Origin of the sequence: Paraburkholderia sp. Tr-20389, from assembly GCF_017104565.1 — a bacterium.
Lineage (GTDB): Bacteria > Pseudomonadota > Gammaproteobacteria > Burkholderiales > Burkholderiaceae > Paraburkholderia.
The window spans coordinates 57,672-173,014 of record NZ_JAAGPD010000003.1 but is presented as its reverse complement, the minus strand read 5'-3'; the positions used below and the strand labels follow the sequence as shown (position 1 = coordinate 173,014).

Sequence of the window (115,343 nt, the reverse complement as noted above, 5' to 3'; positions counted from 1 at the left end):
GCGAGTTCGCGTCCGACGTGCGCACCGTCGATGGTCAGCATCGGCAGACGGCCGAAGTTCGCGAGCACGAGCGCGCCGACCGTGAAATCCTTGCTCGCCACATTCGCGATGCGCGATGCCGAACCAATCCCGCCCTTCAGATCGAAGCACGACATGCCGCGCCCGGCGCCGACCGAGCCGCGTTCGAATTCAGAAGCTGCTGAATCGAAGGCTGCTTCATAGTGTTTGCCTTCCACCGCCAGCGCCTGAATATCGTTCAGATAGCCGTCATTGCATTCGAACACGAGCGGATTGACAGTCGACCATTCACGCCCGATCTGCGGATTGCTCGCGATCGCGGCACGAATCTGCGCTTGCGCAACCGCCGCAACGCCAAAAGTGTTGGTCAGCGCAATCGGCGTTTCGAGCACGCCGAGTTCTTCCACCTGCACGAGTCCGATGCTCTTGCCAAAACCGTTGATGACGCTCGCAGCGGCAGGCACTTTCCGGCGATACGGATCGTCGCGATGCGGCCGGATCACCGTGACGCCCGTCTGTACCGCGCCGCTATCGATCGTGCTATGCCCGACGGTCACACCGGGAACATCGGCGATCGTGCCCGAAGCGCCCGCAGACAATACGCCGATACGCGGCATCGAAAGTAGGCTCATGGGCGGTCCAGCTTCGGATCGAGTGCATCGCGCAGGCCGTCGCCGAGCAGGTTGAACGCAAGCACCGTCAGGAAGATCGCAAGACTCGGAAACAGCGCGATATGCGGCGCCGTCACCATGTCGGCGCGTGCTTCATTGAGCATCGCGCCCCACTCGGGCGTCGGCGGCTGCGCGCCGAGGCCGAGGAACGACAGGCTCGCGGCCGTGATGATCGACGTGCCGATGCGCATCGTCAGATACACGATCACCGACGAAATCGTGCCCGGCAGAATGTGCCGCATGATGATCGTCCAGTCCGACGCGCCGATGCTGCGCGCCGCTTCGATATACGTCAGCTGCTTGAGCATCAGCGTATTGCCGCGCACGAGCCGCGCGAACGCGGGAATGCTGAATACGGCGACGGCCGCGATCACGTTGATCATGCCATTGCCGAGAATCGCGACGATGCCGATCGCGAGCAGAATGCCGGGGAACGCGAACAGCACGTCGGCCACGCGCATCGTGATGCGATCCCACCAGCCTTCGTAGTAGCCCGCGAGCAGACCGAAGAACGTGCCGACGATCGCGCCGATCGCCACGGACACAAAGCCCGCAGCCAGCGAAATGCGCGTCCCGGCGACGATGCGGCTGAAGATATCGCGGCCCAGCGAATCGACCCCGAACCAGTGCGCGGCGGACGGCCCTGCGTTCAGCGCGTCGTAGTCGAAATAGTTTTCCGGGTCGAACGGAACGATATGCGGACCCGCAATCGATACGACGACGAGCAACAGCACGAACACGCCTGCCGCGAGGGCGACATGCTGCTTGCGGAATTTGCGCCAGAACTCGCTCCACGGCGTGCGGATCGCGCGTTCCTCGCGAGCGGGCGAGACGGCTTGGGTGTTGTCGGCGGTCGTGCTCATGCGGACCTCACTTGAAACGGATGGTCGGATTGATGACGGCATAGAGCACGTCGACGACCAGATTGATGACGATGAATTCCAGCGAGAACAGCAGCACTTCGGCCTGAATAACCGGGTAGTCGCGCATCGCGACGGCATCCACCAGCAGGCGTCCCATGCCCGGCCAGTTGAACACCACTTCGACGACGATCGAACCGCCGAGCAGAAAACCGAACTGCAAGCCCATCATCGTGACGACGGGAATCATCGCGTTGCGAAGGCAGTGTTTGATGACGACCCATTGTTCGGCGACGCCTTTCGCGCGCGCGGTGCGCACGAAGTCTTCGTTGAGCACCTCGACGAACGACGCGCGCGTGAAGCGCGCCATCACGGCGGCGACGGCAGCGCCGAGCGTGACGGACGGCAGCACATAGCTGCGCCACGAGCCGTCGCCGACGATGGGCAGCCAGCCGAGCTGCACGGAAAAGATCTCCATCAGCAGCATGCCGAACGCGAACGCGGGAAACGATATGCCCGACACGGCGAGCGTCATGCCGAGCCTGTCGGGCCATTTGTTGCGCCACACGGCCGACACGATGCCGATCGCCATTCCGAAGATCACGGCCCACACCATGCTGACGAGCGTGAGCATCAGCGTCGGCACGAAGCGCTCGCCGATCTCCGCGGAGACGGGGCGCTTGCTGCGCGTCGAGATGCCGAAGTCGCCATGCGCGATGCGCACGAAGAAGTTCACGAACTGCTGCGGCATCGGCTTGTCGAGCCCGAGATCGGCGCGCACCAGCGCGACGGTTGCATCGTCGGCTTCGGGGCCGGCGGCAAGGCGTGCGGGATCGCCGGGCAGCATGTGCACGAACAGGAACACGAGGCCGGCGACGATCAGGAGAGTCGGCAGCAGGCCCAGCAGACGTTTGACGAGAAAATTCAGCATGAGAGCGATCCGCTATCGAAAGGCATGTGCGGCATGGAGCGAAGACGCTGGCCCCGATCCATGTGCATCGGGACCAGCGTTGAGCGCGCGATTACTTCAGCGCGATTTCGTCGAAGTTGAACGAGCCGTCCGGGGCGACGTACGCGCCCGAGAGCCGCTTGCTGCGCGCGTACACGACCTTCTCCTTGACGAGGAAGAGCCACGGCGCGTCGGCCCAGATGCGCTTTTGCGCGTCGCCGTAGAGCGCGGCCTTCTGCGTGCGGTCGGTTGTTTCGAGCGCCTTCGTCAGATCGCTGTCGACGGTGTCGTTCTTGTAGTACGCGGTGTTCACGAGCTTCGGCGGGAACGACGCGGACGCGAGCAGCGGCGTGATGCCCCAATCCGCTTCGCCCGTCGACGACGACCAGCCGATGTAGTACATGCGCACGGGCGCCGTCGCGGGGTCTTGCGCGCTTTCCACCTTCGCGACGCGCTGGCCTGCTTCGAGCGCTTCGACGGTCGTCTTCACGCCGACTTGCGCGAGCTGCTGCTGCACGAACTGGATGGCTTTTTGTGCGGTCGAGTTGTTGTATGCCGACCAGAGCGTCGTCTCGAAGCCGTTCGGATAGCCCGCTTCCTTCAGCAGTTCACGCGCTTTCGCGGGGTCGTACGGCCAGGGGCCGAGCTTCGTCGCGTAATCGACGCCTTCGGGCAGCACGCCGTCGGCGGGCACCGCGTAACCCGAGAACGCGACCTTTGCGAGCGCTTCCTTGTTGATCGCGTAGTTCAGCGCTTCGCGCACCTTCGGATTGTCGAACGGCTTTTTCGTCGTGTTCAGGCTGACGTAGCGGTTGATGATCGACGGCGTTGCGACGATGTCGACCTTCGGGCTCGATTGCAGCGCAGCGGCCTGCTCGAACGGAATGCGGAACGCGAAGTCGGCTTCGCCCGTGCGCATCAGCGCAGCGCGCGTGTTGTTGTCGACGACCGGCTTCCAGTCGATCTCGTCGATCTTCGGATAGCCCTTCTTCCAGTAGCCATCGAACTTCTTCACGGTCAGATCGCCTGCCGGGTCCCACTTCACGAGTTCGAACGGACCGGTGCCGACGGGATGGAACGCGAGGTCCTTGCCGTATTTCTTCATTGCGGCGGGCGAAATCATCACCGCCGACGGATGCGCGAGCACGTTGACGAACGCCGAGAAGGGCGCCTTCAGCGTAACCTTCACCGTGTACGGATCGACCACTTCCGTCTTCTCGATGCGGTTGAACATGTTGTAGCGCTTCAGCTTGTTCGCGGGGTCCGTCACGCGGTCGAACGTCGCCTTCACGGCGGCGGCGTTGAAGTCGGTGCCGTCCTGGAACTTCACGCCCTGGCGCAGCTTGAACGTGTAGACGCGTGCATCGGGGCTTGCTTCGTAGCTCGTCGCGAGCACGTTGACGAGCTTCATGTCTTTATCGAAGCCGAACAGGCCCTGATAGAACGACTTCGACACGGCTTGCGAGAGCGTGTCGTTCGCGTCGTACGGATCGAGCGTCGTGAATGTCGAGTCGACGGCCATCACGGCCGTTTGCGCTGCATGGGCACCCGCCGACGCGAGCATCGCAAAGACCAGCGCGCCGCTCGTGACGAGCGAACGCAGGCGCAACGGTTGACACAAGAGAGGCATAGTCATCGTTTCAAAACTCCACTGAGCAAGAGAACTGCTTGTTGTCATGCCGCTGGTCTGCGCGGCTTCTGGTGTGTTGTCTGACTGCTGTTCGCTGAATGGTCCGCGCTCAATAAGCGCCGCCGATCCGGTGCGCGGCCACGAAATGATCTGGCCCGACGGCGACGAGCGGCGCGACGACGGGTTCGTCGTCCAGCGCGCGAATCGGGCTGGGCAGCTCGTCGGCGGCGAGCACGCGCTTCGCGTGACGGCGCGCGGGATCGGCGACAGGCACGGCCCCCATCAGCTTTTTCGTGTACGGATGCTGCGGCGATTCGAACACCGCGCGGCGTGGTCCGATTTCGACGATCTGGCCGAGATACATCACCGCGACGCGATGGCTGACGCGCTCGACGACGGCCATGTCGTGCGAAATGAACAGATACGCGACGCCGAGTTCGCGTTGCAGATCCAGCATCAGGTTGACGATCTGTGCCTGCACGGAGACATCGAGCGCCGACACCGACTCGTCTGCGATCACGACCTTCGGATTGAGCGCGAGCGCGCGCGCAATCGCGATGCGCTGACGCTGGCCGCCGGAGAATTCGTGCGGATAGCGGCGCGCGGCGTCGGCGGGCAGACCGACCTTGTCGAGCAGCCACGCGACGCGCTCCTGCGCTTCCTTGCCGCTCGCGACGTCATGCACGAGCAGCGGCTCCATGATCGAGAAGCCGACCGTCAGACGCGGATTGAGCGATGCGAACGGATCCTGGAAGATGAACTGGATATCGCGGCGCAACGCCTGCAAAGAAGGGCCGTTCAGCGAACTGATGTCCTTGCCGTCGAACTCGATGCTGCCGCTCTGGCTTTCGACGAGACGCAACAACGAGCGCCCCGTCGTCGATTTGCCGCAACCGGATTCACCGACGAGCGCGAGCGTTTCGCCCGCATGCAGATCGAAACTGACGCGTTCGACGGCGTGCACACGGCCCGTGAGTTTGCTGAACAGGCCGCTGCGCACGGGGAAGCGCGTGACGAGATCGCGCACGCGGAGAATGGGTTGTGCAGCGGCTTGCGTTTGTGTGGCAGGTGCCTCATGTGACGGCTGCTGCTGCTCGCCATCGAGCGCGAGCAACGAGAACTTCGCGGGTGCATCCGTGCCTTGCATCGAACCGAGCTTCGGCACGGCGGCGAGCAACGCTGTCGTATAAGGATGCTCAGGCGCGGCGAACACCTTCGCCGACTCGCCTTCTTCCACTTTGTCGCCGCGGTACATCACGAGCACACGGTCCGCGACTTCAGCAACGACGCCCATGTCGTGCGTGATGAAGATCACGCCCATATTCATCTCGTCCTGCAAACTGCGGATCAGTTGCAGGATTTGCGCCTGGATCGTGACGTCGAGCGCGGTAGTCGGTTCGTCGGCGATCAGCAGCGATGGCTTGCAGGACAGTGCCATCGCGATCATTACGCGCTGACGCATGCCGCCCGACAACTGATGCGGATAACGCGCGGCCACGCGGCGTGCTTCGGGAATGCGTACGAGATCGAGCAAACGCAGCGTTTCCGCATGCGCTTCGCCGCGGCTCTTGTTCTGATGCAGTGCGATCGCTTCGCCGATCTGGTCGCCCACCGTGAACACGGGATTGAGCGAGGTCATCGGCTCCTGAAAGATCATCGCGATGTCGGCGCCGCGAATAGAACGCATCGTGGCTTGCGATGCCTGCGCGAGATCCAGCACGCTGCCGTTGCGCCGGCGAAACGCGATGCTGCCGTTTGCGATGCGTCCGCCGCCATGTTCGACGAGGCGCATCAACGCGAGCGACGTGACCGACTTGCCCGACCCTGATTCGCCGACGATCGCGAGCGTTTCGCCGCGATCGACAGTGAGCGACAGGTCGCGCACCGCATTGAACGTGGTTTCGCCGCGACGGAACGCGACCGTCAGGCGATCGATGTCGACGACACGTTGGGGCGGCAGGTTATCGAGCGGGCGTGGCGTGTTCGGCGTGTTCGGCGTGTTCGGCACGGTGATTTCTCTCGGCGTCGGTTGCAGTGGATGGCGCGGTCGTGGCGAGCGTCAGCGATAGATCGCCGTGACGGGGACTTCGCCGACGCGCGCATAGCCGCGGTACATGCCTTCGGTGTTGAACGGCAACACGACGTTGCCGTGTGCGTCGACGGCGATCAGGCCGCCGCGTCCGTCGATGCGCGGCAAGCGGTTCATCACGACATCGTTCGCGGCTTCTTCGAGCGAGGCGCCGCGATAGGCCATCTGCGCAGCGACGTCGTAGGCGGCGACCATGCGCATGAACATTTCGCCGGAGCCGGTGGTGGATACCGCGCAGGTGGCGTTGTCGGCATAGCAGCCTGCGCCGATCAGCGGTGCGTCGCCGACGCGCCCGATCTGCTTGTTCGTGATGCCGCCCGTCGACGTTGCGGCCGCGACGTGGCCGTAAAGATCGACCGCGACCGCGCCAACCGTGCCGAACTTCTTGTTCGGATCGATAGGCTCGTGAGGCAATGCCTCTTCATTCGCGGACGCTTCTTGCTGAGCCGCGAGCGACGCGCCGTCATGATCGAGCATCGCGCGTTGCTGTTCCCGTGCAAGCTGCCACTGGCGATAACGTGCGTCCGTATGGAAGTACGATGGATCGACGAATTCGAGGCCCTGTTCCTGCGCGAACGCTTCGGCGCCTTCCGCCGTGAACATCACGTGCTCGCTGTATTCGAGAACGTGACGTGCCGCGACGATTGGATTGCGCACGCGCTTCACGCACGACACCGCGCCCGCTTCGAGTGTGCGGCCGTCCATGATCGACGCATCGAGTTCGTGCGTGCCCGCGGATGTGAACACGGCACCATGACCGGCGTTGAACAGCGGGCAGTCTTCGAGCAGCCGCACCGCTTGCGTGACGGCATCGAGCGCGCTGCCGCCGTCGGCGAGCACGCGCTGCGCGGCGACGAGCACGGCGCGCAATTCGGCGTGATAGCGGGCTTCTGCATCGGGGGCCATCGACGCGCGCACGATCGTGCCCGCGCCGCCGTGAATGGCGATTACCGCGTTGATGGTCATTGCTTCTTCTTCGCTTGATGAGGAGTGGGCCGCGTCGCGGTCTTCGATTGGGTCTGCAGCGACGCTGTGTCGGTGAGCCACGGCAACACGAATTCGGTCATATGGGCAGCGGCCTGGGCGGAGCGCTTCGCACGGAACGCGACGGCGTCGCACAGCGCTTCGATCACCGCGAGCACGGTCGCCTCCGATGTCGCGGCGAGACGGCGCTCCGCCCGAATAAAGAGCGAGCGGGTGGCCAGCGCGGCGAGCGGCGACGTCGGGCCGTCCGTCAGTGCGAGCACGTCCGCGCCGAGGCTGGCGGCGCGGCGCGCGAGTTCGATGGTGTCGTCGACGTAGCGCGGGAACGCGATGGCGATCACGAGATCGCCCTTGCCCGCGTTGAAGAGGCGGCGCGCCGCGTGCGTCGGGCCGCCGATCAGCGCGAGCGACTGCACGTTGTCGTGATACGGCAGCAGGTTGTGCTCCATCAGGCTCGCAAGAAACGCACTCGCGCCGCAACCGATGATGAACACGCGCCGCGCGGCGATGATCGCTTCGACGACGGCTTCGGCCGCGGTGCCGTCGATGGCGCCGCGTGTCGTGCTGAGATTGGTCGCCGCCTGTTCGAGTGACGCGCTGAACAGTTCGTCGCCGTTCGTCTGCGACTCCTGCGCGGAACGCAGGCGTTCGACGGGCGCGAGCGTCGCTTCGAAGCCGCGCACAAGCGCCTCGCGAAATGCGGGGTAGCCGTCGAAGCCGAGCGCGCGCGCGAAGCGGTTCGCCGTCGCGATGGATGCGCCGACGGCCGTCGCCAGTTCGTCGATGCGCATGGTCGCGGCGCGGAACTGGTTGGCCAGCACGAACTCGCCCATGCGCCGATGGACGGGCGTGAGGATCGGCATCGCGGCCGTGATGCGCGCGGCGATGGCGGGTTCGACGGCGGTGGGTTGCGGACGATTGCGGGACATCGGTGTCGGAATGGTCTGTTGACGGCGAGCCGGAATGAAAGTGAATTTACATGAAATTTATGTTGTGAAAATATTTTTTCTCCAAGACAAGGGTTTGTACGGTGAGGAGGAGGGATGAATGAGGAAGGCGTGCAAGCCGACGGCGGTGCGGCTTGCCGAACCTCCAGCACCGCTGAACCTTCGCGCTATCATCTCTATCTTCACGATGAAAACGACACAGCCGGACATGGCAAGAGACAACACGACAGGAGCGGGGCGCCGGACCGCCCCGCCGCAGGCAGTGCCCGCATCGGCCGACGAAGACAGCGCGCGCAGCACGGATATCGCCGATTCCGCCGAAGAAGAATCCGGCGGCGGCTCGACCTATCTCGTTCCCGGGCTCGAACGCGGCTTGCGCATTCTTTCCGAGTTTTCGGCGCGTGAATCCGTGCTCGGTGCGCCCGAACTGTCGAAGCGCATCGGCATTCCGCGCACGACGACCTTCCGTCTGCTGCAAACACTCGAAGCACTCGGCTTTCTCGAACGCGCGAATGGCGACCGTCATTTTCGGCTCGGCGTCGCTGTGCTGCGGCTCGGCTTCGAATATCTGAGTTCGCTCGAACTGACCGACTTCGGCACGCCGATCCTCGAACGCTTGCGAGACCAGTTAGGGTTGAGCACGCATCTGCTGATACGCGACGAACGCGATGTCGTGTTCGTTGCGAAGGCGCAGACGCACGATCCGATGTTCAGTTCGGTGAAGGTGCACGTCGGCACGCGGCTGCCCGCACACGCGACCGTGCACGGCCAGGTGCTGATGGGCGATCTCTCGCTGATGCAACTGCGTCAGCTTTATCCCGAGACGCAACTCGAACGCTTCACCGATCGCACGCCCGCGACGGTCGACGAACTCTATGAACGGATTCGCGAAACGGCCGCGCAAGGTTATGCCGTCAGCGAGGCATCGTTCGAGCGCGGCATTTCGGTGGTGAGTGCGCCGGTGCGGGACCAGACGGGAAAGATCGTCGCGGCGATGACCGTGACGGTGCCGCGTTCCGATATCGGCGACGACGAGCGCGGGCCGCTCGTCGCCAAGGTGTGCAGCGCGGCGCTGGATCTGTCGGCGCGTCTGAACTATCGGCCGCCGGCGGACGATCCGACGTTCGTGCAGTCGCGTCAGTAATCAGCCTGCACGCGCGCAAAATGAAAACAGGCGGCCTTCGAGCCGCCTGTTTCGCTTGATGCCTGAGTGAGCCTCGAGCGTTCGCCCGGAGCCTTAGAACGAGTGGTGAATGCCCGTCAGCACGATCGCCTGATTGCGCCCACTCGACACACCCGCCGTGAAGAACGCGGCATGCGCATCCTCGTTCGCGTGTTCGTAGAGCACGTTCACGTAGACCTGCGTGCGTTTCGACAATGCGTAAATGTCGCCGATTTCGAACTGCGTCCAGCGGCGGCCGGCAAGCGTCGTCGTCGCGGCGCCGCCCGCGAGGGTGTTGGCCGGCGTGAACTGGTAGTTCGCACCCGCATCCCAGCTCTGATACGTGTCCGAGAAGCCGTTCGATTCCAGCTTCACGCGCGTGTACAGGCCGTGCACGAGCAGCTTGCCGAACTGATACGACAGACCCGCGCCCATGTTCTCGACCTTGTCGGCGGAATATGTCGAGGCCGGGATGTTCTGGAACGTGTTGATGCCCGTCGTCGTGATCGACGGCGTGCGGTTGTGCTCGTTCGAGTACACCGCGGCCGCCTTGAACGGACCGTTCGCGTAGTTCACGCCGAAGCTCAGCGTCTTGCCCGTCGAGAAGTTCGTCGTGTTGCCGAGGCCCATCATCGCGCCGAACGTGAAGCCCGCATATGAGATCGACTTGTACTTCACCGAGTTGTCGAACGGCACGACGCCCGTGTCCGCCAGTTCGTCGATGTTGCCAGGGTGGAACGCAAACCAGCTCGCCGCGAGATACGCGGTGCTGAGCGGGCCGAGCATGTCGAAGTTGAACGGCGTCTGATGGCCTAGCGTGATCTGCCCGTACTGGTCGGAACTGATGCCGACATACGCCTGGCGGTTGAACAGCGTGCCCGCCTTCGCGAAGTTGCCGGTGTTCGTATAGAAGCCGTTTTCCAGTTGGAAGATCGCGTGCAGACCGCCGCCCAGATCTTCAATGCCGCGCAGGCCCCAGCGGTCCGGCTGCATGTTGCCCTGTTCTTCCATCCACTTCGAATGGCCGCCGACGTTGCTCACGTACGCGATGCCTGCATCCAGACTGCCATACAGCGTGACGCTGCTTTGCGCCCATGCCGTCGATGTCACCACAAGTCCTGCCACGCCGGCAGCGATGATGCGTTTCACCCTTGGTACTCCTGATCGTGTGGTCGATTGCCGGACACGCCGGTTGCTCTTCCCTTTGCCTGTCATTTCTGTGGATGGCCTTTAGTCGCCTGCTGTCGAAGCTATCCGCTCTTTGTTCCACCTATGGGCATATGTATCGCCTATGGAAAGTATAGAGAGTCAATTGAGCGAACAAAAAAATTTTTGCGACGGTGAAAACCCTCATTTATCAGATGACATTCGGTGCCGTACGCGCGCGCACTTTATGCGCAGCAAGCCTTGTTTTGGCCCGCTTTACGGGGCTCTTACGTTGCAGAAATGCATCTGTCGGTGTTTTCCCTGGAGGCGCCGAATTTTTATTTTGTCCTTCCGAACAGGCTCCTATAATGACCATACATAAACTGACGTTCCGTATATGGAACGGCAAACGGTCGGGACAGTTGGTCGGAGAAGGTGAGATATGAGTGAACAGTGGCTTTGCGCCGGACACGCCGGTGCGCTTTCGGAAGACTCGCCCGTCGAGTTCAAGCTCGGCGACGGCAAGGAGATCGGCATCTACAAGGTGGGCGATGAGCTCTACGCGCTCGAGAACGTCTGCCCGCATGCGTATGCGTTGCTGACGCAAGGCTTCATCGACGGCGACACGGTCGAATGTCCGCTGCACGAAGCCGTTTTCCATATCCCGACGGGGAAATGTATGAAAGAGCCGGGCGGCCGCGACCTGAAGACGTACGCCGTGCGCCTCGCGGGTGAAGAAATCCAGATCAAGGTGGAATGACATGAAAGAAGTCGTCGTGAACTTCAATCCCTTTCTGAAGCCGTGGCTCGCGCCGCAGCCGAACAACGTCGCGGGCAAGGGCGTGATCGAGAAGCCGGGCCAGACCGAAAACATGATCTGGCAGACCCGCAAGGCTGAGCCGACGCAGTACGAGAACGACTTCGGCGATGCGCTGGAGCAAGTGTTCGAAGCGGGTGCGATCGAACTGAACGAGGTGGTGGCGGGGCTGAACCGGAATGGCTTCCGCACGCCGGAAGGCGCGCAGTGGAGCGAAGAGCGTCTCGCCGCGGAACTGCGACTGCTCGCGGAATAAACGTCCCGCGAACCCACGACCCAAGCGAACACGGAGTTTCCCCATGACGTCCCTCAATACAACGAGTCCCGCAGCCGATCCCGTTCAGGCTTATCTCGAACGCGGCATCAAGAACTACTGGTATCCCGTCGCGCCCAGCTGGCAGGTGAGCAATGCGCCCATCGGCCTGACGCGCCTGAGCGAGCAGATCGTGCTGTGGCGCGATCAGGAAGGCAAAGTCCACGCGCTCGAAGATCGCTGCCCGCATCGCGGCGCGCGTCTGTCGCTCGGCTGGAATCTCGGCAATCGCGTTGCGTGCTGGTATCACGGCATCGAAGTCGACGGCTCGGGCACCGTGCAAAGCGTGCCGGCAGTATCGGCGTGTCCGCTCGAAGGCCAGAAGTGCGTGAAGTCGTATCCCGTGGAAGAACACGCGGGCGCGATCTTTCTGTGGTTCGGCGACGATGCTCACAAGGAGCCGACGCCGCTCGTGTTGCCCGATGAACTCGTTGGGCCCGAATACTCGCAGTTCCTGTGCGTGTCGAACTGGAAGTGCAACTATCAGTACGCGATCGACAACGTGATGGATCCGATGCACGGCGCGTATCTGCACGCGACGTCGCATTCGATGGCCGAAGGCGACAAGCAGGCTGACATGCGCGTGCGCAAAACCGAGACCGGCCTCGTGTTCGAAAAGATCGGTCAGCGCGACATCAATTTCGACTGGGTCGAACTCGGCGAAACGGGTTGCCTGTGGATGCGTCTCGCCATTCCGTACAAGAAGAAGTTCGGTCCCGGCGGCAGCTTCGGCATCATCGGCTTCGCGGTGCCCGTCGACAACGACAACTGCCAGGTCTACTTCTGGCGCACGCGCAAGGTCAGCGGCTGGCAGCGCGACGCATGGCGCTTCCTGTATCGCAACCGTCTGGAAGGCCTGCACTGGGCAGTGCTCGAGCAGGACCGCTATGTGCTCGAAAGCCTTGCGCCGAATGCGCGCGAACACGAATTCCTTTATCAGCACGACGTCGGCATGACGCGCGTGCGCCGCATGTTGCGTCAACGCGCGCAACAGCATTTCGCCGATCTCGAAGCGTTCAGCGCGAAGCAGGCGGAAGCAGGCGCGCAAGCATCGACGGGGCACGCTCATGCCTGAGGTCATGGTCTCCGGTTTGAGCGGACGGCGCGTCGTCGTAACGGGCGGCGCGCGCGGACTCGGTGCTGCATTCATCGAGGCGCTCGCCAACGCGCAGGCGCAAGTCGTATTCGGCGATGTGCTCGAAGACGAAGGCCGTGCGCTTGCAGACAAGCTCGGCGCGAACGTTCAGTTCGTTCCGCTCGATCTCGCGAGTCCCGACAGCATCGCTGCGTTCGTTGCGCAAGCCGCGCAAACGATGGGCGGCATCGACGCGCTGATCAACAACGCCGCGATCACGAATTCGGGCGGACGCTTCGCGCAAGAGCTGACCGCCGATACATGGGATGCCGTGATGAACGTCAACGTGCGCGGCACCTGGCTGATGTGCACGGCAGCGCTGCCGCATCTGCGCGACTCGCAGCGCGGCGCGATCGTCAACATCGCCTCCGATACGGCGATGTGGGGTGCGCCGAAGCTGCTCGCGTATGTGGCGAGCAAGGGCGCGGTGATTTCGATGACGCGCTCGCTGGCGCGCGAATTCGGCGCGCACGGCATCACGGTGAACGCCATCGCGCCGGGACTCACGGAAGTCGAAGCCACGGCCTACGTGCCTGCCGAACGCCACGAGTACTACCTGAAAGGCCGCGCATTGACGCGCGCGCAGGTACCCGACGACGTGACGGGCCCCGTGCTGTTCCTGCTAACGGATGCCGCCCGTTTCGTGACGGGCCAGTTGCTGCCCGTGAACGGCGGCTTCGTGATGAATTGACCTTGCTCATCGAGCAAACCACATGGAGAAAACAATGGCCGACGCCGATCTCGAACTCAAATCGTGGGCTCAACCCGCGGAAGCAAGCTTCGATCAATGGATGGACTCGCGTGTCGCACGCTTCGAAACGCGCCGCTATGACTGGGACGCACTGAAGTTCCAGGCCGACTACGACCCGAAGTATCGCCGCGCGCAGATGCGCTATGTCGGCACGGGCGGCACGGGCGTCGCGAAGGACATGAACACGGTGCCCGCAGGCGGCTTCACGTTCTCGACGATGGTGATTCCCGCCGGCAACATCGGCCCGAGCCACATCCATACCGACGTCGAAGAAATCTTCTTCGTGCTGCGCGGCAAGATGAAAGTGATCTGCGAACGTGACGGCGAAACGTGGGAAGCCGTGCTCGGCGAACGCGATCTGATCTCGGTGCCGCCTGGCGTGTATCGCACGGAAATCAACGTCGGTGAAGAAGACGCGCTGATGTGCGTGATGCTCGGTTCGCCGAAGCCGATCACGCCGACGTATCCGCCCGATTCGCCGCTCGCGAAGATCAAGCGCGATCTCGCGAAGTAACGCGGTTCGAATAGCCGATAGCCCTCATTCACGAAGTCACGCAAATGTCCGCATCAATGTCCGTCACCGAAGATCGAAACGCCACGCTGGAGACGCGCCTCTCGCACTTCCCGGCACGGCTGATCGAGACGGCGCCGCAACGCGCGATCGGTTATCGCGAAGCAGGTCAGGCCAACGCTGATGGCACGTTGCCGCTGGTACTGCTGCACGGCATCGGCTCGGGCGCCGCTTCGTGGGTGCAACAACTCGAAGCGCTCGGCACGACGCGCCGCGTGTTCGCGTGGGACGCGCCGGGCTATGGCGAATCGACCTGCGTCGCATCGCCGTCACCGCAAGCGGATGAATACGCAAGTGCGCTGAACGAATGGCTCGACGCGCTCGGCATCGAACGCTGCGTGCTGGTCGGGCATTCGCTGGGCGCGATCATCGCGGGTTCGTTCGCGGTGTTGCAGGGAAAGCGCGTTGCCGGTCTGTTGCTGCTGTCGCCTGCAGCGGGCTACGGCGCAGCGCCGGAGGACGTGCGCGCATCGAAACGCGACAGCCGCCTCGCGATGCTCGCCGAACTCGGCCCACAAGGACTCGCACAACAACGCAGCGCCAACATGTTGTCGCCGCATGCCGACGAAGCATCGCGCGACTGGGTGCGCTGGAACATGGCGCGCATCGTGCCGCAGGGCTACGCGCAGGCGACGCATCTGCTCGCCAATGCAGACCTCGCGAGCGATGTCGCGAAGTTCGACGGCCGCATCGCCGTTGCGGTCGGCGCAGAGGACACGATTACGCCGCCTGCTTCATGCGAGCGCATCGCGCAAGCTGCGCGCACGCGCCTGCAGATCATCCCGCGCGCGGGCCACGCGGGGTATATCGAAGCAGGCGATGCCTGCACCGCGCTCATCGACGCCTTCTGCCGCACGAGCGATGGCCAATGGAGTAAAGCATGACCCCCGAATTGACGGGCACTGCACCCGAAGCAGAAGAGGACCGCAGCGAGGCGAACTATCGCGTGCCTGGTCTCGAACGCGGCCTGCGCATCCTGACGGAATTTTCGCCGCGCGAACCGGTGCTCGGTGCGCCCGAACTGTCGAAGCGTCTCGGCATTCCGCGCACGACGGTGTTTCGTCTCTTGCAGACGCTCGAATCGCTCGGCTTTCTGGAGCGTGCGGATCGCGACCGCAACTATCGCCTGGGCGTCGCCGTGCTGCGCCTTGGTTTTGAATATCTGAGTTCGCTCGAACTCACCGATCTCGGCCTGCCGCTGATCGAAGCATTGCGTGATGCGACGGGCTTGACGACGCATATCGTGATCCGCGACGGACGGGACGTGGTGTTCGTCGCGAAAGCGCAAAGCCATGCGCCCGTGTTCAGTTCGGTGAAGGTGAATGTCGGGACGCGGCTGCCCGCGCATGCCACGACGCACGGCCATGTGCTGATGGGCGATCTGTCTTTGGACGAACTGCGTGCGCTGTATCCGGAGCAGAACTTGGAACGCTTCACGAAGCACACGCCCGAAACCGTCGAAGAACTGTATGAACGCGTGAAGGACGATGCAATGCGCGGCTTCGCGATCAGCGAATCGTCTTTCGAAAACGGCATTTCAGTGATTTCCGCGCCCGTGCGCAACGACACGGGCCGCATCGCCGCCGTCATCACGACGACCATTCCGCGTGGACACATCGATGCATCGCTGCTCGACAGCGGCCTGATCGACAAGGTGCGCAACGCGGCCGAGCAACTGTCGCTGCGGCTGAATTACCGGCCGTCGGCGGAAAGCAGATACATGAAGGCATTGGGGCTCTGATGATCCAGATCGATTTGACAGGACAGGTTGCAGTGGTGACGGGCGGTTCGTCCGGCATCGGCCTCGCGACCGCCGAACTTTTTCTGCGCGCGGGCGCATCGGTGGCGATCTGCGGACGCGACACCGATCGTCTCGCAAGCGCTGAAGCATCGTTGCGCAAGCAGTTTCCCGACGCGCAACTGCTCGCCGCGCGCTGCAACGTGCTCGACGCGGACGACGTCGCCGCGTTCGCGAACGACGTGCAGCAACGTTTCGGCCGCACCGACATGCTCGTGAACAACGCAGGCCAGGGCCGCGTGTCCACCTTCGCGGATACGACCGACGAAGCGTGGCGCGAAGAACTCGATCTGAAGTACTTCAGCGTGATCCGCCCGACGCGCGCGTTTCTGCCGATGCTCACGCAAGCCGCGCAGCAAGGCAACGGTTCGATCGTCTGCGTGAATTCGCTGCTCGCGTTGCAGCCCGAGCCGCACATGGTCGCGACCTCGTCGGCGCGCGCCGGCGTGCAGAACCTGATCAAGTCGCTGGCCGTCGAACTCGCGCCGCAACGCATTCGCGTGAACTCGATCCTGATCGGCATCGTCGAGTCGGGTCAATGGCGTCGCCGTTATCAGACGCAGGCGCAGCCCGGTCAAAGCTGGGAAGACTGGACCGGCGAACTCGCGCGTACGAAGAACATTCCGCTCGGCCGCTTCGGCCGTCCTGAAGAAGCCGCGCAAGCGCTCTTTTATCTCGCTACACCCCTGTCGTCGTACACGACGGGAAGCCATATCGATGTTTCCGGAGGCGTTGCACGTCATGTCTAACAAAACCACCGTCGGCGAACTGATCGCCGCTTTCCTCGAACAGTGCGGCGTCAAGACCGCATTCGGCGTGATCTCGATTCACAACATGCCGATCCTCGACGCCATCAACACGCGCGGCAACATTCGCTATGTCGGCGCACGCGGCGAAGCCGGCGCGCTGAACATGGCCGATGGTCTCGCGCGCGTGTCGGGCGGCCTCGGCGTCGCGTTCACGAGCACGGGCACGGCTGCCGGCAACGCAGCGGGCGCGATGGTCGAAGCGCTGACGGCAGGCACGGCACTCGTGCATATCACCGGCCAGATCGAAACGACGTATCTGGATCAGGACCTCGCGTACATCCACGAAGCACCGGATCAATTGACGATGCTCTCGTCGATCTCGAAGGCGGCGTACCGCGTGCGTTCCGTCGAGACCGCGCTCGCCACGGTGCGCGAAGCCGTGCGCGTCGCGCAGACGGCGCCGAGCGGTCCCGTCAGCGTCGAAATTCCGATCGACATTCAGGCTGCGGAAACCGAGTGGCCCGCCGACATGAGCGCGCCGCATATCAACACACTCACGCACGACACGAAGCGCGTCGAACAGCTCGCCGGCGAACTCGCGAAGGCGAAGCGTCCGTTGCTGTGGCTCGGTGGCGGCACGCGTCATGCGCGCGCGCAGGTCGAACGTCTGGTGAAGCTTGGCTTCGGCGTCGTGACGAGCGTGCAGGGCCGCGGCGTGCTGCCCGAAGATCATCCCGCGACGCTCGGCGCATTCAATGTGCAGCCGACCGTCGAGAAGTTCTACAAGACCTGCGATGCGCTGCTCGTGGTCGGCTCGCGTCTGCGCGGCAACGAGACGCTCAAGTACAAGCTCGCGCTGCCGCAGCCGCTGTTCCGTGTCGATGCCGACGCGCTCGCCGACAACCGCGGCTATCGCAACGACCTCTTCGTTCATGGCGATGCAGCCGCCGTGCTCGATCAGCTCGCGACGCTGCTCGAAGGCCGCATGAAGGTCGACCCGGCATTCGCAGGCGATCTCGCCGCCACGCGTGAAGTCGCCGTCGCGGAAACGGGCAAGGGTCTCGGACCGTACAAGCGCCTCGTCGACGTGTTGCAACACGCAGTGGGCCGCGACTACAACTGGGTGCGCGACGTGACGATCTCGAACAGCACGTGGGGCAACCGCATGCTGAAGATCTTCCAGCCGCGCGCGGGCGTGCATGCGCTCGGCGGCGGTATCGGCCAGGGTATCCAGATGGCGATCGGCGCAGCGCTCGCGGATGCGGCGGCGAAGACGGTTTGCCTGGTCGGCGACGGCGGCCTGATGGTCAACGTCGGCGAACTGGTGACGGCCGTGCAGGAAAACGCGAACGTGATGATCGTGCTGATGAACGACCAATGCTACGGCGTGATCCGCAACATTCAGGACGCGCACTACGGCGGCCGCCGCTGCTACGTGCAACTGCATCAACCGGACTTCGCGCAGTTCTGCGCGAGCTTCGGCCTCACGCACTATCGGATCTCGTCGCTCGATCAGGCCGATGAGATCGTTCGCGAAGGCATGTCGAAGACGGGTCCTGTGATGGTCGAAGTCGACATGCTGTCGGTGGGTCAGTTCGCAACGGCGTTTGCAGGCCCGCCGGTGCGCAAGCAGGAGCCGGAACATGCCTAACGCAGCGTATGCCGCGAACGGAGCCGCCATGAATCATGTGCCCATTGACATCGCGATGATCGGCTTCGGCGCGATCGGTCAAACCGTGTATCGTGCCGTCGCCGCCGACCCGCAAGTGCATGTGTCGCATGTGATCGTGCCCGAACATCAGGCCGATGCCGTGCGCGAGCAGGTCGGTCCGGATGTGGACGTCGTGTGGTCGGTCGATGCACTGAAGTCGCGTCCGCAGTTCGCGCTCGAATGCGCGGGACATGGTGCGCTCGTCAGTCACGTCGTGCCGCTGCTGAAGGCGGGTACGGATTGCGCGGTGGCGTCGATCGGCGCGCTGTCGGATCTCTCGTTGCTCGAAGCGCTGAACGCAGCCGCCGATGAAGGTCACGCAACCGTCACGCTGCTGTCGGGCGCGATCGGCGGTATCGATGCGCTCGCTGCCGCGAAGCTCGGCGGTCTCGACGAAGTGCAATACATCGGACGCAAGCCGCCTATGGGTTGGCTCGGCACGCCTGCGGAACAGGTCTGCGATCTGCAGACGCTGACGGAAGCGCGCGTGATCTTCGAAGGCAGCGCGCGCGAAGCAGCGCATCTCTATCCGAAGAACGCGAATGTTGCGGCGACGGTTGCGCTCGCGGGCCTCGGCCTCGATCAGACGACGGTGCGCCTGATCGCCGATCCCGCCGTGACGCGCAACGTGCATCGCATCGTCGCGCGCGGCGCATTCGGCGAGATGTCGCTCGAAATGAGCGGCAAGCCGCTGCCCGACAACCCGAAGACCTCTGCATTGACCGCGTTCAGCGCGATCCGTGCGTTGCGCAATCGCGCGGCCCGCTGCGTGATCTAAGGAAGTACGACATGCCTCATACCGACATCATTTCGTCTCTCGTGCCTACTGCCGATATCTTCGTCGGCGGCGAATGGAAGCGTGGCCGCGGCGCGCTGTACGCGAGCGTCTATCCCGCCGACGGCTCGGTGAACGCCGAGATCACGACGGCCGATGCCGACGACGCGCGCGAAGCCGTCGAAGCCGCCGACGCCGCGTGGCGCAAACCGAACTGGTCCGGTCTGAAGCCGCATCAGCGCGCGCTGATCCTGTACCGCATCGCCGATCTGATCATGGCGAAGCACGAAGTGCTCGCGCAACTGCAACGCCGCGACAACGGCAAGCCGATCGGCGAAACGCGCGTGCTCGTGGCGAGCGCGGCGAACACGTTCCGCTATTTCGCGGCTTGCCTCGAAACGCTCGACGAAGATGTCACGCCTTCGCGCGGCGACTATCTGACGATGAGCGTGCATGAGCCGATCGGCGTGATCGCGGCGATCACACCGTGGAATTCGCCGATCGCATCGGATGCGCAAAAGCTTGCGCCTGCATTGGCCGCCGGCAATGCCGTCGTGCTGAAGCCCGCCGAAGTGACACCGCTGGCGTCACTCGCGCTCGCTCGTATCTGTGAGGAAGCGGGCGTGCCGAAGGGCGTGTTGAGCGTGCTGCCCGGCAAGGGTTCGGTGATCGGCGATGTGCTGGTGCGTCACCCGCTCGTGAAGAAAGTGTCGTTCACGGGCGGCACGGACGTGGGGCGCGGCATCGCGCGCATCGCAGCGGACAAGCTGATGCCCGTGTCGCTCGAACTCGGCGGCAAGTCGCCGACGATGGTCTTCGAAGACGCCGATCTCGATCATGCCGTGAACGGCGTGCTGTACGGCATTTTCAGTTCGTCGGGCGAGGCGTGCATCGCCGGTTCGCGTCTGTTCGTGCAGCGGTCGATCTATCCCGAGTTCATGAAGCGGCTCGCGGAGAAGGCGCGCCAGTTGCGCGTCGGCGATCCCGCAAGCGAACAAACGCAGATGGGTCCGCTGATTACCGCGAAGCATCGCGAGTCGGTGGAGCGCTATGTGGCGCTCGGCCTCGAAGAGGGCGGACGGCTGCTGTGCGGCGGCGAGCGGCCCGTCGGCAACAACCGCGAGCAAGGCTTCTTCTATCAGCCGACGATCCTCGAAGGCCTGTCGAACAGTGCGCGCATCTGTCAGGAAGAAATTTTCGGACCGGTGCTGGTCGCGATGCCCTTCGACGATGAAGCGTCGCTGATCGCGGAAGCGAATGACAGCGTCTTCGGTCTCGCAGCGGGCATCTGGACGCGCGACTACAAGCGCGCCTGGCGCGTCGCGCGCGCGCTCGAAGCGGGCACGATCTGGATCAACACCTACAAGCTGTTCTCGATTTCGACGCCGTTCTCGGGCTGGAAGGAAAGCGGCATGGGCCGCGAGAAAGGCCGCCTCGGCATTCGTGAGTACATGCAGCAAAAGAGCCTCTACTGGGGCTTGAACGACGCCCCGCTCGCGTGGGCGAACTGAAAAGGCACGCAACATGAGCATTCTCGGCATTGAACAGATTACCTACGGCGTGACGGATCTTGAGACCTGTCGGCGCTTTTTCGCCGACTGGGGCATGAAGGAAACCGCGCACGACGAAACGCGCGCACGCTTCGAAACGCTGAACGGCTGCACGGTGCTCGCCGTGATGGCGAACGACGCGTCGTTGCCGCCCGCATTCGAAGAAGGCCCGACGCTGCGCGAAGTGACGTGGGGCGTCGCCTCGGTCGCCGATCTCGACACGTATCGCGAGAGCCTGAAGGGCGCGCAAGGCTATTACTCGAACGACGATGCCGTCGGCTGCATCGATCCCAACGGCATGGCGATCCGCGTTGAAGTGACACGCAAGCGTGCCGTCGACGTGCACGGCTCGCCGTCGAACGTGTGGGGGCAGACGCTGCGCGTCGATACGCCGAGTCCTGTCTATGAGCGCGCGGAACCCGTAGAAGTGGGTCACGTCGTGTTCTTCACGAACTGTCTCGCGGAGCAGGAAAAGTTCTATCACGATCGGCTCGGCTTCGAAACGTCGGACCGTTATCCGGCACGCGGCGCGTTCATGCGTTGCGCGCCGCACGGCGGCCATCACGACCTTTTCCTGTTGCAGCTGCCGACGGGCAAGCGCGGTTTGAATCACGTCGCGTTCACCGTGCGCGACATCCACGAAGTGTTCGGCGGCGGCATGCACATCAGCCGCCGCGGCTGGGACACGCAGCTCGGGCCGGGACGTCACCCTGTTTCGTCGGCGTACTTCTGGTACTTCCAGAATCCGGCGGGCGGATTGATCGAGTACTACGCGGACGAAGACCAGTTGACGCCCGAATGGCAGCCGCGCGAATTCGAACCGGGTCCGACCGTGTTCGCCGAATGGGCAATCGATGGTGGCATCGACGGCAATACGCGCCGTCAAAAGAATGCGAAGGCGCCGGAAGGCAAGTTCATGACGGAGCGCAAACATGACTGACGCTGCCAATTCAAACGTCGCGGTCCACACGGACGCGCCGCAAACCATCGTCGTGATCGGCGGCGGCCAGGCTGCGGGCTGGGTCGTGAAGACGCTGCGCAAGACGGGGTTCGAAGGCCGTCTGGTGATGATCGCGGATGAAATCCATCTGCCGTATGAACGGCCGCCGCTGTCGAAAGCGGTGTTGTCCGGCGATGCCGACATCGACACGGTGTGCCTGTTCGCCGCCGACGATTTCGCTTCGCTCGCCGTGGAAGCGTGGCAGCCGGACGTTGCTGTCGAGATCGATCGCGAACGACGCATCGTGCGCGCGCAGTCGGGCCGCGAAGTGCAGTACGACCGGCTCGTGATCGCAACGGGCGGCGCGCCGCGCAAGCTGCCTGAGTCGATCGTGAAGACGGATCACATCGCGTATCTGCGCACGCTCGATGAAGCATCGGCACTCGGCGAGCGTCTGCGTAAAAGCCAGCATGTGCTCGTGATCGGCGGCGGCTGGATCGGTCTTGAAGTCGCGGCGACGGCGCGCAAGCTCGGCGTCGCGGCGACGGTGGTGGAAGGCGCGCCGCGTTTGTGCGCGCGTTCGGTGCCGCCTGCCGTGTCGGACTTTTTGCTCGACCTGCATCGCTCGAATGGCGTGGATGTTCGTTTGAACGCTGCGCTCGCGTCGCTCGATACGAACCCGTCGGACGCCGCCAAAGTACGCGCGACGCTCGCGGACGGCACGGTTATCGACGCCGATTTCGCCGTCGCGGGCATCGGCCTCACGCCGCACACGTCGCTGGCGGAAGCGGCCGGCTTGCCGGTGAACGACGGCATCGTCGTCGATGAGCATGGCATGACGAGCGACCCGCGCATCTTCGCGTGCGGCGACGTCGCGAATCATCCGAGCGCGTGGTTGAAACGCCGTGTGCGGCTGGAGTCGTGGGCGAACGCGCAGAACCAGGCGATCGTCGTCGCGAAGGCCATGCTCGGCCAGTTCGAGCCGTATGCGGAGATTCCGTGGTTCTGGTCGGATCAGTACGACGTGAACCTGCAGATTCTCGGCGACATTCCCGCCGACGCGCAGCTCGTCGTGCGCGGCGACGTGAGCGCGCGGCGCGCGACGCTCTTCCATGTCGCGGAGGGCGGCGTGCGCGGTGTGATCGCGATCAACACGCCGCGCGACCTGAAGCTCGCGCGCAAATGGATGACTCAGGGACGGACAGTCGATGTCGCGGCTCTGGCCGATGCCGACAAGGCGCTTGCATAACTGATACGGGGCGGAGACAGCGGATGAGTACTATCGACAACACGTTTGAGGCACAGAGCAGCGCCGGTGTCTCCGGTCCTGCCACGCGCGGATCGATCATTGCGCGGCTCGAACGATTGCCCGCGAACGCGATGCTGGTGCGCGCGCGGATCCTGATCGGACTCGCGACGTTCTTCGATGGCTTCGATGTCATCGCGATCGCCGCGACGCTGCCGATCCTGATCGGCAAATGGCATCTGACGCCGTGGGACGTCGCGTTGCTGATCGGCGCGAGTTCGGCCGGCCAGTTGATCGGCGCGTTTCTGTTTCCTTGGTACGCGGAGCGTCATGGCCGCGTGAAAGCGATTGCGCTCAGTTCGGGCGTGATCGGCGTCACGAGTATTGCGTGCGGCTTCGCGCCGACGTTCGCGGTGTTTTTCGTGCTGCGTATCGTGCAGGGTATCGGGCTTGGCGGCGAGTTGCCCGTGGCCGCGACATACATCAACGAAATCTGCCGTGCGCATGGCCGTGGACGCTTCGTGCTGCTGTACGAAATCGTGTTCCCGGTCGGGCTGCTCGCATCGAATGCGCTCGGCGCGTGGATCGTGCCGCGTTTCGGCTGGGAAGCGATGTATTTCATCGGCGGCGTGCCGCTGATCCTGTTCTTCGTGCTGCGCAAGCTCGTACCGGAATCGCCGCGTTGGCTCGCCGAGCGAGGCCGCATGAGCGAAGCTGCCGATGCCGTTCAAGCTTTTGAGCGCACCGCGAAGGGCACGCTGCCGCCGATGGGCGATCCGGCGAGCTTCGAGTCGATGGCTGCGGGTCACCCGAAGCGCAAGATGAGCGATCTGTTCGGCAAGGCTTACTGGAAGCGCTCGGCGGCTGTCGCGATGCTCTGGATGACGTGCGGCGTAATCCAGTACGGTCTGTCGACGTGGCTGCCGACCATCTACCGCACGGTGTATCACGCGCCGTTGCAGCTCGCGCTGAATCTGGCCGTCGCTGCTTCCGTGCTGGGCGTGCTCGGTTCGCTGCTGTGCGCGATGCTCGTCGACAAGGTGGGCCGCAAGCCGATCATCAACTGGTCGTTCATGTTGTGCGCGTTGTCGCTGGCGCTGGCGGGCGTGTTCCATGATGCTTCCGTCTATGTCGTCGCGACTTGCTGCGCATTCGCGCTCGGCTGGCTCGCGTGCGGCTTCATCACGGCGTATGTGTACACGCCGGAGCTGTATCCGACGAGCATCCGCGCGTTCGGCTGCGGCGTCGGCGGCGCGTGGCTGAAGCTTGCGGCGATCTTCGCACCGACGCTCGTGTCGAAGACGATGATCGGTGGCAATCTCGATGTCGCGTTCTATCTGCTGGCGGTCGTGCCGTTCCTCGCGGCGCTGGTCGTGCAGTTTCTGGGGATCGAGACGAAGGGGAAAGTGCTGGAGCAGCTGGAGGCTTAAACCTTCTTTTCGCGTAGGTTGAGGTTGGGCCGCGATGTGCCGGTTGAGGTGCATCGTGGCCCAAGTTGTTTATGGGTGAGGGTTTTCGGGAGTGAGGATTGGAGTCGGCTTCAACGCACCTTATCCCTGACCTCCGTTTGTTGGATGACAGGAAACCCCCCCTATTTCAAGGCATTTATGTGAAGTCTTGAACGCTAACCGACTCGCGAATAAAAATTCTGGCTCGTGGGTGCTTCACAAAGGTGAGCGTTTCCGGGAGTTCGCTCGACAGGCAACCCGCAAGTTCGGTGCTTCGTTCCAGCTTGATTTACTATACCACTAAGTGATATAGTAAATCATGTCCACAACTTGACATCAGATGAAGAACAAGGCTCTGCGGGTGTTCAAAACGGCTTGGTTTGCCAGGAAAGCCAAGGCCGCTGGCATCACGGACGCCGAACTTTGCAAGGCGGCGAGAGAGTTGAATGAGGGGCAAGGCGACGATCTCGGCGGGAACGTGTGGAAAAGCGCCTCGACAAGAACACGAAGCGAGGCATTGTCGTGAACAAGGTCGGCGACTTCTAGGTGTTTGTCTATGTTTTTGCCAAAAACGACAGGGAGAACATCGACGAGCGCGAACTGCGCGGCTTCAAGAAACTTGCCCGTGACTACGGTACGGCGAAACCTGCTGATATCGACTGGATGTTGGAAGCGAAGGAATTAGTGGAGATTTGCAATGGCTAAGACACGCTACAAGAGCGATGCGTCGGAAGCTATTCATAGCGCTGCTTCCGGCTTGCATCGGGCGAAGGTCATCGACAAGAAGACGATGCGCGAATATGACGAGCTGTGCATCGAAGAGGTACCCGAGTTCAATGCAAAGGATATTGCGCGCATCCGTAAAGACGTCAACGTCAGCCAGAATGTGTTTGCGCTGTATCTCAATACGACGGTGTCGACGGTGCGGCAATGGGAGCAGGGCGACAAGAAGCCAAGCGGGATTGCCGCACGTCTGCTTCAGCTGATCCAGAAAAATGGTTTAGCGATCTTCGGATGAGGTGAGGTTGACCGTCGTGTGCGAATAGTTCTGCCCGCAATCGCGGGCAGAATGCTTATGACTGCGGCAACTCCCGCACATCCGCCGTCGCCACCGCGCCAAACGTCTCGCTCAGCACGTAATCGACCAGCTTCCCCGCCGACTCTTCCGGCGTCGACAGCTTCCCGTCCCGCTTCAACTCTTCGAACTTCTCGCGCATCGGAAACCGCTCCAGTTCCGTGCCGCGAATTTCCGCCTGCATGTTCGTATCGACGACACCCGGCGCGACGCTGCAGATGCGCAGCGCACGATTCTGATCGAGCGCGACCGAGCGCGCGTGATGATCGAGGGCAGCCTTCGTCGCGCAGTAGATGCTCCAGCCCGCATACGGATGGCGCGCGGCACCACTGGAGATATGCACGATGCGCCGGTCGCTCGCACCCGGGCTTGCCGTGGCGAACGCGCTCGCCAGCATCAGCGGCGCGGACACATTCAGCGTCACTGCTTGCGCGATGGCCGCAACGTCTTGCGCTTCGACGGGACCGATCGGCTGCACCGTACCCGCATTGTTGAACAGCAATGCGGTTTGCGCGCCCTCGAGGAAGTTGCGCAACGTGTCGCGTGCGACGAATTGCGTGAGTCGTTCCGCGTCGGACAGATCGACTTCGACCTGGTCGAAGTTAGCTTGACTGGAAAGTGCTTCATTACGCGAGCGCGAAATGCCCAGCACGGCGATGCCTTGCGCGAGCAGCCGTTCTACGAGCGCCGCGCCCAACCCGCGCGTATGACCCGTGACGATGGCGCGAACGGAAGTGGTAGCGTTCATGTCGATGTGCAATATGGCGTTGACGAGCCCATTATTTTCTCACGCACGGTCGACGCGTGCAGGCCCCTGCGCTCAAGCGTGCCGGAAGCGCTCGCGGTACTGGTTCGGTGTCGCGCCGATACGCTTGGTAAAGACGATGCGCATACGGTCGGCCGTGCCGAAGCCGCAATCGTAGGCAATTGCCTTGAGCGCCGCGCCGCTGCTTTCGAGCAGCTTGCGCGCCGCATCCATCCGCGCGCGTTCGACGAATTCATGCGGCGTCACGCCCGTCTCCTGCACGAAGATGCGCGCGAAGTTGCGCGCGCTCATGCCGGCGACGTCGGCGAGTTGCTTCACGGAGAAGTTCTCCCGGATGTTGGCCATTACGTGCGTCTGCACTTTCGCAACGGGCGAGGTGTCGTCGGCGGGCGCGGTCAGGTATGGACTGAATTGCGATTGTCCGCCTTGACGCTGCGAAAACACCACGAGGCGCTTCGCCACTTTCAACGCGGTCTGCGGGCCGTGGTCTTCGGTGACGAGCGCCAGTGCGAGATCGATGCCGGCCGTCACGCCCGCCGACGTCACGAGCCCCTCGTCGCGCAAATAGATACGGTCGAAATCGACGCGCGCTTTTGGGAATTGCGTCGCGAGTTGCTGCGCGTGCTGCCAATGCGTCGTGACATTGCGGTCGTCGAGCAGGCCCGCGTGGCCCAGCGCGAACGCGCCCGTGCAGATCGAGCCGTAACGCTTGCATCGCGATGCGACATTCGCCAGCCAGGCCGTGAGGCGCGTGTCGGGAACGACCTCCGGCAACGCGGGGCCGCCCGCGATCAACGCGAGATCGAAGGTGCTGCGCCTGTCGTCGAAGGTTTCGTCTGGAACGAACGTGATGCCGTTGGATGCGCGCAATGGCGCGTTTTCCGCAGCGAGCAGCGTCACTTCATAGCGGTCCTTGCTGTCGATGAACAGGTTCGCTTCGGCGAAAACATCGAAGGGACCGGCGACGTCCAGCGCCTGGACGCCCGGAAAGATCGCTATGGCAACGCTCGGCATTCAGTGACCTCGCAGACGACGCGTCAGGGAGACGGCAGCAGACGACGTATGGATGGCAGGTTTCGTCCGTGTGCGCAGGTTGAAGGCAGATGCCGAACAACCAATACTGAAGCGATCGACACCCCGTATCGACAGCCTCGAATCGCAGGAGGAACCCGGAATGGAACAGGATAGCAAATCCGCTTACAACGCCGATGCCAAGGTACACGACGCACATTGGGAGCATCGCGAGCACCTGATGGACGAGGCGCTGATGGACACTTTCCCGGCCAGCGACCCGATTCCGCAGATGTGTTTTGATTGAACGCGAGCGCTTGCGGCGAGGTCGCGGCACAATATGACGCAATCCAATGCATCGATTGTCCGTCATGGTCCTGAAGAACCTGCTCCGCCGCCTCGACCTCACGACCCTGCAACTCTTCATCGCCGTCTATGAGGAAGGCACGCTGACGCGCGCCGCGGAACGCGAGGCCATCGCGGTATCCGCGGCCAGCAAGCGGCTGCTCGAACTGGAGCAGGCCGTCGGCGCGACGCTCTTTCAGCGCAACGCGCGCGGCATGACGCTCACGCCGGCGGGCGAAACGCTGCTGCACCATGCACGCCGCGTGATGCGCGGCATCGAGAACATCGGTATCGAACTCGCGGGCCACGCGAGCGGCGTGCGCGGCTATGTGCGGATGATGGCGAACCTGTCCGCGATCGTCGAATTCCTGCCGGAAGATCTGCGTGCGTTTCTCGCCGTCAACGAGCGCGTGAAGATCGACCTCGAAGAGCGGCCGAGCGGCGGCGTGGTCGAAGCCGTGGCCGACAGTCTCGCCGACCTCGGCATCTGTTCGGGCGAAGCGGACGCACGCGGTCTCGAAGTCACGCACTACCGGCACGACGCATTGTGTGTCGTGATGCGCGACGATCATCCCCTCGCCGGGCGCGAAAGCGTCGCGTTCGAAGAGACGCTCGACAGCGATCACGTCGGTCTGCATTCAGCCAGTTCGATCAACGCGCGCACGCACATGGCCGCACGCCAGGCGGGCAAGGCGCTCAAGCTGCGCATCCACGTGCCGGGTTTCGACGCCGTGTGCCGGATGGTGCAGGCGGGCATGGGCGTCGGCGTGCTGCCCATCAACGTGTATCGCATCATGGGGCGGCCACTGGGCCTCGCCGCCGTTGCGCTCGAAGACGAATGGGCCGAGCGCGACCTCATCATCGTGACGCGCGATTCGGCGCGCCTTTCGCCCGTTGCGAGGCTGCTCTTCGATCATCTGCGCACCGTGGAAGCCTTGTCCGGCAAGGACTAGCGCCGAGCGTTCGCGTTTCGCGAACGGTCCTTGGCGAAATGCGGTTGGACGCTGCGGCGGCCGCGCTTCTAACCTTGTCTCCAACATGAATTCAGATTGGAGACAGCATCATGAGTGGTCCGTTGCAGGGTATTCGCGTCGTCGAAATCGGCACACTGATCGCAGCGCCGTTCGCCGCGCGTCTGCTCGCCGAATTCGGCGCCGAAGTCATCAAGATCGAAGCACCCGAAACGGGCGATCCGCTGCGCAAATGGCGCAAGCTGCATGAAGGCACGTCGCTCTGGTGGTATCTGCAATCCCGCAACAAGAAGTCGATCTGCGTGAATCTCAAGTCGCAGGAAGGTGCGGACGTCGTCAAGCGTCTGGCCGCCGATGCCGACATCGTCATCGAAAACCTGCGCCCTGGCGCGCTGGAAAAGCTCGGCCTCGGCTGGGACGTGCTGCACGCGATCAACTCCAAGCTCACGATGGTCCGCATTTCCGGCTACGGCCAGACGGGCCCGTATCGCGATCGTCCCGGTTTCGGCGCGATCGGCGAAGCGATGGGCGGCATCCGCTATACGACGGGCGATGTGGAAGGCGCGCCTGCGCGCGTCGGCGTGAGCCTCGGCGATTCGCTTGCGTCGCTGCATGGCGTGATCGGCGCATTGATGTCGGTGCTGCGCGTGAAGACGGGGCAGGGCGACGGACAGGTGGTGGACGTGTCGCTCGTCGAAAGCGTGTTCAACCTGATGGAAAGCCTCGTGCCCGAATACGATCTGCTCGGCCACGTGCGCGAGCGCAGCGGCGGCGCGCTGCCGGGCATTGCGCCGTCGAACACGTATCGCACGGAAGACGGCGGTTTCGTCGTGATCGCGGGCAATAGCGATCCGATCTTCAAGCGACTGATGCAGGTGATCGGCCGTCCCGATCTCGCCGACGATCCCGCGCTTGCACGCAACGATGGCCGCGTCGCGCAGAACGCGATGCTGGATGCCGCGATCACCGCATGGACTTCGCATCATTCGATCGACGATGTGCTCGCCGCGCTCGAAAGCGCAGAAGTGCCGTCGGGCCGCATCTATTCCGTCGCGGACATCGTCGCCGATCCGCACTATCAGGCGCGCGAGATGTTGCTGAAGGCCGACTTGCCGGGCGGCGCATCGGTGAAGATGCCGGGCATCGTGCCGAAACTCTCGGAGACGCCGGGCGAAGTGCGCTGGCAAGGTCCCGCGCTCGGCGAGCATACGTCGAGCGTGCTCGCCGATCTCGGCTATGAACCAGGCGACATCGAGCGGCTGCGCCGCGAAGGAGCCGTGCAATGAACTTCGAACAGCAACATTTCGACAGGCTGATCGTGCAGGAAGTCGCGCCGCGCGATGGCTTGCAGATCGAACCGACGTGGGTCGAAACCGCTGACAAGATCGCGTTGATCGATGAACTGTCGACGGCGGGCTTCACGCGCATCGAGGCGGGTTCGTTCGTGTCGCCGAAAGCGATTCCCGCGTTGCGCGACGGCGAAGCCGTGTTCACGCAGATACAGCGCCGCGCAGGCGTGATCTTCGTCGCGCTGGTGCCGAACGTGAAGGGCGCCGAGCGCGCGTTGAACGCACGCGCCGACGAACTGAACCTCGTGATGTCCGCGAGCCAGACGCACAACCGCGCGAACATGCGCATGAGCTGCGAAGCATCGCTCGATGCATTCGGCGATATCGTGCGGCTCGCACAGCATTTCCCGGTGTTGCTGAATGCGACGGTGGCGACCGCGTTCGGTTGTCCGTTCGAAGGCAAGATCGACGAAGACCGTGTCGTGTCGATCGTCGATGCGTACCGCGAGATGGGCATCAGCGGCATCACGCTCGCCGATACGACGGGCATGGCGAATCCGCGTCAGGTCGCGCGGCTCGTCAAACGCGTGCTGCAACGCGTGCCCGCCGACGCGCTCACGCTGCACTTTCACAACACGCGCGGCCTGGGCCTCGCCAACGTGCTCGCCGCGTACGAAGCAGGTGCGCGCCGCTTCGACGCGGCGCTCGGCGGGCTGGGCGGCTGTCCGTTCGCGCCGGGCGCGTCGGGCAACATCTGCACGGAAGACCTCGTCAACCTGTGCGACGAAATCGGCATTCCGACGGGCATCGATCTGCAGAAGCTCATCGCGCTGTCGCGCACATTGCCGGCGTTGCTCGGTCACGACGTGCCGGGACAACTGATGAAAGCGGGCCGCAATTGCGATGTGCACCCGGTGCCCGAATACGTACACAGCATCTGAACTTCAACCAGTTCGTAAAACAACACCACGACCAGACGGCAATATTCCGCTGGCAAAGGAGACACACAATGAGCACCCCAGGCGCAGTGGCGGCAGGCAGCCGTGACGACAAGCTATCGGCAACCGCCGACATCATCAAAAAGGTCACGTGGCGGCTGATGCCGCTCATCATGATCTGCTATCTGTTCGCGTTCTTCGACCGCATCAATATCAGCTTCGCGAAGTTCCAGTTGCAAACCGACCTCGGCTTTTCGGATACGGCATATGGTCTCGGCGCGAGTCTCTTCGTGATCGGCTATGTGCTGTTCGAAGTGCCCAGCAACATGCTGCTGTACAAGGTCGGCGCGCGTAAGTGGATCGCGCGGATCATGATTTCGTGGGGTCTCGCGACGGCTGCGATGGTGTTCGTGCAGAACGAATGGCAGTTCTACGGCCTGCGCTTTCTGATCGGTGCGATGGAAGCGGGTTTTGCGCCTGGCGTGCTCTACTACCTGACGCTGTGGTTTCCGGCGAGCTATCGCGGACGCATCACGTCGCTGCTGTTTCTTGCGTCGGCGTTCTCGGGTCTGGTCGGTGCGCCGCTCTCGGGCCTCGTGCTCGGTCAGATGGACGGCGTGTTCGGCATTCGCGGCTGGCATTGGCTGTTCATGCTCGGCGGTCTGCCGTGTATCGTGCTCGGCATTCTTGTGCTCAAGGTGTTGAAGGACCGCATCGAAGACGCGGGCTGGCTGTCGGCCTCGGAGAAGACGTATCTGTCGAGCCAGATCGCGCAACAGGCGCAGCCGACGACGCACGGGCACTCGCTGCTCGGCGCAATCCGCACGCCTGGCTTTCTGACGCTTGGCTTGATCTACTTCCTCATTCAGATCGCGTCGTATGGCCTCAACTTCTGGGCGCCGCATCTGATCCGCGCCGCAGGCACGCAAAATCCGACGATCATCGGTCTGCTGACGGCCGTGCCGTATATTTGCGGCGCGATTTGCATGGTCGTCGTGGGGCGCTTGTCGGACGCGACGGGCGAGCGTCGCAAGTTCGTGAGCGCGCTGCTCGTGATGGCCGCAATCGGCTTCTTCGCGGCGGGTTATTTCGACAAGCAGACGGTGATGCTCGTCGTTGCGCTGGCCGTACTGGGCGCAGGTGTGATCGCGTCGATTCCCGCGTTCTGGGCGCTGCCGCCGAAGCTCGTGACGGGCGCGGGTGCCGCGGGCGGTATCGCGCTGATCAACACGCTGGGACAGTTGGGCGGAATCGTGAGCCCGGTGATGGTGGGCCGTGTGCGCGACGTGACGGGCAGCACGACGCCGGCATTGTATGTGATCGGCGGGCTGAGCCTGATCTGCGCGTTGATCATTCTGTATGGCCTGCCGCAGTCGTTGCGGCAGAAGGATCATACGGGGCGCACTGGCGCGTGATGTGTCGGTTGCTTCAATAAAAAACGCACGGCATCGAGCCGTGCGTTTTTCTTTTCAAGCCCTGAATCAGGCCTTCAACTTCGCAGCCGCCGCATCTTCCCGCGATTGAATCTGCAGCACCGCATCGCGTTTGTCGAGCAGATGCTGACGCAAGATCGTGCTCAAACGCTTGCCGTCGCGCGCTTCCAGCGCCTTGAGCATTTCATCGTGGTCATGAATCGCGCTGTCCCACTTTGGGATCTGAAAGTTCGAGCGAAAGCGCAGCGCCTGCAATCTGCGGTTCACCGCGATGTACGTCTGACGCAGCGCCGAGTTGCGCGCGGCTTCGTTGATCTTGTCGTGAATCGCCTGATTGCGGCTGTAGTAACCGGCCAGATCGTTCTGCGTGCGGCACGCGAGCATTGCGTAATGCAGCGCCTTGATCTCGGTGAGTTCGGCGGCCGTGATGCGCTCCGCCGCGAGTTCGCCCGAGAACGCTTCGAGCCCGCTCATCAGTTCGAATGTTTCTCGCATCTCCGCTTCGGACATCTTCGACACCGACGCGCCGCGATTCGGCTCGATCTCGATCAATCCTTCCGCGGCGAGCACCTTCAGCGCCTCGCGCAACGGCGTACGCGAAATGCCGAGCGTTTCGCACAGTTCGCGTTCGTTCAGTTTCTTGCCCGGCTCCAGCACGCCTTCGACGATAAAGCGCCGGATGTGTTCGACCACCGTGTCGTGCAAACGCTGGCGTTCGACCTTCGGCATCAGGGGAGGCGGTGTCAGGCCTGCATCAATGTCCGAATTTTGCATACAAAAATCCTCAAGCACGATTTGCACCGATTTTAAATCAAGCCAGTCTTTCAGGCGTAGTGCGAGGGTAAACACCGCCTTGGGATTGTCATGATTATCTTGTTATAGTTTTTTGCATGCAAAATTCAATCGAGGAGATCGACCGATGCTGAAACTCGACTTTCATCCCGCAGGCCGCCACTTTTTGCAGATTCCGGGTCCGAGCCCGGTGCCCGACCGCATCTTGCGGGCGATGAGCTATCCGACCATCGACCATCGCGGCCCCGAGTTCGGCGCGCTGGGCCTGAAAGTGCTGGACGGCATCAAGAAGATCTTCAAGACGCAACAGCCGGTCGTGATCTATCCGGCGTCGGGTACGGGCGCATGGGAAGCCGCGCTGTCGAACACGCTGAGCCCCGGCGATCACGTGTTGATGTTCGAGACGGGCCACTTCGCGACGCTGTGGAAGAAGATGGCCGAGAGCCTCGGCCTGAAGCCGGAGTTTCTCGGTTTGCCCGGTATCGAAGGCTGGCGGCGCGGCGTGCAGCCGCAAATGATCGAAGCGCGTCTGCGCGAGGACACGCAGCATGCGATCAAGGCCGTGTGCGTGGTGCACAACGAGACGTCGACGGGCGTCACGTCGGATATCGCCGCGGTGCGCCGCGCGATCGACGCGGCGGGTCATCCGGCGCTGCTGCTCGTCGATACGATTTCGGGCCTCGCTTGCGCCGACTATCGTCACGACGAATGGGGTGTGGACGTCACGGTGTCCGGCTCGCAGAAGGGCTTGATGCTGCCGCCGGGCATCAGTTTCAACGCGGTGTCGCCGAAGGCGATCGAAGCGGGCAAGCATGCGAAGCTGCCGCGCGCGTTCTGGGACTGGACCGAAATCATCGAAATGAACAAGAGCGGCTACTGGCCGTACACGCCGAACACGAACCTGCTGTACGGGCTGTCGGAAGCGCTTGACATGATTCTCGGCGAAGGGCTCGACAACGTGTTCGCGCGTCACGACCGCCTTGCCGAAGCCTGCCGCCGCGCGGTGCGGGCGTGGGGTCTGGAGATTCAATGCGACGATCCGTCGGTTTATAGCCCCGTGCTGACGGGCGTCATGATGCCCGATGGCATCGATGCAGACGCCGTCCGCAAGGTCATCTACGAACGCTTCGACATGTCGCTCGGGACGGGTCTCGGCAAGATGAAAGGGCGCATGTTCCGCATCGGGCATCTCGGAGACTGTAACGACCTCACGCTGATGGCAACGCTGGCGGGCGTCGAAATGGGCCTGCAAATAGCGGGTGTTCCCGTTGCTGCAAGCGGCTTGCCCGCTGCGATGGCGTTTCTGATGTCGCAACCAAATACGCCGAAACTCAAGGCAGCCGCCTGAGCGCCGGTTATCCGACGACGAAGGAAGCGCAAACGGCGACACGTTGCTTCCTTCGCCCAGCATCACGAAAACGCAGTTCCCGAAGTTCAACGCGCCCGGCCAGCGCGACGCATCGCAACGAACAGAAAGACAAAGACGCAAGCGAACCACAGACGCGACCAATGCCAACGGCAGACCCTGCAGACGGCGGCTCGCGCGGCATGAAGGCCGAACACGCCGCGCGAACAAGCCGTCCACCAGCAACGGAGACAGACGATGAAGCGGTTTCGTGTGACCAGTGCGACCAGTATCGTTCTACTGATGCTATGCATCATGTACTTCATCACCTACCTTGACCGCGTCAACGTCAGCACGGCGGCAGCGGGCTTCGGCAAGGAGTTTCATCTTTCGCATACGGAAATCGGCCTCGTGTTCTCGGCCTTTGCATATCCGTATCTCGTGTTTCAGATCATTGGCGGCTGGGTGAGCGACCGGTTCGGCGCGAAGCGCACGCTGATCGCGTGCGGCGCGATCTGGGCCATCGCGACGCTGTTGACGGGCTTTGCAGGCGGCCTGGTTTCGCTGCTTCTTGCACGTGTGCTGCTCGGCTTCGGCGAAGGCGCGACGTTCCCTGCCGCGACGGCCGCGATGTCGCGCTGGGTCGCGAAAGAGAAGCGCGGCTTCGCGCAGGGCATCACGCACGCGGCGGCGCGCATCGGCAATGCGGTCGCGCCTGGCGTGATCGTACTCGTGATGACGACGTGGGGCTGGCGCGAATCGTTCTATATTTGCGGCGCCTTCAGTCTGCTGTGGGTCGTGGTGTGGGCGGTGACCTTCACCGAGTATCCGAAAGAGCATCGCCGCATCACGCAGGCCGAACTCGACGTGCTGCCCGCGCCGAAAGCCAAATCTGCGAACCTGCCTTGGAAAGCGCTCTTCAAGCGCATGGCGCCCGTGACCGTCGTGTACTTCTGCTATGGCTGGACGTTGTGGCTCTTCCTCAGCTGGATTCCGCAGTACTTTCTGCATAGCTATCACCTCGATCTAAAGAAGTCGGCGGTATTCGCTTCGGCTGTGTTCTTCGCGGGCGTGATCGGCGATACGCTGGGCGGCATCGTCACCGACAAGGTGTTCGAACGCACGGGCAATCTCCGGCGCGCTCGTAGCTGGATGGTGTCGATCTGCATGCTGCTCACGCTGGCGTCGCTGGTGCCGTTGTTACTTACGCACAACCTGTATGTATCGATGGTGTGTCTGTCGGCGGGCTTCTTCTTTGCCGAGATGACGATTGGCCCGATGTGGGCGATCCCGATGGACATCGCACCCGAATACTCGGGCACCGCGAGCGGCATGATGAACACGGGTTCGGCGCTCGCAGCGATCATTTCGCCCGTATTGTCCGGCTACCTGATCGATACGTTCGGCAGCTGGGAATTGCCGTTCGCGGGCAGCATGTTGCTGATGGCGATCGGCGTCGTGCTCGCGTTCCGCATGCAACCGGAAAGCCGTTTCGCGGTCGGCACGGAGCCGGCTGCACAACCCGCCACGCGCTTCAATGCGTGAACTCGCTAACGTTTGACCGACTATGCTCATCCGACAACTTGCCGACGCGCGCGCCGGTCATACGACGCTCGCGTCGCTCTCCCCCGAACTCGTTCCGGCCGACATGAGCGCCGCGTACGCGATTCAGCATGCGTTGCTGGCGACGCGCGGCGCGCGCATCGGCGGCTGGAAGATCGGCGCCAAATCCGCCGATGGCGCGATTCAGGGCGCGCCGCTGCCCGCGACCGATCTGCACGCAGATGGCGCGCATCTGCCGCGTGCGCACTACAAGCCGCTCGGCCTCGAACTGGAAATTGCGTTTCGTTTCGGGCGGAGTTTCGAACCTGCTGCGAACGCCTATCATGAAGTAGAAGTGCTCGATGCAATCGATTCAATGGCCGCGACCATCGAAATCGTCGCGAGCCGCTACGCGCAGTGGCCGAATGTGGACAAGCTTGCGCAACTCGCGGATTTGCAGAATCACGGCGCGTTGATCGTCGGCGAGTTCACGACGTACCGGCGCGATTTTCCATTCGTGGCGCCCGCACTGAGCTTTGCTTTCGAAGGACAGGACGTGGTAAAGGCAACGCCGTCGAATCCGTGTGGCGACCCGCGCCGTTTGCTGACGTGGCTCGTCAATCACTGCACGCAGCATCATCGCATTGCAGTGACGCCCGACATGATCGTCACGACGGGTTCCTATACGGGCATGTTCTTCCCGCAACATGCGGGCACCGCGCGCGGACATATCGAAGGGCTTGGGCCCGTCAGCGTCACGCTCGAATAGTCCTGCATTTCAAGCCATTTTGTGGATCGCAGCACATGTCGAACGCCACCCTGCTAGTCAAACCGATTCATCTCGTGCCGTCGGCGGCGCGCATGAGCACGCCGCTTGCGAACCGGCTGCGCAAGGAATTGCGCGGCGACGTTCTGTTCGACGCGGCAAGCCGCGGGCGCTATTCGACGGATGCGTCGATCTATCAGATCATGCCGATCGGCGTGGTCGTGCCGCGCGATCAGGATGATTTGCGCGTAGCGCTCGACGTCGCGCGCAGCGAGAACGTGCCGTTGCTCGCGCGCGGCGCGGGTTCGAGCCAGTGCGGGCAGACAGTCGGCGAAGCGCTCGTCATCGATACGAGCAAATGGCTCAATCAGGTCGTCGCGTTCGACAAGGACAGGTGCACGGTGACGGTCGAGCCGGGCATCGTGCTCGATCATCTGAACGCGTGGCTCAAACCGCATGGCCTGTGGTTTCCCGTGGATGTATCGACGGCGGCGCAATGCACGATCGGCGGGATGGCGGGCAACAACTCGTGCGGCTCGCGTTCGATCGAATACGGCAACATGGTTCACAACGTCGAGGCGATCGACGCGATTCTTGCGGACGGCACGCAGGCGCATTTCGCTTCGCTGCGCGATGCGCCGCAGGGCACGCGCTTGCAGCAGATCGTCGAAGCCGTGAAGGCGATTGCGTTGCGCGAGCGTGACGAGATCGTCGCGCAGGTACCGAAAGTGTTGCGACGCGTGGCGGGCTACAACATCGATCTGTTCGATTGTCAGAACCCGCGCGCCTATTCCGACGATGGTTTTGCGAACCTCGCGCATCTGCTCGTCGGTTCTGAAGGCACGCTCGCGTTCAGTCGGCAAGTGACGCTGAAGCTCGTGCCGCTGCCTGCGCACAAGATGCTGGGCGTCGTGAATTTTCCGACCTTCTGGCAGGCGATGGATCTGACGCAGCACATCGTCAAGCTCAAGCCCGTTGCCGTCGAACTGGTCGATCGTACGATGATCGATCTCGCGATGAGCAACCCGTCATTCCGGCCGGTGATCGAGAAGGCGCTGGTCGGCAGGCCCGAAGCGATTCTGCTCGTCGAATTCGCGGGCGAGAACCGCGACGAACAGCTTGCGTCGCTGAAGCGACTCACAGAGTTGATGGCCGATCTCGGCTTGCCGGATTCCGTCGTGCAGATGTCCGATGCCGGTGAGCAGAAGGCGCTGTGGGAAGTACGCAAGGCCGGTCTGAACATCATGATGAGCATGAAGGGCGATGGCAAGCCGGTGTCGTTCATCGAAGACTGCGCGGTGCCGCTCGAACATCTGGCGGAATACACGAGCCGGCTGACGGAAGTGTTTCATCGCAACGGCACGGAAGGCACGTGGTACGCGCATGCGAGCGTCGGCACGCTGCACGTGCGGCCCATTCTCGACATGCGCCGCGACGGCGCGCAGAAGATGCGTGCGATTGCGGAAGAAGCAGCGGTGCTCGTGCGTGAATACAAGGGCGCGTATTCAGGCGAACATGGCGACGGTTTGTGCCGTGGCGAATGGGTCGCGTGGCAGTATGGTCCGCGCATCAACCGTGCGTTCAGCGAGATCAAGGCGCTATTCGATCCTGACAACCGGATGAATCCGGACAAGATCGTGCGTCCGCCGAAGATGGACGATGCGCGCAATTTCCGCTTCGCGCCCGGTTACAAGGAACGTGCTTTGAAGCCGGCGCTCGACTGGTCGGTGTGGAATGTCCAACGCGATCCGATGACGGGTGTGGAGACCGCGCCGGGCACTGGCAATGATCTGGCAGGCGGCCTCGCGAAAGCCGTCGAGATGTGCAACAACAATGGCCACTGCCGCAAGTTCGATGCGGGCACGATGTGTCCGAGTTATCGCGTGACGAAGGACGAGCAGCACGTGACGCGTGGGCGTGCGAATACGTTGCGGCTGGCGTTGTCGGGGCAACTCGGCGATGAAGGTCTCGCGAGTCAGGACGTGAAGGACACGCTCGACTTGTGCGTTTCGTGCAAGGGCTGCAAGCGCGATTGCCCGACGGGCATCGACATGGCGAAGTTCAAGATCGAGGCGCGCGCCGCATGGGCGCAAAAGCATGGTTTGCGTTTGCGCGAAAAGATGATTGCGTTCATGCCGCGCTATGCGGCGATCGCGGGCAGTATGCCGGGGGTGTTCGCGTTTGCCGGCGGGTTGCCATGGTTCAAGCGCGCGATGGGTTTTGCGCCGCAGCGCTCGTTGCCTCGCTTCGTGAAGCCGTTTCTCGGCAGTGGCCATGTGAAGGCTTCTTCATCTGTGCCGGGTGCGGAGAGCGCTCAAAAGGAAGTGTTGCTCTTCGTCGATACGTTCAATAACAGCATTGAACCGGAGAACGCGCGGGCCGCGCAGAAGGTACTCGAAGCGGCGGGTTATACCGTGCACTTCAACACGCGAGCGGGCGAGCGTCCGCTGTGCTGTGGCAGAACCTTTCTTGCTGCTGGCCTGGTCGATGAGGCGAAGCGCGAAGCGCGCAGGATGCTCGATGCGTTCAGGCCGTTCATCGAGCGCGGTGTGGCCGTTGTCGGGTTGGAGCCTTCTTGTCTGTTGTCGTTGCGGGATGAGTTTTTGCAGTATGGCTTTGGTGAAGAGGCAGAGCGTTTGTCGAAGCTTGCGATGTTATTCGAGGAGTTTCTGGTTCGCGAGCATAAGGCGGGTCGACTTCGGCTCGAGTTGAAGCCGCTCGATGATGCGAACCAGGCGCTGGTGCATGGCCATTGCCATCAGAAGGCATTCGATGCGTTTTCGCCTGTGCAGACTGTGTTGAAGTGGATTCCTGAGTTGAAGGTGTCGACGGTCGAATCGTCGTGTTGCGGGATGGCCGGGAGTTTTGGGTATGAGGCCGAGCACTATGAGGCTTCAATGGCGATGGCCGAGTTGTCGTTGTTGCCCGCTGTTCGCGGGGTCGATGCCAACACCGTCGTGGTGGCGGATGGCACGAGTTGCCGGCATCAGATTCATGATGGGGCTGGGGTTCAGGCTGTGCATGTTGCCAGGGTGTTGGCAAGGGCCTTGAAATAGGGGTTGGTTTTTTGTCTGCGACGCTAGTCGTTGTGGTTGCCTTCTCGGCGCGGGCTACGCCTTTTTGGGTTTCGCTTTGCGGTTTTGCTTTCGGTGGCATCCGCGTTATGTTGTCTTGCTTCATGCGTTGCCCCTGTGCGGGGCGGCACTTACTTTCTTTGCCGCCGCAAAGAAAGTAAGCAAAGAAAGCGGGCTAACACCGCCAGCCCGTGTGTTCGCCCAGGAGCCCCAACGTCCCCGTCCTTCGCGCGACAACATGCTATTTTCCGCGCGTTGCCAGCGCTCCTGGATGCGCATCCCCCACTTCAAACTCCCGCGTCACTAACTGCCTTACCAGGCAGTCGACTGCCGCCCAGGTGGCAAACTGTGTGTAGGCCGTCGCGCTGGATATGCACCACTCCGGACTGAAAAACGGGATCGGTGTCGTAAGAGCGCGAACGAATGTGGCGCGACAAGCTACACACAGTTTGCCACCTGGGCGGCGCAGACGAGTCGCTGCCGCTGGCTGCCTGCGGGTGATTGGAGTGGGTGATGAGCCTGCTCAAGGCGCTGGCAACGGGCACAAAGCAAAGTGTTGCCGTGTGGAGTGCGGGACCCGTTGGGGGCCCGCAGGCAAGCATAAGAGCTAGCGGTGTTAGCGGCTTTCTTTTGCCTACTTTTCTTTGCCGCGGCAAAGAAAAGTAGGTGCCGCCCCGCACAGGGGCAACGCCTGAACACCGACATGAAATCGCGGATGCCAGAAAAGGCAAAAGCAAACGAAAAACGCCAAGCGTCAGCGCCCGATATCGCGCAGATATCCAGAAACTCTCTCGAGTCCTTGAACCAAAACATCGCGAGCATTCGCGTACCCCACGCGAACATAACCTTCGACATCGAGCGCGCTGCCAGGCGTAAACATAACCCCGGTCTTCTCGAGTAGAGAAACACAAAACTCCCGCGACGAGATATCGACATCAATACGCACAAGAGCGGTAGTCCCAGACTTCGGCTTCACATAAGAAAGCAAAGGCTCGCGAGCGACCCAGGCATCCACCACCGCAAGGTTGGTCCGCAAAATCTCATGATTCCGCTCAAGAATCGCAGCGCGATTTTCCAGCGCAATCGACGCCAGCAGATCATTCAACATCCCAACACTAATCGTGTTGTAATCGCGATGAATCTGCACACGATGAATCAGCTCCACAGGCGCGACGATCCACCCCAACCGCAAACCCGCCAGCGACCACGTCTTCGACATGCTGCCCGTGCTGATGCCCTTCTCGTACACATCCGCAATCGATGCCGTAAAGCCATCACCCTCCTGATCCGTGCCGCGATACACCTCGTCGCTCAACACGTAAGCGCCGCACGAACGCGCGATCCCCGCAATCTGTTCGAGAAACGCACGGTCCATCAATGAGCCCGTCGGATTGTTCGGGTTGTTGATCGCGATGACGCGCGTAGTCGGCTTCACCATGCGCTTCAGTTCGTCGAGATCAGGCAGAAACGCGTTCTCCTCGCGCAGACGCAAAATCTCGACGTTCGCGCCATAGCTCTCCGGAATCGAATAATGCTGCTGATAAGTAGGCAGCACCGAAATCACATGATCGCCCGGCTCGACGAGCGTTTCGTAGACCAGCGCGTTCGCGCTGATCGCACCGTGCGTAATCAGCACGTTCGGCACCGCCTGCTTCTCATACAGCGACGCGACATTGCTGCGCAGCCGCTCAGTGCCGTCAATCGCGCCATACGTCAGCTTCATCGGCAAAATCTCGCCGAGCAGCGCCTCTTCCTTGCCCGCGATCTTCAGCAGTTGGCCCAACGTCAGCGATTCCACACACGTTTCCGCAAGATTCAGCTGACAATGGTTCTCGTACTGATCCATCCAGCGTTCGACTCCGAATTCCCTGATTTGCATTTCTGTCCTCAAGTGAAAGCAGTGGCGTGAGCGCGGCTGATCAGACATTCGCGGCGCAGGTTGATTGCTGTCGAGTGTAGACGAATAGTCTCAAATAGACAAATTAGACGATCGACAAAAAGCGGGCGAACGCGCGCAAAGCGTCGACGCGTCGCGCGAATCGTCGAAACTGTAGGACAGGGTACGCCCCGAACGGAACGCGGCGTGAGGCGGGAAGAATCAGCCGGCGCGCAGCGCCTGGCGATAGACGGCAGGCGTGACGCCGACGCCCTGGCGGAAGCGATGGCTGAAGTGGCTCGCGTTTGCGTAGCCGCATTGCGTCGCGATATCGACGAGCGGCAATGCCGTCGTGCGCAGCAGCGTGCGTGCGCGTTCCAGCCGTTGCTGCGCGATCCACGCATGCGGCGGCAGACCGAATGACGTGCGGAACATCCGCGCCAGATGGAATTCCGACAGGTTCGCGACGGCGGCAAGCTCGCCGAGCGTCAACGGCTGCGTGAGATTCTGGTCGATGTAGTCACGCAGACGGCGGCGCGTCGCCACAGCAAGGCCGCCTTTGAGCACGGCATCCGTGCGGTTCACGCCTTGCGAGCGCAACAGCAGGCTCAGGATTTCATGCGACGTTTCGTTTGCCCGCAGTCGACCATCGGCGTCGTCCCATGCATGATTCGCGAGCGACTGGCAAAGCGCCGCGATGCGCTCATCCTCGAAATACGTGCGATCGGCGAGCGTCATCTCGCGCGGCTCGCGGTCGAGTTCGCGCACTGCGCGCTGCGTGAAGTGCTCGGGCAAGAAATACAGATGCATGAAGTGCATGTGGCCGCGCACCCACCAGCGCGATTCGTGGTCTCCTGGCAGCGCACACAGGCGGCTTGGCGCGCCATAGCGGCCCGGCAACTTCTGGCGCTCGGTGCGATAGCCACCGTCCAGATAGCACGACAGCGTGTGATGGCCGGGCTGCTCGTAGACCGTTTCGGCCTCTTTGGTTTCGCGCGTCCAGATCGCGACGGCGAGCTGATCGCCCAGCCACGCAAAACGATCGAGCGACGCATTGCACTCGCTCAGCGTCTGGCAAACCGAATGCAGGCCGAACGGCGGATCGGCTGGGTCGGTCGTGGCGATGGGCGGTGTGTTCACGTGAATGCGGCGAAACGGACAAGTGGCTCGGCAGGCGATGCGATGACACCGAGTATACGTGCAGCATGGCCGGCGCTTCCCGTGCCCTGCCAGAAGTGCGCAATTCTGGACAATCGAACGGACGTGCGCAGGCGCATAGTCGGATCGACCCGTATTGTGTGGTGCTCTGACGATGAATCTGTTTCTTTATGTTGTGACCGTGCTGATCTGGGGTACGACCTGGATCGCGATCAAGTGGCAGCTCGGCGTCGTGCCGGCGCCGGTTTCGATTGCGTGCCGTTTCTGGCTTGCGGCAATCGTGTTGTTCGCTTTGCTGAAGATCATGCGGCGCCCGGTGTGGCCGCCGCGCGCCGCGTGGCGCTTCCTCGCCGCGCAAGGGCTCGCGCTGTTTTGCGTGAACTTCCTGTGCTTCTACTACGCGGAAAGCGTCGTGCCGAGCGGCCTCGTGGCCGTCGTGTTCTCGACCGCGCCGCTTCTGAACTCGCTCAACGGCCGCCTTTTCATGGGCCGTCCGTTGCAGCCGACGGCCATCGTCGGCGCGGTGCTCGGTCTTGCAGGCATCGTGTGCCTGTCGCTGCAGCAGATGGCCGGCCACCTCGGCGATCACGCCGCGTGGCTCGGTCTTGCCGTCGCATTCGCGGGCACGATGTGCTTTTCGGCGGGCAATCTGCTGTCCAGCCGCATGCAGTCGATGGGTCTGCATCCCATCGTCACCAACGGCTGGGCGATGTTGATCGGCGCGAGCGTGCTGACGCTCGGCAGCCTGGCCGCGGGTCTGCCGTTCGCGCTGGACATGGACGCGCGCTATCTGGGCGCGCTCGTCTACCTTGCCGTGCCCGGCTCGGTGATCGGCTTCACCGCGTATCTGATGCTGGTGGGCCGCATCGGACCCGAGCGTGCCGCGTATTGCACAGTGCTGTTCCCGTTTGTCGCGCTGGCTGTATCGACGGTGTTCGAAGGCTACCGATGGTCGGTGCTCGCCGTCTTCGGACTCGTGCTGGTGGTCGCGGGCAACCTCGTCGCGTTCGGCGTGACGAAGCGGTTCCTGGTGCGGCGCGCACGCGCGGCTTGACGTGTCTAAGCTAATGCGAATTCAATTCAAATAAAAGCATAAAAAATAGCCAATCGAATTATTTAAAGAAGGCGGTTGTGTCACGGTTTGAGAAGATAATAACGACAATAACCTTATTTCATGCGAATTGAATTTTATTCGTATGGAATGGCAAATGCTGATCGATAAGCGCATTGCGTGAATTTCGCATGTGCTGTCTGCGCTTGCTAACGTTTTGCTTCTCGCAAGGACACGACCGTGAAAGTCTCGACCCGCATCGCTGTTGCGCTGATTGCGCTCGGCAGTCTGATTCCCATTGGCGCAGCTGCGCAATCGCAATTGACCTACACCACTTCGTGGATAGGCAATAATTTCGGATTCGGCGACGGCAAATGGATGCAGCAGGACATTCAGGCGATTAACGTCTCACCCGATGGAACGGTATTCACCAATTCGCCGTGGGATGAAAGCGGAAGCGAAATCGCCGCATATAAAAATGGCGACAAAATTGCCGTAGCGGGCGCGACGCATGGTTGGGGCGCAGCAGGCGGCGACGCGATTACTTCGAATCACACTTACGTCTACGCGGCGATGTCGATCGGCAATCAGAACAACGGGCTGGTCGGCGCGGATTATCCACCGGCCGGGCTGACGTGGTTCGGCATCACGCGCCGCCTGCTCTCGAATATCGCCGTGGGCGCGCCGTTCGACAGCGGCATCGGCAACAGCGCGAACACCACAAAGAACAGCTTCCTGCGCGTGAGCGCGATCGCGACGGGCACGGATGCGGGCCTTCGCGGGCTCGCCGCCACGGACACCGAACTGTATGCGTCGGACACCTATGGCAACCAGATCGTCGTGTTCGATGCGAACACGATGCGCCGTTTGCGTTCGTGGAGCGTAGCAGCGCCGGGACGCATCGCGATCGATGCCGACTCGTCCGTCTGGGTCATGAGCGGTTTCGGTACGGCGAGCATCAGCGTGCTGCACTATTCGTCGACGGGGGCGCCGCTACCGGGCACGCTCGCGTTGCCGGCCGGCACCGTGCCGACGGACATCGCCATTTCCCCTTCAGGACAGATTCTCGTCGCCGACAACGGCGCCAGGCAGCAAGTGCTCGTCTACGGCAAGACGGCCACGGGCGCGACCCAGCAGACGGGCTCGCTCGGCACGTTGTACGGCATCTTCCACGAGCCGAAGGGCACGCCTGGCGCGTGGCGCTTCAACGGCGTCACCGGTATCGGCTTCGATCAGGCGGGCAACTTCTACGTTGCGCAGAACGGTGAAGGGCCGCGCCCGCTCGCTTCCGCGACGGTCGGGCAGGGCGCCGTGCTGGAGAGCTACAAGTACCCGACGCGCAACCTGAACTGGCAGTTGCAAGGGCTCACGTTCGTCGACGGCGCGTCGTTCGATCCCGCGTCGCCGAACAGCGTCTACACCGGCTCGAAGCGCTTCACGATGGACTATGCGCAGCCGCCGGGGCACGAATGGAAATACGCAGGCTTCACGCTGGACCGTTTCGATTTCCCCGACGATCCCGCGTTCCACCAGCCGCGCGGCGTGCGCGGCGAGCCGATGGTGCGGCGGATCAACGGCCAGCCGTATCTCTTCACGCTCGATCCTGGCGCGCACTACCTGAACGTCTATCGTTTCGATGCCGCGCACGACGAAGTCGCGATTCCATCCGGGCTCTTCGCGCAGAATCCGCTACCGGGCACCTGGCCCGCCGGCCAGCCGACCTACGGCGAATGGATGTGGCGCGATACGAACGGCGACGGCCACGTCGACGCCAGCGAGATCACGGGTAATCCGTCGACGGGCAGCACCGTCGGCAACGGCTTCTGGTGGGTCGATACGCCGGGCAACGTGTGGCTCGCGACGCCCGCGAGCGGCATCCGCGAAATGCCGTTGCAGGGCTTCGACAGCGTCGGCAATCCCGTCTACACGTATGCAAGCTCGAAGATGTTTCCGATGCCCGCGCCGTTCAATCGCATCGCGCGTATCGTCTATATCGCCGAGACGGACACGATGTATGTGTCCGGCTACACGAGCAGCCTGCCGTGGGACGCGACGCACTGGAAAGAGGCGGGCCGCCTTCTCGTGCGCTACGACAACTGGAGTTCGGGCATGCCCACACCTGCCTACACGATCGATCTGCCGTGGAATGCGAGCAGCAATCCGCAGGTGACGCCCGTTGGTGTGGCCGTGGCGGGCGACTATGTGTTCGTCGCCGAGTTGTATACGCCGAAGGTCGATGTGTACGACGCGCGTTCGGGGCAGATGGTCGGCTATATGACGCCGGGTGCCGCGGTCGGCAACACGACGGGTTGGGTCGATGTGTATCTCGGCATCAGCGCGGTGCGGCGCGACAACGGCGAGTATGTGGTGCTGCTCGAAGACGATGCGCGCGCGAAAATCCTGATGTATCGCTGGACGCCCTGAGCGTAGCGTGAACTCATTCTGATCGTCGTCAGTCGAACCTGAAACACCACGTGCAATGCCGTCTGTGCGAATGGACGGCATCACGCGATCGGTATATATATAACGGCAGAACCCTTTGCCGACAGGCCAGAACAGGAGCGACGATTCATCATGACGCCCGATCCGGACAAGCAGGACACTGGCGCACAGCCGGACCTCGAACACCTCGACGCAGCCGTCTCGCATGTGAACGAGATGGTGTCGTCGGGCAACATTGCCGTCAGCGCGGCGCGCGGCATTCTGTATAGCCTCATCGAAACCCTCGGCGCGCTGGTCGGCGACCCGGACCTGCCGGAGCATGCGCGTTCCGGCTACGAAGGTCTGCTCGAAACGGCGCGCGAGTTGCGAGTGAAGCTCGACCGCTGAGCCTGCGTCGCGCGGCACGCAGACGTTCTTTTGACAGAATTCGGCACTGTCGCGCGACTGTGATACAAAGGGCGCTCGTTTCGACGCGCCCTTTTTCTTTTGATGCTTTCCACTTCCGATACCGCGCTGCTCGCGCTCGGCATCACGATCGTGCTGTTGACGCCCGGTCCGACGAACACGTTGCTGGCGGCCGCCGGCTTGCGGCAGGGCGCGCGCCGCTCGCTGCCGCTGATCGGCGCGGAGCTGGCCGGCTACTTCGTGTCGATCTCGGTCTGGGGCCGCTTCATCGTGCACGCTGCGCAGACGCTGCCGTGGCTGCCTTCCGTGCTGCGCATTGCGAGCGGTCTGTACATCGCGTATCTCGCCGTCGACATGTGGCGCGCCGCCGTCGCGTTGCCCGACTCGGCGCCGCGCACGAACGGTCCGCGCGCGCTGTTCGTCGCGACGCTGCTCAATCCGAAGGCGTTGCTGTTCGCGGGCACGATCTTCCCGTCGATAGCGTTCGAGACTGCTGGCTGCTACGCGTTCGCGATGTCGCTCTTCGCGTGCCTGCTCGTGCCTATCGCGTTTGCGTGGATCAGCTTCGGTGCCGCGCTCGGCAGCGGCAAACTGAGGTGGCTCGATCCCGTGAAGATCCAGCGCGCGGCGTCGATCGTGCTGGGGATGTTCTCGCTGTCGCTCGCGTGGACTGCGCTGCACTGATCATGTAGCGGGCGCGGTTAGTCGTCTTCGGCGGCGAGCGCCGCTGCGAGTCCGTCAGGCGCCGAAGTGATCTCCAGTTGCGGCGTGCCGTGCCAGTCGGCGCAGCGCTGCAGCGCGCGCCGCAAGTCTGCTGTGAGCCGCCCGCTCACGCGCACACCGGGCTCCAGATGCAGCGCCTTCAATTCGAACACGCCGCTCGTACGATGCGCCTTCGCATCCACACGCCCAATCAACTTGCCTCGATTCAGAATCGGCAGCACGTAGTAGCCGTATTTGCGCTTCGCAGCGGGTACGTAGCATTCGATCACGTAATCGAAATCGAACAGCGCGGCCGCGCGCTTGCGGTCCCAGACGACGGGATCGAATGGCGACAACAGCGTCGTGACCGTGGATGACAACTGCCCGTTGGAAGCCGCGTCGATCATCGACGTGAAGTCGCGGTGCACGAAGGTCGGCTGCTTCCATCCATCGACGCTCACGGGCGTCAGTTCGCCCGCGTCGGCTAGCTGGTGGAGCGCGTCGGCGTACGGGCGGCGTGGCATCCGGTAGTAATCCGCGACCCAGTCAGCGCGCACCACGCCCAGCGCGCGGCAGGTGCGCCGCAGCAGTTCGTTCGCGACGGCATCGGCGGGCTGCAGGTCGCGCGCATCGTTCCAGTGCGGCAGCACGCGTTCGGTCACGTCGTACACGCGCTGAAAATTGCGCCGCTCCGCGACCATCAGTTCGCCGATCGCGAACAGCACTTCGAGATGCCGCTTCTCCGGCTTCCAGTCCCACCAGCCACTGCCTTTGCCCGCTTCGCGAGCGAAGTCCGCCGAACGCACGGGCCCCGTCGCGCGGATTTGCGCGAGCAGCTTGTCGATCTCCGAACGGTACTGCGTGTGCCAGTCGGCGGCGTATTTCCAGCCCATGTCGCTCGGATCGAGCATCCGGTGACGCATCAGGCGGTAATCCTCGATGGGCAGAAAACACGCTTCATGCGACCAGTATTCGAAGAGCGCGCCTTCCGCGAGATGCTCGTCGAGCCATTGCGGCTGATACGCGCCGAGCCGGCTGAACAACACCAGATACGGACTGCGCGCGACGACATGAATCGTGTCGATCTGCAATTGCGCCATCTGCCGGATGGCGTCGAGCACATCGGCCTTGGTCGCCTTGCGGCGCGGGGGCGTGAGCAGGCCTTGAGCGGCCAGATGCAGGGTGCGGGCGGCAGAGAGGGGCAGTGTGATCACGCTGTGGATGTCGTGGCGATCCGGGCGTGTGTCGGAGCAACGCCGACGCACGCCCGGCAGGAAGGCATGACGTTGCCGTGATGCCCGACTTGTTCGCTACTGTAGCGTGAGCGGCGAAAACGCACTGCCGGATGCGCTCCGCCGTGTGGCTCGAATGATGTTACGAGCGGGCGTTACCAGCGGCCGTGATGGCGGCCTTCCCCGCGATACCGACCGTGATCGTGCCAGTGCGGCCGGCCCCAATATCCGCGCCGATAGCCGCCATATCCGCCGTAGCCACTGTAATACACGGGCGGCGGCGCATAGACCACGGGCGGCGGCGGTGCATACACGACAGGCGGCGGCGCATAGACGGGCGCGGGCGCGCCGAGATACACACCGACGCCGACCTGCGCCGACGCCGCTGTGGACATGCACGCAGCGGCAACGCCTAAAGCCGCAAAAACCATCGCACGTTTGTTCATGCTGTTCTCCTATCCCTTGCAGAGCGGGCTTGAGCGCTTGCGCTCCTGTCCCGTGTCAGTACCTGACCGGACGCTGACTTAATCTTACGAAGCAGAAAGGATCACAGGTGCAAGCAGACGGTCGCTTGTGTAACAACCGGTAAGCGGCTGCTGGATAGGAGGGAAACCGCAGGAGGACAAAAGCGAACGGCCCGCGCCACGAACGACGCGGGCCGTTGCATGAGACGGGAATCAGGCGCCGAGCGCGATCGTTTCGCCCGCGCGTTCGGCGAGCATCTGGTGAATTTGCGCGACGACTTGCGCGCCTTCGCCAACGGCGGCCGCCACGCGCTTCGTCGATCCCGCGCGTGCATCGCCGATTGCGTAGACGCCTTCGACGGAAGTCGTCAGATCGCAGGCTGAATCTTTGCCCGTCATGACGAAGCCCTTCGCGTCCAGCTCGACGCCGCACGAGCGCAGCCAGTCCGTATTCGGATCGGCGCCCGTGAACAGGAACAGATGGCGCGAATCGAAACAGTCGCGGCCATCGGCGCACGGGCGCTTCAGACCGATTTGCGCAAGCCCGCCTTCATCGCCTTCGAGCGAGCCGATCTCCGTGCCCGGATAGACGGTGACGTTGGGCAGCGACGAGATCCGGTCGATCAGATAGCGCGACATCGTCGACTCGAAGCCGCTACGGCGGATCAGTACGTGAATGTGCTTCGCGTGCGACGCCAGATAGACGATGCCCTGTCCCGCCGAATTGCCGCCGCCGACCAGCACGATTTCTTCGCGCTTGCACAGCTTGGCTTCGACGGGCGACGCCCAGTAGTAAATGCCGCGCCCGTCGAACCGGTCGAGTCCGTCGATCTCGGGACGCCGGTAGACCGCGCCGCTCGCGATCACAACCGCCTGCGCGCGGATGCTGCCCTGGCACGCGAGTTCGAGCCGGTACGGGCGCTCTTCGCAATGCAGATGCTTGACCCTCACGGGGATCGCGACGTGGGCGCCGAACTTCTGCGCCTGCACGAACGCGCGGCCCGCGAGCGCCTGGCCGGAAATGCCCGTCGGAAAGCCGAGGTAGTTCTCGATGCGCGAACTGGCGCCAGCTTGTCCGCCCGGCGCACGGCTATCGAGCACGATCACCGACAAACCTTCCGACGCCGCATACACGGCCGTCGCCAGCCCGGCCGGACCGGCGCCGACGATCGCCACGTCGTACACGTGCTCCGAGTCGAGATCGGGGATCAGGCCGAGACACGTGGCCAGCTCGGGGTCGCTCGGATGGCGCAGCACTGTGCCGTCCGGGCAGATCACGAGCGGCATGTCTTCCGGGCCCGCCGCGAACTGCTCGATCACGCGCAGCCCGTCTTCGTCGCGTTCGTCAAGCATGGTATGCGGATGGCCGTTGCGCGCGAGGAAGCCTTGCAGCGACACCAGCCGCCGGTCATTGCTCTTGCCGACGATGATCGGCCCGCCCGCGCCGCGCTCGATCAGCCCGACGCGCCGCAAAATCAGCGCGCGCATGATGCGCTCGCCCAGTTCCGCTTCCGCGACGATCAGCGCGCGCAGACGTTCCGGCGAAATCAGCAGGACTTCGCCGGGTTCGAGCGCCATCGCGTCGATCAGCGCCGGCTTGCCCGACAACTGCCCGACTTCAGCGAGGAACGAGCCCTTGTGATGCTCGTTGATGAGCAGTTCGCGCCCGAGCCCGTCGCGCTGATACACCTTCACCGCGCCCGACAGCACCACCATCATCCCCGCCCCGGTGCTGCCCGTGCGGAACAGCATTTCGCCCGTTTCGAAGTGACGGCGTTCGCCGAACTTGCACAGCCGCTTGATTTCTTCCGGCTGGAGTTCGGGGAACATCTGGTGGCGCCGTGTGGACAGCGTCGAGAACGGCGCCTCACTGGCGGCGGCGCGTTGCGCGTCTTCACCCTCTCGCGTTACACCCATCGAATTTGCTCCTTGCTGCGCCGCACGCCGGAACGGGTACGCGGCGCCTGTGAGTCATGAGTCAGACTGTCTTCGGCGTGATGCCGACGGCCACCGTCGGCTCCAGTTCCTCGGCGAGCGGCTCTAGCTGGCGGCCCGCGTCGCGCCACGCATCGAGGCCGCCGCGCAGCGGAATCACGTCGCGAAAGCCGGCTTCCGTCAATTGCTTTGCCATCCATGCCGCCGATACCTCGTTCGGGCACGAGCAATAGATCACGAGCTTCTGGTCGTGCGGATACTTTGCGACGATTTCCTCGAGCTGGCGTTCGTCCGCGAACACCGAGCCGGGAATCACAAACGGATCGAGCGCGCGCTTTTCCTGCGAGCGGATGTCGAACAGCACAGGCGAGCGTTTGTCGAGCATCAGGTTGTACAGCTCGTCGACGTCCATGCGTGCCGTTGCCAGCTTCTTGATCAGCTGACGGCGCCGATACCAGCGATATGTGCAATAGATGGCCAGCAGCACCGCGACCACCACGGCCGTCAGCTTGCCCAAGCGGCTCGCGCCGGCGAACAGCATGTCGATCTGCTGCGCGAACACGACGCCGAGCACGAGGCCGAGGCCCGACCAGAGGGTCGCGCCGATGCTGTCGTATGCGAGGAAGGTGCGATACGGCGTGCCCATCGCGCCCGCCATCGGAATGGAGACGATGGAGAGACCCGGCACGAACTTCGCCACGGCCAGCACGCGCACGCCCCAGCGGCCGAAAAAGCGCTCGGTCTTCTTCACGCAGGTATCGCGCGACAGCGACAGCTTGCACAGCGTTTTCAGCGTGTTGCCGCCGTAGATGCGCCCAGCCGCGAACCACGCGCTGTCGCCGATCAGCGTGGCGAACACCGCGAGCACGAGCACCGGCAGCACCTGGGTGCCGACGGAACCGGGGTGCATCGCGGCCATCGCGCCAAACAGCACGAGAGCCGGCATCGCGGGCACGGGCAGCCCGATCGATGCGGCGAGTACATTGACGAATACGATGGCAGGCCCGTACTGCTCGACGAGATCATGTAGCATCGGCTTACTTTCGCGGCTGTTGAGCCTCGAAGTCGACTGGAATTGACTAAAAGATTATGGACGCATTTTCAACGCGTGCAAGAGAGGTGCGTTTTGCGTGCGAGTATTGCCGAAATGCGGGAAAAGCGCTTGTCGCCTGCGTCTCCGGCAAGAGACTGCGGCACGCCCGGTGAATGTCGTGTGACGTTCGACGAGGCGTCAGAGATGGTGATGACTACGCCAAAAACAAGAGGCGCGGCACGGGATCGAACCTGCGCCGCGCGCTCTGCATGATGCGATTGATGAACGCTGTGAATTATTGACGGTGATTGTGCTGCTCGCCCGGCAGTTCGGCGCCATGCGCACGGATGGCTGCGATCAGTTCCGCAGGCGTGATTTCATAACGCACTTCACGGTGGATGCCCGGCTTGCGTTCATCGACTTCGATCAGAAGTATGCCTTTACCGTCTTCTGTCGATTCGAGGCGCAGCGTGCGCAGTTCGCGCCCCGTTGCGTCGTCGTGCTCGGTGAGCAGGGCCATTGCCCCGGAAGACCCGGTGGTGCGCATCGAAAATTCCCTCTTGCGTGATTGAACAACGTTGCCGAACAGGCATTGTAAGGGTAGCGCCGCGCGCCGTCTGTCGCGTGGCGCTCACACTCGTCGGATTATGCGGGCGAGCCGTGCGCAATGCATCGAAGGGGCGGGGCGCAGGACGGAAACATAAGGCCGGCGCGGCTTCCGGCGAGGCACCCCGGGTCTTTGCCAACGCGTCACGCGCCAGTCTGACACGCGATCGTGACGCTCCGTACACGCGCGTCGCGGGCATTCGCGGTCCGCGACTGCCTGCTGTCACGGCAATGACGCCTGCCTATGCTGGGGATGGATCAGAGCAAGAACCGGGAGGCAGCGCGACTGGCCGGTACGATAAAGTGGACGCATTCGGAAGTCCGCGCGGCACATTGCCGATGGTCTTCCCGACCATGCCGGAGGATTTCATGAAGCAATGCATGTCGATGCCAAGCCCGCTCGGCGACATTCTGCTGCGCGCCGAGGACGACGCGCTGACGGGCGTGTACTTCGTCGGGCAGAAGTATTTTCCGGCTGCCGACGGCGCGCTCGCCGAGCAAGGCGAGTCACGCGTGCTGCATCAGGCGCGTGCGCAACTCGACGAATATTTCGCGGGCGAGCGCACGACGTTCACGCTGCCGCTGCGGATGCTCGGCAGCGCATTCCAGCGCGACGTATGGGAGCAGCTCGTGCAGATTCCATACGGCGAGACGGCCAGCTACGGCGCCATCGCGCAGCGGCTCGGCTTGCCGCTGTCGGCATCGCGCGCGGTCGGCGCCGCCAACGGGCGTAATCCGATCTCGATCGTCGTGCCGTGCCACCGCGTGATATCGAGCGCGGGCGATCTGACCGGCTACGCGGGCGGGCTGCATCGGAAGGAGGCGTTACTGAAGATGGAGCGGCCGATGTCGAAAGCGCCGCAACAACTCGAGTTGCTGGCGTTCGGCTGAATGCGCGAGCGTGGCGAGCAAAAAAATAGCCCGTCCAGAAATGGGCGGGCTACTTAAACGCCGTTGTTACTCGGGTCAGCCGGCCCGCACACAATCCTGGGCGCTGACCGACGTATCTTTATTGGCCAATAGCGCGTTGTCGAGATGGGAGTAACGATGATCCATCAGACCAATGCGTCTTCCTCGACATCGCGGTGAACCGCGTGCGCGGGAACGGCAGGATTGCGCAGCGCCGCCGCCGTGCGCACTGCCTGTTTCTTCGCGCCTTGCGCGGGCGCGCCCGCCACGCTGAACAGACGCACCGCTTCGTCCAGCACGTCGGCCTGTGCGGCGAGACGTTGCGCCGTCGCCGCTGCCTGCTCGACCAGCGCGGCGTTCTGCTGCGTCGCGCTGTCCAGATGCGACACGGCCTGGTTGACCTGGCTGATGCCGTCGGCCTGTTCGTTGCTCGCGTTCGCCACTTCGACGATTAGCGACGACACGCGCGCCACGGCCTGATCGATCACGGCCATCTGCGCGGTGGTGCGCGCAACGAGTTCCGTGCCTTGCGATACCTCGTTCACGGTCGTATCGACCACCTGCTTGATTTCCTTCGCCGACGCCGCGCAGCGCTGCGCGAGCATGCGCACTTCGCTCGCGACGACGGCGAACGAGCGGCCCGCCTCGCCCGCACGCGCCGCTTCGACGGCGGCGTTGAGCGCGAGAATGTTGGTCTGGAACGCGATGCCGTCGATCACGCCCGTGATGTCGGCGATCCGCTTCGACGCCTCGGTGATGCCCGCCATCGTCTGCTCGACCTGCAGCGCGACCTTGCCGCCCGTCGCGGCCGCCGACTGCGCGTCCCGCACCAGATCGAGTGCGCGCCCGGCCGCGTCGGCGTTGGCCTGAACCGTGGTGGTCAGTTGCTCCATCGTCGCCGCCGTTTCTTCCAGCGATGCCGCCTGCATTTCCGTGCGGCGCGCGAGATCGATGTTGCCCGTGGAAATCTCGTGCGCGGCGTCGAGCATTCCGCCGATCTGCGCGCGCACATCGAACACGATCGCGGCGAGGTTCGCCTTCAGCTGGTTGAGCGCCTGCAGCACGTCGCCGAGATCGTCGTGACGCGCAATCGCCAGATCGGCGGTCAGGTCGCCCGCGGCCATCCGTGTGGCAAACGACGACATCGCGTCGACTGGCTGACCGAGGTGGCGCGACAGCAGTTGCGCGGCGGCGGCGCTGGTCGCGGCCGTCACGCCGAACGCGATCCAGAACGGCAGCGGCGGCGTGCCGCCCCAGGCCGCGAGACCCGCCGCCAGCAGCGCGACGGGCGCGACCATATAGCCGATCGTCGCGCGCATCGCGACGGGCAGACGCATCAGCGCGCCCAGTTTGCCCAACAGGCCCGTGCGCACGACGACGCCCTGCTGCAGCCGCACGCCGCGCGCTTCGCCGGCGCGCATCTTCGCGTACAGCGCGTCCGCGGCACGCACCTGCTCGCGGTCCGGCTTGACGCGCACGCTCAGGTAGCCGACGGGCGTGCCGTTCTCGACGACGGGCGTGACGCTCGCGCGCACCCAATAATGGTCGCCGTTCTTGCGGCGATTCTTGACGAACGCCGACCACGGCCGGCCGGCGCGAATCGTTGCCCACATGTCGGCGAAGGCTTCGGCGGGCATGTCGGGATGGCGGATCAGGTTGTGCGGCTTGCCGATCAGTTCGTCGCGCGAATAGCCGGACACGGCGACGAACGCGGGATTGCAATACTGGATCTTGCCTTTGAGATCGGTTGCGGAAACGAGCATCTGCGAGGACGGATAGTCGTACTCGTTCTGGGTGACAGGCTGATTGTTGCGCATGACGTTCCTTGGACTGCCGGATGCCTCCGCATCCGAATGGTTCTGTAAGCCTTAACGGCAGAGACCCCAGATGCTTTAGGGTTATCCTGGTATTTGACTCAGGTAACGCGTGCTCGCGCCGATAACACAGAGTTCGGCGCGCGGCGCCATCTTCTGCATGCAGACGCAATCAGCGCCAACTCAGCCTAAACTCGTTGGATAGCGGCTTCGCCTTCGCATCTTTTGCGGTCATACGCGCGTTTCGGCGAACGTCCGGCTTGCGAGCGGTTCACGATGCAGTCGGTCAACGGCGGTGACGACCCGCTTTCGACGCGACGCCCGATCTCATGAGGCGCGACAACATGCAAAACCTTCTCGATCGCACGCAGGAGTCGCTGGCTGAAGGATTTGCCACGCTCTTGCGTTATGCGCGACGGCAGCGGCGGCTCTATCTCGTGACGATCGTCGCGCTGCTCGCGATCCTCGTCGTGTCGGCCTCGCTGCTCTCGGCACTGGCGATCGGCAAGTACGTCGACTACATGCGCAGCATCCGCGCGCAGGACGCGGCGAACTTCTCGGTCGCCATCCACCGCGGTCAATCCTTTCTCAGGCGCGCGGAACTCACGGTCAGCTATTACGAAAGCACGGACGAGGTCCAGCGCGTGCCCATCGATGTCGAGCAGGCGGCGCGCGAAAGCGGCGTGGTGGCCGCGCCGGGAGCGGGTTTGACCACGCGCTATCAGGTGCTGATTTCCGAAGCGACGCGCGCGCGCTGGGGCGACAGTCTGAACGCGAATCTGTGGCGGCTCTCGTCGGCCGCCAACTCGACACTCGTGACCCGCGCGGCGTTCGACGTGACGTACCGCGCGGTAATCGTCGGGCTCACGGACGACTACGCGGTTCTCATGCCGGAGCTGTCGCCTTCCAGCGATCCGCATGCCCCGCCCGCTTCACCCGCGCTGGTCGGCACGTTGCGCGACACGCTGGAGCGCGACCTGCTCGCGCAGACGGGTTCGCGCGTGCCGCCGAAAGGCGGCTACGTGCTGGCGGGACCGTATCGCGATCCGCTGCTCGGCGCGGCGGCGATGGTCGCAATCTCTGCTTACTATGCGGGCGACACGCCCGTCGCGCTGATCGCGCTCATTCAGCCGCTCGAGCAGTTTTTCAGCGTGCCCGTGAGATCGCGGCACGAAGGCACGCTGCTGCTGGTCGGCAAGCGCGGCGTGATCTGGACGCAGCCGCCTCTCGACGCCGATACCGCGCACGACGTGATGCAGCGGGCCGCGAGCCTTAAGCCGGACACGCCCCGCTATTCGGCAGACGGCGTGCTGTTCTCCGTGCCCGTCAGCGATGCGTGGCCGTCGCTCGTCTGCCATCTGAGCTGGGGCGACATCATCGGTGCGCTGCGCTGGCAACTCGGCGCGATTGTCGGCGTCGCGCTGCTGGCGGCGCTCGGCGTGGTCCTCACGGCGAAGTTCTGGGGTTTCAAGCTGCTGCGCCGCTCGAACGAAGAGGCCGTGCGCGCGCTCGAAAGCGAGACGATCAACCACATCCTCGTCGCGGCGACGCCCGTCGGGCTGTGCATCGTGCGGCAGCACGACTTTCATATCCTCACGTCGAACCAGCTGGCGCGCGAGCTGTTGCATCTCGGCGACGCACCCGTCAGCCTGCCCGCGCATATCGCGGCCGCGTTCAAGGAGCGCAACGCGCATGAGGCGGGCGCGTCGAAGCTCGGCAAGTTCGCCGAGTTCATCGTGAGCGCGCTGCCCGTCGAACCCGCCGCCGCCGATCATCCCGACACGCAATACCTGCAGATCAGCTACGGCGCCGCGCGCTATCGCGGCGAGGACGTGCTGTTCTGCGCGCTGCTCGACGTCACCGTGCGGCATGCGCTCGGCCAGCAGATTCGCGCGGCGCAACGCGAAACGGAAGCGATGATGAATGCGCAGAACAGCTTCTTCGCGGCGATGAGCCACGAAATCCGCACGCCTTTGAACGCGCTGCTCGGCAATCTCGAACTGCTGTCGATGACGCCCGGACTCGACGCGCAGCAGCAGCGGCTGCGCGCCGTCGGCGCGGCAGCGGACGGGCTGCGGCACATCGTCAACGACATCCTCGATTTCTCGAAGATCGGTGCGGGCAAGATGAAGCTGCTGCCGGAGTCGTTCAGACCGATCGACGACCTGGAGAATCTCGCGCTGTCGTATGCGCCGCTCGCGTCAGGCAGGCCGTTGCGCTTCTACGCGCATCTGTCGCCGTCGCTTTACCGGGCGGTGCGCGGCGACCGCGCGCGGGTCGTGCAGATCGTCAACAACCTGCTGTCGAATGCCTTCAAGTTCACGTCGAGCGGCAAGATCACGTTGACGGCGCACATCGAACCCGATCTGCATGACCGCCCGGTGCTGACGTGCCGTGTGATCGATTCGGGCATCGGCATGGATTCGTCGCTCGTCACGCGGATTTTCAACCCGTTCGTGCAGGCGGAGTCGAGCACGTCGAGCCGCATCGGCGGGACGGGCCTCGGTCTCTCCATTTGCGCGCGGCTGTGCGAGCTGATGGGCGGCAAGATCGGCGTCGAAAGCGTGCCTGGGCTGGGCAGCGCGTTCACCGTGTCGATTCCGCTCGAACCGACTGCGCAGGCGCTGGCCGACGCTTCCGCCGCCTTGCCGCCGCGCCAGCGCGGCAGTGCGCTCGTGCTGTGTCAGGAAGCGGCTTCGGCGAAAGTGCTCGGCGAAATGCTCGAATACGTCGGCTGGACGGCGAGCAGCGCGACGTCGGTCGCGGCGGCGGAAGCGTGGCTGCGCGTGCACCGCCCCGGCTTCGTGATCGTGACGGGCGAATACGGCCTCGACACCGTCTCCGCGCTGCGCGCGATCCAGCCGGTGTCCGTCGTCTGGCTGACGCGCGGCGGGCAGCATCGGCCGACGCAGCGCGCCGAGGGCGTGTTCGAAGTGACCGAGTTCAGCCACGACGCGATCTTCGCGTGCATCGAGCAGTTGACGGGCGGCGCACCGTCAGTCGAGGCACCATCCGCCGCAACCGCGAGCGACGAACGCGCCACCGATCCTTCGCTGCAAGGCTTGCGGGTGCTCGTCGCGGAAGACAATCCGCTGAACCAGACGCTCATCATCGAGCAGTTGACCGCGCTCGGCTGCGAACCGACTCTGGCCGGCGATGGCCGCGAGGCGCTGTTGCTGCTGAAGCAGACCGAAGCCGATCTCGTGCTGACGGACATTCACATGCCGATCATGGACGGCTACGCGTTGATGGAGGCGCTGCGGCAATCGCATCCGCATCTGCCCGTGCTCGCGTTCAGCGCGGTCGCGGGTGTCGAGCAGATCGACGAATGGCGGCGGCGGGGCTTCGCTGCTTACGTGCCGAAGCCGGCGTCGCTGAAGCAGGTGGAAGCGGCGCTGCTGGCTTTGGGCCTGCGCGCGCGGCGCTCGACGGATGTGCCCGACACCGACACCGACGCCGCGCAGCCCGAATCGGCCGATGCATCCGCGCAGGAGCAGGAAGCCGATGAAGATGAAGTGCCGCTCGACGAACCGCAACGCGCGCCCGCCGCGCCCATGCGGCAGCCAGCCGATACGGCGCCCGCTCTCGACCCCGCCGACAAAGCCCGCTTCATGCAGATGCTGCGCGACTATCTGATGACGGACTTGCCGAGACTCGCGTCGATCGTCGACAGCAAGGACGTCAAAGCCTTGCGCGAATGGGCGCATAGCGCCGCTGGCGGTTTTCTCGTCGCGCAGGAAACGGCGTTCGCCGCGCAATGCCGCGAACTCCAGTATCTGTGCGACGGCCAACCCCAGTGGACGTCCACTCACGCCGCGCATGCCGCGGCGCTGCACGACCGTCTGCGCAGTGCGTTCGAGATCGACGTCGCGTCGATTCAATGAGCGCCCGCGTCGCATGAAAACAACGCCGGGCGCGGGCTATTGAGCGTACGCTTCCTTGGAGCAGACCGTCCCGCCGGCATCGCGCGCATTGCGCTGTGCGTATGGCGTTCAGGCGATTTTGTTTTCGGTTTACTTCCGTTTCGCGCGAGTCCAATAATGGGATTCGCTTGCATTTCGTAAGCTGGATTTGAAGCGTTGTGCGTGATATTTCACTCACTCCACTTGTGCGTGTGGCTGTTGTTCCTATAAAAAGTCGCGGTTCGAAATCGAATCGACTCAACTCAGGGAAGCCAAGCATGTCCGCGAACAAGATCAACAAGAAAGCCGCAGCGGTCGCCGTGAGCGCCGCACTTCTCTCGCTTGGCACGGGCGCCCACGCGCAAAGCAGCGTCACGATGTACGGCGAACTCGACACGGGCCTCGCGTATATCAGCAATGTCGGCGGACATTCGCAGTGGAAGGCGACGACCGGGCTCGTCGACGGCAGCTATTGGGGCTTGCAGGGTATCGAGGATCTGGGCGGCGGCTATCGCGCGATCTTCCGGCTTGAGCGCGGCTTCTCGGTCACGTCGGGCGAAATGTTCAACGATCACCCGTACTACGTCGGCATAGGCAACGATAAGGCGGGCACGCTGACGCTGGGCCATCAGTACGATCTCGTGCACGACTACTTCGCGCCCTTCACGCTGACGGGCGGCACGGGCGGCACCGCGTTCGCCCATCCGTTCGACAACGACAACGCGAACAACACTTATCTCGCCGCCAATTCGGTCAAGTACGCGAGCCCGTCGTTCGGCGGGCTGACGTTCGGCGGCATGTACGCGTTCTCCAACACGGCCGGGCAGTTTGCGAACAACCGTGCGTACAGCTTCGGCATGAGCTATCAGGCGGGCGCGCTGAACGCGGGCGCCGCGTATCTGCATGCGAACGGGCGGGGCAATTCGTCGGCGGGTGCGTACGAACCTGTCGTGCTGCCCACCAGCACCAACGACGTCTTCGACGCTTCCGCGCAGACGCAGAACACCTACGGCGTCGGCGTGAGCTACGCGATCGGCGACTTCACGATGGCGGCTGCGTGGTCGCGCTCGACGTTCACGGGCGTCACCGTGATCGATACGGGCGGCATCGCCCCGTCGGCGGGTTTCTCCAACTACGAAGTCAACGGCATCTACCAGTTGACGCCGTCCATCGCGCTGGCCGGTTCGTACACGTACACGAAGGGTTCGGGCGCGCACTGGCACAACGGCGGCGTGCAGGCCGACTACCAGTTTTCGAAGCGCACCGACACGTATCTGGAAGCGATTTATCAGCGTGCGTCGTCGGGCGCGCCGGCCGTCATCAATACGACCGATCCGTCGTCGGGCCACAATCAGGTGCTGATCGGCGCGGGCTTGCGCCACCGGTTCTGATGCGCGCGCCGGCTGGCGGGCCGATCGTGCCCGTCAGGTGCGCGTCATCAGCCCTTCGGGCGCCTGCGGCTTGCTGAGCAGGTAGCCCTGCACGTAATCGCAGTTCACCTGGCGCAGGATATCCAGTTGCGCGGTCTGCTCGACGCCTTCCGCGATCACCTGAATGCCCAGCTTGTGCGCGAGACCGATGATGCCTTCGACGATGGTCTGCGTCGTCGGATCGTGTTCGATCTTCGACGTGAAATGCCGGTCGATCTTCAGCGTGTGCGGCTCGAAATCGGCGAGATACATCAGGCTCGAGTAGCCCGTGCCGAAATCGTCGATCGCGATGCGCGCGCCGAGCCGCTTCAACTCGACGATCGACTTCTGCGCCTGCTTCGGGTTCTTCATCAGCGCGGTTTCCGTCAGCTCGATTTCGAGCTTGCCGGGCGGAATGCCGTATTGCTTGAGCGCGCGGTCCACCTGTTGCACGATCTGCTCGCTGCCGAGTTGCCGCGCCGACACGTTCACCGACACGCCCAGATTCATCGCGCCCGCCTGCCGCCATGCAGCGAGCTGGCGCAGCGCGTTGTCGAGCACCCACACGCCGACGTCTTCGACGAAGCCGGTTTCTTCCAGCAGCGGAATGAAATCGCCAGGTGAAATCCGCCCGCGCCTCGGATGCTGCCAGCGGATCAGCGCTTCGGTGCTGTGCACCGCGAGCGAATGCGGCTCGTGAATGGTCTGGAAGTGCAGGAAGAACTGGTTCGTCGCGAGCGCTTCGGGCACGTCGCGCTCGAGTTCGAAATCGCCGATGGTCCGCGCCGCTTCCTTGCCGGCGAACTGGTAACCGTTGCGGCCCGTCTTCTTCGCCGCGTACATCGCGACGTCGGCGCTCGACAGCAGCGCGTCGTGGCCGCTGCCGTGTTCCGGATAGATCGAGATGCCGATCGACGCCGTGATGAACGCACCCGCGCGACCTTCCAGACGATTCTCCGACAGTCCGCCGAGCAATGCCTTCGCCTGCGCTTCGAGCCCCGGCTTATCGACGACGCTGCCGATCAGCACCGCGAATTCGTCGCCGCCCAGCCGCGCCACATACGCGTCGTCGGGCAGCGAACGGCGAATGATGCCGCCGACGTGACGCAACAGATGATCGGCGGCGAGGTGGCCGAGCGTGTCGTTGAGTACCTTGAAGCGGTCGAGGTCGACGAACATCAGGCCGAACGGCTTGCCCGCCGCGCAGCGGTTTTCGATTTCGCGCAGCAGGGCGGCGCGGTTCGCGAGACCCGTGAGCGAATCCGTGTACGCGAGGCGGTCGAGTTCCGCGATGCGCTCCTGCTCGACCGTGACGTCCTCGGTGATACCGACGATGCGCAGCACGTCGCCGTTCTCGCCGATCACCGGATAGCCCGTGCTGCGCAGCCAGCGCACCGAACCGTCGGCCTTGCGGATGCGGTACTGCGCGCGTCCTTCCGTCGATTCCGTCATGATGCGCGCCATTTCGGCCTGCAACGCGGCGCGGTCCTGCGGCACCACGAGTTCGCGCCAGCTGTTCGGGTTGCGCATGAACTCTTCCGGTTCGAGGCCGAACACGTTCGACGAACCCGCCGTGATGTAGTGGAAATATTCGAAGTTCGCGCTATACGAGAAGAACACGAGTTGTACGTGCGCTTCCATCTCGGACATCAGTTCGCTCTTCGCGCGCAGTTGCTGGAGCAGTTGCGTCTGGTTCGTGATGTCGAGCGACGCGCAGACCACGGCGACGACCTTGCCGCTGTGATCCTTCACGGGGATCAGCTGCGAATCCCACCACTTCGGCTGGCCTGCTGTCGTCGTGCAACTGCCGCGAAACGATGCGGGCGTGCCGTTCAGCGCGTTCCTGAACGCGGTCGTCGCGGCATCGTGATCGCCGCCTTTCCAGAAACCGAGCCAGTCCGCGCCCGCCAGCTGCACGGGCGACGACGCCTCCATCAGCGTCGCGCCGTAGTCGTTGATGCGCAGCATGTGCCCTTGCAGGTCGAGCAGCTTGACGCAATCGCGGCTCGCGTCGAGGAACGAACTGGCCAGCGCCATCGCCGCTGCGTGCCGCGCTTTCTGCGCGGCCAAGCGCTGACGTGTCGCGATCATCGCGATTGCGCCCACTGTCGCGCCTATTGCAACCTGTGCGCTGAAGGGCGCGCTCACGGAGCCGCGCAACGCCATTTGCAGCGCGATGCTCGCCGTGCCGGCGCCGATTCCCGTGGCGACGCTGATCGCGAAGCCGATGGGACCGACAGGGCGGCGGCTCGACCATGCGCCGAGCAGAAGCGAAAGAAAGTGCTGATCCTGTTGCGATGGGTTCGCGGCGTGCCGGCGCAGTGCGCGGCGCCACTTCAATGGAAGGCTCGTCGGCATGTGCGGACTCGCCTCAGTGTGCGCACAACGCGGCGCGCGGGACGCGCCGATACGGCGCAACGGCGAACGCGGCGTCTGTCGACAGCGCGAGCAGGCTCAAGCGTGCTGCGCATCGTGCGTTGATCGGATGGGGAAAAGTATTGCCTTTCATGGTGGCCAGCCGCTTCGGCGGTAATTATTGCTGCGCATGCGGACGGCGCTGCTTGCTGCGTTAACGGCGCGCCGCGATTTTTGTTTAGCCTGAGCGATTGTGCCTGTTTTCAAAGGGCCGAACCATAGCGTCGTTGTTTGCACAACGGCGCGCATGCGGAATGATTTATACGAATGCGCAACGCATCGTTTTAACAAGAATCCGCAGCACACTGGAAAAGCTTTGCTTACCTAAGCTTTCGCCATTGCATTCAAAATGCGGCCTGAAAATGCGGCTGACTTTTTAAACGACCGCCGGTTCGGAGAATCGCGCAGCGCTTTTGTCCAGTGTCGATAAATGCTGACGCCGCTTGCGCGGCTTGCTAACCTGAGTGTTCAGGCACCGCAAAAACCGCATATTCCGCGAGGGGTTGCACCTCGCACGTCGCAACCCGTGCCGGCATCCGCCCGGACGGGCAGCAACCAGGAGACCCCATGCGCGCCGTTTTCCAATACCCGTTCCCCGTCACCGAGCGCAAGGTCGGACGCGACAAGGTCGTGAGCGCGCGCGCTGCCGTCGAACTGATTCGTCGGGGCGACACGATTGCGACGGGCGGTTTCGTCGGTGTCGGCTTCGCCGAAGAAGTGGCGATCGCGCTGGAGGAGCGTTTCTTCGACGCGAACGCGGCGACGTCGGGCGGGCCGGGTGCGCTGGGGACACCCGATGCATCGAGCGCGCATCTCGATCTCACGCTCGTGTACGCGGCAGGGCAGGGCGACGGCAAATCGAAAGGGCTGAACCATCTCGCGCACGAAGGGCTCGTGCGCCGCGTGATCGGCGGGCATTGGGGGTTGGTGCCGAAGCTGCAGCAACTCGCCATCGACGGCCGCATCGAGGCCTACAACCTGCCGCAAGGCGTGATCTCGCATCTGTTCCGCGATATCGCCGCGGGCAAGCCGGGACATCTGTCGACGATCGGTCTCGGCACCTTCGTCGATCCGCGTCACGGCGGCGGCAAGCTGAATGGCCGCACGTCGGAAGATCTCGTCAGGCTGATGGAAATCGACGGCAACGAGCATCTGTTCTACAAGACCTTCCCCATCGACGTCGCGATCATTCGCGGCACCACGGCCGACGCGAACGGCAACGTCACGATGGAACGCGAGGCGCTGACGCTCGAAGCACTCGCCATTGCGATGGCGGCGCGCAATTCGGGTGGCGTCGTGATCGTGCAGGTCGAACGGCTCGCCGATACGAACACGCTCAATCCGCGCGACGTGAAGATACCGGGCATCATGGTCGATTGCGTCGTGGTCGCGCGCCCCGAGCATCACTGGCAGACGTTCGCCGAGCCCTATTCGCCCGCGTTCGCGAGCGAACTGCGCGTGCCCGCGAGTTCGGTGCCGCCGATGGAGCTGACCGAGCGCAAGGTGATCGCGCGGCGCGCGGCGATGGAACTGATGGCGAATAGCGTGGTGAATCTGGGCATCGGTATGCCCGAAGGCATTGCGAATGTCGCGAACGAAGAGGGTGTGATCGATCTCTTCACGATGACGACGGAGCCGGGCGTGATCGGCGGCATTCCGGCCGGCGGGCTGAATTTCGGCGCGGCGACCAACACCCAGGCCATCATCGATCAGCCGTATCAGTTCGACTTTTACGATGGCGGCGGCCTCGACATCGCCTTTCTCGGACTCGCGCAAGCCGACCGCCAGGGCAATCTCAACGTCAGCAAATTCGGACCGAAGCTCGCGGGCGCGGGCGGTTTCATCAACATCAGCCAGAGCGCGAAGCGCGTGGTGTTCGTCGGCACCTTCAACGCGGGCAATCTCGATGTCGCGATCGAAGATGGGCGCCTCAAGATCAATCGCGAAGGCACGTGCCAGAAGTTCGTCGATGAAGTCGAGCATCGTACGTTCAGCGGCGAATATGCAGCGAAGCGCGGGCAGCACGTGTTGTACATCACCGAGCGTTGCGTGTTCGCGCTGACGCCGCGCGGACTCGAACTGACGGAAGTCGCGCCCGGTGTCGACGTGCAGAACGATATCGTCGCGCAGATGGGCTTTACGCCGATCATCGAACGGCCGCCGCGTCTGATGGACGAGCGCATTTTTCGCGCCGCGCCGATGGGCTTGCGCACGTTGCTGCTGAGCTTGCCGCTCGAAGAGCGCTTCAATTTCGACGCCGAGAAGAACATGTTCTTCGTCAACTTCGAGGGCTTGCAGGTCACGACGCAGGAACAGATCGACACGATCCGGCACGAGGTCGAATCGCGTTTGTCGGGCGTGCGGATCAAGCCGCAGGCGATCATCAACTACGACAACTTTTCGATCAACCCGGAATTGATCCCCACGTATTCGGCGATGGTGATGAAGCTCGTCAGCCAGTTCTATGCCGGCGTGACGCGCTATACGACGAGCAGCTTCCTGCGCATGAAACTCGGCGACGCTCTGGAACAGCGCGACGTGGCGACGTACATCAACGAGCGGCCAGGCGACGCGTCCACGCTCCGTTGAATGCGCCGGATGTGCGCCGACATGAAGCGCACACAATGAGCATGCGAAAATAGCGCTTTTCGCACGACAGTTCACGCATTCAAGAAGTCCATCATGAGCGGTTTCATTCCCAGTGTGCCCGGCAAGAGCGAGGGCGATTTCGAAGTCAGCGCGGGCTCGAAGCTCGCCGGCTACCGGCGCTTTTTCGGCGTGCTGCGCGTGGTGCGCAAGACGGACGGACGCCTGCTGTTTCCGTTCGACGGTGCGCCCGATCTCGGTCCCTATCCGACGAAGGAAGAAGCGCTCGCCGCGGCGCAGGTATACGGCGAGCATATCGTCGAACACGATCTCGCAAGGCCCGAGCTGTAACGCGCGCCTTTCTGTTCGGGCCCTGTGCAAAGCGCTTGAAGCACGCGGCTGGCACGGCTATCGTTTGATTGGACCCCCGCGGGAGGCGATCATGCGTGCCGATGCCGTCGATGTGCATTTCGATAGTGCACACCTGTTTCTCGATCTGTCCGACGGCCGAGCCGTCGAATTTCCACTCAACTGGTTTCCCACGCTCGCCGCTGCGACCGATTCGGAGCGCGAGCATTTCGCGATTTCGCTCGACAAGCAGCAGCTGTTCTGGCCTGAACTCGACGAAGACATGGACATCACGGCATTGCTGATGTCGCTGCCGGAGTCGATGCGTCACTAGCGTCCTTACGTTTCGCTGATGTGTCGACGTGTCAACGCACGCGCCGCTTGCAGCGGCGCGTTGTTTTCGTTCGTCTGCCGCTCGCGCAAAATGCGGAAGACTTCTCCGCATGCGTTAAAATGCGGGCTTGGTGCCAATCGGAGTTTATGTGCGATCTGTCGTTATTTATCTCACGCCTTCCCTGGACACCATGACGGAATCTGTATCGGCAACTTCGGGCGCGCGTGATGTTGGCGCCGACCTGACTCGCACTGCGATGGTCGAACATGATCGGGGAAACATCGTCGTCGATTCGACGAAGCACGATGGTCCGTCCGTTCAGGCTCTCTAAAAAGAACAAATAAAACGGCGCGCATGCTTTAGGGCATGCGCGCCGTTGTTGTTTGTGGTCATCGTATTCGTGCAACATCGTTTGCCTGATGCATGCGGAATCAGGCATCTCGAAGATTCGTTTGGTCTTTCTATTCATTTCATTTAACTGTCGAAATGGAAATGGCCATCCGCCTGTCCTCAGGTTTTTCTTCAGTTTAAAGCTCTCGTACCGTTAACCGGATTTGATCTCCGTCATGCCTGCGCATGGGCGCCTTCCGTACGTTCAAAGATTCAAGGGAAGGCAAATATTAAATCGCATTGCAGGGGCGGAGATTGGTTTCGATCGAAAAGAATAATCCGAGGACTTAATGAAAATACGTCTCCAATGTCTGTTGGCAGCGGTTGCATTGGCCAACTGTATTTCCGCGCATGCGGCGCTCGGCGCCGGACCAACTTATGCCGCCAGCGCCAGCGCAAGCTCGACTCAGGCCGTCAGGCGCATGAGCGCATCTGCCGTGCCTTATACCGTCAACGAGGCCACGCTGGCCGACGGCACGCTGGTTCGCGAGTACGTCGGGCAATCGGGGGTCGTCTTTGCCGCGACCTGGCATGGCCCTCACACGCCCGATCTCAGTTCGCTGCTGGGCAGCCACTTCGCAGGCTATCTCGATACCGTCAACCAGCAGCATGCGCAACGGGGCAGCGCGTTTGGTCCCGCGACCGTGCAACGCTCGGATGTCGTGGTCGAGACAGGCGGCCATATGGGTGCCTACGTCGGACGTGCGTGGGTGCCGGCGGATCTTCCCGCCGGCATGAGCAGCGATGACATCCAATAAGGCAAGGGGACAGCAAATGCGTGCATTGAAGTGGATGCTTGCCGTCAGTGGCATGTGTGTCGCCCTCGCGGGTTGCGGCGGCGGCGGATCGTCCGGTGCGTCGAGCTCGACGGCTGCCACCAGTACGGCCGTCAGCACCGCATTCGCCGATCCGACGGCGACGCCCGTGTCGTCGAGCGCGTCGAATACGGTGCCGATCGTCGTATCGTCGGTCAGTAACGTGTTGAACTTCCCGATGGTGAGCATCAGGATCTGCGCGCCCAACACGAACGCCGGCTTGAACTGCTCGACCATCGACAACGTCCTCGTCGATACGGGATCGTTTGGCTTGCGCCTGTTCGCGTCCGCCATTCCGAGCGGCACCTATAACCAGTTGACGCAGGAGACAGTAGCCGCGCAGCCGCTCGCCGAATGCGTGTCGTTCGGCTCGGGCAACACGTGGGGCCTCGTTCGTCGGGCGGACCTGAGCATGTCGAGCGAAGTCGCGAAGAACATGCCGATCCAGGTGATCTCCGATCCCGCACTGAGTGCGAGCATTCCGACTGGCGTCAACGGATGCATGACGGGCACGAATATGGCGACGGTCGCGGATCTCGGCGCCAACGGCATCCTCGGCATTGGCACCCAGCCATACGACTGCGGCGCGGATTGCGCGAACGGTGCGGTGATAGGTGCCTACTATGTGTGCTCGGGCTCGACCTGCACGCCGACGCAGGTGCCGTTGACGAGTCAGGTGCCGAATCCCGTGACGCAGTTCGCAACTGACAACAACGGCGTGATCGTCGAGATGTATCAGGTCGCCGACACCGGCGCTGCGACGGCGAACGGGACGCTGGTGTTCGGCATCGATACCCAGTCGAACAATGCGCTGAGGGGAACGAGCGCGACCGTGTTGTCGACCACTACCGCGGGAAATGTGGATGCCTCGTTCGAAGGACGCTCGTATAGCAAGACGGCCTTCTTCGATTCGGGCTCAAGCGGCTTTTACTTCCAGAGCGCTTCGTTGACCAAGGGAGCCAAGGGGTTCTATACCCCTGCTGCGCCGACGGGGCTGTCGGCCATCTTCACGGCAACGAACGGCGCGACGGCGTCAGTTCAGTTCAACGTCAGCAACGGCGTGACGCTGGTCAACTCCGGCAACTTCGCGTTCAACAACCTGGGCGTCGCGCTGTACAACGGCATCGATATCGGTATGCCGTTCTTTTACGGCCGTCACATGTACTACGGCATTTCGGGTGCGTCGTCGTCAGTGGGTCTCGGTCCGTACGTTGCATACGTGTCGAGCTGAATGCACCGCTGATCTCGCGGTGATGCAATAAAAAAGGGGCGCACTTCAAGTGCGCCCCTTTTTTATCTGAACGACGGCTTAAACCAGTCCCGTCGCATAGTAAAGCCCGATCACGAAGAACACCGCCAGCGTCTTGATGACCGTCACCGCGAAGATGTCGCGATACGACTCGCGGTGCGTCAATCCCGTCACGGCCAGCAGCGTGATCACTGCGCCGTTGTGCGGCAGCGTATCCATACCGCCGCTCGCCATCGCGACCACGCGATGCAGCACGTCCATCGGAATGTGCGCAGCTTCCGCGCCCTTGATGAACAGATCCGACATCGCCGCCAGCGCGATGCTCATGCCGCCCGAAGCGGAGCCCGTGATACCTGCAAGCGAGCTGACAGAAACGGCCGCATTCACGAGCGGATTCGGGATGCTCTTGAGCGCATCGCTCACGACGATGAAGCCGGGCAGCGCCGCAATCACGCCACCGAAGCCATATTCCGAAGCGGTGTTCAGCGAAGCGAGCAGCGCGCCGCCGACAGCCGCCTTCGTGCCCGACGCAAAACGCTCCTTCACGCGGCCGAATGCCGTCAGCACGACGAGCAGGATGCCCAGCAGCAACGCGCCTTCCACCGACCAGATAGCGACCACGGTCTTGATCGTCGCCGTCACGGGTGTGTGATTGCCCGGCAGCACATCGGCGGCAACGGTGTAGGTTGCGCCGTACCACTCGGGGATCATGCGCGTCAGCACGAAGTTCGCGACGCCGACCAGAACCAGCGGTGCGATTGCGAGGAGCGGATGCGGCAGCGAGTCGGTTTCGATCGGTTCCGGCTCGTTGAGGAGCGACGTGCCGTAGCCTTCGCCCTTGGCCATCGCCGAACGGCGGCGCCATTCGAGGAACGACAGGCCCACGATGATGATGAACAGCGAACCGGCGATACCGAGACCGGGCGCGGCCCATGCCGTCGTCTTGAAGAACGTCGTCGGGATGATGTTCTGGATCTGCGGCGTGCCCGGCAGCGAATCCATCGTGAACGAGAACGCGCCCAGCGCGATCGCACCCGGCATCAGGCGCTTCGGAATATTGCTCTGGCGATACAGCTCCGCCGCGAACGGATACACCGCGAACACGACCACGAACAGCGACACGCCGCCATACGTCAGCAGCGCGCACACGGCGACGATCACCGCGTTGGCGCGCGAGCGGCCGATATAGCGGATGGCCGAATGCACGATCGACGCGGCGAAGCCCGACAGTTCGATCACCTTGCCGAACACGGCGCCGAGCAGGAACACAGGGAAGTAGAGCTTCACGAAGACGACCATCTTCTCCATGAAGATGCCCGAAAACACGGGCGCGACGGCGGCGGGTTCGACGAGCAGCACCGCGCCGAGCGCGGCGATCGGCGCGACGAGAATCACGCTGTAGCCGCGATAGGCGGCAAACATCAGGAACGCCAGGGCGGCGAGGACGATGACAAAAGCCAATTGAGTCTCCAGTACTTGGTTGTTCTACGTTGACGCGCGCGAGCGGGCCACGGCGACAGGCGCCCATCGATGCAGGTTCCGTGCCAAGACCGTCGCGCGGGTTTCTCCGGCCTGAGCAGCAGGGAAGTCACGCGTCGATTCGAACGATAGTACAGAATCGTCTCAAAAGAGAGACAAAATTCTGTCCTTCGAAGTCGATGCGGCGAAGCATACCCCAATTGACGGGGGTGTTGCATGTCTCGTACGTGAGATAATCCGTCTACGAATTGAGACAAAAACTATAAGTAGGATACTAGGAGACAGCGTCAACATGATGAACGACTGGTCGGGCTTGCCCGCGACCTACAGCGACGTCCTGCGTCGCGCGATGGACTCGCTTTTCCGCACATTCGAAAACTTCAGCGAAGGCACCTTCATCGTCGATGCCGACGCGCGCGTCGTGTGGATCAACAAGCGCTACGCGGCCCGCTTCGGCTTTTCCGATCCGCAGCAGGCGATCGGCCGCGACTGCGAAGCGGTGATCCCGAACAGCCTGATGCGCGAAGTCGTGATGACGGGCAAGCCGATCCTGCTCGACATTCTCGAAACGGATCGCGAGCCGCTCGTGGTCACGCGGCTGCCGTTGAAGGACGATGCAGGCAAGACGGTCGGCGCCGTCGGCTTCGCGCTGTTCGACGAGATGAAGGCGCTCACGCCGCTTTTCTCTCACTACTCGCGCGTGCAGCAGGAACTGATCGCGACGCGTCAGTCGCTGGCGCAGGCGCGCCGTGCGAAATATACGTTCGCGAGCTTCGTCGGCACGAGCGCCGCGAGTCTCGAAGTGAAGCGCCAGGCACGGCGCGCATCGCAAGTCGATTCGCCCGTGCTGCTGCTCGGCGAAACGGGCACAGGGAAAGAACTGCTCGCGCATGCGATCCACGGTGCCTCCTCACGCTCGACGAAGCCGCTCGTCACCGTCAACGTTGCCGCGATTCCCGACGCCTTGCTCGAAGTCGAATTCTTCGGCGCGGCGGCGGGCGCCTATACGGGTGCGGACCGCAAGGGCCGGGTCGGCAAGTTCGAACTCGCCGATGGCGGCACGCTCTTTCTCGACGAGATCGGCGACATGCCGCTGCCGTTGCAAGGCAAGCTGTTGCGCGTGCTGCAGGACCGCGAGTTCGAGCCGCTCGGCTCGAACCGCATCGTGCGCGCCGACGTGCGGATCATTGCGGCGACCTCGGCGGATTTGCCCGCGCTCGTCGCCGAGGGACGCTTCCGCCCGGATCTGTTCTATCGTCTCAACGTGCTGACCATCCATGCGCCGCCGCTGCGCGAGCGGCAAACGGATATCGAGGCGCTCGCCTATACGATCCTCGAAGATCTCTCGACGCAGGTGCGCGGCAGCCACTTCGAACTGCAGGACGATGCACTGCGTCTGTTGTGTTCATACGGCTGGCCCGGCAACGTGCGCGAACTGCACAACACGCTGGAGCGCGCGGTGATGCTGTCCGACAGCGAACGCATCGACGCACGCGCGCTTGCGCCGTTCATCGGACCCGTGCGCGGGCAGGCCGCGTACGAGGCGCCGGCACCCGTGCAGCGTGCGGTGGTCGGAGCATCGACAGAATCGGAACCGCAGCAGTGGGCGGACGCGATGGCGGCGTTCGAAAAGCGCTTTCTCGACGATGCACTGCGCGCCTGCGATGGACGTGTCACGGAAGCGGCCGCCCGCATCGGCATGGGGCGCGCGACGCTCTACAAGAAGATCGCCGCGTACGGCATCGACGTGTGACCGTCGCGCAACTTGGGTGGCGCTCGCCGCGAGCGCCGCTGCGCAGTACGATCGTGGTGCCTGCAACCAGGCGAACTCGAAGGAGATGCGGTCATGACACGCTGGATCATCTGGATCGTGCTGTTCATCGCGAATGCAGTCTGCGTTCCGTTGCATGCGCAGCAGGCGTCGCCGGCGGGCGGGCCGGATGAGCGGCGCAACTGGTACAGCGATCCGTTCTTCGCGCTCTCGCATGCGCTCGCCGATTGCCCCGTGCCGCTCGGTCCGATGATGACCCGCGCGCAGATGGAAGACGATGCGCACTATCGGGCGGAGCGCGGCACGACCTGCTGGCTCGCGCACAAATGCACGAAGCCGAACTCGTATATGTACGACGCGGATATCGCCAAGGCGATTCGCGTGCGCTTCACGGACGCGCATGCGTTCGACGGCACGAGTGTGTGGATCACGGTGCAGCGCCGTTTCGTCTACGCGGAAGGTTGCGCGGGCGCATCGTTCGACAGGCGCGCGTTGCAGCAGCAACTCGAAGCGATCCCCGACGTCGAACAGGTGTTCGTGCGGATCGGCACGAGCACGCATGGACCGATGCCCTACAAGACCCTTGCGGAACCCGACAGACAGCCTCAATGACGCGATAAACGCAACGCAAGGCGGGCATGGCACAATCCCGTTCGTCGAAAAACAAGTGGCCAACGGGGATTTTCATGAAACGCAGTCAAACATCTGCGGCTCGCGCGACGCATTGGGTTCGCGGCGCGTCGCTTGCCGCCGTTCTCGCGATGACGGGCGCGCTCGCCGCGTGCAGCAGCGCGCCGCCGCTGTTCTCGCCGGACGGCCGGCCGACGACGCTGGTGCAATGCCCGGCAGGCTCGGACAACTGCGAGCAGCAGGCGCAGGCGATGTGCGGCGGCGCGTTCGATACCATGCGCACGACAACCGAGAACGGCGTGCGCAGTCTTCTATACGCGTGCCGCGGAAAGTAAGACGCACTGCATTCCAGGCATTCGCTTTTCCGGCCGCGCTCGCGGCCGGCTCCGAAGCACCTCGCTTCGACTATCCCACGCTACATGTCGAGGTCGATGCATCTGCATCGACCCGAACGTCATTGCTTCGTTTCGGCATTCGGGCAGATCGGCCCGTACGCTTGCCGATTTCTCCACTCCATTGAACAACCGCCGCTGCACGTGACTTCGCGCGACGCAAGAGCGTTGCGCTGACGCATCGCGCGAGGCGCTTCCGTGCGGCGCCCAACGGAACGCGTCGATATCCTCGTATAGATTGTCTAGACAGCGAATGCGGCGGTGCTGCGACGAAGACGCACTGTTCATGTGCTTTTCGGGAAGCGTGCAGGCATACAACGACATTGAGAGAGCGGCCGTCGATTTCCCGCGGCACATTTCGTGCTAATCGATGACGCCTTGCGAGGGACGACGGGGAAGGCAATGAACCACGAGCAGATCGAGAAGGACATCGAGCATCTGGAGCACGTCATCTCGCGGATCTCTGCTGCCGACGGGATTCCGCTGTCATACTGGCGCAACCGCATCGAGTCGGTATCGCTTGCTGCGCTGGTGCCGTCGCAGATCAGGCGCGTTCAGAAGCTCAGCGACGCGCTGCACGCACTCGAAGTTCGTTTCAAGCGCTGAGCGCCGCCACGTGGTGCGCGTTCCGCCTTGCCCACTGGGATTGTCTATGCACAGAGCAGGATTCTCGGCCGCGCGCCTCACGCGATTGACGGATGCGATGCAAGGCTACATCGATCGCGGCGAAGTGGCCGGCGTCGTCACGCTTGCATGGCGCAACGGCGAGATCGGTCTGTTCGACGCGCGCGGCTGGCGAGATGAAGGCGAGCGTCTGCCGATGCAGCATGACACGCTGTTTCGCATCGCGTCGATGACCAAGCCGGTGACGAGCGCAGCGATCATGATGCTCGCCGAAGAAGACCGCCTCACGCTCGATGCGCCCGTCGCGCAATGGCTGCCCGAGCTTGCCTCGCCGCGCGTGTTGCGCGACGCCGCGGGTTCGCTCGAACAGACCGAGCCGGCCCGCACGCCGATCACCGTGCTCGATCTGCTTACGCATCGCGCGGGCTTCGCGTATCACTTCACGTCGACGGGACCGCTCGCCGGTGCGTATGCGTCGGTGTTCAACGGCTTCGAGTCGGCCGACAAGCCCGACGCGTGGCTTGCACGCATCGCGACGTTGCCGCTGATGTTCCACCCAGGCTCGCGCTGGCATTACGGCATCGCGACGGATGTGCTCGGCGTCCTCATCCATCGGATCAGCGGACTCTCGCTCGGCGACTTTTTCCGCACGCGCATTTTCGAGCCGCTCGGCATGCGCGACACGGCGTTCGTGGTGCCCGATGCGCAGCTTGCGCGCCTCGCGACCGCCTATGCGATCGATCCCGACACGCGTCGGCGCGTGGTTGAAGACCGCCCGCCCGCGAGCCGCTGGGCCAACCCGCAGCGCTTTCATAGCGGGGGTGGCGGGCTGGTGTCGACGGCGGAAGACTATCTGCAGTTCGCGCGGCTGCTGCTCGGACGCGGCCGCGTCGGCGATGTACGTCTGCTGTCGCATCGTTCCGTCGACCTGATGCGCACCAACTTCCTCGCGCGCGACCAGCGGCGCATGCCGTCCATCGGACACGTGAAGTGGTCGGGACAGGGCTTCGGCCTCGGGCTTTCCATCGTCGACGATCCGGCGCAGCAGTTGCCGCTCGGCTATCGTTCGACGGGATCGTTTGGATGGCCTGGCGCCTTCGGCACGAGCTGGTTCGCCGATCCTGTCGAAAACCTGATCGGACAGATGCTGATACAGCGGCGCTCCGTCGAACCGTTCGACATGGTGGTCGATTTCGAGCGCCGCCTTTACGACGCAATCGAAGAATGACAGCCACGTGATTGAAGCGCAGTGCTCGTGAACGTCTGACAGCGCGGCACTGCTACCCGGCACTTTTTAGGTCTGGTACGGTCTCAGTTGCCGAACCGCCTTCCAGGGAGACCCCGCCAGATGGCCACATACAGACAACTGACCGCCCAGCTCGAAAAGCTTCAGAAAGAGATGGAACAGGCACGTGAACAGGAAGTGACCCAGGCGATCGCTGATATCAAACAGAAGATCGTTGACTACGGCATCACCGCGGAAGAACTCGGATTCTCGAGCAAGGCGGCGGCACGCGCGCCGCGCAAACCCGCGCTGCCGCCGAAATACCGCAACCCGAAGACGGGCGAAACCTGGAGCGGACGTGGCCGCGCGCCGGGCTGGCTCGCGGGCAAGAATCGCGAGAAGTTTCTGATCGACGAATGAAGCCCGACGCCTGCGCCCGTCGATCGGCGCGCTTGCGCTTCTTCCTGTTTTTTCTTGTCCCTTCTTGTCCCCCGGTGGATCGAATAGTGAGTTATTCGGCACTCGCTAAGCGCACCGTACAGCAATCCCGAAAACTCTCACCTTTCCCTCGTTGAACTGGCGCTGATCCTTCACAGGATCGCGCCGGGTTCGCGGCCGCCGGCTCGCGGATCAGCCGATGCACGCTTCGCGCAGCGCGTTTTCAGGCCTGTGGTCGTTTGCTTGAAAGCCTTATGCAGCAAGGGTCTGGGGCTTTCGATACACGAGCGTCTTCGAGCCTTCGCGAATAGAGCCAGCCACGTTGCGCGCGCATGCGTTGCGAACGCCGCGCGCTCTTAAAACGGCCTCTTGCGCGCCGTCGTTCACCGTTCCCGAAAACGCTCACCTCAACGTTGGCATGGCTTCGGTCATGACTTGGTGGAAACCCGGAGTTGAGTCCGCCTCATACCCCGGATCACAAAACATCGCTTCATCGTCCCGCTTTTCGGCCAGCACAATCAGCGCATCCCACTCAACCTGATGGAACTGGACAGATGAGCACCACTGAGAAGCAACTGTATATCGGCGAAGGATTCGAAGGCCCGGGCGTGAACCTCGCGCACATCAACGTGCTGGTCGGTCCGCGCAGCGGCCCCGCTGGCCAGGCGTTCGCGACGGCACTGTCCACGCCGTCGGCGGGCCACGCGCCGTTCGTGGTGATCGCGCGTCCGGGCGTGCCGACCAAGCCGCTGACGCTGTACGTGAACAAGGCGCAGATCGAAGGCGACTTCCACGGCAACGCGACGTGGGGTGCATCGCAGGCCGGCATCGCGAAAGCGGTCGCCGAGTCGCTGGAAAACGGCACGCTGCCGCCCGAAGCGGAGAACGACTGGGTCGTCGTGTCGGCGAACTGGGTCAACCCGAAGACCGACGATCTCGACGCCGTCTTCGAGAACAACTACCGCGCATGCAAGAACGCGATTCTCGCGGCGATGAAGGGCCTGCCGCACAAGGAAGAAGTGTTCGCCGCCGCGCGCGAAGTTTCGAATCCGTTCTATACGCCGAAGCAGCGCTAAGCCAGGAGATCCAACATGGAATACGTTCGCCTCGGTCAGTCGGGCCTGAAGGTTTCGCGCCTGTGCCTCGGCACGATGAACATGGGCACGCCGGAATGGAAGCCGTGGATTTTCGATGAAGCGCAAAGCGAACCGATCGTGCGTCACGCGCTCGAAGCCGGCGTCAACTTTATCGACCTTGCAGACTTCTACTCGACAGGCGTCGGCGAAGAAGTGGTCGGCCGCATTCTGAAGCGCCTCGCGCGCCGTGAAGAGATCGTCGTGACGACCAAGGTCGGCTACGACATGGGCACGTATCAGAACGCGGGCGGCCATTCGCGCAAGCACGTGATGGACGGCATCGACGGATCGCTCAAGCGTCTGGGCATGGACTACGTCGATATCTACATGCTGCACTTCTTCGACGTGAACACGCCCGTCGAAGAAACGATGGGCGCACTGAACGATATCGTGTGCGCTGGCAAGGCTCGCTACATTGGCGTATCGACGATGTACACGTGGCAGTTCGCGAAGATCATGCAGGTGTGCGAGCGCAACGGCTGGCACAAGCCGATCAATATGCAGCTGCAGCTGAACCTCGCGTATCGCGAGGAAGAGCGCGAAATGATTCCGTATTGCCAGGATCAGGGCGTCGGCGTATCGGTGTTCAGCCCGCTCGCACGCGGCCTGCTGACGAGCGATCTGCAATCGACGCGCAACCAGACCGACTTCTTCACTTCGCAGATGTACGGCGACGTGGCGTCGCGCGAGATCGCGGCATCGGTGGCGCGTGTGGCGGCGAAGCGCGGCGTATCGGCGGCGCAGATTGCGCAGGCGTGGGTGCTGCAGCATGAAGGCGTCGCGAGCATGCTGGTCGGCGCGGATACACCGGCGCAGTTCGACAGCGCGCTGGCCGCGCTGAACACGAAGCTCGACGCAGACGAACTGCACGAGCTGGAGCGCAACTATACGCCGTGCGATTTGATCAACGACTACACGGCGGGCAAGCGCATCGCGCGCGATGCGCGTCCGGCGCAAGGCGTGTTCGCCGCTGATGAAACGGGCAACCTCGCGGGCAATCTGGGTAAAGCAGCATGAGCGAATTTCTCCGCACAGGCCACTACATCAACGGCGAGTGGTACGAAAGCGCGAACACCTACGCGGTTCGCAACCCGGCGACGGGCGAGTTGATCGCCAACGTCGCGAAGGGCGGCGCGCAGGAAACGGCGCAAGCCATCGCCGCCGCCGAACGCGCGTTTCCCGCCTGGCGCGCGCTGACGGCAAAAGAGCGCGGCGCACGCGTAAAGCGCTGGGGCGAGTTGATGCTCGAACATCGTGATGCGCTCGCCGAACTGATGACGCGCGAGCAGGGCAAGCCGCTCGCGGAAGCAAAAGGCGAAGTCGGCTATGCGGCGAGCTTCTTCGAGTGGTTCGCCGAAGAAGCGAAGCGCAGCTATGGCGACGTGATTCCGAGCCCGAAGCCCGATTCGAAGATCATCGTCACGCGCGAGCCTGTCGGGGTGGTCGCGGCGATCACGCCGTGGAATTTCCCGCTCGCGATGATCACGCGCAAAGCCGGTCCCGCGTTAGCGGCTGGCTGCACGATGGTACTCAAGCCTTCGGAAGAAACGCCGCTGTCGGCATTCGCGCTGGCCGTGCTCGCCGAGCGCGCGGGCATTCCGGCGGGCGTGTTCAACATCGTGTCGGGTGACGCTGTGGCGATCGGCGGCGTGCTGACGGAATCCCCGGTTGTGCGCAAGCTGTCGTTCACGGGTTCGACGCGGGTCGGCAAGCTGCTCGCGAAGCAGTCGGCGGATACGTTGAAGAAGCTTTCGCTGGAACTGGGCGGCAACGCGCCGTTCATCGTGTTCGACGACGCGGATATCGACGCCGCCGTGCAGGGCGCAATGGCGTCGAAGTTCCGCAACACCGGGCAAACCTGCGTGTGCGTGAACCGCTTCTATGTGCAGGACGGCATCTATGATGCCTTTACGCAGGCACTGACCGAAGCCGTGAAGAAGATGCGTGTCGGCGATGCGCTGAAGGGCGAGGTCGAGCAAGGTCCGCTGATCAACGAAGCGGCTTTGACCAAAGTCGAAGCGCACGTCGCGGATGCGTTGAATCATGGCGCTCGCGCATTGACGGGCGGCAAGCGTCACGCGCTCGGCGGCACATTCTATGAACCAACCGTGCTCGTCGACGCATCGCGCTCGATGCTGATCGCCGGCGAAGAAACCTTCGGCCCCGTGGCAGCCTGTTTCCGCTTCAAGACGGAAGACGAAGCGATCCGGGCTGCGAACGACACGCCGTTCGGTCTGTCCGCCTACTTCTACACGCGCGATCTCGCACGTGCGTGGCGCGTGGCGGAAGCGCTCGAAAGCGGCATGGTCGGTATCAACGAGGGCATCATCTCGACGGAAGTCGCGCCGTTCGGCGGCGTCAAGCAATCGGGCCTCGGCCGCGAAGGCTCGAAGTACGGCATGGATGAATACGTCGAGCTGAAGTACATGATGATGGGCGGCCTCGGCCGCTGACCGTCGGCGGATCGTCGACGCTTCGTCCGTCACGCGCGGCGGATGGCAAGGGAGTACGCGTCCCGGCGCGAACCACGGGACGCGCGATAAAACGAAGGAGACATCTTGAGCGATCAAGACCTGCTCGCGCGGCCGTCCGGTCTCGCGTCCCAATCCCCGCGCGTTGCCGCGCAGGCTCACGCGCAACCCGCGAACGTACAGACCGTCTCGCTCGACGACGTTCCGCTCAACGCGTTCCACGTCAAGATCGCCGGGCTCACATTCGGCGCGCATTTCACGGAAGGCTACGCGCTCGGCACGATCGGCTACGCGCTCGCGATGCTCAACAAGCAGATGCCGCTCGATGCGTTCTGGCAAGGCATGATCGGCAGCTCGGCGCTGATGGGTATTTTCGTCGGCAGCCTGATTTTCGGCTGGCTGTCGGATCGGATGGGCCGCCAGCGCATTTTCCTGCTGAGCTTTCTCATCATCACGATCGCGGCGTTTGCGCAGTTCTATGTATCGTCGCCGGCGATGCTGTGCGCACTGCGCGTGCTGATCGGCTTCGGCATGGGCGGCGATTTCGCCGTCGGTCACGCGATCCTCGCGGAGTTCTCGCCGCGCAAGCATCGCGGCACGCTGCTCGGCTCGTTCAGCGTGATCTGGACGATCGGCTATGTGGTCGCGAACGTGCTCGGCCTGTACTACGCGGACGCTTCGCCTGACGCGTGGCGCTGGCTGCTCGCGTCGGCGGGTGTGCCGGCTCTGGCCGTGCTGTTCATGCGCATCGGCACGCCGGAATCGCCGCGCTGGCTGCACGGCAAGGGACGCGTAGAAGAAGCGAAGGCCGTCGTGCTGAAGTACTTCGGCCCGAACGTGACGCTCGATGGCGCGCACGACGAACATGCGCACGCGCCCGGTGGCTTTGCGCGTCTGTTCAGGCGCGACCTGATTCGCCGCACGATCTTCAACTGCGCGTTCTTCGTGTGCCTCGTGATCCCGTACTTCGCGATCTACACGTTCCTGCCGTCGATCCTCAAGGCGATTCATCTCGACAACGGCTCGGGCGCGGACTTCCTGCTTAACGGCTTTCTGGTGGTCGGCGCGCTGCTCGGCATCTGGCTGACGATCGCGCTGTCGCGCCGCGCGTTCCTGATCGGTTCGTTCGCGGTGACGTGCGTGTCGCTGTTCGCGCTTGCCGTGCTGCCGGAGTCGGCGGCGTTGTGGATGATCGTCGCGTTCGCGGTGTTCACACTGACGATGTCGGCGTTCTCGAACCTGGTCGGCGTGTTTCCGCCCGAGTGCTTCCCGACGGAAGTGCGCGCGTGCGGCGTCGGCCTGGCGATTGCATGCAGCCGCCTCGGTTCGGCCGTCGGCACGTTTCTGCTGCCGCTCGGCATTGCGCAACTCGGGTTTCACTGGACGATGCTTGCGCTGTCTGCGGTGTTGCTGGTCGGCATGATCGTGTCGATTGCGTGGGCGCCTGAAACCAAGCATCTGACGTTGAATCAGGCCAGCGGCGCATAGCGTTCCGCATTCCGATCTTTTTTCTTCGGCAAAGCCCGAAGCGCCCGTGAGGGTGCTTCGGGCTTTTTTCATCTGGCGGCTCATTTTGAGAAGACCGAGCGATAGGCGCGATGCGTTGGATCTGTCCCGCAAACCCGGTGCATTTCTCAAAATCTGACGCGAATCACTTCAATCGCTTACTGCATTTGACTCCGCGCGACGCGAGTTTCCGTGTCGCTGTCTCATTACTTTCGGAGTCGTCTTAGAGATTCTGAATCGAGACATTTTTAAGATTCTTTACATGCTGATCGTCAGCGCGGCCACACGATGAGTTGGATTGGGCGGCAGCGAGTCGGCGTAAGCGGTGCGACGCATCCACGAGAGAGCGCCGCTGGTTTTCACGAAACAGGCTTCATTCGTTCAATCTTTTCAGGAGCATTCAAAATGCAAAAACGTATCATCCCCGCCGCCGTCATTCTTGCAATGGGCATCGTCGGTCTTCAGTCGATGAAGGCGCATGCCGCCGACGGCACGATCACGATCAACGGCGCAGTCTCGGATACGACCTGCTCGATCAACGGCGTGGCAGCCGGTTCGCCCGCCAACGTGACGACGACGCTGCCCACGGTTCCGGCCGGATCGCTGGCGTCGGCCGGCGCGGTTGCCGGCACGTCGAATCTCGGCGATATCCAGCTGGCGCTGAGCGGCTGCTCGGGCACGGCAACGAAGGCCGTCGCGCGCTTCGAAAACGGTCCTACCGTCGACCAGGGCAGCGGCTATCTCGTCAACCAGTCCGTCGCATCGCCTGCGCAGAACGTCGAAGTCCGCCTGCTGAACGCACAGATGCAGCCGGTCAGCATCCTGACCAACGCGAACAACGACGTCGTCAACAACGGCGCGACGATCTCGGGTGGCGCAGCGACATTGAACTACTTCGCGCAGTACTACGCGACGGGCAAGGCGCAGCCGGGCAGTGTCAATACGTCTGTGCAGTACACGATGCAGTACCAGTAAGCAGGACGGGAGGGCGCTTGTATCGGCAAGCGCCTTCATGATCGGGTTTGGCGTCGGAAAATGCGTGACTAAAAGTGAAGCGGGTGAAGCGATGAAAGCGATGAGTCGAGTGCTGGCGGGTCTGGGTTTGGCGTGTGCGCTGTTTGCCGGCGCGGCGCAGGCGAGTGTGACGATTGGCGGCACGCGGGTTGTGTACCCGCTGGATCAGCGCGAGGTGACCGTCAAGCTGAATAACGACAGCCGTACGCCGTCGCTGGTCCAGGTCTGGATGGACGACGGCAACGCCGATGCGAAGCCGGGCGACAGCAAAGCACCTTTCGTCATCACGCCGCCGATTTTCCGCATGGACGCGAGCAAGTCGCAGACGCTGCGCGTCATGTACACGGGCGAGGCACTGCCGCAGGATCGCGAGGCGGTCTACTGGCTCAACGTGCTGGACGTGCCGCCCAAAGCCGATGCGAAGGCCGACACCAACACGCTGCAGTTCGCCTATCGGACGCGCATCAAGGTGTTCGTGCGCCCGCCGAAGCTGCCCGGCACGCCGGACGAGGCGCCCCGCCTGCTCGACTGGAAGGTCGTGCCGGCGCCGCAGGGCAAAGGGCAGGCGCTCGCCGTGTCGAACCCGACGGCGTATCACGTGTCGTTCAGCGAGATTACGGTGACGTCCAACAGTGCGACGTACAAGAACGACAAGGGCGGCATGGTTGCGCCGCGCGGCCAGGAAATCATCGCAGTGCCGCAGATGAACGGTGTGCATGCCGGCAAAGTGCACTACGTCGCGATCAACGACTACGGCGGCGCAATCGAAGGCGATGCGACCATCGCGCCGTAACCTCACACTTCTTCACACGGCCGGACATTCCGGCCGTCCGTTTTCCTCTTCCAATCAATCTCGAAAAGGCCGGCGTGTGCCACTCCAGGCGCGCGCTGAGCCTTTGCACGTAAGGCTCTGGACGTCTCAAAAATAGGAGTCGTCTGAGGTACTTCCATCTCGTAAATCCATAACATCAATTCGTACCTGTTCAACAGGCCGACGTTTCCCGCAATTGAAGTTATTGGATCATGAAGCCCTCACGCCAACGTCAATCGCATGTCTCCGTCAGCAACGCGCCTGGCTCGTTTGTGTTGAATCCCGTCACGGCCGTCGTGCTGTCCGTGTTCGCGGCGATGAGCTGCGTGAGTTCGGGCAACGTCTGCGCAGCTGAACAGAGCGCCGCTGTCGAGTTCGACACGACATTCCTGCAAATCGACACGCAGCGTGTCGACGTCGCCCGTCTTGGTCGCGGCAACGTCGTGTCGCCCGGTGTATATACGGTCGATATCACGGTCAACGACAACTTCGTCGCGCGCGACAGCGTGCGTTTCGTCGCGACGCACGAAGGCGAGAATGCGCGGGCGTGCGTCACGCGCAAGATGCTCGAAGGTTTCGGTGTCGATTTCACGAAGCTCGCGGACGACAAGGAGCGCGCAGCAGCGAAAGAAGCCGCTGACGAATGCGTCGATGTGAGCGCCGTGGTGCCGGATGCAACGGTCGACTTCGACTTCGCCGAGCAGAAGCTTTCCATTTCGGTCCCGCAGAAATACATGCGCAACATGGCGCGCGGCTATGTGTCGCCGGAACTGTGGGACAACGGCGTCAACGCGGGCTTTCTCAGCTACAACGCGAATGGTTACCAGACGAATGCGGGTGGCCTGCACTCGTCGCAGGAGTATCTCGGCCTGAATGCGGGCGTGAATGTGAACGGCTGGCACTTTCGGCATCAGTCGTCGATAACCTCGGCATCGAATCAGCCGACGCAGTTCGACAACATCGCGACCTATGTGCAGCACGACATCACGAAGCTGCGCTCGCAGGTGACGCTCGGCGACGCTCAGACGACGGGCGACGTGTTCGACAGCGTGTCGTTCCGCGGCGCGCAGGTCGCCACCGACGACCGCATGCTGCCCGAGTCGCTGCGCGGCTATGCGCCCGTCGTGCGTGGCACGGCGGACTCGAATGCGCGGGTGACGGTGCGCCAGAACGGTCAGGTGATCTATGAGACGAACGTGTCGCCTGGGCCGTTCGAGATCAAGGACCTGTATGCGACTGGCTACGGCGGCAATCTCGACGTGATGGTGACGGAAGCCGATGGCCGCACGAAGAGCTTTACTGTGCCTTATGCGGCCGTCGCGCAATCGCTGCGTCCGGGGTCGACGCGTTTTGCGTTCACGGCGGGCGAGTTGCGCGACGATTCGCTGCAGACGAAGCCCGGCTTCGCACAGTTCACTGTGCAACGCGGTCTCACGAATCTCGTCACGCTTTATGGCGGCGGCATCGCAGCGAACGGCTATGTCGCGGCGAATCTCGGTGCAGCCCTCAACACGAAATACGGCGCGATCGCGGGCGATATCACGTCGGCGCGCACGCAGGTGCCGGGCGCGGATACCCGGCAAGGGCAGAGCCTGCACATCGGCTACAGCAAGTTTATCGATTCCACGGACACCAACATCGCGCTCGGCGCGTACCGCTACTCGGATGCCGGCTACTTCGGCCTCGCCGACGCGGCCCGCGTGCGCGACGCCGCGTTGCACGGCGGCGACGTCAATGCCGCCGACCGCGAGCGGGGTCGTCTGCAACTGACGGTCAATCAGAACCTGAAGGATCACGGCTCCGTGTTCGCGACGGTCTCGTCGCAGCACTACTGGAACCGCCCGGGACGCGACGTGTTCTATCAGGCCGGCTACTCGAACGGCTTCAAGTACGGCACATACAGTGTGACGGCGGGGCGCACGCGCAGTGCGGACGGCACGCTATCGAACGAAGTGATGGTGAGCACGACGATTCCGCTCGGCCACACGCAGCATTCGCCGATGCTGTCCACGAACCTCAGTGCAGGCACTGGAGCAACGAGCATGCAGGCTAGCATCGGCGGCACGGCGGGCGAGCGCGATCAGTACACCTACAACGCGTACGGCACGGCGAATGGCGGTGCTGCATCGTCGAATGCCAATGCAGGCGTGAGCGGCACGTATCGCGCGCCGTATGCGCAGGTCACGGCATCGGCGAGCGGCGGCGCGCATTCGTCGCAAGTGTCGGCGAGCGTGAGCGGTTCGGTCGTCGCGCATCCGGGCGGCGTGACGTTTTCGCAGACGGTCGGCGACACGTTCGGCATCGTCGAGGCGAAGGGCGCGGAAGGCGCGACGGTGTCGAGCGCCACGGGCGTGAAGGTGGATTCGCACGGCTATGCGGTCGTGCCGTTCCTCGCGCCGTACGGAATGAACAGCGTGGATATCGATCCGAAGGGTTCGTCGACGGATGTCGAGTTCGATTCCACGTCGGAGCATGTCGCGCCGCGCCTCGGCTCGGTGGTGATGCTGAAGTACAAGACGGTGACGGGGCGCGCCGCGTTGATTCGCGCGCCGCAGTTGAGCGGCGCAGTGTTGCCGTTCGGCGCGGCGGTGATGGATGGCAGTGGCCGTAACGTGGGCGTCGTCGCGCAGGATAGCCGGATTTTTGCGCGTGGTCTGGACGACAACGGGACGCTCGTTGTGAAGTGGGGCGATGAGGCGGGTCAACAGTGCAGCGTGAAGTATTCGCTGCCGGTGAAAGGCGGGAAGACGGATGTGGGCTATGCGTCGGTGGAATCGCATTGTGTGGCAGGTCCGGCGACGCTGGTCACCAACACGGCGGCTATGCGCTAAATATTCTTTAAGAGGTGTTGCGATGTTTATTCCCAACAATGAATGGACCGGTCCGGCGCGCACGCGCAATCGGAGTTGCGCTTTGTCGCGGTTTTTCGCGGTTCTCGTGGCCGGGCTGCTGATGTCGTTCGCGTCTTTCTCGGCTCACGCGAATTCCACCTGCAATGACTCGAACGGAAACAACGCACTCAATGCTGGCACGATCTCAGTGCCAGTCAACGCATCGACCGGCATGACCGTCGCGACGCTAGCGTCAATCAGTTTCATCGTCGAGTGCAAGTTTCTGAACGCGGGATCGTATGCCACGACAGACACGGTCCAGGCAAAACTGAGCACGGCGGCTCCGTTGGCAGCGGGTTTCGCAGATGTGTACCAGACAGGAATTTCCGGTCTGGGGGTTCGCTACACGTTCAATTCGCCATCTGGGCAATGCAATGCGAACAACCTGACGATGCAAAACGGCTCCATCACACTAAGTTGCACGTTCAGTGGTCCGCTGGGTGGCCCGTACATCCAGTACCCCGTGATGATCACCGCCACGCTTGTTGTGACCGGGCCGATCGCATCGGGTGCGTCGACACTCTCTTCCGCACCGTCGATCGCGGTGTCCTTTACGACGATCGACACGGGAGGACCCTGGAGCCAGACGCCCGCGTACTCGGGTTCTGCGTCGGGCGTCCTCACCCACGCGACGTGCTCCGTCAACCAGACCAACGTCGCTGTCTCCATGCCCACCGCCGACACGCGCGCATTCAACGCAGTCGGGGCTGTCGCGGCGCCGCAGCCGTTTTCGCTCTCGTTGTCCTGTTCGGCAGGCGCGACCGTGCTGATCACGCTGACGGACAGTGTCAATCCGGCCAACCGCAGCACTTCCCTACAATTGACCGCTGATTCCACCGCACAGGGCATGGGCGTCCAGGTGTTGAACAGCGGTGGCACGCCTGTCGCGTTCGGACCGGACTCGGCGACGCCGGGGAACACGAACCAGTGGACGGTAGGTGCATCGCCGAACGGGGCGCTGCAGATTCCGTTGACGGCGCGTTACGTGCGCACGGGTTCGGTCTCGGCGGGCACAGTGAAGGCGCTCGCGACGTTCACCCTGTCGTATCAGTGAGGGGCATCCCGCCACGCCAGCTATACTTATGGGTTGCTCCGGCACGTGTATCATCGCGGCTTCGCCGGTTCTTACGGGCCGCTCCGGCATGTCGCCGCGCCCGGTTGCCGTACCGCCGCCTGTCACAAGGGCGTGCGCCATGACCCCAATTGCCAATGTCAGTCTCCGAACTCAAACGCCGCCGCACGTTCGCGGTCATTTCCCACCCTGACGCGGGTAAAACCACGCTCACCGAAAAGCTGCTGCTATTTTCGGGCGCGATCCAGATCGCGGGCACCGTGAAGGGCCGCAAGAGCAATCGCTACGCGACGTCCGACTGGATGGAAATCGAAAAGCAGCGCGGCATTTCCGTTGCGAGTTCGGTGATGCAGTTCGAGTACGGCGACTGCGTGATCAATCTGCTCGACACGCCGGGCCACGAAGACTTTTCGGAAGACACGTATCGGGTGCTGACGGCCGTCGATGCTGCCGTGATGGTGATCGACGGTGCGAACGGCGTCGAAGCGCAGACGCTCAAGCTGCTCGAAGTGTGCCGCAGCCGCAAGACGCCGATCGTCACGTTCATCAACAAGCTCGACCGCGAAGTGCGCGAGCCGCTCGATCTGCTCGATGAAATCGAGCAGCATCTTGGCGTGTCGGCCGTGCCGTTCACCTGGCCGATCGGGATGGGCAAGGAATTCCAGGGCGTCTACGACGTTCAGAACGACCAGGTGCGTGTGTTCCGCGCCGGTCAGGACACGCTCGGCGGCGCGGTGGAAACCATCCAGGCGCTCGGCGACGAGGAAGGCGAGCGTCGCTTCGGGCATACGTGGGTGCGCGCGAAGGAAGAAATCGATCTGATCACGGGCGCCACGCCCACCTTCGATCGCGACGAATTCCTCGCGGGCCAGCAGTCGCCTGTGCTGTTTGGCTCGGCGATCAACAACTTCGGCGTGAAGGAAATTCTCGACGCGCTCGTCGATCTGGCGCCGCCGCCGTCCGCGCGCCTGACGGTGCAGCGTCCCGTGCAACCGGACGAGCCGAAGTTCACGGGCGTCGTCTTCAAGGTGCAGGCGAACATGGACCTGGCGCACCGCGACCGCGTCGCGTTCATCCGCGTGTGCTCGGGACGTTTCGAGCGCGGCATGGCGTTGAAGGTCACGCGCAACAACAAGACGTTCCGCGCGAACAACGTGGTGACGTTCCTGTCGCAGCGCCGCGAGACGGTCAGCGAGGCGTATGCGGGCGATATCATCGGCATCCCGAATCACGGCACGCTGAGCCTTGGTGACACGTTGACGGAAGGCGAACAGCTGCAATTCGTCGGTCTGCCGTTCTTCGCACCGGAAATCTTCCAGACGGTCGAAGTGGTTGATCCGATGCGTTCGAAGCAACTCGGCGAAGCGCTGAAGCAGCTTGGCGAAGAGGGTGCAATTCAGGTGTTCAAGCCGGTGGTCGGCGGGTTGACCATTCTCGGCGCTGTGGGACAGTTGCAGTTCGAAGTGGTGTCGCATCGGTTGTCGACCGAGTACAAGGTCGACGTGCGGATGGCGCCGGCGCGGTACCGGATGTCACGGTGGGTGACTTGTGATGATGCCGCTGAGTTGCGGCGCTTCTGTGATTCTTACTCGCCGCGGATTGCCTATGACGCGGCTGATGCGCCGACTTATCTTGCCTCTCATATCTCCGAGATCGAAGTCGCGCAGAAGGCTTGGCCTAAGATTGTGTTTAATGAGCTGCGCGAGCATTCTGGGGCGCCGTTCAGGAAGGCCATGTAGGTTTTTGTCTGCGACGCAGTCGCCATGCTGTTTTTTTTGCTGGCGAGCGCTTTTTTTTTCGCTGGCATCCGCGATTTCATGTCTGCGTTCAGGCGTTGCCCCTGTGCGGGGCGGCACCTACTTTTCTTTGCAGCGGCAAAGAAAAGTAGGCAAAAGAAAGCCGCTAACACCGCTAGCTCTTGTGCTTGCCTGCGGGCCCCCTACGGGTCCCGCACTCCACACGGCAACACATTGTGTTGCGCCCGTTGCCAGCGCCTTGAACCGGCGCATCACCCGCTCCAATCACCCGTAGTACAGCCAGCGACAGCAATTCGTTTGCGCCGCCCAGGTGGCAAACGGTGTGTAGGTTGTCGCGCCGTATGCGTTGGCGCTTCTACGACACCGATCCGCTTTTCAGTCCGGAGTGGTGCACTTCCATCGCGACAGCCTACACACAGTTTGCCACCTGGGCGGCCGCGAACGTCTGGTAACGCGGTCCGTGACGCGGGAGTGTGAAGCGGGTGATGCGTGAGTTAGCACGCTGGCAACGGGCGCAAACAAGCGTGCTGCCGCGTGGAGCGTAAGAACTGATGGGGGCCCGCAGGCAAAAACAAGGATTGGCGGTGTGAGCCCGCTTTCTTTGCTTACTTTCTTTGCGGCGGCAAAGAAAGTAAGTGCCGCCCCGCACAGGGGCAACGCCAGCAAACCAGAAGCAAACCGCGGATGCCAGCGAACAAAAGGCGCTCGCCAGCAAAAAAACCAGAATGGCGACTACGTCGCAGAAAAAAAATCAGGACATACTCAAAACCTGCTCCCGCAACCACCCAGCAAAAGCCTGCACATGCTCAAGCGCCTCATGGCGCGGCCCGATATCGAGCCAATACCCGTAGGGTCCACTAACCTCGATATCCGACATGAAAGCGAGACTACCCTCGCCCAACTCCTCGACGATCATATTCCGATCGACGACTGCGAGTCCCACACCCTTGCGCGCCGCGTGAATCGCCTGTTCGAGCGTCGAGAACTCGATCCCGTTCTCGCCATACTTCGCAGGCAAGCCAGCCTTATCGAGCCAATCCGGCCACAGATTCAAACGCGCATCGTTGTGCAGGACGTGCAGCGCGGGCAGCGTCTCCAGCAGCTTGTCCAGCGGCTCGCCGCCGAAACGCGGCGCACCGACCAGCGTATGCCGCTCGATCATCAGCAACTCGGAATGCGCATCGTGCAGGGCGTCGCGGCCGAAGCGGATGTTGCAGTGGCAGTCGTCGGTAGGCTCCGTGCGCACGGACAGCTCGACGTCCGGCAACTCGACGGCCAGCGAGCCGAGTCGCGGCGAAAACCATTGAGTCGCGAAAGTCGGCGGCACCGACAGCACCAGTCGCCGGCGGCCCTTTGCCGTCGTCACCTGGCGCGTGCCGCGTTCGAGCGTATCGAACGCTTCCGACACGCACGGCAACAACTGCTGGCCCGCCTTCGTCAGACGGATGCCCTTGTGATCTCGCTCGAAAAGCTTTGCGCCGAGCGACTCCTCGAGAATCTTGATCTGCCGGCTGACCGCGCCCTGCGTGACGCACAGCGCGACGGCGGCGCGGTTGAAACTCATGTGCCGTGCCGTTTCTTCGAAAAAGCGCAACGCGATCAGCGAGGGCAAACGCCGCATAAATCTTCCTTCAGTCTCTTCGTTCTTCTCTGACTCGCCCGCGGCCGGTGGCCGGCAGGCGCGCTCCGCGTATCGACGCGCGGCACGCCACCGCGTGTCACGTCGCGTCGCAGCGGGAAGCGTCGCCGCGAGCAGTGGGGCGATTCTACATGCTGCGTCAGGTGCGGCGTCAGCGGCCGCGTGCCTTTGTCGCGTCGCCGGCAGCGCTTTCGTCCGGAAGCCATGCGCTAACATCAGATGGATGCGGGCGGGCGCAGCGGGGCCCGAACCGGCGCGTGCTTCAGGCTGACATCGCGACGTCCCCGCTCATCGCCTATCCTGATGACTGATGAAATCGCGCGCCATCGCTGTGCCCGAAGCGCGCACTCACCTCACTGCGGAGCGCCCGTGACCGTACGCAACCTCGATGCATTGTTTCGTCCGAAATCCGTTGCTGTGATCGGCGCCTCGAACCGCCAGGGCAGCACGGGCGCGATGGTCTGGAAGCGGCTGATCGAAGGCGGCTTCGACGGTCCCGCGTGGGCCGTCAATCCGAAGTACGACATGCTCGACGGTCACGCATGCGTCGGCAACGCGGGCGATCTGCCCGACGCGCCCACCGTCGCGATCATCTGCACGCCCTCGTCGACGTGGCCCGGCATCGTCCATGCGCTCGGCGGGCGCGGCACGCGGGCGGCGATCATCGTCGGCGAAGTGCGCGGCGAAGAAGGCCGCGCCGATGTGCGCCACACGCTCGCTGCCGCGCGCCCGCATCTGCTGCGCATCGTCGGGCCGGGCAGCCTTGGCATCGTGACGCCCGCGCTCAAGGCGCATCTGGGTGCGCCTTCCGTCACGGTGCGGGCGGGCGGCGTCGCCTGGGTGTCGCAGTCGAACGCGTTGACGAACGCGGTGCTCGGCTGGGCGCACGCGCGCGGCCTCGGCTTCTCGCACGCGGTCGCGCTCGGCGACGAAGCCGACGTCGATGCCGGTGACGTGCTCGACTATCTCGCCAGCGACGCCGGCACGCGAGCGATCCTGCTCGAAGTGGACTCCGTGAAGGCTGCGCGCAAGTTCATGTCGGCGGCACGGGCGGCGGCGCGCAACAAGCCGGTGCTGGCCTTGCGTTCGGGCCGCAGCGATCCCGACGACGCGCTCTACACAGCCGCTTTTCGCCGCGCGGGCGTGGTGCGCGTCGACGCGCTCGACGACCTGCTCGACGAAATCGAAACGCTCGGCGTGGGCCGCGTCGCTGCGGGCGCGACGGCGACGCTGATTACGAGCGACCGCGGCGTCGCGACGCTCGCCACCGACGCCTTCAAAGCCGCCGGCGATACGCTCGCGCCGTGCCCGTCAGGCGCTGTCGAAGCGCTCGCGCAGGCGTTGCCGCGCGCCAGGCCCGGCAATCCGCTGCTGCTCGGAAGTGACGCGCGCGCCGAGCATTTCGGCTCAGCGATCAAGGTTCTGGCCGACCATCGTTCGACGGGCACGGCGTTCGTCGTGCACGCGTCGACGCACAGCGCGCCCGTCGAAGAAGTCGCGCAGGCGCTGATCGCGAATCAGCGCTACGCGTATCGCGGGCTGCTCGCGTGCTTTTTCGGCGGGGTGAAGCGCGAGACGCGGGACGCGTTGCACGAGCACGGCATTCCCGTTCACACCACGCCGCAGCGGCTTGCGCGCGCGTTCGAGCGTCTGGTCGAATATCGGCTTGTGCGCGAACTGCTGATGCAGACACCAGAAGGCCAGCCCGCGCGCGTGCCCGAATCGATCGATGCCGCGCAGGCGCAGGCGTGCGCGGCGCTATCGTCGGGCGTAACGGAACTCGACGGTGACGATGCGGCGCGGCTGCTTGCGCACTTCGGCCTTCGCACCGTTCCCGACGACGCGCGCGAGCAAGCCGTCGTCGACATCGGCGTCGAACTGCGCGACGACGACAACTTCGGCCCCGTGTTCCGCTTTACCGCGCCGCCCGAGCACGACGAAGCGCGGCCGATGTGCGTGTTCGGCCTGCCGCCGCTGAATCCCGTGCTGTCGCGCGACATCCTGTCGAACTCGGCCTACTTCCGCGAGGTCGCGCCCGAGCCCGTGCTGAACGCATTCACGGCGATTTCGCAGGCGGTGTCGGAGATACGCGAGATCGTGTCGTTGAACCTGGCGTTGCGCGTGATGAGAAACGGCGCGGCCATCGTCGCGCCGCGTCTGCGGTTGTCGGCGAACCGGACGCGCTTCGCGATCATGCCGTATCCGCGACGCTACGAAGAGACGCTCGACTGGCGCGGCCAGCGCATCACGGTGCGGCCGATTCGTCCCGAAGACGAAGCGGCGCATCGCGAGTTCGTCGAGTCGATGACACCCGACGATCTGCGTCTGCGGTTTTTCGGTGCGGTCGGCAGCTTCGATCATTCGCAACTCGCGCGCATGACGCAGATCGACTATGACCGCGAGATGGCGTTGATCGCGACGACGCAGAACGACGACGGCACGACGCACACGCTGGGCGTGGTGCGTGCGGTCGCCGATCCCGACAACGAAACGGCCGAGTTCGCGATGGCCGTGCGTTCGGATCAGAAGGGCAGAGGGTTGGGGCGACTGTTGATGGAGCGGATCATCGCGTACGCGCGGGCGCGCGGTACGCATTGGATCGTCGGCGAGGCGCTGCGCGAGAACTCCGCGATGATCGGCCTCGCGACGGCTGTCGGTTTTACGACGTCGCGCACCGACGATCCGGGCGTCGTCGGCTTCAGGATGGCGCTCGAACAGCCCGACGACGGCAAACAAAAAGGCGGCGCACCGGGGTTCGGCGCGTCGCCTTCATGTTCTGCCAACACACGCTAGGTCGCGCGCGTGCGCTGCGGGTGAATGCTCTTAGGCCGCGAGCTTTGCCGAGGCTGCGTCCACCTGTTCGCGCGAGACGGCGAGTTCGTCGAGCCACTCGGCTGCATACGTTGCGCCCGTTTCGCGTTCCAGACGCGCGATGGTTGCTGCGCAGCGCATGGCGTCTTTGGGGGTGGCGATGAACGACTTCACCGATTGTCCCGCCGAGAACGCTTCGAAGAGCGGCAGGCGCACTTCATCGGGCAACGCGCGGGTCCATTGATACGGCTTGCCGTTGAAGGTTACCGTGGGCGGCAGCACGCGCTCTTTCTTCGCGGCCGGGATCAGACCGAAGTTACGGGCGGCGTCGCCGATCTGATCGGCGGAGAAGAGTTCGTCGGGGCTGATGTCGAACTGTGCGATGAAGGTTTCGATCTGCTTCATTGCGGTGGCGCGGTCATCGCGTTTTTGCTGCGCGCGAGAAACGATTTCGCGGAGTTCGTCGGCTTCTTCGGCGGTGATGGTGAAGCTTGCCTGCTTTTGCTGGAGTTCGGAAAAGCGCTGGAATTCGAGGTCTGAGAGGAGTTTTGCCATTTGGTTTGCGAGTGGGCGCAATTTGGGGTTTGCGGTTTGGGCGGGGCGGTATTTTAGCGTATTCGGTTTTGCCTTCTCGGCGCGGGCTACGCCGGTTGGGTTTTGCTCTGCGGTGGCGCGGGCGCTGGCGCTTTCGCTTTCGCTGGCATCCGCGTGATGTCTTCGTACTTCATGCGTTGCCCCTGTGCGGGGCGGCACTTACTTTCTTTGCCGCCGCAAAGAAAGTAAGCAAAGAAAGCGGGCTCACACCGCCAGTCCTTGTTTTTGCCTGCGGGCCCCCAACAGTTCTTACGCTCCACACGGCAACACGCCCGTTTGCGCCCGTTGCCAGCGCCCTGAACAGGCGCATCACCCGCTTCACACTCTCACGTCACGGGCCGCGTTACCAGGCGTTCGCGGCCGCCCAGGTGGCAAACTGTGTGTAGGCCGTCGCGATGGAAGTGCACCACTCCGGACCGAAAACCGGGATCGGTGTCGTAGGATCGCGAACGCATGTGGTGCGATTACCTACACACAGTTTGCCACCTGGGCGGCGCTGACGAGTCGCTGCCGCTGGCTTGCCTGCGGGTGATTGGAGTGGGTGATGCGCCTGTTCAGGGCGCTGGCAACGGGCGCAAACAAAGGCGTTGCCGCGTGAAGCGTAAGAACTGTTGGGGGCCCGCAGGCAACAACAAGCACTGGCGGGGTTAGCCCGCTTTCTTTGCTTACTTTCTTTGCGGCGGCAAAGAAAGTGAGTGCCGCCCCGCACAGGGGCAACGCATGAAGTACGAAGACATCACGCGGATGCCAGCGACAGCGACAGCGAAAGCGCAGAGCGCAGAGCAAAACCCAGAAGGCGTAGCCCGCGCCGAGAAGGCAAATATGACGACTACGTCGTAGACAAAAAAAGCTACTCAGCAAACATAGAAAGCCCCTGCACAATCTCCCTCAACATCCCGGTAACCTCATCGAGAGAAGGTGCAACATACTCATCGATCCGCTTGAGATACGGACAAGTCATGGCAGCAATAGCCTGCCCGGAAGCCGTCAGCAACGGAAACGTCAAGTCGGTGACACCAAAAATCTGCTGACTATCCTTCTGCGAAAAACCGGCACCACGAATCGCCGCGCAAGCGGCCTCAAGCGCGCTGTGATCGATGGTCACTTCGCCTTTGACCTTCGTATGCTCGGCAAGCATATGCTCACGCTGCTCGAGCGTCTGAAACGCCAGCATCGTCCGCCCCGAACTCGTATCAATCAAACCGACCCGCGAGCCAAGCCGCACCGAAATACCCCACGTGCCCGGCCCATCCACCTGCGCAATCACCAGCAGATTGCCGCGATCGTAGACGGCCAGATGACAAGACTGCTCGGCTTCCGTCGCGAAGCGCTGCATCAGCGGTAACGCCTCGGAAATCAGCCGGTTCATCGGCGGATGCCGATGCGCAAGCGCATACAGCTTCAAGCTCAACGAATAGCGGTCGCCCCCCGCCGATCGCACCACGTACTGACGCGCTACCAGCCGCTCCAGCATCCGGTACATCTCGCTAGCGTTGCGCCCCAATAGCTTCGTGATCTCGGCGCGCGTCAGCCCGCTCTTCTGCTCCGCAAGCAGCTCCAGTATGTCCAGACCCTTGTCGAGCGCAGGCGCCCGATAACGGTCGGCGTCGTCCTTCTCTTCCACGTCCATCGTCAGCAGTCGGTTGGTGTTTGACATTCGCATCGATTATCGGCCGTCAAAGGACTGTCACACAGGGCAGAGCGCTCCAGGGAAAACACCCACCCCACGCTCGTTGACTTCGAAAAGTTCGTATATGAATAATACGTTCATTGGTGAATGCATGCACCAATGCCCATAAAAAAGCGAAGGTCGATGTACCCGGCTCGCCGGTTCCTCTTCCCACAACGCAGTTCCGGCAGTGCTGAGCCAGAGCGCCAGCATCGGCCGACTAAGGAGACAAACATGGGTTTCGCCAAGGAGCCGCGCGCGGCTCGCCGTTTTGTTCAGGGTGCATTGACGGCCGCCGCGGCTGCCGCATGCGTGGCCGGCATCGGCCTCAGCACGGCCGCACAGGCCGCCGATTCCAGCAAGGTCGGTCTGGGCCTGCCGCTTCTCACGTCGCCGTTCTGGCAGTCGTACAACAACTACCTGCCGAAGTACGCGAAGGAGATGGGCATCGACATCCTCGCGCCCGTCAATTCGAACAACGACCCCGCGCAGCAGATCACCGACATGAACAACATGGTGAATCTGGGCGCGAAGGGCATCGTCGTCGGGCCGATCGATTCGGCCGCGATCAGCCGCGCACTCGATTCGGCATCGGCGAAAGACGTGAAAGTCGTCGCCGTCGACGTCGCGCCGACGCAAGGCAAGGTCGCGATGGTCGTGCGTGCCGACAACCGCGCGTACGGCACGAATGCGTGCAAGTACATCGGCGAGCACGTGAAGTCCGGCAAGGTCGTGCAGATCATGGGCGATCTGGCTTCCGTCAACGGACGCGACCGCTCCGAAGCATTCCGCGCATGCCTGAAGAACTATCCGGCGCTGTCGCTGCTGGAGATCCCCGCGGGCTGGAAGGGCGATGTCGCGGCAAGCTCGCTCGACAGCCTGCTCACCGCCAATCCCGATGTGAAGGCGATCTACATGCAGGCGGGCGGCGTCTATCTGTCGCCGACGCTGCAGACGCTGCGCCGCAAGCAGATGCTGTTCCCCGCAGGCGATGCGAAGCACGTCGTGATCGTCAGCAATGACGGCATTCCGCAAGAGTTCGACGCGATCCGCAAGGGCGAGATCGACGCGACCATTTCGCAGCCCGCCGATCTGTACGCGAAGTACGGCCTTTACTACATGAAGGCCGCGCTCGCCGGACAGACCTTCAAGCCGGGTCCGACGGATCACGGCAGCAACATCGTCCAGTTGCAGCCGGGCGTGCTCGAAGACCAGTTGCCCGCGCCGCTCGTGACGAAGGCGAATGTCGACGACAAGAACCTCTGGGGCAATACACTGAAATGACCCACGACGCGAACGCATCCACGCGCGCGGTCGTCGAAGCGCTTGGCGTAGGCAAGCGCTTCGGCAGCCACGCGGCGCTGAGAGACGTGAGCATGCGCGTGATGCCCGGCGAGTCGCATGCGCTCGTCGGGCGCAACGGCGCGGGAAAGTCGACGCTCGTGTCGATTCTCACCGGCCTGCGCAAATCCGACACGGGCGAAGTGCGCTTCGGCGGCGAAGCGGCGCCGCCCGTCGCCGACCGCGATGCGTGGCGCGAACGCGTCGCGTGCGTCTATCAGCATTCGACGATCATCCGCGAGTTGTCCGTCGCGGAGAATCTGTTCATCAACCGGCAGCAGACGCGCAACGGCATCATCGACTGGCGCACGATGCGCCGCGATGCGCGCGCGCTGCTCGACCACTGGAAGATCGACGTGCGCGAAGACGCGCGCGCGGGCGATCTCAGCGTCGAAGCCCGGCAACTGGTCGAGATCGCGCGGGCGTTGTCGTATGGCGCGCGCTTCATCATTCTCGACGAACCGACAGCGCAACTCGACGGCGACGAAATCAAGCGGCTTTTCAAACGCATCGAAGAGTTGCAGCGCGAAGGCGTGACGTTCCTGTTCATCTCGCATCATCTGCAAGAGGTGTACGAGATTTGCCAGGCCGTCACCGTGTTGCGCGATGCAAGGCATATCGTCAGTGCGCCCGTTTCCGCATTGCCGCGCGACAAGCTGATCGAAGCGATGACGGGCGAACGCGGCGGCCTGAACGTCACCGATGCGGCATCGCGCGTACCGCTGCCGGCGCATACGGCCGTCGCGTTGCAGGTCGAAGGACTCGCGGGCGTGGATTACGAAGACGTGTCGTTTGCGGTGAAGCGCGGCGAAGTCGTCGGACTCACGGGCGCGACCAGCAGCGGCCGCACGAGCGTCGCGGAAGCAATCGCGGGACTGCGCAAGCCGCAGCGTGGCAGCATCCGCGTGGACGGCGAAGCATTGCCGCCAGGCGACGTGCCCGCTGCATTGAAGCGTGGCATCGGCTGCGTGCCGAAGGACCGTCATCACGAAGGGCTGGTGCTGACGCAATCGGTCGCGGAAAACGCGTCGATGACGATTGCTCGCGTGCTCGGCAAGTTCGGCATCGCGCCGCCCGCGAAGAAGAACGCATTCGGCAAGAAGATGATCGACGCGCTCGGCATCGTCGCGCAAGGGCCGGAGCACGTGGTGTCGGGACTGTCGGGCGGCAATCAGCAGAAGGTGGTGATGGCCCGCGCGCTCGCGACCGATCCCGACGTGCTCGTGCTGATCGATCCGACAGCGGGCGTCGACGTGAAGTCGAAAGAAGCGCTGTTGTCAGTCGTCGATCGCGTGCGCGACGAAGGCAAGGCGGTGATCGTCGCATCGGGCGAACTCGACGATCTGCGCACCTGCGACCGCGTGCTGGTGATGTTCCGTGGCCGCATCGCGGCCGAGTTTCCTGCAGGTTGGGAAGACCACGATCTGATCGCATCCGTTGAAGGAGTCAGTCTCCATGAAGAATAGTGTGCCTGCGTTTGCCTCGGCTCAAGGGATGGGCGCAAGCGCCGCGCGTCCGCGCATCGAGTTCGCGCGGCTGCGCGATCTCGCGCTGGTGCCCGCGCTCGCGTTGCTGATCGTGATCGGGGCGTTCGTCAGCCCGAGCTTTCTGACAAAGGCGAATCTGATCAGCGTGCTGGGCGCGTCGGCGGCATTGGCGCTCGTCGTGCTTGCCGAATCGCTGATCGTGTTGACGGGCAAGTTCGATCTTTCGCTCGAATCGACGGTCGGCATTGCACCTGCCATCGGTGCAATGCTAGTGATGCCCGCCGCTTCCGCGGGTTTCGGTTTCGAATGGCCTGCGGCTGCCGGCTTGCTGGCGATCGTCGTGGTCGGCGCGCTGATCGGTTTCATCAATGGTTTTCTCGTCGTGCGGCTGCGGCTCAACGCGTTCATCGTCACGCTCGCGATGCTGATCGTATTGCGCGGCATGCTGGTCGGCGCGACCAAGGGCGGCACGCTGTTCGACATGCCGCCGTCGTTCTTCGCGCTCGCGACCACCATCGTGTTCGGCCTGCCGCTCTCCGTGTGGCTCGCGGCAGTCGCGTTCGGCATCGCCGCGTTCATGTTGCGCTATCACCGGCTGGGCCGCGCGCTGTATGCGATCGGCGGCAATCCGGAAGCGGCGCGCGCGGCGGGCATTCGCGTCGAGCGCATCACGTGGGGCGTGTTCGTGCTCGGCAGCGTGCTGGCGTCGATCGGCGGACTGGTCGTGACGGGTTACGTCGGCGCGATCAATGCGAATCAGGGCAACGGGATGATCTTCACGGTGTTCGCGGCGGCGGTGATCGGCGGCATTTCGCTCGATGGCGGCAAGGGCACGATGCTCGGCGCGCTCTCGGGTGTGCTGCTGCTCGGCGTCGTGCAGAACCTGCTGACGCTCGCACAGGTGCCGTCGTTCTGGATTCAGGCGATCTACGGCGCCATCATTCTCGGCTCGCTGATGGTCGCGCGACTCGCCAGCGGCGAAGGACAAAACTGACATGACGGACACGACGGACGCACGCCTCATTCTGCTGAGCCCCGACGACAACTGCCTGATCGCCGCTGCGCGACTGGAAGCCGGCACGCAGATCGACATCGAAGGCGAGCGCGTGACGCTCGCGAAGACGATCGAACTGGGCCACAAGCTTGCGCGCCGCCCGCTGCATGCCGATGAAAAGGTGCTGCGCTATGGCGCGGTCATCGGCCACGTGACCGTCGACGTCGCGCGCGGCGAACATCTGCATACGCACAACCTCGAAAGCGATTACCTGCCCACGTATACGCACGACGCAGGCCACGCATTCGTTCATCACTGAACGGGCGAACAGAACATGACCGACCTTACCTTAGCCAATGGAACGCAGCCGGAGCTGCAAGGCTTTCTGCGCAGCGATGGACGCAAGGGCATTCGCAACGTGGTCGCGGTGGCGTATCTCGTCGAATGCGCGCATCACGTGGCGCGCGAGATCGTTGCGCAGTTTCGCCCGTCGCTCGATGCGTTCGACGATGCCTCCACCGAACGCGAGGCGCCTGTTCATCTGATCGGCTTTCCGGGCTGCTATCCGAACAGTTACGCCGAAAAGATGATGGAGCAGCTGACGACGCATCCGAACGTCGGCGCGGTGCTGTTCGTGTCGCTCGGTTGCGAGAGCATGAACAAGCACTATCTGGTCGATGTCGTGCGAGCGAGCGGCCGCCCCGTGCACGTGCTGACGATTCAAGAGAAGGGCGGCACGCGCAGCACGATTCAATACGGCGTCGACTGGGTGCGTGAAGCGCGCGGCGAACTCGCGAAACAGCAGAAGGTGCCGATGGCGCTGTCCGAACTCGTGATCGGCACGATCTGCGGAGGCTCGGACGGCACGAGCGGCATCACCGCGAATCCGGCAGTGGGCCGCGCATTCGATCATTTCATCGAACACGACGCGACCTGCATTTTCGAAGAGACGGGCGAACTGGTCGGCTGCGAGTTCCATATGAAGAGCCGCGCGGCGCGCGACGATCTCGGCGATGAAATCGTCGCGTGCGTCGCGAAGGCTGCGCGCTATTACACGATACTTGGCCATGGCAGCTTTGCACCCGGCAACGCGGACGGCGGACTGACGACGCAGGAAGAAAAATCGCTGGGCGCGTATGCGAAGAGCGGCGCATCGCCGATCGTCGGCATCGTGAAGCCCGGCGACGTGCCGCCGACGGGCGGCCTGTATCTGCTCGACGTGGTGCCCGACGGCGAACCGCGCTTCGGCTTTCCCAACATCAGCGACAACGCGGAGATTGCCGAACTGATCGCGTGCGGCGCGCATGTGATTTTGTTCACGACGGGACGCGGATCGGTGGTCGGCTCGGCGATTTCGCCCGTCATCAAGGTCTGCGCGAATCCCAACACGTACCGCAATCTGTCGGGCGACATGGATGTCGATGCAGGGCGTATCCTTGAAGGCCGCGCGACGCTCGACGAAGTGGGCCGCGAAGTGTTTGACCTGACGCTCGCCGTCGCGCAAGGCGCGGCGTCGAAATCGGAGTCGCTCGGGCACCAGGAGTTTATCCTTACGTACAAGACGTTCGAGCCGGTCGGGCCCGCGTGCCTGCCTTCGAATGCGGCGCTGCCGCATCGGGTTGTCAGCGTGGCGGCGCAGTGAACGCCGTACTGGGCGCATTGAAGAACAGGGAGAGCGAGACGATGACGGATGCGGCAGGTTCAAACGTGCGCAAGCGGCGCAGCATCGGACAGCGCTCGCTCGAAGTCACGGGCCTCGGTCTCGGCACTGCGCCGCTCGGCGGACTCTACCGCGATCTGTCGGACGAAGAAGCGTTCGGCGCCGTTCAGGCCGCGTGGGACGCGGGCGTGCGTTACTTCGATACTGCGCCGCATTATGGGCACACGAAGGCCGAGCATCGCCTGGGCGATGCGCTGCGGCGCTATCCGCGCAATGAGTTCGTGCTGTCGACCAAGGTCGGCCGCCACTATGTGCCGCGCAAGCATCCGTATGACGGCAGCGAAGGCTGGCAAAACCCGCTGCCCTTCGAAGCAATCTACGACTACACGCACGACGGCATCTTGCGGTCGTTCGAAGACAGCCAGCAGCGCATGGGTATCGTCGAGATCGACATCCTGCTCGTGCATGACATCGGCGTCGCGACGCATGGCGAGCGCAACGCGCACTACTGGCAACAACTGACGCAAGGCGGTGGCTTTCGTGCGCTCGACGATCTGCGCTCGCAAGGCGTGGTGAAGGCAGTGGGTCTCGGCGTGAACGAAGGCGCGGCGATCCTCGATGCAATGCGCGATTTCGACATCGACTGCGCGTTGCTTGCGGGCCGCTATACGCTGCTCGAGCAGGGCACGCTCGACGAACTGCTGCCCGAATGCGAGAAGCGCAAGGTCAGCATTCTGCTGGGTGGTGCGTTCAACTCGGGGATTCTCGCGCGCGGCGTTGAAGGCGATCTGAAGTTCAACTATGGTGAGGCGCCGAAGGAAGTGATCGAACGCGTCGCGCGTCTCGAAGCCGTGTGCAAGGTGCATGGCGTACCGCTTGCCGCTGCGGCGCTGCAGTTTCCATATGCGCATCCCGCTGTCGCCACGGTGCTGACGGGCGCGCGCAATGCAGCCGAACTGCGCGAGAATGTGGCTTCGTTCGACAAGCCCATTCCCGCTGAACTCTGGCAGGCGCTGCACGATAAAAGATTGCTCGATTCGCGCGCACCCGTGCCGAAGGACTAGCGGTTCGATCACATCATGCAAATCGACGCCCACCAGCACTACTGGAACCCCGAGCGTGGCGATTACGGCTGGCTGACGCCGGACCTCGCGGCGCTCTATCGCACGTTCGGTCCTGCCGATCTGGCGCCGCTGCGCGAACGCGCAGGCGTGGCGCGCACGGTCGTCGTGCAGGCCGCGCCGACCGTCGAAGAGACGCGCTATCTTCTCGAACTCGCGAGCAATGAAACGTCGATTGCTGGTGTCGTCGGCTGGGTGCCGATGCTCGATCCCGACGCACCCGCATTGATCGCGGAACTCGCGCACAGGCCGAAATTCAAGGGCGTGCGGCCGATGCTGCAAGACCTGCCCGACGACCACTGGATCGCGAATCCCGCATTGAAGCCCGCTGTCGATGCATTGATCGCCAACGACCTCGCGTTCGATGCGTTGATCTTCACGCGCCACGTCGAAGCGCTCGAAACATTCATCGAGCGCTTTCCGCAGTTGCGTATCGTGATCGATCACGGCGCGAAGCCGCCGATTCGCGACGGCAGCGCGGGCTGGCATGCGTGGGCCGAGGGCATCACGCGGCTCGCGAGGCTGCCGCATGTGCACTGCAAGCTCTCGGGACTCGCGACGGAGGCCGCGCAAGGCTGGACGGAAGCGACGCTGCGTCCTTATGTCGATCATCTGCTTGCGGCATTCGGGCCGAAGCGTCTGATGTGGGGCAGCGACTGGCCCGTGCTGAACCTGAACGGCGACTATCTGCTATGGCATTCGATCGCGACGCTCTTGCTGTCGTCGCTTGCCGATGCCGAGCGCGATGCGATTTTCGGCGGCAATGCGGCGGCGTTCTATCGCCTGTGACGACATCGAGATTTCCACGTTCGCGCCGGTGAGCAGTCGTTGCAATACCCGGTATGACCAAAACGCCAATCCAACGGGAGCGCTAAATGGTACAAAGACTGGCCGGGAAGACGGCCTTGATCACGGCGGCCGGACAGGGCATCGGCCTCGCGACGGCCGAGCTTTTCGCGCGCGAAGGCGCACGCGTCATCGCCACCGACATCCGCATCGACGCGCTCAAGGACAAGCCCGTCGAAGCGCGCACGCTGGATGTGCTGGACGGTGCGGCGATCAAGGCGCTCGCGCAGGAGATCGGCCCGATCGATGTGCTGTTCAATTGCGCGGGCTATGTGCATGCGGGCTCGATTCTCGAAGCGAGCGAAGAGGATTGGGACTTCGCCTTCGATCTGAACGCGAAGGCGATGTACCGGATGATCCGCGCGTTCCTGCCTGCGATGCTGGAGAAGGGCGGCGGGTCGATCATCAACATGTCGTCGGCGGCGTCGAGCGTGAAGGGCGTGCCGAACCGCTTCGTGTATGGTGCGTCGAAAGCCGCTGTCATCGGCTTGACCAAGGCCGTCGCTGCGGACTTCGTGACACGCGGCGTGCGCTGTAACGCGATCTGTCCGGGCACGGTACACTCGCCTTCGCTCGAACAGCGCATTGCGGAACAGGCGAAATCGCAGGGCTCGACGGTCGATGCGGTGCATGCCGCGTTCGTCGCGCGTCAGCCGATGGGCCGTGTCGGCAAGCCGGAGGAGATCGCGGCGCTGGCGTTGTATCTGGCGTCGGACGAGTCGGCGTTCACGACGGGCCAGGCGCATGTGATCGACGGCGGCTGGTCGAACTGAGCGCGCGGCATCGACATTCATGAACCACGGAATCACTGAACAGAGGAAACTGCAGCGATGAAACTGCTTCGTTATGGACCGAAGGGCCAGGAAAAGCCGGGCTTGCTGGATGCGCAAGGCAAGATTCGCGATCTGTCGAACGTGGTCGCCGACATCGACGGCAGCGTGTTGACGGACGGGGCGCTCGCGAAGCTGCGCGCGATCGATCCGGCCTCGCTGCCGGTGGTCGAAGGCAATCCGCGCATCGGGCCGTGCGTCGGCAAGATCGGCAAGTTCGTGTGTATCGGCCTGAACTACGCGGACCATGCGGCCGAATCGAATCTGCCCGTGCCGACTGAGCCTGTCGTTTTCAACAAGTGGACGAGCGCGATCGTCGGTCCGAACGACGGCATCGAGATTCCGCGCGGCTCGAAGAAGACGGACTGGGAAGTCGAACTGGGCGTCGTGATCGGCAAGGAAGCGAAGTATGTCGACGAAGCGAATGCACTCGATTACGTCGCGGGCTATTGCGTGATCAACGACGTATCGGAGCGCGAATGGCAGATCGAGCGTGCGGGTCAATGGGACAAGGGCAAGGGCTTCGATACGTTTGGCCCGATCGGTCCGTGGGTTGTTACGCGGGATGAGGTGCCCGATCCGCAGAATTTGAAGCTTTGGCTCGAGGTGGATGGGCATCGTTATCAGAATGGCAGCACGAAGACGATGGTGTTTGGTGTTGCCAAGCTGGTTTCTTATCTGTCGCAGTGTATGAGCCTGCAGCCGGGTGATGTGATTTCGACCGGCACGCCGCCGGGGGTGGGGATGGGGGTTAAGCCCGAGCCCGTGTATTTGAAGGCCGGGCAGACTGTACGGCTCGGAATTGAAGGGCTTGGTGAGCAAGCCCAGAAGACTTATTCGGCCGAGTAAGGTTTTTTTGTCTGCGACGCAGTCGCTATTTTGGGGTTTCTGGTTTTTTTAATCGCTGGCATCCGCGTTGTGGCTCTGGTTTGCTGGCGTTGCCCCTGTGCGGGGCGGCACCTACTTTTCTTTGCCGCGGCAAAGAAAAGTAGGCAAAAGAAAGCCGCTCACACCGCTAACTCTTGTGCTTGCCTGCGGGCCCCCAACCGTTCTTACGCTTCACGCGGCAACGCCTTTGTTTGCGCCCGTTGCCAGCGCCTCGAACAGGCGCATCACCCGCTCCAGTCACCCGCAGGCAGCCAGCGGCAGCGACTCGTCTACGCCGCCCAGGTGGCAAACCGTGTGTAGCTTGTCGCACCTTACGCGTTCGCGCTTCTACGACGCCGATCCCGCTTTTCGGTCCGGAGTGGTGCACTTTCGTCGCGATGGCCTGCACACAGTTTGCCACCTGGGCGGCCGTGGACGTCTGGTAACGCAGTCCGTGACGCGGGAGTGTGAAGCGGGGGATGCGTGAGTTAGCACGCTGGCAACGGGCGCGAACAAGCGCGTTGCCACGTGGAGCGTAAGAACTGTTGGGGGCCCGCAGGCAAGAACAAGGATTGGCGGTGTGAGCCCGCTTTCTTTGCTTACTTTCTTTGCGGCGGCAAAGAAAGTGAGTGCCGCCCCGCACAGGGGCAACGCCAGCAATCCAGAGCCACAACGCGGATGCCAGCGATTAAAAAAACCAGAAACCCCAAAATGGCGACTGCGTCGCAGACAAAAACGAACACCCCCAAGAATGGCGACTGCGTCGCAGACAAAAAACGATGGCGACTGCGTCGCAGACAAAAAACGGTCACCCAGCACCGTCCTCCACCCCATCGCCGATACGATTAATCGTCCCCTGCGCAACGGCGACAAGCCGTTCCCTATCCCCGTCAGTGACGAAAACATTACACTGACACGTCGCCTGCTGGCGACCGACATACACCACCTCCGCCCGCGCCATCAGCACGCCCGTCACGGCCGGCCGCAGATAGTTGATCTTGTACTCCCCCGTCACCACCCGCGGCCCCAGCGCCAGCGCGCCCGCAAAAGTCAGCGCATTGTCGGCGAGATAGCTGATCACCCCGCCATGCACAAAACCATGCTGTTGCCGCAACTCGTCACGAATCGGCAGGCACAGCGTCAGTTCGTTCGCGCCAACATACATCAGCTCGGTGCCGAGGAGCACGCTGAACGGCTGGGCGTGCAGTGCGCCGCGCGCCCGGTCGAGTAGATCTGTCATCGTCGTTCCTTCGGGCAAAGCCCGCATGGCGATGTCCCAACTCTAGGAAGCGCAATCGCAGCGCGTCAAGGTAATTCGAAAAATTGCGCGTTAATTATTGTGAAAAACGATGCAATCACCCCGCGTAAGCCGCCGAAACGCTTACACGCAGGAATTTTCTCGTTCGACGCTCAAGCCGTCGCATGGCACTGCCGTAAACCCGGGTGCATTCCCGTCCTTCTTCAGCAATTCAGGTGTCTCGATGTTCAGCAAGATCAAAGTCGCTTCCGGCTTGTTATGCGTTCTGGCCGCGTTCTGCATTTTTCAGTTGGTGACGGAGGGGCTCGGTTTCTGGTCGATGACCCGCACGCACGACGACGTCAAGGATCTCGCGAACGTCGCGCTGCATCAGGTGAATGCCGTCAACGTGACGACGCAGAATCTGATGGACGCGCGTATCAACCTCTCGCGCGCCGGTACGCGGATGGTGCGCGGCGGCGCAGAGCCGACCGAGATGGTCCAGCACGCGCGCGAGCAGCTCGCCGCCGCAGACCGTTCGTTCACGGCCTTCATGAACGCCCCCAAACTCAACGACGACAACAGCGCGCGCGCTTCCGCGCTCAACGAGAAGTACCAGAAGATTCACACCGCGCTCGGCGAACTGGCGCAATACCTCGACGCCGGCAACATCCAGGCGTTCCTCGATCAGCCGACTCAAGGCATGCAGGACGCGTATCTGACCGAGTTGCACAACTTCACGGAATTCGGCGATGCAACGGGCCGTGCGTCGCTCGATTCGATCGACGATCATCAGACGCTGTTCCGCACGGTGGGCATCGTGATCATTGCGCTGCTGCTGGCGGGCACGGCGGGCGTGTACGTCGCGCTGAGGCGCGGCGTCGTCGGTCCGCTGGAAGAAGCGGGCCGCCATTTCGAGCGCATCGCGCAAGGGCGCCTGAACCAGCCGATCGAAGAGCGCGGTACGAATGAAATCGGCCGTCTGTTCTCCGGTCTTGCAGTGATGCAGGCGAGCGTCGCACGCACCGTCAAAACCGTGCGCGAATCGGCCGATTCGATCTATATCGGCGCCGACGAAATCGCCACGGGCAACGCCGATCTGTCGGCACGCACCGAGAATCAGGCTGCGTCGCTCGAAGAAACGGCATCGAGCATGGAAGAACTGACGGCGACCGTACGCCAGAACGCCGACCACGCACGCGAAGCGAACGCACTGGCCGAGACGGCCCTCGATGCGACGTCGCACGGCAGCAACGTCGTCAACCAGGTCGTCTCGAAGATGCAGGGCATCGCGCAGAGTTCCGACCGCATCGCCGAGATCATCACCGTGATCGACGGCATTGCGTTCCAGACCAACATTCTCGCGTTGAACGCGGCCGTCGAAGCGGCGCGCGCGGGCGAGCAGGGACGCGGCTTTGCCGTCGTCGCGGGCGAAGTGCGCGGCCTCGCGCAGCGCAGCGCGCAGTCGGCGAAGGAAATCAAGGAACTGATCAGCGAATCGGTCGCGGAAATTCAGGGCGGCTCGGTGCTGGTCGAGCGCGCAGGCGAAGCGATGCGCAACGTATCGGATTCGATCTCGCGCGTCACGCAGATGATGGCGGAGATCAGCGCATCGTCGCTCGAGCAGAGCACGGGCATCGAGCAGGTCAACCAGGCGGTGGTGCAGATGGACGAGATGACGCAGCAGAACGCGGCGCTCGTCGAAGAAGCGGCGGCGGCGGCGTCTTCGCTGCATCAGCAGACGCGCCAGTTGAAGGACGCCGTGTCGTCGTTCGAGATTTCGGATGTCGTGTTGAATTCGCATCGCGCGCGCGCCGCGCTTCAGCCTGTGATGGGCGCAGCGCTAACGGTCTGATCCGCCGCGTCGCGTACCCAACGCACATGAAAAAGCCCGCGAAGCGACATGCTTCGCGGGCTTTTGTCTTTCTGCGTGCCCGGTGCTTTCGATCAGGCCTCAGGCAACGCGGCGTATGCGGTCGCGAGGTGATACGGCGTCGTCGACGGCATGTCTTCGCGCGCGACTTCACCCGTTTGCGTCTTGCATTCGATCCAGCCTTGCGCGTTCAGGAAGCGCGTCTGGAATCGCCCTATCTGCTGCGGCAGTACCGCACGCACGGCAACGTCGTCGTGCACGGCGAGCGCGCGCAGATACTCCGTCTGCGCCCAGATGCGCTGCGTCGAATCCTTGATGCCGCCCGCTTCGTCGAGCGCCGCGTGCACGCCGCCCGTCGGCGCATCGATGCCGCGTTCATGCGCAAACATGAAGGCGCGCGCGAGCGCTTCGCGCAGACCTGATCCTTTGAACACGTCGCCTGCCTGCTGTACGAGCCAGAACCATTCGAACTGATGGCCCGGTTCGAGCCGGTTGTCCGCGCTGCCCACGGGCAGTTCCGCGATGCAGCCCGTCGGCTGATGCACGAAAGCGCGCGCAATCGCGTTGCCGAGTTTCGCGAGCGCCGTATCGAAAGCTGCGTCTCCCGTGGCTGCGCGCGCCGCGAGCCATGCCTCCGTCAGATGCATCAGCGGGTTTTGCAACGGGATACCTTCCGTCGCCGAAAAGTCGCAGGCGAGGGCGGCGTGCAGCAAGCCGTCGTCGGCGGCGAAGCGGTCTTCGATCAGCGACGACGCCTGATGCACGATGTCCAGCGCATCGCGATTGCCCGAGCGCGCGCCGTATTCGGCGCATGCAAACACAACGAACGCGTGCGTGTAGAGGTCTTTGGTGGTGTCGAGCGGCACGCCGTGTGCGTCTACGCTGTAGAACCAGCCGCCCTGTTTGCTGTCCCGAAACAGGTTCAAAGATTCGAACAGGCGCTGCGCATGCTGCATCTCGCCTGCGAGCGCGAAGACGAACATCTGCCGTGCGCACGCCATCGCGCGATAGCGTGCGACGGGCAGCGGCGTGCGGCCGTCGGCGGCGACCGCTTCGTAAGGCAGCCCGAGCGCCGCATTGAACCCCGGCCCGCGCCAGATCGGCAGGATGACGCGCGCGAAGTGGTCGCGCAGCGCGGCTGCAAGTTCAGGCGTGGCGGCGGTTGCGTTCATGGTGCGGAAGGCGAAATAAGGATGGTTGGCGTACGCGCCGGGCTTTCAGCATAAGGCAAACGGTACGCGCCGGGCATTGTGGCCGAGGCGCCGTAAGGCAAAGTCAAACGGCAACATCACAGGGAGAGCGATTTGATCACCAATATGGAACTCATTTCCCGGCTCGTGCTCGCGGCGGTGCTCGGCAGCGTAATCGGCTTCGAGCGCGAGCGGCTTTCATGGGCCGCGGGGTTGCGCACGCATATGCTCGTGTGCGTCGGCTCGGCGCTGATCATGATCGTGTCGGCATTCGGCTTTGCGGATGTGCTCGGCAACGATCACGTCGTGCTCGATCCGTCGCGGGTCGCCGCGCAGGTCGTGTCCGGCATCGGCTTTCTCGGAGCCGGTTCGATCCTGCTGCGCGGCGAGATCATCCGCGGGCTGACGACAGCCGCGAGCCTCTGGTCCGTCGCCGCGGTCGGGCTGGCTGTTGGCGGCGGATTGTACACGGCGTCGATCGCCGCGACGATCATCGTGTTGATAATCCTGGCCGGGATCAAACCGATCGAAAAGCGCTTCATCACGGTCAAGCAGCGCCGCCAGCTGATTCTGTTGGTCGAGCGCGGCTCGATGACCTTCCATTCGCTGCATGAGGCGCTCGGTCCGGCAAGCCCGCGCGTCAAGCAGTTCGTGATGCAACAGAGCGACGACGATCCGCAGATCGACGAAGTGATGATCACGCTGAATCGCGTGTCATCTTTGGAATTCAAGGCGATTTGCGAGCAGTTGCGCGCGCTGCCGGGCGTGAAGGATTTTCGGGACAATGGGGAGCCGGCGTGAAAAGGCCGTCCGGCGCGTTTCTGTGTCCCTCTTTGCATGCGACAATGCGGGCTCCAGAAAAACACCGCTGGCAGTGATGACGGGCGCCCCGAAAGGCGACGAACGCTGCGTTCCCGCTTTTCCTACATGGCCGATTCCGCAGAATCCACGATTGCCCGTCCGGCGCGCGCCCGTTCGCAGAAGCCGCGCGCATCGACTGTCTCACCCGAAACCGAAAACAAGCTGGCGCGCGCCGCCCGCTCGGCACAACGCCTCGCGCAGCTGAGCGACGCCGCGCACGACGGCGGCACGCTCGACCTTTTCCCCGACGACATCGCTCGCGCCGAGCAGCAGGCGCTGAACATCGACGTGCGGCAAGGCACGCTGCAAGGCTTTGAATTACCCGATGTCGTGCTGGCGGCCGCCGGTGCGCCGGATGGCGTCGGTTTTGCAGCGGGTGCGACGGAAGGCAAGGGTGGGCGTGCGGCGCGCGGGGCGGCGGCATCGAAAGATCTGCCGGCAGCTGCCGATCCGCACGACGGGCAGATGGTCATCGACACGGAAGCCGGTGCGCCCGAGCCGGCTGTCGTCGTGACGGACGGCGCTGAAGAGGTGGCGCTGGCTGTTTCTGTCGATAGCGAACCTGCCGCGAAACCGGATGCACCGATGCAAGCTGCGTCGCTGGCGGCCGCAAGCGTCGTCCGCAGCTTCGCGGCTTTGCGCACGGTGCCGCCGTCGACTGATGCCGCTGACGGCCGAAGCGCGAACCTGCCCGCAGCGGGCGACGTGCAGGAGCGTCCTGCGCCCGCTTTTGCCAAACCCACGACGTCTGTGATTGAGGCTGACGCGCCCGATAGTAATTCATCCGATACGCCCGCGCCGGAAGCCACCACGGCGGCGGCTGCAGTCGCGCAACCCGCGCGCGCCGCCTCGCAGTTCGCGCCGCAGCCCCAACCACATGCGCCGCGCGCGACGCTCGAACTCGACCATGCCCGCGCGACCGCGTTCGCCGACACCGTCGATGCGCTCTACGGCGTGATCGCCGATCAGCGGCGTGCCGCCGTCGACCATACGCGGCGCATGAAATGGTTGCTGTCGATCGTCGTGTGCGCGCTGCTGATGTCGATTGCGATCGGTATCGCGCAGACGATGTTGCTGTTCCGCCTCGCGCATCAGTCGACCGCGCACGAGCAGCGCATCGAACAGATGTTGCTGAACCAGCAGGCCACGCTGGCGACGCTGCTGGACACCGATTCCTCGACGACGAGTCTTCCCGTCAGCGCTCAGCCTTCGACGCCTGCCGCTCCGGCACCGGCTGCGCCCGCGGCCAAGCCAGCCGCAGCGCACGTCGCCTCCCCGCATCACGCTCAACGGCGCAAGTCAGCGCACACTCACTAAGGTCTCTCGACGCCCAGCCGCACGTTCATGCGGCTGGATCTGGATATTCCCTTCTTGGCGGCACCTAAAAAGCAACTAACTGTCTGATTTTCACACGTCATGACGACATAGAGCGGGCCGTTGCATTCACACATCAGCCGTCTCTAAAACAGGGGCAGGGCTGGAAGGTGCATGGAGTGGTGATGTTGCGATGCAATATGAATGAATCGACGTTGCGACGAACGACCACGCAAAAAATTTGCTGCATTGCACTAGCGCAAATCTAGGGAAAACCCTATACTTCTTCTTAAGGGAAAACCCTGAATCACCAAACCAACCGGGAGTCGCCATGAACTATCTTTTCGCGCTGTTCCAAAAGGTTAGCGACCTCTTCGCGTCGCCTCACTTGCCTCTGGATTCGGATTATTCGTACGAAGCACGTCATCGCGAAGCGGAGCGTGTTCGCAAGTCGCAATCAACCTTGTTTGGTATCCGTCTGACCGACTAATCGGTAAGACGTCCAACAAAAAGACGTTGTACTGCGCATCTCGCCGCCATCCAGAAGCGGCGAAGCTGATAAGCCCGGCATTGCCGGGCTTTTGTTTTTTCCGCTGCGTCCAATGGGCGGCGGGGCCGAAGGTCGGCGCACGGCGTTGCGGGCGTCGTCATAATCCGCCGCGCATTATTTCGCGACCGAAATGAATGTAACACCGGCTTTAACGGAAAGGAGCCGCAGCAGGAAGGCCCCGTGCGCGGGGCCTTCTGAAAACACGGCAAATCCCCGCCCGAACCGTCACTTGACGTCTGACGATTTGTGAAATGTGCGCTTACAAGTCCTCACGTCTATGAAAGTTCTGCGCCGCTAAAGTGGGTCTCAAGCGAACGGCGCAAATCTCAAAACCGTCCTGGTCGATCCAGCCGTCGCTCGCAACGAAACTCGAAAGGGAGAATAGCCATGAATGCCTTCAAGAAGACTTCGCGTTCGATCGTCGCCGCCCTGATCGCCGGTGGCGCTCTGCTCGGCGCCGGTAGCGCCTTCGCGCAGCACGCACCCGTTTATGCACAGCCGCACATGATGCCCGCCGGCGTGCATGCCGATATCGGCTGGCACGGCGACCGTTACTGGGACGGCCACCGCTACTGGGCACACGACGACTGGATGCGCCATCACCCGCACGACCGCGATCCGCACCACGACGAGGGCCACCGTCCGCCGCCGCCGCGTTACTACTAATTCGCCGACGGCACCCATCGCGTCATCTGATGTGACGCCGCGAGGATGAACCAGGGCCGGCCGCTCGCAAGAGCGTGCCGGCCTTGTCATGTCTGGCGTCGGGAAAATCTGTGCTGCGCTATGCTTTCGAGTTTCGATCGACAGGATCGGCAACACAGCAACAGCCGGGGGAAACAGGTTTGAGCAAGCCAGTCGTAGGCGTGGTGGGAACGGGATTGATGGGCGTCGGCATTGCGACGCAAAGCGCGTTGCACGGACACCGGACGATCGTCAACGACGTCGATCCCGCGCGACTCGAAAGCGTCGTGCCGAAAGCGCAGGCTGTGCTCGACGAACTCATCGACGCAGGCCGCATCGATGGACAAGCCAAACAGGCCGCGCTCGCGCGCATCGAAACGAGCGCCACGCTCGATGCAATGGCCGACGCGCACGTCGTGATCGAAGCGATTCCCGAAGTGCTCGACCTCAAGCATCGCCTGTATGCGAAGCTGAACGGCGTGCTGCGCGACGACGCGATTCTCGCGAGCAACACGAGCGGCTTTCCGCCTGACCAACTCTCCGTGCCGCTGCACGCGCCCGAGCGCTTTCTGATCGCGCACTTCTGGAATCCGCCGCATATGATTCCGCTCGTCGAAGTCGTGCCGGGCAGCGCCACGTCCGCAGACGCGATTGATTCGACCGTCGCGCTGATGCACGCGATCGGCATGGAGCCGGTGGTGCTGACGAAAGCGATACCGGGCTTCGTCGGCAATCGCCTGCAGTTCGCGGTGCTGCGCGAAGCGCTGAACATCGTGCGTTCGGGTGCGGCGACGCCCGATGTCGTCGATCGTGTGATGAAGTCGTCGCTCGGCAAGCGATGGGGTATCGTCGGTCCGTTCGAAGGCGCCGATATGGGCGGCCTCGATACGTTCGTCGATATCGGCAGCCACCTGATGCCCGCGCTCGCGAAGGACGAAGACGTGCTCGATCTGCTGCGCGAGCAGGTGCAGGCGGGCCGTGTCGGTGTGCGCAGCGGCGCGGGCTTTTACGATTGGGACGACACGCAGACCGCGAAGGTCAAGGCAGGGCGCAAGCGCGTGATCCAGTCGAACGGAAACAACTGAGCGGCGCCGCCGCACATCGTGAACCACAACCAGGGCGACACCATGTCGGACGACGTCTATTTCTACGATCCCGCCGCAGGCCACGGCCTGCCCCACGACCCGTTCAAGGCGATCGTCGCGCCGCGCCTGATCGGCTGGGTCTCGACGCGCTCGGCGAGCGGCCGGCTGAATCTCGCGCCGTACAGCTTCTTCGGCGCATTCGCCACGTTCCCGTCGATCATCGGTTTCGCCAGCGAAGGCCGCAAGGACAGTATCCGCAACATCGAAGAGACGCGCGAGTTCGTCTGGAATCTCGCGACACGCCCGCTCGCCGAACAGATGAACCGTACGTCCGCGCCCGTCGCGCCGGACGTCGACGAGTTCGCGTTGTCGGGCCTCACGCCCGTCGCGGGACGCAATGTCGAAGTACCGCATGTCGGCGAATCGCCGGCTGCGCTCGAATGCAAGCTGCTGCAGATCGTGCAGCTGCATGACCTGAACGGCACGCCGATGGACAACTGGCTCGCGCTCGGTCAGGTGGTCGGCGTGCATATCCAGAAGGCGTATCTGAAGGACGGCCTGTTCGACACGCACGCCGCGCAGCCGATCATGCGCGCGGGCTATCGCGCCGACTACGCGCAGATCGGCGAGATGTTCCAGATGATTCGTCCGACGTCCTGACTATCGTTCGCGTCGGCGCTCATTCCGTGGCGGCTTCGTCGGACGACAGATCGACGTCGGCGGCTTCCGTGGCGGCGGGTGTCGTGCCCGCCGGCGCAGCCGAACTCGATGCAGCCGCAGGCGCCAGCGTCAGCGAACTCTGCATGCCGCGCGCGCCCACCGGCACGGCGCGCGGCTCGTTGTCGTGAATCACGGCGCGAATGCGCGGATAGATCTGCCGCTCCCAACGCTGCCCATTGAACACGCCATAGTGGCCGACGCCCGTCTGCACATGATGCGTCTTCAGATACGGCCGAAGCTTCTCGCACAGATCCTGCGCGGCAAGCGTCTGCCCCACGGCGCAAATATCGTCGCGCTCGCCTTCCACGGTGAATAGCGCGGTGCGCCTTATCTTCGACGGCTCGACGCGCCGCCCTCTCACCTCCAGTTCATGCAGCGGCAGGGCGTGCCGCTGAAAAACGGTATCGACGGTTTCGAGGTAAAAGTCCGCCGTCAGATCCATCGTCGCGAAGTATTCTTCATAGAAGACACGAATGGCCTCGGCTTTTTCCGGGTCGCCTTTCGAACACTCGTGATACATCGTTTCGAACGACTCGAGATGCCGGTCCAGATTCATCGACATGAACGCGTTCAACTGCACGAAGCCCGGATAGACGCGCCGGAACGCGCCCCGAAAGCCGAACGGCACGGCGCTGATCAGATTCTGCTCGAACCACTCGATCGGCTTGCTCTTCGCAAGCTCGTTCACACGCGTCGGGTTCACGCGCGTATCGATGGGGCCAGCCATCAAGGTCATGCTGGCGGGCTGCGCGGGATGATCGTCGGCAGCCATCAGCGCGACGGCGGCGAGCGCGGCGACGGTCGGCTGGCAGACGGCGAGCAGATGCGTGCCCTGGCCGATCGTTTCGGTGAAGTCGATCACGTGCTGCACGAACTCGTCGAAGCCGAAGCGTCCCGCCGACAGCGGCACGTCGCGCGGGTTGTGCCAGTCGGTGATGTACACGTCGTGCTCGGTGAGCATCGTGCGGACGGTGCCGCGCAGCAGCGTCGCGAAGTGGCCGGACATCGGCGCGATCACGAGCACGCGCGGCTGCGGCACGTCGAACGAAGCATGTTTGCGGAAATGCAGCAGCGAACAGAAGGGCGTCGACTGCACGACCTCTTCGAACACGTCGACCGGTTGTCCTTCGACATCGACGGTGCGAATGCCGAACGGCGGACGCGTATGCGTGAGGCCAGCCAGCGTCAGCAGATCGGCCGATGCACGCAGCGTGCGGCCGGATGGCGTGGCCGCGTACTCGGGCCACGCGTCGAGCGCGCCGCGGACCAGCGACGCGCCGTGACGCAGCGGCAGCATGAGATTGGCGAACGCCTGGTACGCCGGATAAGCGAGCGGATTCATGGCTTTCGCACACAAGATTAGAATCAGGCGCGATAAGAGGCAAGTCATATGCCAATAGCGTCGCAGACAGCGTCGACGGAATGACGTGCCGTACCCATACGTTGGCATAGCCCTTGCGCCTCACTGCGCAAGGTGCCAGTCATGCCGCTAATTGGTGCGTCGATGCACGGCATCGTGCATCGCGGGCGGCGAAGCGCGGCGCGATGATCCTTCAAGGAGCGAAGCAATGGCGAACACGTCGGCTACCAGCACGTTGACCATCAGCAGCCGCAACTATTCTTCGTGGTCGCTGCGCGGCTGGCTGCTCGCGAAGTTCAGCGGCTTGCCTTTCGAAGAAATCGTGATGCCCGTCGACGATCCCGCCGCGCGTGCCGAACTGCTGCTGCTGTCGCCGTCGATACTCGTGCCGTGTCTCGTGCACGACGGCGTCAAGGTGTGGGACACGCTCGCGATCGCCGAATATCTGAATGAAGTGCGTCCGGAAGCCGGTCTTCTGCCGAAGGACCGCAAGGCGCGCGCGCACTGCCGCGCGATCTGCGGCGAAATGCATTCGGGCTTCAGTTCGTTGCGCTCGGCGCTGCCGATGAACCTGAAGGCGCATTTTCCAGGCTTCAAGGTGTGGGCGCGCGCGCAGTCCGATATCGAACGTATCGTGACGATCTGGCGCGAATGTCTGGAGCAATACGGCGGGCCGTATCTGTTCGGCGAGCGAAGCGCCGCGGACGCGAT

Annotated in this window: 98 protein-coding genes and 1 pseudogene (2 of these 99 cut by a window edge); 71 read left to right on the top strand and 28 right to left on the bottom strand. The window is 63.2% G+C overall.

Going from position 1 to position 115,343, the window contains the following annotated elements:
- The 7 genes from G3N95_RS06555 to G3N95_RS06525 all read right to left on the bottom strand — a co-directional run.
- A protein-coding gene (locus tag G3N95_RS06555; RefSeq protein ID WP_205969192.1) for a P1 family peptidase crosses the window boundary here: on the bottom strand, positions 1–650 show its 5' portion. The gene continues 409 nt to the left of window position 1, outside the view; the window shows 650 of its 1,059 coding nt (coding positions 1–650); the start codon lies at positions 648–650; the stop codon falls past the left edge of the window.
- Positions 647–1,552, bottom strand: coding sequence for a glutathione ABC transporter permease GsiD (gene gsiD, locus G3N95_RS06550; protein ID WP_205969191.1), 906 nt, complete (start codon positions 1,550–1,552; stop codon positions 647–649). Before gsiD ends, G3N95_RS06555 begins: the two co-directional genes overlap by 4 nt.
- Positions 1,553–1,559: 7 nt before the next feature.
- Positions 1,560–2,480, bottom strand: coding sequence for a glutathione ABC transporter permease GsiC (gene gsiC, locus G3N95_RS06545; RefSeq protein ID WP_205969190.1), 921 nt, complete (start codon positions 2,478–2,480; stop codon positions 1,560–1,562).
- A 91-nt stretch (positions 2,481–2,571) separates the two neighbouring features.
- Positions 2,572–4,128 carry a glutathione ABC transporter substrate-binding protein GsiB gene (gsiB, locus tag G3N95_RS06540; RefSeq protein ID WP_241018297.1) on the bottom strand — a complete coding sequence of 519 codons (1,557 nt, stop codon included), beginning with the start codon at positions 4,126–4,128 and terminating at the stop codon, positions 2,572–2,574.
- Positions 4,129–4,237: 109 nt separating this feature from the next.
- Positions 4,238–6,136 carry a dipeptide ABC transporter ATP-binding protein gene (locus G3N95_RS06535; RefSeq protein ID WP_205969188.1) on the bottom strand — a complete coding sequence of 633 codons (1,899 nt, stop codon included), beginning with the start codon at positions 6,134–6,136 and terminating at the stop codon, positions 4,238–4,240.
- A 51-nt stretch (positions 6,137–6,187) separates the two neighbouring features.
- The gene (locus G3N95_RS06530; RefSeq protein WP_205969187.1) at positions 6,188–7,183 is read right to left on the bottom strand and encodes an isoaspartyl peptidase/L-asparaginase; all 996 of its coding nucleotides are present in this window, start codon (positions 7,181–7,183) and stop codon (positions 6,188–6,190) included.
- Entirely contained in the window at positions 7,180–8,130 is a 951-nt protein-coding gene (locus G3N95_RS06525) for a MurR/RpiR family transcriptional regulator (protein ID WP_205969186.1), read from the bottom strand. The genes G3N95_RS06530 and G3N95_RS06525 overlap by 4 nt, the downstream gene beginning before the upstream one ends.
- 226 nt (positions 8,131–8,356) lie before the next feature.
- On the opposite strand from G3N95_RS06525, the gene G3N95_RS06520 reads away from it, so the two are divergent.
- A complete protein-coding gene (locus G3N95_RS06520; protein WP_205969185.1) occupies positions 8,357–9,292 on the top strand; it encodes an IclR family transcriptional regulator in 936 nt (311 codons plus the stop codon).
- Positions 9,293–9,385: 93 nt separating this feature from the next.
- On the opposite strand, the gene G3N95_RS06515 is transcribed toward G3N95_RS06520, so the two are convergent.
- Positions 9,386–10,459: a porin gene (locus G3N95_RS06515; protein WP_205969184.1), complete on the bottom strand. Its 1,074-nt coding sequence runs from the start codon at positions 10,457–10,459 to the stop codon at positions 9,386–9,388.
- 439 nt (positions 10,460–10,898) lie between these two features.
- On the opposite strand from G3N95_RS06515, the gene G3N95_RS06510 reads away from it, so the two are divergent.
- The 16 genes and pseudogenes from G3N95_RS06510 (at position 10,899) to G3N95_RS06435 (ending at position 25,278) form a co-directional block, all read left to right on the top strand.
- Positions 10,899–11,216, top strand: coding sequence for a non-heme iron oxygenase ferredoxin subunit (locus G3N95_RS06510; RefSeq protein WP_205969183.1), 318 nt, complete (start codon positions 10,899–10,901; stop codon positions 11,214–11,216).
- A gap of 1 nt (position 11,217) precedes the next feature.
- Positions 11,218–11,529 carry a recombinase-like helix-turn-helix domain-containing protein gene (locus tag G3N95_RS06505; RefSeq protein ID WP_205969182.1) on the top strand — a complete coding sequence of 104 codons (312 nt, stop codon included), beginning with the start codon at positions 11,218–11,220 and terminating at the stop codon, positions 11,527–11,529.
- A gap of 43 nt (positions 11,530–11,572) precedes the next feature.
- On the top strand, positions 11,573–12,661 hold the full coding sequence (locus G3N95_RS06500; protein ID WP_205969181.1) for an aromatic ring-hydroxylating dioxygenase subunit alpha: 1,089 nt from the start codon (positions 11,573–11,575) through the stop codon (positions 12,659–12,661).
- Positions 12,654–13,412 (top strand): SDR family oxidoreductase, encoded by a 759-nt coding sequence (locus G3N95_RS06495; RefSeq protein WP_205969180.1) that lies wholly within the window; start codon positions 12,654–12,656, stop codon positions 13,410–13,412. Before G3N95_RS06500 ends, G3N95_RS06495 begins: the two co-directional genes overlap by 8 nt.
- Positions 13,413–13,446: 34 nt before the next feature.
- Positions 13,447–13,986, top strand: a complete 540-nt coding sequence (locus tag G3N95_RS06490; RefSeq protein ID WP_205969361.1) for a cupin domain-containing protein — start codon at positions 13,447–13,449, stop codon at positions 13,984–13,986.
- Positions 13,987–14,030: 44 nt separating this feature from the next.
- Positions 14,031–14,927, top strand: coding sequence for an alpha/beta hydrolase (locus G3N95_RS06485; protein ID WP_205969179.1), 897 nt, complete (start codon positions 14,031–14,033; stop codon positions 14,925–14,927).
- Positions 14,924–15,784, top strand: coding sequence for an IclR family transcriptional regulator (locus tag G3N95_RS06480; RefSeq protein ID WP_205969178.1), 861 nt, complete (start codon positions 14,924–14,926; stop codon positions 15,782–15,784). Before G3N95_RS06485 ends, G3N95_RS06480 begins: the two co-directional genes overlap by 4 nt.
- On the top strand, positions 15,784–16,590 hold the full coding sequence (locus tag G3N95_RS06475) for an SDR family oxidoreductase (protein ID WP_205969177.1): 807 nt from the start codon (positions 15,784–15,786) through the stop codon (positions 16,588–16,590). The genes G3N95_RS06480 and G3N95_RS06475 overlap by 1 nt, the downstream gene beginning before the upstream one ends.
- A complete protein-coding gene (locus G3N95_RS06470) occupies positions 16,583–18,241 on the top strand; it encodes a thiamine pyrophosphate-binding protein (protein WP_205969176.1) in 1,659 nt (552 codons plus the stop codon). Before G3N95_RS06475 ends, G3N95_RS06470 begins: the two co-directional genes overlap by 8 nt.
- A 28-nt stretch (positions 18,242–18,269) precedes the next feature.
- Positions 18,270–19,079 carry an aspartate dehydrogenase gene (locus G3N95_RS06465; protein WP_205969175.1) on the top strand — a complete coding sequence of 270 codons (810 nt, stop codon included), beginning with the start codon at positions 18,270–18,272 and terminating at the stop codon, positions 19,077–19,079.
- A gap of 11 nt (positions 19,080–19,090) precedes the next feature.
- A complete protein-coding gene (locus G3N95_RS06460; protein WP_205969174.1) occupies positions 19,091–20,587 on the top strand; it encodes an aldehyde dehydrogenase in 1,497 nt (498 codons plus the stop codon).
- Positions 20,588–20,600: 13 nt separating this feature from the next.
- Complete coding sequence (locus G3N95_RS06455) at positions 20,601–21,566, top strand: VOC family protein (protein ID WP_205969173.1); 966 nt, start codon at positions 20,601–20,603, stop codon at positions 21,564–21,566.
- Complete coding sequence (locus G3N95_RS06450) at positions 21,559–22,815, top strand: FAD-dependent oxidoreductase (protein ID WP_205969172.1); 1,257 nt, start codon at positions 21,559–21,561, stop codon at positions 22,813–22,815. The genes G3N95_RS06455 and G3N95_RS06450 overlap by 8 nt, the downstream gene beginning before the upstream one ends.
- Positions 22,816–22,838: 23 nt before the next feature.
- The gene (locus G3N95_RS06445) at positions 22,839–24,242 is read left to right on the top strand and encodes an MFS transporter (RefSeq protein ID WP_205969171.1); all 1,404 of its coding nucleotides are present in this window, start codon (positions 22,839–22,841) and stop codon (positions 24,240–24,242) included.
- Between the two features lie 358 nt (positions 24,243–24,600).
- A pseudogene (locus G3N95_RS06440) lies at positions 24,601–24,965 on the top strand (type II toxin-antitoxin system RelE/ParE family toxin).
- The gene (locus tag G3N95_RS06435) at positions 24,958–25,278 is read left to right on the top strand and encodes a DNA-binding transcriptional regulator (protein ID WP_205969170.1); all 321 of its coding nucleotides are present in this window, start codon (positions 24,958–24,960) and stop codon (positions 25,276–25,278) included. The pseudogene G3N95_RS06440 and the gene G3N95_RS06435 overlap by 8 nt, the downstream one beginning before the upstream one ends.
- A gap of 55 nt (positions 25,279–25,333) precedes the next feature.
- Here G3N95_RS06435 and G3N95_RS06430 read toward each other — a convergent pair whose 3' ends face one another.
- Both G3N95_RS06430 and G3N95_RS06425 read right to left on the bottom strand, forming a co-directional pair.
- Positions 25,334–26,083: an SDR family oxidoreductase gene (locus G3N95_RS06430; RefSeq protein WP_205969169.1), complete on the bottom strand. Its 750-nt coding sequence runs from the start codon at positions 26,081–26,083 to the stop codon at positions 25,334–25,336.
- A gap of 72 nt (positions 26,084–26,155) precedes the next feature.
- Entirely contained in the window at positions 26,156–27,115 is a 960-nt protein-coding gene (locus G3N95_RS06425) for a GlxA family transcriptional regulator (RefSeq protein ID WP_205969168.1), read from the bottom strand.
- 52 nt (positions 27,116–27,167) lie between these two features.
- Between G3N95_RS06425 and G3N95_RS06420 the strand changes: the two genes are divergently transcribed.
- The 5 genes from G3N95_RS06420 to G3N95_RS06400 all read left to right on the top strand — a co-directional run bounded on the left by G3N95_RS06420 (position 27,168) and on the right by G3N95_RS06400 (position 32,070).
- Positions 27,168–27,419: a hypothetical protein gene (locus G3N95_RS06420; protein ID WP_205969167.1), complete on the top strand. Its 252-nt coding sequence runs from the start codon at positions 27,168–27,170 to the stop codon at positions 27,417–27,419.
- Positions 27,420–27,483: 64 nt separating this feature from the next.
- A complete protein-coding gene (locus G3N95_RS06415) occupies positions 27,484–28,410 on the top strand; it encodes a LysR family transcriptional regulator (protein WP_205969166.1) in 927 nt (308 codons plus the stop codon).
- 110 nt (positions 28,411–28,520) lie between these two features.
- Positions 28,521–29,714, top strand: coding sequence for a CaiB/BaiF CoA-transferase family protein (locus tag G3N95_RS06410; RefSeq protein ID WP_205969165.1), 1,194 nt, complete (start codon positions 28,521–28,523; stop codon positions 29,712–29,714).
- Positions 29,711–30,658 (top strand): hydroxymethylglutaryl-CoA lyase, encoded by a 948-nt coding sequence (locus G3N95_RS06405; RefSeq protein WP_205969164.1) that lies wholly within the window; start codon positions 29,711–29,713, stop codon positions 30,656–30,658. Before G3N95_RS06410 ends, G3N95_RS06405 begins: the two co-directional genes overlap by 4 nt.
- Before the next feature lie 68 nt (positions 30,659–30,726).
- The gene (locus G3N95_RS06400) at positions 30,727–32,070 is read left to right on the top strand and encodes an MFS transporter (RefSeq protein WP_205969163.1); all 1,344 of its coding nucleotides are present in this window, start codon (positions 30,727–30,729) and stop codon (positions 32,068–32,070) included.
- 66 nt (positions 32,071–32,136) lie between these two features.
- Here the strand turns inward: G3N95_RS06400 and G3N95_RS06395 are convergent, their stop codons facing one another.
- Complete coding sequence (locus G3N95_RS06395; protein ID WP_205969162.1) at positions 32,137–32,862, bottom strand: GntR family transcriptional regulator; 726 nt, start codon at positions 32,860–32,862, stop codon at positions 32,137–32,139.
- Between the two features lie 145 nt (positions 32,863–33,007).
- Between G3N95_RS06395 and G3N95_RS06390 the strand changes: the two genes are divergently transcribed.
- The 4 genes from G3N95_RS06390 (at position 33,008) to G3N95_RS06375 (ending at position 39,589) form a co-directional block, all read left to right on the top strand.
- A complete protein-coding gene (locus G3N95_RS06390; RefSeq protein WP_205969161.1) occupies positions 33,008–34,228 on the top strand; it encodes an aminotransferase class V-fold PLP-dependent enzyme in 1,221 nt (406 codons plus the stop codon).
- A gap of 255 nt (positions 34,229–34,483) precedes the next feature.
- Entirely contained in the window at positions 34,484–35,770 is a 1,287-nt protein-coding gene (locus tag G3N95_RS06385) for an MFS transporter (protein WP_205969160.1), read from the top strand.
- 22 nt (positions 35,771–35,792) lie between these two features.
- Positions 35,793–36,536 carry a 2-keto-4-pentenoate hydratase gene (locus G3N95_RS06380; RefSeq protein ID WP_205969159.1) on the top strand — a complete coding sequence of 248 codons (744 nt, stop codon included), beginning with the start codon at positions 35,793–35,795 and terminating at the stop codon, positions 36,534–36,536.
- Between the two features lie 35 nt (positions 36,537–36,571).
- Positions 36,572–39,589 carry an FAD-binding and (Fe-S)-binding domain-containing protein gene (locus tag G3N95_RS06375; RefSeq protein WP_205969158.1) on the top strand — a complete coding sequence of 1,006 codons (3,018 nt, stop codon included), beginning with the start codon at positions 36,572–36,574 and terminating at the stop codon, positions 39,587–39,589.
- 772 nt (positions 39,590–40,361) lie between these two features.
- On the opposite strand, the gene G3N95_RS06370 is transcribed toward G3N95_RS06375, so the two are convergent.
- The gene (locus G3N95_RS06370) at positions 40,362–41,486 is read right to left on the bottom strand and encodes an aminotransferase (protein ID WP_205969157.1); all 1,125 of its coding nucleotides are present in this window, start codon (positions 41,484–41,486) and stop codon (positions 40,362–40,364) included.
- A 219-nt stretch (positions 41,487–41,705) separates the two neighbouring features.
- A complete protein-coding gene (locus G3N95_RS06365) occupies positions 41,706–42,623 on the bottom strand; it encodes an AraC family transcriptional regulator (protein WP_205969156.1) in 918 nt (305 codons plus the stop codon).
- A gap of 172 nt (positions 42,624–42,795) precedes the next feature.
- Between G3N95_RS06365 and G3N95_RS06360 the strand changes: the two genes are divergently transcribed.
- From G3N95_RS06360 to G3N95_RS06345, 4 genes are all read left to right on the top strand, one after another.
- Complete coding sequence (locus G3N95_RS06360; protein ID WP_205969155.1) at positions 42,796–43,695, top strand: EamA family transporter; 900 nt, start codon at positions 42,796–42,798, stop codon at positions 43,693–43,695.
- A 237-nt stretch (positions 43,696–43,932) separates the two neighbouring features.
- On the top strand, positions 43,933–46,116 hold the full coding sequence (locus tag G3N95_RS06355; protein WP_205969154.1) for a hypothetical protein: 2,184 nt from the start codon (positions 43,933–43,935) through the stop codon (positions 46,114–46,116).
- Between the two features lie 150 nt (positions 46,117–46,266).
- A complete protein-coding gene (locus G3N95_RS06350) occupies positions 46,267–46,521 on the top strand; it encodes a hypothetical protein (RefSeq protein WP_205969153.1) in 255 nt (84 codons plus the stop codon).
- A 102-nt stretch (positions 46,522–46,623) separates the two neighbouring features.
- Positions 46,624–47,223: a LysE family translocator gene (locus G3N95_RS06345; RefSeq protein ID WP_205969152.1), complete on the top strand. Its 600-nt coding sequence runs from the start codon at positions 46,624–46,626 to the stop codon at positions 47,221–47,223.
- Positions 47,224–47,240: 17 nt separating this feature from the next.
- Here G3N95_RS06345 and G3N95_RS06340 read toward each other — a convergent pair whose 3' ends face one another.
- The 5 genes from G3N95_RS06340 to G3N95_RS06320 all read right to left on the bottom strand — a co-directional run bounded on the left by G3N95_RS06340 (position 47,241) and on the right by G3N95_RS06320 (position 52,452).
- Positions 47,241–48,455, bottom strand: coding sequence for a crosslink repair DNA glycosylase YcaQ family protein (locus tag G3N95_RS06340; protein WP_205969151.1), 1,215 nt, complete (start codon positions 48,453–48,455; stop codon positions 47,241–47,243).
- A gap of 173 nt (positions 48,456–48,628) precedes the next feature.
- On the bottom strand, positions 48,629–48,919 hold the full coding sequence (locus G3N95_RS06335) for a hypothetical protein (protein WP_205969150.1): 291 nt from the start codon (positions 48,917–48,919) through the stop codon (positions 48,629–48,631).
- A 231-nt stretch (positions 48,920–49,150) separates the two neighbouring features.
- Complete coding sequence (locus tag G3N95_RS06330) at positions 49,151–50,854, bottom strand: FAD-dependent oxidoreductase (RefSeq protein ID WP_205969149.1); 1,704 nt, start codon at positions 50,852–50,854, stop codon at positions 49,151–49,153.
- 61 nt (positions 50,855–50,915) lie between these two features.
- Positions 50,916–51,905: a DedA family protein/thiosulfate sulfurtransferase GlpE gene (locus G3N95_RS06325; protein ID WP_205969148.1), complete on the bottom strand. Its 990-nt coding sequence runs from the start codon at positions 51,903–51,905 to the stop codon at positions 50,916–50,918.
- 295 nt (positions 51,906–52,200) lie between these two features.
- The gene (locus G3N95_RS06320) at positions 52,201–52,452 is read right to left on the bottom strand and encodes a hypothetical protein (protein WP_007587731.1); all 252 of its coding nucleotides are present in this window, start codon (positions 52,450–52,452) and stop codon (positions 52,201–52,203) included.
- A gap of 428 nt (positions 52,453–52,880) precedes the next feature.
- Between G3N95_RS06320 and G3N95_RS06315 the strand changes: the two genes are divergently transcribed.
- On the top strand, positions 52,881–53,402 hold the full coding sequence (locus G3N95_RS06315; RefSeq protein WP_205969147.1) for a methylated-DNA--[protein]-cysteine S-methyltransferase: 522 nt from the start codon (positions 52,881–52,883) through the stop codon (positions 53,400–53,402).
- Positions 53,403–53,566: 164 nt separating this feature from the next.
- Here the strand turns inward: G3N95_RS06315 and G3N95_RS06310 are convergent, their stop codons facing one another.
- Positions 53,567–55,237, bottom strand: a complete 1,671-nt coding sequence (locus G3N95_RS06310) for a PAS domain-containing methyl-accepting chemotaxis protein (protein WP_205969146.1) — start codon at positions 55,235–55,237, stop codon at positions 53,567–53,569.
- 341 nt (positions 55,238–55,578) lie between these two features.
- On the opposite strand from G3N95_RS06310, the gene G3N95_RS06305 reads away from it, so the two are divergent.
- Together G3N95_RS06305 and G3N95_RS06300 are read left to right on the top strand one after the other, a co-directional pair.
- Positions 55,579–59,118, top strand: a complete 3,540-nt coding sequence (locus G3N95_RS06305) for an ATP-binding protein (protein ID WP_205969145.1) — start codon at positions 55,579–55,581, stop codon at positions 59,116–59,118.
- Between the two features lie 296 nt (positions 59,119–59,414).
- Complete coding sequence (locus G3N95_RS06300; protein WP_205969144.1) at positions 59,415–60,527, top strand: porin; 1,113 nt, start codon at positions 59,415–59,417, stop codon at positions 60,525–60,527.
- Positions 60,528–60,560: 33 nt separating this feature from the next.
- On the opposite strand, the gene G3N95_RS06295 is transcribed toward G3N95_RS06300, so the two are convergent.
- Complete coding sequence (locus G3N95_RS06295) at positions 60,561–62,903, bottom strand: EAL domain-containing protein (RefSeq protein ID WP_205969143.1); 2,343 nt, start codon at positions 62,901–62,903, stop codon at positions 60,561–60,563.
- Between the two features lie 624 nt (positions 62,904–63,527).
- Between G3N95_RS06295 and G3N95_RS06290 the strand changes: the two genes are divergently transcribed.
- The 5 genes from G3N95_RS06290 to G3N95_RS06270 all read left to right on the top strand — a co-directional run bounded on the left by G3N95_RS06290 (position 63,528) and on the right by G3N95_RS06270 (position 68,664).
- On the top strand, positions 63,528–65,549 hold the full coding sequence (locus tag G3N95_RS06290) for an acyl CoA:acetate/3-ketoacid CoA transferase (protein ID WP_205969142.1): 2,022 nt from the start codon (positions 63,528–63,530) through the stop codon (positions 65,547–65,549).
- A gap of 93 nt (positions 65,550–65,642) precedes the next feature.
- Complete coding sequence (locus G3N95_RS06285) at positions 65,643–65,897, top strand: DUF6723 family protein (RefSeq protein WP_180731453.1); 255 nt, start codon at positions 65,643–65,645, stop codon at positions 65,895–65,897.
- A gap of 91 nt (positions 65,898–65,988) precedes the next feature.
- Positions 65,989–66,228 (top strand): DUF2442 domain-containing protein, encoded by a 240-nt coding sequence (locus G3N95_RS06280; protein ID WP_205969141.1) that lies wholly within the window; start codon positions 65,989–65,991, stop codon positions 66,226–66,228.
- Between the two features lie 680 nt (positions 66,229–66,908).
- Complete coding sequence (locus tag G3N95_RS06275) at positions 66,909–67,376, top strand: DUF2844 domain-containing protein (protein WP_205969140.1); 468 nt, start codon at positions 66,909–66,911, stop codon at positions 67,374–67,376.
- A 16-nt stretch (positions 67,377–67,392) separates the two neighbouring features.
- Entirely contained in the window at positions 67,393–68,664 is a 1,272-nt protein-coding gene (locus G3N95_RS06270; RefSeq protein WP_205969139.1) for a DUF3443 domain-containing protein, read from the top strand.
- Between the two features lie 78 nt (positions 68,665–68,742).
- Here G3N95_RS06270 and G3N95_RS06265 read toward each other — a convergent pair whose 3' ends face one another.
- On the bottom strand, positions 68,743–70,143 hold the full coding sequence (locus tag G3N95_RS06265; protein ID WP_205969138.1) for a GntP family permease: 1,401 nt from the start codon (positions 70,141–70,143) through the stop codon (positions 68,743–68,745).
- 310 nt (positions 70,144–70,453) lie between these two features.
- Between G3N95_RS06265 and G3N95_RS06260 the strand changes: the two genes are divergently transcribed.
- The 13 genes from G3N95_RS06260 (at position 70,454) to G3N95_RS06200 (ending at position 85,010) form a co-directional block, all read left to right on the top strand.
- Positions 70,454–71,914 carry a sigma 54-interacting transcriptional regulator gene (locus G3N95_RS06260; protein ID WP_205969137.1) on the top strand — a complete coding sequence of 487 codons (1,461 nt, stop codon included), beginning with the start codon at positions 70,454–70,456 and terminating at the stop codon, positions 71,912–71,914.
- Between the two features lie 93 nt (positions 71,915–72,007).
- On the top strand, positions 72,008–72,544 hold the full coding sequence (locus tag G3N95_RS06255) for a BON domain-containing protein (RefSeq protein ID WP_205969136.1): 537 nt from the start codon (positions 72,008–72,010) through the stop codon (positions 72,542–72,544).
- 74 nt (positions 72,545–72,618) lie between these two features.
- On the top strand, positions 72,619–72,897 hold the full coding sequence (locus G3N95_RS06250; RefSeq protein WP_205969135.1) for a hypothetical protein: 279 nt from the start codon (positions 72,619–72,621) through the stop codon (positions 72,895–72,897).
- A 459-nt stretch (positions 72,898–73,356) separates the two neighbouring features.
- Entirely contained in the window at positions 73,357–73,560 is a 204-nt protein-coding gene (locus G3N95_RS06245; RefSeq protein ID WP_205969134.1) for a hypothetical protein, read from the top strand.
- A gap of 46 nt (positions 73,561–73,606) precedes the next feature.
- Entirely contained in the window at positions 73,607–74,806 is a 1,200-nt protein-coding gene (locus G3N95_RS06240) for a serine hydrolase domain-containing protein (protein ID WP_205969133.1), read from the top strand.
- A 120-nt stretch (positions 74,807–74,926) separates the two neighbouring features.
- Positions 74,927–75,223: an H-NS histone family protein gene (locus tag G3N95_RS06235; RefSeq protein ID WP_205969132.1), complete on the top strand. Its 297-nt coding sequence runs from the start codon at positions 74,927–74,929 to the stop codon at positions 75,221–75,223.
- A 572-nt stretch (positions 75,224–75,795) separates the two neighbouring features.
- Positions 75,796–76,317 (top strand): formaldehyde-activating enzyme, encoded by a 522-nt coding sequence (gene fae / locus G3N95_RS06230; protein WP_205969131.1) that lies wholly within the window; start codon positions 75,796–75,798, stop codon positions 76,315–76,317.
- Positions 76,318–76,332: 15 nt separating this feature from the next.
- Positions 76,333–77,394, top strand: coding sequence for an aldo/keto reductase (locus G3N95_RS06225; RefSeq protein WP_205969130.1), 1,062 nt, complete (start codon positions 76,333–76,335; stop codon positions 77,392–77,394).
- Positions 77,391–78,830: an NAD-dependent succinate-semialdehyde dehydrogenase gene (locus G3N95_RS06220; protein ID WP_205969129.1), complete on the top strand. Its 1,440-nt coding sequence runs from the start codon at positions 77,391–77,393 to the stop codon at positions 78,828–78,830. Before G3N95_RS06225 ends, G3N95_RS06220 begins: the two co-directional genes overlap by 4 nt.
- Before the next feature lie 105 nt (positions 78,831–78,935).
- On the top strand, positions 78,936–80,336 hold the full coding sequence (locus tag G3N95_RS06215) for an MFS transporter (RefSeq protein ID WP_205969128.1): 1,401 nt from the start codon (positions 78,936–78,938) through the stop codon (positions 80,334–80,336).
- Positions 80,337–80,759: 423 nt separating this feature from the next.
- Entirely contained in the window at positions 80,760–81,329 is a 570-nt protein-coding gene (locus G3N95_RS06210) for a fimbrial protein (protein WP_205969127.1), read from the top strand.
- 91 nt (positions 81,330–81,420) lie between these two features.
- A complete protein-coding gene (locus tag G3N95_RS06205; RefSeq protein WP_205969360.1) occupies positions 81,421–82,161 on the top strand; it encodes a fimbria/pilus periplasmic chaperone in 741 nt (246 codons plus the stop codon).
- Between the two features lie 230 nt (positions 82,162–82,391).
- On the top strand, positions 82,392–85,010 hold the full coding sequence (locus G3N95_RS06200; protein ID WP_205969126.1) for a fimbria/pilus outer membrane usher protein: 2,619 nt from the start codon (positions 82,392–82,394) through the stop codon (positions 85,008–85,010).
- Between the two features lie 144 nt (positions 85,011–85,154).
- Here the strand turns inward: G3N95_RS06200 and G3N95_RS06195 are convergent, their stop codons facing one another.
- Positions 85,155–85,346 carry a hypothetical protein gene (locus G3N95_RS06195; protein ID WP_205969125.1) on the bottom strand — a complete coding sequence of 64 codons (192 nt, stop codon included), beginning with the start codon at positions 85,344–85,346 and terminating at the stop codon, positions 85,155–85,157.
- A gap of 10 nt (positions 85,347–85,356) precedes the next feature.
- Here G3N95_RS06195 and G3N95_RS06190 point away from each other — a divergent pair, with 10 nt between their 5' ends.
- Positions 85,357–86,124, top strand: coding sequence for a fimbrial protein (locus tag G3N95_RS06190; protein ID WP_205969124.1), 768 nt, complete (start codon positions 85,357–85,359; stop codon positions 86,122–86,124).
- A 155-nt stretch (positions 86,125–86,279) separates the two neighbouring features.
- Entirely contained in the window at positions 86,280–87,881 is a 1,602-nt protein-coding gene (locus tag G3N95_RS06185; protein ID WP_205969123.1) for a peptide chain release factor 3, read from the top strand.
- A gap of 769 nt (positions 87,882–88,650) precedes the next feature.
- On the opposite strand, the gene G3N95_RS06180 is transcribed toward G3N95_RS06185, so the two are convergent.
- Positions 88,651–89,520, bottom strand: coding sequence for a LysR family transcriptional regulator (locus tag G3N95_RS06180; RefSeq protein ID WP_205969122.1), 870 nt, complete (start codon positions 89,518–89,520; stop codon positions 88,651–88,653).
- 387 nt (positions 89,521–89,907) lie between these two features.
- On the opposite strand from G3N95_RS06180, the gene G3N95_RS06175 reads away from it, so the two are divergent.
- The gene (locus G3N95_RS06175; protein WP_205969121.1) at positions 89,908–92,331 is read left to right on the top strand and encodes a GNAT family N-acetyltransferase; all 2,424 of its coding nucleotides are present in this window, start codon (positions 89,908–89,910) and stop codon (positions 92,329–92,331) included.
- A 30-nt stretch (positions 92,332–92,361) separates the two neighbouring features.
- On the opposite strand, the gene G3N95_RS06170 is transcribed toward G3N95_RS06175, so the two are convergent.
- Together G3N95_RS06170 and G3N95_RS06165 are read right to left on the bottom strand one after the other, a co-directional pair.
- A complete protein-coding gene (locus G3N95_RS06170; protein ID WP_205969359.1) occupies positions 92,362–92,904 on the bottom strand; it encodes a hypothetical protein in 543 nt (180 codons plus the stop codon).
- An 889-nt stretch (positions 92,905–93,793) separates the two neighbouring features.
- Positions 93,794–94,573: an IclR family transcriptional regulator gene (locus G3N95_RS06165; protein WP_205969358.1), complete on the bottom strand. Its 780-nt coding sequence runs from the start codon at positions 94,571–94,573 to the stop codon at positions 93,794–93,796.
- Between the two features lie 273 nt (positions 94,574–94,846).
- Here G3N95_RS06165 and G3N95_RS06160 point away from each other — a divergent pair, with 273 nt between their 5' ends.
- From G3N95_RS06160 to G3N95_RS06120, 9 genes are all read left to right on the top strand, one after another.
- Positions 94,847–95,896, top strand: coding sequence for a sugar ABC transporter substrate-binding protein (locus G3N95_RS06160; RefSeq protein ID WP_205969120.1), 1,050 nt, complete (start codon positions 94,847–94,849; stop codon positions 95,894–95,896).
- Positions 95,893–97,419, top strand: a complete 1,527-nt coding sequence (locus G3N95_RS06155) for a sugar ABC transporter ATP-binding protein (RefSeq protein ID WP_205969119.1) — start codon at positions 95,893–95,895, stop codon at positions 97,417–97,419. The genes G3N95_RS06160 and G3N95_RS06155 overlap by 4 nt, the downstream gene beginning before the upstream one ends.
- On the top strand, positions 97,409–98,434 hold the full coding sequence (locus tag G3N95_RS06150) for an ABC transporter permease (protein WP_205969118.1): 1,026 nt from the start codon (positions 97,409–97,411) through the stop codon (positions 98,432–98,434). The genes G3N95_RS06155 and G3N95_RS06150 overlap by 11 nt, the downstream gene beginning before the upstream one ends.
- A gap of 1 nt (position 98,435) precedes the next feature.
- Positions 98,436–98,753 (top strand): UxaA family hydrolase, encoded by a 318-nt coding sequence (locus G3N95_RS06145; protein ID WP_205969117.1) that lies wholly within the window; start codon positions 98,436–98,438, stop codon positions 98,751–98,753.
- 15 nt (positions 98,754–98,768) lie between these two features.
- Positions 98,769–100,076 (top strand): UxaA family hydrolase, encoded by a 1,308-nt coding sequence (locus G3N95_RS06140; RefSeq protein WP_205969116.1) that lies wholly within the window; start codon positions 98,769–98,771, stop codon positions 100,074–100,076.
- 41 nt (positions 100,077–100,117) lie between these two features.
- Positions 100,118–101,158, top strand: a complete 1,041-nt coding sequence (locus G3N95_RS06135) for an aldo/keto reductase (protein ID WP_205969357.1) — start codon at positions 100,118–100,120, stop codon at positions 101,156–101,158.
- Between the two features lie 15 nt (positions 101,159–101,173).
- Positions 101,174–102,004 (top strand): amidohydrolase family protein, encoded by an 831-nt coding sequence (locus G3N95_RS06130; RefSeq protein WP_205969115.1) that lies wholly within the window; start codon positions 101,174–101,176, stop codon positions 102,002–102,004.
- 86 nt (positions 102,005–102,090) lie between these two features.
- A complete protein-coding gene (locus tag G3N95_RS06125; RefSeq protein WP_205969114.1) occupies positions 102,091–102,834 on the top strand; it encodes an SDR family oxidoreductase in 744 nt (247 codons plus the stop codon).
- 57 nt (positions 102,835–102,891) lie between these two features.
- A complete protein-coding gene (locus G3N95_RS06120; protein WP_205969113.1) occupies positions 102,892–103,740 on the top strand; it encodes an ureidoglycolate lyase in 849 nt (282 codons plus the stop codon).
- Positions 103,741–104,566: 826 nt separating this feature from the next.
- Here G3N95_RS06120 and G3N95_RS06115 read toward each other — a convergent pair.
- Complete coding sequence (locus tag G3N95_RS06115; protein WP_205969112.1) at positions 104,567–104,998, bottom strand: PaaI family thioesterase; 432 nt, start codon at positions 104,996–104,998, stop codon at positions 104,567–104,569.
- Positions 104,999–105,239: 241 nt separating this feature from the next.
- On the opposite strand from G3N95_RS06115, the gene G3N95_RS06110 reads away from it, so the two are divergent.
- The gene (locus G3N95_RS06110) at positions 105,240–106,850 is read left to right on the top strand and encodes a methyl-accepting chemotaxis protein (protein WP_205969111.1); all 1,611 of its coding nucleotides are present in this window, start codon (positions 105,240–105,242) and stop codon (positions 106,848–106,850) included.
- 92 nt (positions 106,851–106,942) lie between these two features.
- Here the strand turns inward: G3N95_RS06110 and G3N95_RS06105 are convergent, their stop codons facing one another.
- The gene (locus G3N95_RS06105; protein ID WP_205969110.1) at positions 106,943–108,040 is read right to left on the bottom strand and encodes an AGE family epimerase/isomerase; all 1,098 of its coding nucleotides are present in this window, start codon (positions 108,038–108,040) and stop codon (positions 106,943–106,945) included.
- Between the two features lie 132 nt (positions 108,041–108,172).
- Between G3N95_RS06105 and G3N95_RS06100 the strand changes: the two genes are divergently transcribed.
- The 6 genes from G3N95_RS06100 (at position 108,173) to G3N95_RS06075 (ending at position 113,212) form a co-directional block, all read left to right on the top strand.
- Complete coding sequence (locus G3N95_RS06100) at positions 108,173–108,859, top strand: MgtC/SapB family protein (RefSeq protein ID WP_205969109.1); 687 nt, start codon at positions 108,173–108,175, stop codon at positions 108,857–108,859.
- A 126-nt stretch (positions 108,860–108,985) separates the two neighbouring features.
- Positions 108,986–110,236: a hypothetical protein gene (locus G3N95_RS06095; protein WP_205969108.1), complete on the top strand. Its 1,251-nt coding sequence runs from the start codon at positions 108,986–108,988 to the stop codon at positions 110,234–110,236.
- Positions 110,237–110,564: 328 nt separating this feature from the next.
- Positions 110,565–110,723, top strand: coding sequence for a hypothetical protein (locus G3N95_RS06090; protein WP_012403599.1), 159 nt, complete (start codon positions 110,565–110,567; stop codon positions 110,721–110,723).
- Positions 110,724–111,170: 447 nt separating this feature from the next.
- Entirely contained in the window at positions 111,171–111,449 is a 279-nt protein-coding gene (locus G3N95_RS06085) for a hypothetical protein (RefSeq protein ID WP_205969107.1), read from the top strand.
- Between the two features lie 179 nt (positions 111,450–111,628).
- On the top strand, positions 111,629–112,552 hold the full coding sequence (locus G3N95_RS06080; RefSeq protein ID WP_205969106.1) for a 3-hydroxyacyl-CoA dehydrogenase family protein: 924 nt from the start codon (positions 111,629–111,631) through the stop codon (positions 112,550–112,552).
- Positions 112,553–112,594: 42 nt separating this feature from the next.
- Entirely contained in the window at positions 112,595–113,212 is a 618-nt protein-coding gene (locus G3N95_RS06075) for a flavin reductase family protein (RefSeq protein WP_205969356.1), read from the top strand.
- 19 nt (positions 113,213–113,231) lie between these two features.
- Here the strand turns inward: G3N95_RS06075 and phaZ are convergent, their stop codons facing one another.
- Positions 113,232–114,614: a polyhydroxyalkanoate depolymerase gene (gene phaZ / locus G3N95_RS06070; RefSeq protein ID WP_205969105.1), complete on the bottom strand. Its 1,383-nt coding sequence runs from the start codon at positions 114,612–114,614 to the stop codon at positions 113,232–113,234.
- 226 nt (positions 114,615–114,840) lie between these two features.
- Here phaZ and G3N95_RS06065 point away from each other — a divergent pair, with 226 nt between their 5' ends.
- A protein-coding gene (locus G3N95_RS06065; RefSeq protein ID WP_205969104.1) for a glutathione S-transferase family protein crosses the window boundary here: on the top strand, positions 114,841–115,343 show its 5' portion. It continues 163 nt past the right edge of the window; only the first 503 of its 666 coding nucleotides appear in the window; the start codon lies at positions 114,841–114,843; its stop codon lies off the right edge, out of view.

Coding starts and splice junctions, on each gene's coding strand:
- G3N95_RS06240 (WP_205969133.1), top strand. CDS start 73,607: ATGCACAGAGCAGGATTCTCGGCCGCGCGCCTCACGCGATTGACGGAT.
- G3N95_RS06425 (WP_205969168.1), bottom strand. CDS start 27,115: ATGCCGAGCGTTGCCATAGCGATCTTTCCGGGCGTCCAGGCGCTGGAC.
- G3N95_RS06135 (WP_205969357.1), top strand. CDS start 100,118: ATGACGGATGCGGCAGGTTCAAACGTGCGCAAGCGGCGCAGCATCGGA.
- G3N95_RS06285 (WP_180731453.1), top strand. CDS start 65,643: ATGAGCGGTTTCATTCCCAGTGTGCCCGGCAAGAGCGAGGGCGATTTC.
- G3N95_RS06310 (WP_205969146.1), bottom strand. CDS start 55,237: ATGCGCAACAATCAGCCTGTCACCCAGAACGAGTACGACTATCCGTCC.
- G3N95_RS06125 (WP_205969114.1), top strand. CDS start 102,091: ATGGTACAAAGACTGGCCGGGAAGACGGCCTTGATCACGGCGGCCGGA.
- G3N95_RS06260 (WP_205969137.1), top strand. CDS start 70,454: ATGATGAACGACTGGTCGGGCTTGCCCGCGACCTACAGCGACGTCCTG.
- G3N95_RS06275 (WP_205969140.1), top strand. CDS start 66,909: ATGAAAATACGTCTCCAATGTCTGTTGGCAGCGGTTGCATTGGCCAAC.
- G3N95_RS06140 (WP_205969116.1), top strand. CDS start 98,769: ATGACCGACCTTACCTTAGCCAATGGAACGCAGCCGGAGCTGCAAGGC.
- G3N95_RS06435 (WP_205969170.1), top strand. CDS start 24,958: ATGGCTAAGACACGCTACAAGAGCGATGCGTCGGAAGCTATTCATAGC.
- G3N95_RS06395 (WP_205969162.1), bottom strand. CDS start 32,862: ATGCAAAATTCGGACATTGATGCAGGCCTGACACCGCCTCCCCTGATG.
- G3N95_RS06335 (WP_205969150.1), bottom strand. CDS start 48,919: ATGAACAAACGTGCGATGGTTTTTGCGGCTTTAGGCGTTGCCGCTGCG.
- G3N95_RS06525 (WP_205969186.1), bottom strand. CDS start 8,130: ATGTCCCGCAATCGTCCGCAACCCACCGCCGTCGAACCCGCCATCGCC.
- G3N95_RS06470 (WP_205969176.1), top strand. CDS start 16,583: ATGTCTAACAAAACCACCGTCGGCGAACTGATCGCCGCTTTCCTCGAA.
- G3N95_RS06205 (WP_205969360.1), top strand. CDS start 81,421: ATGAAAGCGATGAGTCGAGTGCTGGCGGGTCTGGGTTTGGCGTGTGCG.
- G3N95_RS06350 (WP_205969153.1), top strand. CDS start 46,267: ATGACGCCCGATCCGGACAAGCAGGACACTGGCGCACAGCCGGACCTC.
- G3N95_RS06460 (WP_205969174.1), top strand. CDS start 19,091: ATGCCTCATACCGACATCATTTCGTCTCTCGTGCCTACTGCCGATATC.
- G3N95_RS06160 (WP_205969120.1), top strand. CDS start 94,847: ATGGGTTTCGCCAAGGAGCCGCGCGCGGCTCGCCGTTTTGTTCAGGGT.
- G3N95_RS06385 (WP_205969160.1), top strand. CDS start 34,484: ATGAAGCGGTTTCGTGTGACCAGTGCGACCAGTATCGTTCTACTGATG.
- G3N95_RS06280 (WP_205969141.1), top strand. CDS start 65,989: ATGCGTGCCGATGCCGTCGATGTGCATTTCGATAGTGCACACCTGTTT.
- G3N95_RS06330 (WP_205969149.1), bottom strand. CDS start 50,854: ATGGGTGTAACGCGAGAGGGTGAAGACGCGCAACGCGCCGCCGCCAGT.
- G3N95_RS06495 (WP_205969180.1), top strand. CDS start 12,654: ATGCCTGAGGTCATGGTCTCCGGTTTGAGCGGACGGCGCGTCGTCGTA.
- G3N95_RS06290 (WP_205969142.1), top strand. CDS start 63,528: ATGCGCGCCGTTTTCCAATACCCGTTCCCCGTCACCGAGCGCAAGGTC.
- G3N95_RS06180 (WP_205969122.1), bottom strand. CDS start 89,520: ATGCGGCGTTTGCCCTCGCTGATCGCGTTGCGCTTTTTCGAAGAAACG.
- G3N95_RS06445 (WP_205969171.1), top strand. CDS start 22,839: ATGAGTACTATCGACAACACGTTTGAGGCACAGAGCAGCGCCGGTGTC.
- G3N95_RS06475 (WP_205969177.1), top strand. CDS start 15,784: ATGATCCAGATCGATTTGACAGGACAGGTTGCAGTGGTGACGGGCGGT.
- G3N95_RS06415 (WP_205969166.1), top strand. CDS start 27,484: ATGGTCCTGAAGAACCTGCTCCGCCGCCTCGACCTCACGACCCTGCAA.
- fae (WP_205969131.1), top strand. CDS start 75,796: ATGAGCACCACTGAGAAGCAACTGTATATCGGCGAAGGATTCGAAGGC.
- G3N95_RS06295 (WP_205969143.1), bottom strand. CDS start 62,903: ATGCCGACGAGCCTTCCATTGAAGTGGCGCCGCGCACTGCGCCGGCAC.
- G3N95_RS06505 (WP_205969182.1), top strand. CDS start 11,218: ATGAAAGAAGTCGTCGTGAACTTCAATCCCTTTCTGAAGCCGTGGCTC.
- gsiB (WP_241018297.1), bottom strand. CDS start 4,128: ATGCCTCTCTTGTGTCAACCGTTGCGCCTGCGTTCGCTCGTCACGAGC.
- G3N95_RS06115 (WP_205969112.1), bottom strand. CDS start 104,998: ATGACAGATCTACTCGACCGGGCGCGCGGCGCACTGCACGCCCAGCCG.
- G3N95_RS06250 (WP_205969135.1), top strand. CDS start 72,619: ATGAAACGCAGTCAAACATCTGCGGCTCGCGCGACGCATTGGGTTCGC.
- G3N95_RS06480 (WP_205969178.1), top strand. CDS start 14,924: ATGACCCCCGAATTGACGGGCACTGCACCCGAAGCAGAAGAGGACCGC.
- G3N95_RS06430 (WP_205969169.1), bottom strand. CDS start 26,083: ATGAACGCTACCACTTCCGTTCGCGCCATCGTCACGGGTCATACGCGC.
- G3N95_RS06485 (WP_205969179.1), top strand. CDS start 14,031: ATGTCCGCATCAATGTCCGTCACCGAAGATCGAAACGCCACGCTGGAG.
- G3N95_RS06360 (WP_205969155.1), top strand. CDS start 42,796: ATGAATCTGTTTCTTTATGTTGTGACCGTGCTGATCTGGGGTACGACC.
- G3N95_RS06245 (WP_205969134.1), top strand. CDS start 73,357: ATGAACCACGAGCAGATCGAGAAGGACATCGAGCATCTGGAGCACGTC.
- G3N95_RS06420 (WP_205969167.1), top strand. CDS start 27,168: ATGGCAGGTTTCGTCCGTGTGCGCAGGTTGAAGGCAGATGCCGAACAA.
- G3N95_RS06455 (WP_205969173.1), top strand. CDS start 20,601: ATGAGCATTCTCGGCATTGAACAGATTACCTACGGCGTGACGGATCTT.
- G3N95_RS06225 (WP_205969130.1), top strand. CDS start 76,333: ATGGAATACGTTCGCCTCGGTCAGTCGGGCCTGAAGGTTTCGCGCCTG.
- G3N95_RS06255 (WP_205969136.1), top strand. CDS start 72,008: ATGACACGCTGGATCATCTGGATCGTGCTGTTCATCGCGAATGCAGTC.
- G3N95_RS06510 (WP_205969183.1), top strand. CDS start 10,899: ATGAGTGAACAGTGGCTTTGCGCCGGACACGCCGGTGCGCTTTCGGAA.
- G3N95_RS06345 (WP_205969152.1), top strand. CDS start 46,624: ATGCTTTCCACTTCCGATACCGCGCTGCTCGCGCTCGGCATCACGATC.
- G3N95_RS06530 (WP_205969187.1), bottom strand. CDS start 7,183: ATGACCATCAACGCGGTAATCGCCATTCACGGCGGCGCGGGCACGATC.
- G3N95_RS06210 (WP_205969127.1), top strand. CDS start 80,760: ATGCAAAAACGTATCATCCCCGCCGCCGTCATTCTTGCAATGGGCATC.
- G3N95_RS06170 (WP_205969359.1), bottom strand. CDS start 92,904: ATGGCAAAACTCCTCTCAGACCTCGAATTCCAGCGCTTTTCCGAACTC.
- G3N95_RS06490 (WP_205969361.1), top strand. CDS start 13,447: ATGGCCGACGCCGATCTCGAACTCAAATCGTGGGCTCAACCCGCGGAA.
- G3N95_RS06095 (WP_205969108.1), top strand. CDS start 108,986: ATGGCCGATTCCGCAGAATCCACGATTGCCCGTCCGGCGCGCGCCCGT.
- G3N95_RS06165 (WP_205969358.1), bottom strand. CDS start 94,573: ATGGACGTGGAAGAGAAGGACGACGCCGACCGTTATCGGGCGCCTGCG.
- G3N95_RS06200 (WP_205969126.1), top strand. CDS start 82,392: ATGAAGCCCTCACGCCAACGTCAATCGCATGTCTCCGTCAGCAACGCG.
- G3N95_RS06450 (WP_205969172.1), top strand. CDS start 21,559: ATGACTGACGCTGCCAATTCAAACGTCGCGGTCCACACGGACGCGCCG.
- G3N95_RS06380 (WP_205969159.1), top strand. CDS start 35,793: ATGCTCATCCGACAACTTGCCGACGCGCGCGCCGGTCATACGACGCTC.
- G3N95_RS06400 (WP_205969163.1), top strand. CDS start 30,727: ATGAGCACCCCAGGCGCAGTGGCGGCAGGCAGCCGTGACGACAAGCTA.
- G3N95_RS06145 (WP_205969117.1), top strand. CDS start 98,436: ATGACGGACACGACGGACGCACGCCTCATTCTGCTGAGCCCCGACGAC.
- gsiC (WP_205969190.1), bottom strand. CDS start 2,480: ATGCTGAATTTTCTCGTCAAACGTCTGCTGGGCCTGCTGCCGACTCTC.
- G3N95_RS06320 (WP_007587731.1), bottom strand. CDS start 52,452: ATGCGCACCACCGGGTCTTCCGGGGCAATGGCCCTGCTCACCGAGCAC.
- G3N95_RS06315 (WP_205969147.1), top strand. CDS start 52,881: ATGAAGCAATGCATGTCGATGCCAAGCCCGCTCGGCGACATTCTGCTG.
- G3N95_RS06085 (WP_205969107.1), top strand. CDS start 111,171: ATGAATGCCTTCAAGAAGACTTCGCGTTCGATCGTCGCCGCCCTGATC.
- G3N95_RS06110 (WP_205969111.1), top strand. CDS start 105,240: ATGTTCAGCAAGATCAAAGTCGCTTCCGGCTTGTTATGCGTTCTGGCC.
- G3N95_RS06405 (WP_205969164.1), top strand. CDS start 29,711: ATGAACTTCGAACAGCAACATTTCGACAGGCTGATCGTGCAGGAAGTC.
- G3N95_RS06410 (WP_205969165.1), top strand. CDS start 28,521: ATGAGTGGTCCGTTGCAGGGTATTCGCGTCGTCGAAATCGGCACACTG.
- G3N95_RS06390 (WP_205969161.1), top strand. CDS start 33,008: ATGCTGAAACTCGACTTTCATCCCGCAGGCCGCCACTTTTTGCAGATT.
- G3N95_RS06370 (WP_205969157.1), bottom strand. CDS start 41,486: ATGCAAATCAGGGAATTCGGAGTCGAACGCTGGATGGATCAGTACGAG.
- G3N95_RS06155 (WP_205969119.1), top strand. CDS start 95,893: ATGACCCACGACGCGAACGCATCCACGCGCGCGGTCGTCGAAGCGCTT.
- gsiD (WP_205969191.1), bottom strand. CDS start 1,552: ATGAGCACGACCGCCGACAACACCCAAGCCGTCTCGCCCGCTCGCGAG.
- G3N95_RS06305 (WP_205969145.1), top strand. CDS start 55,579: ATGCAAAACCTTCTCGATCGCACGCAGGAGTCGCTGGCTGAAGGATTT.
- G3N95_RS06235 (WP_205969132.1), top strand. CDS start 74,927: ATGGCCACATACAGACAACTGACCGCCCAGCTCGAAAAGCTTCAGAAA.
- phaZ (WP_205969105.1), bottom strand. CDS start 114,614: ATGAATCCGCTCGCTTATCCGGCGTACCAGGCGTTCGCCAATCTCATG.
- G3N95_RS06120 (WP_205969113.1), top strand. CDS start 102,892: ATGAAACTGCTTCGTTATGGACCGAAGGGCCAGGAAAAGCCGGGCTTG.
- G3N95_RS06375 (WP_205969158.1), top strand. CDS start 36,572: ATGTCGAACGCCACCCTGCTAGTCAAACCGATTCATCTCGTGCCGTCG.
- G3N95_RS06500 (WP_205969181.1), top strand. CDS start 11,573: ATGACGTCCCTCAATACAACGAGTCCCGCAGCCGATCCCGTTCAGGCT.
- G3N95_RS06465 (WP_205969175.1), top strand. CDS start 18,270: ATGAATCATGTGCCCATTGACATCGCGATGATCGGCTTCGGCGCGATC.
- G3N95_RS06185 (WP_205969123.1), top strand. CDS start 86,280: ATGTCAGTCTCCGAACTCAAACGCCGCCGCACGTTCGCGGTCATTTCC.
- G3N95_RS06105 (WP_205969110.1), bottom strand. CDS start 108,040: ATGAACGCAACCGCCGCCACGCCTGAACTTGCAGCCGCGCTGCGCGAC.
- G3N95_RS06270 (WP_205969139.1), top strand. CDS start 67,393: ATGCGTGCATTGAAGTGGATGCTTGCCGTCAGTGGCATGTGTGTCGCC.
- G3N95_RS06075 (WP_205969356.1), top strand. CDS start 112,595: ATGTCGGACGACGTCTATTTCTACGATCCCGCCGCAGGCCACGGCCTG.
- G3N95_RS06130 (WP_205969115.1), top strand. CDS start 101,174: ATGCAAATCGACGCCCACCAGCACTACTGGAACCCCGAGCGTGGCGAT.
- G3N95_RS06090 (WP_012403599.1), top strand. CDS start 110,565: ATGAACTATCTTTTCGCGCTGTTCCAAAAGGTTAGCGACCTCTTCGCG.
- G3N95_RS06325 (WP_205969148.1), bottom strand. CDS start 51,905: ATGCTACATGATCTCGTCGAGCAGTACGGGCCTGCCATCGTATTCGTC.
- G3N95_RS06300 (WP_205969144.1), top strand. CDS start 59,415: ATGTCCGCGAACAAGATCAACAAGAAAGCCGCAGCGGTCGCCGTGAGC.
- G3N95_RS06520 (WP_205969185.1), top strand. CDS start 8,357: ATGGCAAGAGACAACACGACAGGAGCGGGGCGCCGGACCGCCCCGCCG.
- G3N95_RS06220 (WP_205969129.1), top strand. CDS start 77,391: ATGAGCGAATTTCTCCGCACAGGCCACTACATCAACGGCGAGTGGTAC.
- G3N95_RS06150 (WP_205969118.1), top strand. CDS start 97,409: ATGAAGAATAGTGTGCCTGCGTTTGCCTCGGCTCAAGGGATGGGCGCA.